The organism is Streptomyces sp. NPDC057280 (genome assembly GCF_042668605.1).
Lineage (GTDB): Bacteria > Actinomycetota > Actinomycetes > Streptomycetales > Streptomycetaceae > Streptomyces.
Window position 1 is genome coordinate 1,978,571 of the sequence record NZ_JBHUYR010000001.1, and the last position, 113,662, is coordinate 2,092,232.

The 113,662-nt window shown below is 72.0% G+C and carries 102 protein-coding genes and 1 pseudogene (2 of these 103 cut by a window edge); 49 read left to right on the top strand and 54 right to left on the bottom strand.

Annotation, left to right across the window (positions count from 1 at the left end; translation table 11 throughout):
- The 4 genes and pseudogenes from mgt to ACFUO4_RS08980 form a co-directional block, all read right to left on the bottom strand.
- Window positions 1–253 (bottom strand): annotated as a pseudogene (gene mgt, locus ACFUO4_RS08965) (macrolide-inactivating glycosyltransferase) (it extends 1,017 nt beyond the left edge of the window).
- A gap of 19 nt (window positions 254–272) precedes the next feature.
- A complete protein-coding gene (locus ACFUO4_RS08970; protein WP_383481477.1) occupies window positions 273–1,547 on the bottom strand; it encodes an ABC transporter substrate-binding protein in 1,275 nt (424 codons plus the stop codon).
- Window positions 1,547–2,380, bottom strand: coding sequence for a carbohydrate ABC transporter permease (locus tag ACFUO4_RS08975; protein ID WP_383481480.1), 834 nt, complete (start codon window positions 2,378–2,380; stop codon window positions 1,547–1,549). Before ACFUO4_RS08975 ends, ACFUO4_RS08970 begins: the two co-directional genes overlap by 1 nt.
- A complete protein-coding gene (locus ACFUO4_RS08980; RefSeq protein WP_383481483.1) occupies window positions 2,377–3,312 on the bottom strand; it encodes a carbohydrate ABC transporter permease in 936 nt (311 codons plus the stop codon). Before ACFUO4_RS08980 ends, ACFUO4_RS08975 begins: the two co-directional genes overlap by 4 nt.
- A 203-nt stretch (window positions 3,313–3,515) precedes the next feature.
- On the opposite strand from ACFUO4_RS08980, the gene ACFUO4_RS08985 reads away from it, so the two are divergent.
- Together ACFUO4_RS08985 and ACFUO4_RS08990 are read left to right on the top strand one after the other, a co-directional pair.
- Window positions 3,516–4,379: a phosphotransferase enzyme family protein gene (locus tag ACFUO4_RS08985; protein ID WP_383481486.1), complete on the top strand. Its 864-nt coding sequence runs from the start codon at window positions 3,516–3,518 to the stop codon at window positions 4,377–4,379.
- 11 nt (window positions 4,380–4,390) lie between these two features.
- Complete coding sequence (locus tag ACFUO4_RS08990) at window positions 4,391–5,623, top strand: toll/interleukin-1 receptor domain-containing protein (protein ID WP_383481489.1); 1,233 nt, start codon at window positions 4,391–4,393, stop codon at window positions 5,621–5,623.
- Between the two features lie 22 nt (window positions 5,624–5,645).
- Here the strand turns inward: ACFUO4_RS08990 and ACFUO4_RS08995 are convergent, their stop codons facing one another.
- The 4 genes from ACFUO4_RS08995 to ACFUO4_RS09010 all read right to left on the bottom strand — a co-directional run bounded on the left by ACFUO4_RS08995 (window position 5,646) and on the right by ACFUO4_RS09010 (window position 10,136).
- Window positions 5,646–6,371, bottom strand: a complete 726-nt coding sequence (locus ACFUO4_RS08995) for a 3'-5' exonuclease (protein ID WP_383481492.1) — start codon at window positions 6,369–6,371, stop codon at window positions 5,646–5,648.
- 106 nt (window positions 6,372–6,477) lie between these two features.
- On the bottom strand, window positions 6,478–7,719 hold the full coding sequence (locus ACFUO4_RS09000) for an SAV2148 family HEPN domain-containing protein (protein WP_383481495.1): 1,242 nt from the start codon (window positions 7,717–7,719) through the stop codon (window positions 6,478–6,480).
- 116 nt (window positions 7,720–7,835) lie between these two features.
- Window positions 7,836–9,152, bottom strand: a complete 1,317-nt coding sequence (locus tag ACFUO4_RS09005) for a copper amine oxidase (RefSeq protein ID WP_383481498.1) — start codon at window positions 9,150–9,152, stop codon at window positions 7,836–7,838.
- Window positions 9,153–9,323: 171 nt separating this feature from the next.
- Window positions 9,324–10,136, bottom strand: coding sequence for a Tat pathway signal sequence domain protein (locus ACFUO4_RS09010; protein WP_383481500.1), 813 nt, complete (start codon window positions 10,134–10,136; stop codon window positions 9,324–9,326).
- Between the two features lie 181 nt (window positions 10,137–10,317).
- Between ACFUO4_RS09010 and glgX the strand changes: the two genes are divergently transcribed.
- Window positions 10,318–12,435 (top strand): glycogen debranching protein GlgX, encoded by a 2,118-nt coding sequence (glgX, locus tag ACFUO4_RS09015; RefSeq protein WP_383481503.1) that lies wholly within the window; start codon window positions 10,318–10,320, stop codon window positions 12,433–12,435.
- A 127-nt stretch (window positions 12,436–12,562) separates the two neighbouring features.
- Entirely contained in the window at window positions 12,563–14,911 is a 2,349-nt protein-coding gene (treY, locus tag ACFUO4_RS09020) for a malto-oligosyltrehalose synthase (RefSeq protein WP_383481506.1), read from the top strand.
- 48 nt (window positions 14,912–14,959) lie between these two features.
- Here the strand turns inward: treY and ACFUO4_RS09025 are convergent, their stop codons facing one another.
- Entirely contained in the window at window positions 14,960–15,184 is a 225-nt protein-coding gene (locus ACFUO4_RS09025) for a hypothetical protein (protein ID WP_383481509.1), read from the bottom strand.
- A 330-nt stretch (window positions 15,185–15,514) separates the two neighbouring features.
- Here ACFUO4_RS09025 and ACFUO4_RS09030 point away from each other — a divergent pair, with 330 nt between their 5' ends.
- A complete protein-coding gene (locus ACFUO4_RS09030; protein ID WP_383481512.1) occupies window positions 15,515–16,765 on the top strand; it encodes a M14 family zinc carboxypeptidase in 1,251 nt (416 codons plus the stop codon).
- Window positions 16,766–16,815: 50 nt separating this feature from the next.
- On the opposite strand, the gene ACFUO4_RS09035 is transcribed toward ACFUO4_RS09030, so the two are convergent.
- The 3 genes from ACFUO4_RS09035 to ACFUO4_RS09045 all read right to left on the bottom strand — a co-directional run bounded on the left by ACFUO4_RS09035 (window position 16,816) and on the right by ACFUO4_RS09045 (window position 19,319).
- Window positions 16,816–17,235: an SSI family serine proteinase inhibitor gene (locus ACFUO4_RS09035; protein ID WP_383481515.1), complete on the bottom strand. Its 420-nt coding sequence runs from the start codon at window positions 17,233–17,235 to the stop codon at window positions 16,816–16,818.
- Window positions 17,232–18,605 (bottom strand): M14 family zinc carboxypeptidase, encoded by a 1,374-nt coding sequence (locus ACFUO4_RS09040; RefSeq protein ID WP_383481518.1) that lies wholly within the window; start codon window positions 18,603–18,605, stop codon window positions 17,232–17,234. The genes ACFUO4_RS09035 and ACFUO4_RS09040 overlap by 4 nt, the downstream gene beginning before the upstream one ends.
- Before the next feature lie 162 nt (window positions 18,606–18,767).
- Entirely contained in the window at window positions 18,768–19,319 is a 552-nt protein-coding gene (locus ACFUO4_RS09045) for an FHA domain-containing protein (protein ID WP_383481521.1), read from the bottom strand.
- Between the two features lie 132 nt (window positions 19,320–19,451).
- Here ACFUO4_RS09045 and treZ point away from each other — a divergent pair, with 132 nt between their 5' ends.
- Entirely contained in the window at window positions 19,452–21,197 is a 1,746-nt protein-coding gene (gene treZ / locus ACFUO4_RS09050; RefSeq protein ID WP_383481524.1) for a malto-oligosyltrehalose trehalohydrolase, read from the top strand.
- Between the two features lie 183 nt (window positions 21,198–21,380).
- Here treZ and ACFUO4_RS09055 read toward each other — a convergent pair whose 3' ends face one another.
- The 3 genes from ACFUO4_RS09055 to ACFUO4_RS09065 all read right to left on the bottom strand — a co-directional run bounded on the left by ACFUO4_RS09055 (window position 21,381) and on the right by ACFUO4_RS09065 (window position 24,244).
- Window positions 21,381–22,322 (bottom strand): aminoglycoside phosphotransferase family protein, encoded by a 942-nt coding sequence (locus tag ACFUO4_RS09055; protein ID WP_383481527.1) that lies wholly within the window; start codon window positions 22,320–22,322, stop codon window positions 21,381–21,383.
- 44 nt (window positions 22,323–22,366) lie between these two features.
- Window positions 22,367–23,494: a M24 family metallopeptidase gene (locus ACFUO4_RS09060; protein ID WP_383481530.1), complete on the bottom strand. Its 1,128-nt coding sequence runs from the start codon at window positions 23,492–23,494 to the stop codon at window positions 22,367–22,369.
- A gap of 117 nt (window positions 23,495–23,611) precedes the next feature.
- Window positions 23,612–24,244: a LysE family translocator gene (locus ACFUO4_RS09065; protein WP_383481533.1), complete on the bottom strand. Its 633-nt coding sequence runs from the start codon at window positions 24,242–24,244 to the stop codon at window positions 23,612–23,614.
- A gap of 133 nt (window positions 24,245–24,377) precedes the next feature.
- On the opposite strand from ACFUO4_RS09065, the gene ACFUO4_RS09070 reads away from it, so the two are divergent.
- Window positions 24,378–25,121, top strand: a complete 744-nt coding sequence (locus tag ACFUO4_RS09070) for a metallophosphoesterase (RefSeq protein ID WP_383481536.1) — start codon at window positions 24,378–24,380, stop codon at window positions 25,119–25,121.
- Here ACFUO4_RS09070 and ACFUO4_RS09075 read toward each other — a convergent pair.
- Window positions 25,114–25,710, bottom strand: coding sequence for a PDZ domain-containing protein (locus tag ACFUO4_RS09075; protein WP_383481539.1), 597 nt, complete (start codon window positions 25,708–25,710; stop codon window positions 25,114–25,116). The genes ACFUO4_RS09070 and ACFUO4_RS09075 overlap by 8 nt on opposite strands.
- 165 nt (window positions 25,711–25,875) lie before the next feature.
- On the bottom strand, window positions 25,876–26,736 hold the full coding sequence (locus ACFUO4_RS09080; protein WP_383481542.1) for a LysR family transcriptional regulator: 861 nt from the start codon (window positions 26,734–26,736) through the stop codon (window positions 25,876–25,878).
- Window positions 26,737–26,823: 87 nt separating this feature from the next.
- Here ACFUO4_RS09080 and ACFUO4_RS09085 point away from each other — a divergent pair, with 87 nt between their 5' ends.
- On the top strand, window positions 26,824–27,552 hold the full coding sequence (locus ACFUO4_RS09085) for a hypothetical protein (protein ID WP_097270183.1): 729 nt from the start codon (window positions 26,824–26,826) through the stop codon (window positions 27,550–27,552).
- Between the two features lie 63 nt (window positions 27,553–27,615).
- Window positions 27,616–29,079, top strand: coding sequence for a hypothetical protein (locus tag ACFUO4_RS09090; RefSeq protein ID WP_383481546.1), 1,464 nt, complete (start codon window positions 27,616–27,618; stop codon window positions 29,077–29,079).
- Here ACFUO4_RS09090 and cyc2 read toward each other — a convergent pair.
- From cyc2 to ACFUO4_RS09115, 5 genes are all read right to left on the bottom strand, one after another.
- On the bottom strand, window positions 29,072–31,237 hold the full coding sequence (gene cyc2 / locus ACFUO4_RS09095; protein ID WP_383481549.1) for a germacradienol/geosmin synthase Cyc2: 2,166 nt from the start codon (window positions 31,235–31,237) through the stop codon (window positions 29,072–29,074). The two genes, ACFUO4_RS09090 and cyc2, sit on opposite strands and share 8 nt — an antisense overlap.
- Before the next feature lie 188 nt (window positions 31,238–31,425).
- Window positions 31,426–32,175 (bottom strand): ABC transporter ATP-binding protein, encoded by a 750-nt coding sequence (locus tag ACFUO4_RS09100; protein WP_383481552.1) that lies wholly within the window; start codon window positions 32,173–32,175, stop codon window positions 31,426–31,428.
- A 65-nt stretch (window positions 32,176–32,240) separates the two neighbouring features.
- On the bottom strand, window positions 32,241–33,266 hold the full coding sequence (locus ACFUO4_RS09105; RefSeq protein WP_383481555.1) for an ABC transporter permease: 1,026 nt from the start codon (window positions 33,264–33,266) through the stop codon (window positions 32,241–32,243).
- Entirely contained in the window at window positions 33,263–34,087 is an 825-nt protein-coding gene (locus tag ACFUO4_RS09110; protein WP_383481558.1) for an ABC transporter permease, read from the bottom strand. Before ACFUO4_RS09110 ends, ACFUO4_RS09105 begins: the two co-directional genes overlap by 4 nt.
- A 25-nt stretch (window positions 34,088–34,112) precedes the next feature.
- The gene (locus ACFUO4_RS09115; protein WP_383481561.1) at window positions 34,113–35,045 is read right to left on the bottom strand and encodes an ABC transporter substrate-binding protein; all 933 of its coding nucleotides are present in this window, start codon (window positions 35,043–35,045) and stop codon (window positions 34,113–34,115) included.
- A gap of 146 nt (window positions 35,046–35,191) precedes the next feature.
- On the opposite strand from ACFUO4_RS09115, the gene ACFUO4_RS09120 reads away from it, so the two are divergent.
- Window positions 35,192–36,460, top strand: a complete 1,269-nt coding sequence (locus tag ACFUO4_RS09120) for a cytochrome P450 (protein WP_383481564.1) — start codon at window positions 35,192–35,194, stop codon at window positions 36,458–36,460.
- A 6-nt stretch (window positions 36,461–36,466) separates the two neighbouring features.
- On the opposite strand, the gene ACFUO4_RS09125 is transcribed toward ACFUO4_RS09120, so the two are convergent.
- The 3 genes from ACFUO4_RS09125 to ACFUO4_RS09135 form a co-directional block, all read right to left on the bottom strand.
- Window positions 36,467–37,669: a damage-control phosphatase ARMT1 family protein gene (locus ACFUO4_RS09125; protein ID WP_383481567.1), complete on the bottom strand. Its 1,203-nt coding sequence runs from the start codon at window positions 37,667–37,669 to the stop codon at window positions 36,467–36,469.
- A gap of 22 nt (window positions 37,670–37,691) precedes the next feature.
- Window positions 37,692–38,339, bottom strand: coding sequence for a ScbR family autoregulator-binding transcription factor (locus tag ACFUO4_RS09130; RefSeq protein WP_383481570.1), 648 nt, complete (start codon window positions 38,337–38,339; stop codon window positions 37,692–37,694).
- A 273-nt stretch (window positions 38,340–38,612) separates the two neighbouring features.
- Entirely contained in the window at window positions 38,613–40,418 is a 1,806-nt protein-coding gene (locus ACFUO4_RS09135; protein ID WP_383481573.1) for a S8 family serine peptidase, read from the bottom strand.
- Window positions 40,419–40,779: 361 nt separating this feature from the next.
- Here ACFUO4_RS09135 and ACFUO4_RS09140 point away from each other — a divergent pair, with 361 nt between their 5' ends.
- From ACFUO4_RS09140 to ACFUO4_RS09150, 3 genes are all read left to right on the top strand, one after another.
- Complete coding sequence (locus tag ACFUO4_RS09140) at window positions 40,780–41,700, top strand: lytic polysaccharide monooxygenase (protein ID WP_383481576.1); 921 nt, start codon at window positions 40,780–40,782, stop codon at window positions 41,698–41,700.
- Window positions 41,701–41,847: 147 nt separating this feature from the next.
- On the top strand, window positions 41,848–42,255 hold the full coding sequence (locus tag ACFUO4_RS09145) for a hypothetical protein (RefSeq protein WP_383481579.1): 408 nt from the start codon (window positions 41,848–41,850) through the stop codon (window positions 42,253–42,255).
- Window positions 42,256–42,271: 16 nt separating this feature from the next.
- Entirely contained in the window at window positions 42,272–42,634 is a 363-nt protein-coding gene (locus ACFUO4_RS09150) for a hypothetical protein (RefSeq protein ID WP_079312181.1), read from the top strand.
- A gap of 69 nt (window positions 42,635–42,703) precedes the next feature.
- Here ACFUO4_RS09150 and ACFUO4_RS09155 read toward each other — a convergent pair whose 3' ends face one another.
- On the bottom strand, window positions 42,704–43,354 hold the full coding sequence (locus ACFUO4_RS09155; protein WP_079312179.1) for a Tat pathway signal sequence domain protein: 651 nt from the start codon (window positions 43,352–43,354) through the stop codon (window positions 42,704–42,706).
- Window positions 43,355–44,017: 663 nt separating this feature from the next.
- On the opposite strand from ACFUO4_RS09155, the gene ACFUO4_RS09160 reads away from it, so the two are divergent.
- The 3 genes from ACFUO4_RS09160 (at window position 44,018) to ACFUO4_RS09170 (ending at window position 47,275) form a co-directional block, all read left to right on the top strand.
- The gene (locus ACFUO4_RS09160) at window positions 44,018–44,689 is read left to right on the top strand and encodes a DUF6230 family protein (protein WP_079313039.1); all 672 of its coding nucleotides are present in this window, start codon (window positions 44,018–44,020) and stop codon (window positions 44,687–44,689) included.
- On the top strand, window positions 44,689–45,174 hold the full coding sequence (locus ACFUO4_RS09165; protein WP_383481584.1) for a DUF6114 domain-containing protein: 486 nt from the start codon (window positions 44,689–44,691) through the stop codon (window positions 45,172–45,174). The genes ACFUO4_RS09160 and ACFUO4_RS09165 overlap by 1 nt, the downstream gene beginning before the upstream one ends.
- Before the next feature lie 859 nt (window positions 45,175–46,033).
- Window positions 46,034–47,275, top strand: coding sequence for a cytochrome P450 (locus ACFUO4_RS09170; RefSeq protein WP_383481587.1), 1,242 nt, complete (start codon window positions 46,034–46,036; stop codon window positions 47,273–47,275).
- 5 nt (window positions 47,276–47,280) lie between these two features.
- Here the strand turns inward: ACFUO4_RS09170 and tatA are convergent, their stop codons facing one another.
- The gene (gene tatA / locus ACFUO4_RS09175) at window positions 47,281–47,502 is read right to left on the bottom strand and encodes a Sec-independent protein translocase subunit TatA (protein WP_383481590.1); all 222 of its coding nucleotides are present in this window, start codon (window positions 47,500–47,502) and stop codon (window positions 47,281–47,283) included.
- 157 nt (window positions 47,503–47,659) lie between these two features.
- Between tatA and ACFUO4_RS09180 the strand changes: the two genes are divergently transcribed.
- The 7 genes from ACFUO4_RS09180 (at window position 47,660) to ACFUO4_RS09210 (ending at window position 55,711) form a co-directional block, all read left to right on the top strand.
- Window positions 47,660–49,171: an LCP family protein gene (locus ACFUO4_RS09180; protein WP_383481593.1), complete on the top strand. Its 1,512-nt coding sequence runs from the start codon at window positions 47,660–47,662 to the stop codon at window positions 49,169–49,171.
- Between the two features lie 217 nt (window positions 49,172–49,388).
- Entirely contained in the window at window positions 49,389–50,414 is a 1,026-nt protein-coding gene (locus ACFUO4_RS09185; protein ID WP_383481596.1) for a substrate-binding domain-containing protein, read from the top strand.
- A 62-nt stretch (window positions 50,415–50,476) separates the two neighbouring features.
- Window positions 50,477–52,795 carry a nitrate- and nitrite sensing domain-containing protein gene (locus ACFUO4_RS09190; protein ID WP_383481599.1) on the top strand — a complete coding sequence of 773 codons (2,319 nt, stop codon included), beginning with the start codon at window positions 50,477–50,479 and terminating at the stop codon, window positions 52,793–52,795.
- An 11-nt stretch (window positions 52,796–52,806) separates the two neighbouring features.
- On the top strand, window positions 52,807–53,229 hold the full coding sequence (locus ACFUO4_RS09195; protein WP_079313025.1) for a roadblock/LC7 domain-containing protein: 423 nt from the start codon (window positions 52,807–52,809) through the stop codon (window positions 53,227–53,229).
- Window position 53,230: 1 nt separating this feature from the next.
- On the top strand, window positions 53,231–53,593 hold the full coding sequence (locus ACFUO4_RS09200; protein WP_079313023.1) for a DUF742 domain-containing protein: 363 nt from the start codon (window positions 53,231–53,233) through the stop codon (window positions 53,591–53,593).
- Entirely contained in the window at window positions 53,580–54,179 is a 600-nt protein-coding gene (locus tag ACFUO4_RS09205) for an ATP/GTP-binding protein (RefSeq protein WP_079313021.1), read from the top strand. Before ACFUO4_RS09200 ends, ACFUO4_RS09205 begins: the two co-directional genes overlap by 14 nt.
- A gap of 116 nt (window positions 54,180–54,295) precedes the next feature.
- Window positions 54,296–55,711, top strand: a complete 1,416-nt coding sequence (locus tag ACFUO4_RS09210) for a glycoside hydrolase family 43 protein (protein WP_383481604.1) — start codon at window positions 54,296–54,298, stop codon at window positions 55,709–55,711.
- Between the two features lie 55 nt (window positions 55,712–55,766).
- On the opposite strand, the gene ACFUO4_RS09215 is transcribed toward ACFUO4_RS09210, so the two are convergent.
- Window positions 55,767–56,732, bottom strand: coding sequence for an ABC transporter substrate-binding protein (locus ACFUO4_RS09215; RefSeq protein ID WP_079313017.1), 966 nt, complete (start codon window positions 56,730–56,732; stop codon window positions 55,767–55,769).
- A 265-nt stretch (window positions 56,733–56,997) separates the two neighbouring features.
- Between ACFUO4_RS09215 and ACFUO4_RS09220 the strand changes: the two genes are divergently transcribed.
- Genes ACFUO4_RS09220 through ACFUO4_RS09235 form a run of 4 tightly spaced genes read left to right on the top strand, consistent with a single transcriptional unit; the run spans window position 56,998 to window position 60,808 of the window.
- On the top strand, window positions 56,998–59,355 hold the full coding sequence (locus ACFUO4_RS09220; protein ID WP_383481607.1) for an ATP-binding protein: 2,358 nt from the start codon (window positions 56,998–57,000) through the stop codon (window positions 59,353–59,355).
- A complete protein-coding gene (locus ACFUO4_RS09225; protein ID WP_079311484.1) occupies window positions 59,352–59,801 on the top strand; it encodes a roadblock/LC7 domain-containing protein in 450 nt (149 codons plus the stop codon). The genes ACFUO4_RS09220 and ACFUO4_RS09225 overlap by 4 nt, the downstream gene beginning before the upstream one ends.
- 19 nt (window positions 59,802–59,820) lie before the next feature.
- Window positions 59,821–60,246, top strand: coding sequence for a DUF742 domain-containing protein (locus tag ACFUO4_RS09230; protein ID WP_079311485.1), 426 nt, complete (start codon window positions 59,821–59,823; stop codon window positions 60,244–60,246).
- Window positions 60,185–60,808 (top strand): ATP/GTP-binding protein, encoded by a 624-nt coding sequence (locus tag ACFUO4_RS09235; protein WP_079311486.1) that lies wholly within the window; start codon window positions 60,185–60,187, stop codon window positions 60,806–60,808. The genes ACFUO4_RS09230 and ACFUO4_RS09235 overlap by 62 nt, the downstream gene beginning before the upstream one ends.
- Before the next feature lie 82 nt (window positions 60,809–60,890).
- On the opposite strand, the gene ACFUO4_RS09240 is transcribed toward ACFUO4_RS09235, so the two are convergent.
- From ACFUO4_RS09240 to ACFUO4_RS09265, 6 genes are all read right to left on the bottom strand, one after another.
- Complete coding sequence (locus ACFUO4_RS09240) at window positions 60,891–61,559, bottom strand: ABC transporter permease (RefSeq protein WP_383481612.1); 669 nt, start codon at window positions 61,557–61,559, stop codon at window positions 60,891–60,893.
- Window positions 61,559–62,239, bottom strand: a complete 681-nt coding sequence (locus ACFUO4_RS09245; protein ID WP_079311487.1) for an ABC transporter permease — start codon at window positions 62,237–62,239, stop codon at window positions 61,559–61,561. Before ACFUO4_RS09245 ends, ACFUO4_RS09240 begins: the two co-directional genes overlap by 1 nt.
- The gene (locus ACFUO4_RS09250) at window positions 62,236–63,348 is read right to left on the bottom strand and encodes an ABC transporter ATP-binding protein (RefSeq protein WP_383481616.1); all 1,113 of its coding nucleotides are present in this window, start codon (window positions 63,346–63,348) and stop codon (window positions 62,236–62,238) included. Before ACFUO4_RS09250 ends, ACFUO4_RS09245 begins: the two co-directional genes overlap by 4 nt.
- Window positions 63,349–63,473: 125 nt before the next feature.
- Window positions 63,474–64,214, bottom strand: coding sequence for an FAD:protein FMN transferase (locus ACFUO4_RS09255; protein ID WP_383481619.1), 741 nt, complete (start codon window positions 64,212–64,214; stop codon window positions 63,474–63,476).
- A gap of 2 nt (window positions 64,215–64,216) precedes the next feature.
- The gene (locus ACFUO4_RS09260; RefSeq protein ID WP_383481622.1) at window positions 64,217–64,930 is read right to left on the bottom strand and encodes an FMN-binding protein; all 714 of its coding nucleotides are present in this window, start codon (window positions 64,928–64,930) and stop codon (window positions 64,217–64,219) included.
- Between the two features lie 10 nt (window positions 64,931–64,940).
- Entirely contained in the window at window positions 64,941–66,281 is a 1,341-nt protein-coding gene (locus ACFUO4_RS09265) for a ferric reductase-like transmembrane domain-containing protein (protein WP_383481625.1), read from the bottom strand.
- Between the two features lie 174 nt (window positions 66,282–66,455).
- Between ACFUO4_RS09265 and ACFUO4_RS09270 the strand changes: the two genes are divergently transcribed.
- The 3 genes from ACFUO4_RS09270 (at window position 66,456) to ACFUO4_RS09280 (ending at window position 69,252) form a co-directional block, all read left to right on the top strand.
- Entirely contained in the window at window positions 66,456–67,124 is a 669-nt protein-coding gene (locus tag ACFUO4_RS09270; RefSeq protein ID WP_329344016.1) for a response regulator transcription factor, read from the top strand.
- Window positions 67,121–68,596 carry a sensor histidine kinase gene (locus ACFUO4_RS09275; protein ID WP_383481628.1) on the top strand — a complete coding sequence of 492 codons (1,476 nt, stop codon included), beginning with the start codon at window positions 67,121–67,123 and terminating at the stop codon, window positions 68,594–68,596. The genes ACFUO4_RS09270 and ACFUO4_RS09275 overlap by 4 nt, the downstream gene beginning before the upstream one ends.
- Window positions 68,597–68,697: 101 nt before the next feature.
- Window positions 68,698–69,252: a DinB family protein gene (locus tag ACFUO4_RS09280; RefSeq protein WP_079311490.1), complete on the top strand. Its 555-nt coding sequence runs from the start codon at window positions 68,698–68,700 to the stop codon at window positions 69,250–69,252.
- Here the strand turns inward: ACFUO4_RS09280 and ACFUO4_RS09285 are convergent.
- From ACFUO4_RS09285 to ACFUO4_RS09300, 4 genes are all read right to left on the bottom strand, one after another.
- Window positions 69,231–70,319 carry a LacI family DNA-binding transcriptional regulator gene (locus ACFUO4_RS09285; RefSeq protein ID WP_383481631.1) on the bottom strand — a complete coding sequence of 363 codons (1,089 nt, stop codon included), beginning with the start codon at window positions 70,317–70,319 and terminating at the stop codon, window positions 69,231–69,233. The two genes, ACFUO4_RS09280 and ACFUO4_RS09285, sit on opposite strands and share 22 nt — an antisense overlap.
- A 113-nt stretch (window positions 70,320–70,432) precedes the next feature.
- Window positions 70,433–72,715, bottom strand: coding sequence for a beta-galactosidase (locus ACFUO4_RS09290; protein WP_383481633.1), 2,283 nt, complete (start codon window positions 72,713–72,715; stop codon window positions 70,433–70,435).
- Window positions 72,715–74,478 carry a beta-galactosidase family protein gene (locus ACFUO4_RS09295; protein ID WP_383481637.1) on the bottom strand — a complete coding sequence of 588 codons (1,764 nt, stop codon included), beginning with the start codon at window positions 74,476–74,478 and terminating at the stop codon, window positions 72,715–72,717. Before ACFUO4_RS09295 ends, ACFUO4_RS09290 begins: the two co-directional genes overlap by 1 nt.
- 43 nt (window positions 74,479–74,521) lie before the next feature.
- Window positions 74,522–75,739, bottom strand: a complete 1,218-nt coding sequence (locus tag ACFUO4_RS09300) for an MFS transporter (RefSeq protein ID WP_383481640.1) — start codon at window positions 75,737–75,739, stop codon at window positions 74,522–74,524.
- 402 nt (window positions 75,740–76,141) lie between these two features.
- Between ACFUO4_RS09300 and ACFUO4_RS09305 the strand changes: the two genes are divergently transcribed.
- On the top strand, window positions 76,142–76,756 hold the full coding sequence (locus tag ACFUO4_RS09305) for an RraA family protein (protein ID WP_383481643.1): 615 nt from the start codon (window positions 76,142–76,144) through the stop codon (window positions 76,754–76,756).
- A gap of 19 nt (window positions 76,757–76,775) precedes the next feature.
- Here the strand turns inward: ACFUO4_RS09305 and ACFUO4_RS09310 are convergent, their stop codons facing one another.
- On the bottom strand, window positions 76,776–78,020 hold the full coding sequence (locus ACFUO4_RS09310) for a nitrate/nitrite transporter (RefSeq protein WP_383481646.1): 1,245 nt from the start codon (window positions 78,018–78,020) through the stop codon (window positions 76,776–76,778).
- A gap of 175 nt (window positions 78,021–78,195) precedes the next feature.
- Between ACFUO4_RS09310 and ACFUO4_RS09315 the strand changes: the two genes are divergently transcribed.
- Window positions 78,196–79,773, top strand: coding sequence for an alpha/beta fold hydrolase (locus tag ACFUO4_RS09315; protein WP_383481649.1), 1,578 nt, complete (start codon window positions 78,196–78,198; stop codon window positions 79,771–79,773).
- A 24-nt stretch (window positions 79,774–79,797) separates the two neighbouring features.
- Here the strand turns inward: ACFUO4_RS09315 and ACFUO4_RS09320 are convergent, their stop codons facing one another.
- The 5 genes from ACFUO4_RS09320 to ACFUO4_RS09340 form a co-directional block, all read right to left on the bottom strand.
- Window positions 79,798–81,153 carry an FAD-dependent oxidoreductase gene (locus ACFUO4_RS09320; RefSeq protein ID WP_383482383.1) on the bottom strand — a complete coding sequence of 452 codons (1,356 nt, stop codon included), beginning with the start codon at window positions 81,151–81,153 and terminating at the stop codon, window positions 79,798–79,800.
- Window positions 81,154–81,601: 448 nt separating this feature from the next.
- Window positions 81,602–82,009, bottom strand: a complete 408-nt coding sequence (gene msrB, locus ACFUO4_RS09325) for a peptide-methionine (R)-S-oxide reductase MsrB (RefSeq protein ID WP_079311494.1) — start codon at window positions 82,007–82,009, stop codon at window positions 81,602–81,604.
- Window positions 82,010–82,022: 13 nt separating this feature from the next.
- Window positions 82,023–83,411, bottom strand: a complete 1,389-nt coding sequence (gene murC, locus ACFUO4_RS09330) for a UDP-N-acetylmuramate--L-alanine ligase (RefSeq protein WP_079311495.1) — start codon at window positions 83,409–83,411, stop codon at window positions 82,023–82,025.
- A gap of 109 nt (window positions 83,412–83,520) precedes the next feature.
- A complete protein-coding gene (locus tag ACFUO4_RS09335) occupies window positions 83,521–83,994 on the bottom strand; it encodes an indole-3-glycerol phosphate synthase (protein WP_383481654.1) in 474 nt (157 codons plus the stop codon).
- A gap of 133 nt (window positions 83,995–84,127) precedes the next feature.
- A complete protein-coding gene (locus ACFUO4_RS09340) occupies window positions 84,128–85,015 on the bottom strand; it encodes a pyrimidine reductase family protein (protein ID WP_383481657.1) in 888 nt (295 codons plus the stop codon).
- Window positions 85,016–85,052: 37 nt separating this feature from the next.
- On the opposite strand from ACFUO4_RS09340, the gene zapE reads away from it, so the two are divergent.
- The 8 genes from zapE (at window position 85,053) to ACFUO4_RS09380 (ending at window position 93,185) form a co-directional block, all read left to right on the top strand.
- Window positions 85,053–86,177 (top strand): cell division protein ZapE, encoded by a 1,125-nt coding sequence (zapE, locus tag ACFUO4_RS09345; protein WP_383481660.1) that lies wholly within the window; start codon window positions 85,053–85,055, stop codon window positions 86,175–86,177.
- A 492-nt stretch (window positions 86,178–86,669) separates the two neighbouring features.
- A complete protein-coding gene (locus ACFUO4_RS09350) occupies window positions 86,670–87,248 on the top strand; it encodes a carbonic anhydrase (RefSeq protein WP_059195600.1) in 579 nt (192 codons plus the stop codon).
- A 5-nt stretch (window positions 87,249–87,253) separates the two neighbouring features.
- Window positions 87,254–88,711, top strand: a complete 1,458-nt coding sequence (locus ACFUO4_RS09355) for a SulP family inorganic anion transporter (protein ID WP_383481665.1) — start codon at window positions 87,254–87,256, stop codon at window positions 88,709–88,711.
- Window positions 88,712–88,845: 134 nt separating this feature from the next.
- On the top strand, window positions 88,846–89,634 hold the full coding sequence (locus tag ACFUO4_RS09360; protein WP_079311500.1) for a slipin family protein: 789 nt from the start codon (window positions 88,846–88,848) through the stop codon (window positions 89,632–89,634).
- A 91-nt stretch (window positions 89,635–89,725) separates the two neighbouring features.
- Window positions 89,726–91,093 carry a PhoX family protein gene (locus ACFUO4_RS09365; RefSeq protein ID WP_383481668.1) on the top strand — a complete coding sequence of 456 codons (1,368 nt, stop codon included), beginning with the start codon at window positions 89,726–89,728 and terminating at the stop codon, window positions 91,091–91,093.
- Between the two features lie 95 nt (window positions 91,094–91,188).
- Complete coding sequence (locus tag ACFUO4_RS09370) at window positions 91,189–92,079, top strand: PPK2 family polyphosphate kinase (protein ID WP_383481671.1); 891 nt, start codon at window positions 91,189–91,191, stop codon at window positions 92,077–92,079.
- 71 nt (window positions 92,080–92,150) lie between these two features.
- Window positions 92,151–92,996 carry a polysaccharide deacetylase family protein gene (locus ACFUO4_RS09375; RefSeq protein WP_383481676.1) on the top strand — a complete coding sequence of 282 codons (846 nt, stop codon included), beginning with the start codon at window positions 92,151–92,153 and terminating at the stop codon, window positions 92,994–92,996.
- A gap of 9 nt (window positions 92,997–93,005) precedes the next feature.
- A complete protein-coding gene (locus ACFUO4_RS09380) occupies window positions 93,006–93,185 on the top strand; it encodes a hypothetical protein (protein ID WP_383481679.1) in 180 nt (59 codons plus the stop codon).
- Here the strand turns inward: ACFUO4_RS09380 and ACFUO4_RS09385 are convergent.
- Both ACFUO4_RS09385 and ACFUO4_RS09390 read right to left on the bottom strand, forming a co-directional pair.
- Complete coding sequence (locus ACFUO4_RS09385; protein WP_383481682.1) at window positions 93,177–93,848, bottom strand: ABC transporter; 672 nt, start codon at window positions 93,846–93,848, stop codon at window positions 93,177–93,179. The two genes, ACFUO4_RS09380 and ACFUO4_RS09385, sit on opposite strands and share 9 nt — an antisense overlap.
- Window positions 93,845–94,714: an ATP-binding cassette domain-containing protein gene (locus tag ACFUO4_RS09390; RefSeq protein ID WP_383481685.1), complete on the bottom strand. Its 870-nt coding sequence runs from the start codon at window positions 94,712–94,714 to the stop codon at window positions 93,845–93,847. Before ACFUO4_RS09390 ends, ACFUO4_RS09385 begins: the two co-directional genes overlap by 4 nt.
- A 30-nt stretch (window positions 94,715–94,744) precedes the next feature.
- Here ACFUO4_RS09390 and ACFUO4_RS09395 point away from each other — a divergent pair, with 30 nt between their 5' ends.
- Window positions 94,745–95,449, top strand: a complete 705-nt coding sequence (locus tag ACFUO4_RS09395; protein ID WP_383481688.1) for a peptidyl-tRNA hydrolase — start codon at window positions 94,745–94,747, stop codon at window positions 95,447–95,449.
- A 7-nt stretch (window positions 95,450–95,456) separates the two neighbouring features.
- Here ACFUO4_RS09395 and ACFUO4_RS09400 read toward each other — a convergent pair whose 3' ends face one another.
- The 6 genes from ACFUO4_RS09400 to ACFUO4_RS09425 form a co-directional block, all read right to left on the bottom strand.
- Window positions 95,457–96,707, bottom strand: coding sequence for an ABC transporter permease (locus ACFUO4_RS09400; RefSeq protein WP_383481691.1), 1,251 nt, complete (start codon window positions 96,705–96,707; stop codon window positions 95,457–95,459).
- The gene (locus ACFUO4_RS09405; RefSeq protein WP_079312594.1) at window positions 96,704–97,465 is read right to left on the bottom strand and encodes an ABC transporter ATP-binding protein; all 762 of its coding nucleotides are present in this window, start codon (window positions 97,463–97,465) and stop codon (window positions 96,704–96,706) included. Before ACFUO4_RS09405 ends, ACFUO4_RS09400 begins: the two co-directional genes overlap by 4 nt.
- Window positions 97,462–98,739, bottom strand: coding sequence for a peptidoglycan-binding protein (locus ACFUO4_RS09410; protein ID WP_383481695.1), 1,278 nt, complete (start codon window positions 98,737–98,739; stop codon window positions 97,462–97,464). The genes ACFUO4_RS09405 and ACFUO4_RS09410 overlap by 4 nt, the downstream gene beginning before the upstream one ends.
- 70 nt (window positions 98,740–98,809) lie before the next feature.
- Window positions 98,810–99,754, bottom strand: a complete 945-nt coding sequence (locus ACFUO4_RS09415) for a hypothetical protein (RefSeq protein WP_179143592.1) — start codon at window positions 99,752–99,754, stop codon at window positions 98,810–98,812.
- A 44-nt stretch (window positions 99,755–99,798) separates the two neighbouring features.
- Complete coding sequence (locus tag ACFUO4_RS09420; RefSeq protein ID WP_383481699.1) at window positions 99,799–100,332, bottom strand: hypothetical protein; 534 nt, start codon at window positions 100,330–100,332, stop codon at window positions 99,799–99,801.
- A gap of 94 nt (window positions 100,333–100,426) precedes the next feature.
- Window positions 100,427–100,576 carry a hypothetical protein gene (locus tag ACFUO4_RS09425; RefSeq protein WP_383481702.1) on the bottom strand — a complete coding sequence of 50 codons (150 nt, stop codon included), beginning with the start codon at window positions 100,574–100,576 and terminating at the stop codon, window positions 100,427–100,429.
- A gap of 112 nt (window positions 100,577–100,688) precedes the next feature.
- On the opposite strand from ACFUO4_RS09425, the gene ACFUO4_RS09430 reads away from it, so the two are divergent.
- The 6 genes from ACFUO4_RS09430 (at window position 100,689) to ACFUO4_RS09455 (ending at window position 110,053) form a co-directional block, all read left to right on the top strand.
- Window positions 100,689–104,717, top strand: coding sequence for an SGNH/GDSL hydrolase family protein (locus ACFUO4_RS09430; protein WP_383481705.1), 4,029 nt, complete (start codon window positions 100,689–100,691; stop codon window positions 104,715–104,717).
- Window positions 104,718–104,721: 4 nt separating this feature from the next.
- On the top strand, window positions 104,722–105,189 hold the full coding sequence (locus ACFUO4_RS09435) for a hypothetical protein (RefSeq protein WP_128112390.1): 468 nt from the start codon (window positions 104,722–104,724) through the stop codon (window positions 105,187–105,189).
- 115 nt (window positions 105,190–105,304) lie between these two features.
- Window positions 105,305–106,609: a DUF692 domain-containing protein gene (locus ACFUO4_RS09440; RefSeq protein ID WP_079312602.1), complete on the top strand. Its 1,305-nt coding sequence runs from the start codon at window positions 105,305–105,307 to the stop codon at window positions 106,607–106,609.
- A 93-nt stretch (window positions 106,610–106,702) separates the two neighbouring features.
- Window positions 106,703–107,482, top strand: a complete 780-nt coding sequence (locus ACFUO4_RS09445; protein ID WP_383481710.1) for a DUF4142 domain-containing protein — start codon at window positions 106,703–106,705, stop codon at window positions 107,480–107,482.
- A 95-nt stretch (window positions 107,483–107,577) separates the two neighbouring features.
- Window positions 107,578–108,378, top strand: coding sequence for a TIGR04222 domain-containing membrane protein (locus ACFUO4_RS09450; protein WP_383481713.1), 801 nt, complete (start codon window positions 107,578–107,580; stop codon window positions 108,376–108,378).
- 97 nt (window positions 108,379–108,475) lie between these two features.
- Window positions 108,476–110,053, top strand: coding sequence for an alpha/beta hydrolase (locus ACFUO4_RS09455; protein WP_383481716.1), 1,578 nt, complete (start codon window positions 108,476–108,478; stop codon window positions 110,051–110,053).
- Here ACFUO4_RS09455 and hemQ read toward each other — a convergent pair whose 3' ends face one another.
- Both hemQ and hemG read right to left on the bottom strand, forming a co-directional pair.
- Entirely contained in the window at window positions 110,054–110,785 is a 732-nt protein-coding gene (hemQ, locus tag ACFUO4_RS09460) for a hydrogen peroxide-dependent heme synthase (protein ID WP_079309786.1), read from the bottom strand. It abuts the gene before it with no gap.
- A 5-nt stretch (window positions 110,786–110,790) separates the two neighbouring features.
- Window positions 110,791–112,242 carry a protoporphyrinogen oxidase gene (gene hemG, locus ACFUO4_RS09465; protein WP_383481719.1) on the bottom strand — a complete coding sequence of 484 codons (1,452 nt, stop codon included), beginning with the start codon at window positions 112,240–112,242 and terminating at the stop codon, window positions 110,791–110,793.
- 156 nt (window positions 112,243–112,398) lie between these two features.
- Between hemG and ACFUO4_RS09470 the strand changes: the two genes are divergently transcribed.
- Together ACFUO4_RS09470 and ACFUO4_RS09475 are read left to right on the top strand one after the other, a co-directional pair.
- Window positions 112,399–113,373, top strand: a complete 975-nt coding sequence (locus ACFUO4_RS09470) for a DUF4349 domain-containing protein (RefSeq protein WP_383481722.1) — start codon at window positions 112,399–112,401, stop codon at window positions 113,371–113,373.
- A gap of 27 nt (window positions 113,374–113,400) precedes the next feature.
- A protein-coding gene (locus ACFUO4_RS09475) for an FAD-dependent oxidoreductase (RefSeq protein WP_383481725.1) crosses the window boundary here: on the top strand, window positions 113,401–113,662 show its beginning. The gene runs 1,124 nt beyond the window's last position; only the first 262 of its 1,386 coding nucleotides appear in the window; its start codon is at window positions 113,401–113,403; its stop codon lies off the right edge, out of view.

Sequence of the window (113,662 nt, forward strand, 5' to 3'; positions counted from 1 at the left end):
GCCCCATTCCTCCGGGTCGGCGCCGGGCCCGGGCAGGGTGGAGTTCCAGAGCCGGGGCTCGGCGCCGGTCGCGGCGACCTTCTCCGCGAACACCGGCGGGATCGCGTACGTCACCCGGTGGCCGCGTGCGACGAGCTCGCGGATGACGTCGAGGCTCGGGTTCACGTGGCCGTGGGCGGCGACGGAGAACATGGCGATGTGTGCGGGAGCGGTCATGCCGTGGAGGCTAGGCGAGACGAGACGTCTCGTGCAACTGATTACGTCGGCGTGCTTCAGCGCTGGTAGCGGGCGAGGACCAGGTTGCCGTCCTTCTCCAGGCGGGCGCGCAGCTCGTCGAGGCCGATCGCGCCGCTGTAGTACTCCTGGAACGCCGGGGTGGCCACCTTGTCCTTCCACTCGGGGTAGCCGCGCACCGACTGGGCGGGCGCCGAGCGGAGGTGGGCGGCGAGGGCGGTGCCGGTGGCCCAGCCGTTCTCGGCGGTGTGCAGGGCGGGGTCCTTCAGGGCCTGGGTGCCGGTGGGCAGCATCCAGTCGCCGAGCGCGAGGCGCACCATGTTCTTCGGCCGGAGCAGGAAGTCGACGAACTCCACCGCCTCCTTCTGGTGCGGGCTGTCCTCGGCGACGGACAGCGTCTGCGGGCTGACGCCCTGGCTGAGGCCGTCGGCGCCGGCCGGGGCGGGCAGCACCTGCCATGCGAAGCCCTTCGGCGCCTGCTGCGCGATCTGCTGGCGGTAGGAGAAGCCGAGCGGGACCATCGCGTACTTGCCGCCGAAGAAGCCGGGCAGCGTGTCGGAACCGCCGCTGCCGAGGGTGGTGGGCGAGGCGCTGTGGTCGGTGTTCGCCTGGTCGTGGATGGTCCGCGGGACGACCTCGTCGCCCTGGCCGAACCGGATGGTCACCTTGCCGTTGGCGCCCCGGTGGAAGAGCTGTCCGCCCGCCGACAGGGACAGGTTGAGGGTGGCCGAGACGGGTTCCTTGAGCGGCCAGGCGACGCCGTACGTCCCGTCGCCGCTGAGCTGCTCGGTGATCCGCCGAAACTCGGGCCAGCTCCAGGGCCGGTCCGACGTCGGGATGCGCACGCCGGACTCCTTCAGCCACTTCGCGTTGGCGACGAGCACCCGTGGCTCCTGGAGGAACGGCACGCCGTAGACGCCGTCCCCGAAGGTCGTCGTCTCCCAACTGCGCTGCGGGATGTCGGTCTTGAGCCGGGCGGGCAGCAGGTCGGTCAGGTCGGCGAGATAGCCGCCGTAGGCGAAGTCCGCGAGGTCGTCGGAGGCGTCGTGGATGATGTCGGGGGCCTCGCCGCCCTCGAAGGAGGTGAGCAACTGGTCGTGGACGCTGTCCCAACTGCCCTGGACGTACACGACCTTGACGTGCGGGTGGGTCGCGTTCCACTCCTTCACCAACTGCCTGTTGGCCGCGACGGACTCCTCCTGCCAGGCCAGGGACTGGAAGCGGAGGGTGACGGTGCCGTCGTCGGAGGTTCCGCCGGCGCCGGTGCAGGCCGTCAGCAGGAACAACAGGACCAGGATCGTCTTCGTGCGCATCAGCTCTTCACCGCCCCGGCGAGCATGCCGCTCGTGATCCGCCGCTGGATGAGGGCGAAGACGACCAGCGAGGGCAGCGTCGCGAGGAACGCGGCCGCGGCCAGCGGGCCCAGGTCGGCGACGCCCTCCGCGCCGATGAAATGGGTGAGGACGACCGGCAGGGTCTGTTTCTCCGGGGTCTTCAGCAGGACCAGCGCGAAGAAGAACTCGTTCCACGCGGTGATGAACGCGAACAGCGCCGTCGCGACGATCCCCGGCGCCAGCAGCGGCGCGGTCACCGACACCAGCGTCCGCAGCCGCCCGGCGCCGTCGACGGCCGCCGCCTCCTCCAACTCCGCGGGCACCGACCGCACATAACCGACCAGCATCCACAGCGCGAACGGCAGCGCCCACACCACGTACACCAGCACCAGCCCGCCCAGCGAGTTGATCAGCCGCAGGTTCTTCAGCACCAGGAACAGCGGGATGATCAGCAGCACCAGCGGGAACGCCTGGCTGACCACCACCCACCCGGTCGCCGCCCGCGCGAGCAGGCCGCGCCGCCGGGCCATCACATAGGCGAGCGGTGTCGCGATCACCACGGCGATCAGCGCGGCGCCGAGCGCGGCGAGCAGGGAGTTGCCCGCGGCGCGCAGCAGCGGCTGTTCGTCGAAGGCCTGCCGGAAGTTGTCGAGGGTGGGGTCCCGCGGGATCCAGGTGGGGTGCAGACTGCCCAGTTCCCGGGGGGACTTGAAGGCGATGGAGAGCAGCCAGAGGAACGGGAAGGCGAGGAAGACGAGATAGCCGAGCAGGGCGGCGTACTGTCCGACACGGCCCGTGGTGCTGGTCCTCATGCCTCGTCACCGCCCTTCAGCCGGCCCGCCAGGAAGACGGCGAGCAGCACCGAGACCACGGCGACCATCACGCATCCCATGGCCGCCGCGTAGCCGAACTGGCCGTAGCGGAAGGCCTCTTCGTAGGCGAACAGCATGGGCAGCCGGGTGCGGCCGCCGGGTCCGCCGCTGGTCAGGACGTAGACCAGGGCGAAGGAGTTGAAGTTCCAGATGAAGTTGAGCGCGGTGATCGCGAGCGCGACCGGTCTGAGGGCGGGCCAGGTGACCGTGCGGAAACGGCGCCAGGCGCCCGCGCCGTCCATCGCCGCCGCCTCGTGGAGTTCGCGCGGGGTGTTCTGGAGGCCGGCGAGCAGGGCGACCGTCGTCTGCGGCATGCCGGCCCACACGCCGACGACGATGACGGCGGGCAGGGCGGTGGACAGGCCCGCGAGCCAGTCCCGGCCGTCGCCGAGGCCGAGGTCGCGCAGGGTTTCGTTGAGGACGCCCGCGTCGGGGTTGTAGACGAGCCGCCACATGACACCGACGACGACCTCGGGCATGGCCCACGGGATGATCGCCAGGGCGCGGGCCAGCCAGCGCAGTCTCAGGTCCTGGTTGAGGAGCAGCGCGAGGCCGAGCGCCAGCAGGAACTGCGGCACGGTCACCCCGACGGCCCACACCAGGCCGATCCGGAACGACTCCCAGAACAGCGTGTCGTGCAGCAGGTCCTGGAAGTTGAGGCCGCCGATCCACTGGGTGGACCGGATGCGCCCCGACTGGGCGTCGGTGAACGCCAGCAGGACGCCGTAGAGCAGCGGTCCGACGCTCAGCACGAGGATGGGGATCAGCGCGGGCAGCACCAGGAACCAGGCGCCGCGGTCCACCGCCCCGCGGCCCCCCTCGGCGCGTGGCGCACCCCGCGTCGACCGCTTCGTCGCGGTCAGCGATGTCACGTGATCGGCTCCTTAGCGGCTCGGGACGCTCCGGGGGCCGACGGGCCCCGGTCATGGTCGTGAAGGGCGTATGCGCCGTCAAGGCACCGTGCACACCGCCCGACCTGTACGAATGCGAGACTGGGCGGCGGATGGCGGGAACTCGCCCCCAGGTGCGCCCGGTGCGCACGCTCAGCGGCGGGAACGGGACACGGAGGCGGACGATGGACGAGGCACGGGCGCGCGAGGTGCTGGCCGAGGCGGCGGTGCTGCCCGGGGCGGCCGGGGAGGCGAAGCTGCTGGCGCTCGGCGAGAACGCCGTGTTCGCCGCCGGTGACCTGGTCGTCAAGGTGGGCCGGGACGCCGAACTCCTGGACCGGGCGCGCCGGGAGCTGGACATCGCGCTGTGGCTCGCCGAGGCGGGGGTGCCCGCGGTACGGGCGGCCGACCCGAAGCCGCTGCTCGTCGCGGGGCATCCGGTGACGGTGTGGCACCGGATGCCCGACGCCGTACGGCCCGCCGAGCCCCGGGATTTGGCCGAACTGCTACGGGTCGTCCACGCCCTGCCCCTCCCCTCCTTCGCCCTGCCGCCCCGCGAGCTGCTGGGCGGCGTGGAGCGCTGGCTGCGGCTCGCGGGCGACGCGATCGACCCCGCGGACGCGGCGTACCTGCGCGAGCGCCGGGACGGCTTCGCGGCGGCCTCGGCGGCGCTCACCCCGCACCTGCCGCGTGGCCCCATCCACGGCGACGCGCTCCCCCGCAATGTGCACGTCGGCCCCGACGGTCCGGTCCTGGTCGACCTGGAGACCTTCTCCGCGGACCTGCGCGAGCACGACCTGGTGGTGATGGCGCTGTCCCGGGACCGGTACGGGTTGCCGGCGGCGGCTTACGACGAGTTCACCGAGGCGTACGGCTGGGACGTGCGCGAGTGGGAGGGCTGCTCGGTGCTCCGGGGCGCCCGGGAGACGGCGAGCTGCGCCTGGGTGGCCCAGCACGCGCCGAGCAACCCGCGGGCGTCGGCGGAGTTCGAGCGGCGGGTGAAGTCCTTGCGGGACGGGGATGAGACCGTGCGGTGGTATCCGTTCTGAGGGGGTGGCCGGTGGCCGACTTCTTACGCCCTATGCGCGGCGCGGGTCCGCGCGTGTTCATCTCGTACAGCTATGCCGACCGGGCCGCCGCGCAGCAGGTCGCGGATCATCTCGCCGGCTGTGGGATGCAGGTACGCATGGAGGACGAGTCCAGCCTCCTCGGGCAGCCTCTGGAGGAGGTGCTGCCCGCCCGCATCGCCGACTGCGAGGTCTTCGTCCAACTGGTGACCAGGACGTCCGCCGTGTCGGACTGGGTGCGGCGGGAGTTCGCGTGGGCGACCACGGCTCGGGCGACGCGGCCGGTCGTCCTGCCTGTCGTCTTCGGCGACACCGCGCCCCCGGCGCAGGTCTCCGCGTGGGGCTATCTGCCGGTGCGTGAGTCTCTCGGTCCCCCCGCCCTGTCGGTGATACGGAAAACGGCTCTGCGGGCCGTGGCGACGCTGCCGGTGAACCCGCTCGCACCGTACGAACTGGACCAGAGTTCCGTCCGGGTGGTCGCCGCGGGCGAGCCGCTGTCGCGACGGCTTCTGATCGATCCGGAGAACGTGATCCTGGGGGCCGCCGAGGCGACCGTGCGCTACGCGGCCGGAGCGGACGCGGAGTATCGCGACCAGATGGTGGCGCAGCAGCAGCGCGCGGTGCGGCGTCTGGCCGAGATCGTCGCCAAGCATGATGTCTTCCTGCCCCTCTGTCTCGACCGGGTACGCCCTCTCGTCCAGCGGCACTGGAGCTCTGAGGACGCGGTCGACCATCTCGTCGAGATCGTGCAGCGGTTCTTCCGGCTCACTCTGGGATCGGAACTGCTGAAACTCACACGCGACTGGCGTGCCGCCGTGGGCCCCGCCCTGGGAGACGGGGCGGCCGCGTGTGCCGAAGCCGGCGACGCGGCGGACCGGCTGCAGGCCGCCGCTCCTGGAATCCACGAACGCGGTGCCCGACTGTGGGCGCTGCGTGCGACGACCGCGTCGAGATGGCTCGAACTCGGGTTTGACGCCAACGGCTCGAAGGACAGCACGGTGGGGCTGTTCCCGGCCGACGCGTTCGGCGATATGTCGAAGGACCTGCTGCGCTACGGACTGGCCACCCCCCGGGCGGAGATCGGGGAGACGGAGTGGCTGCTGTACGGCCTTCCGCAGTTGGCGGCACGGATCGTGTGGAACACGCGCACGCCCGACGAGATCGCCGCCTCGGTGGAGTACGCGGGCTGGAGCCTGGCCGACTACCGCAACGTCGGCCACCACTGACGGTGCGGTGACGCCGTCGGGGTCACACTGTCTCGTCCGCCGTCAGCTCCCGCAGCGGCCATGTCCCGTCCACCACCGCGTCCGTCTCTCCCTTGCGGCGCAGGAAGTCCTGGAAGTCCGCCGCCCATTCCGCGTACCACGTGATCTGGCTGCGGTGCAGGTCGGCCGGACCGAGGGTGGCGATCTTGGGGTGGCGGTCGGCTATCGCGCACGCGAGGCGGGCCGCGGCGAGGGCGTCGGCGGAAGCGTCGTGGGCGGAGTCGAGCGGGACTCCGTACTCCCCGCAGACGGCTTCGAGGTTGCGCTTGCCGCGGCGGTAGCGGTCGACGGCGCGGTCGATCGTGTACGGGTCGACGACCGGAGCCGGGTCGATGCCGCCGAGGCGGTCGCGCAGGGACGGCAGGCCGTGGCGGTGGAGTTCCGCGGAGAGCAGGGTCAGGTCGAAGGCCGCGTTGTAGGCGACGACCGGGACGCCGGTCTTCCAGTAGGCCGCCAGTACGTCCGCGATGGCGTCGGCGACCTGGTCGGCCGGCCTGCCCTCGGCGGTCGCGCGTTCGTTGCTGATGCCGTGGACCGCGACCGCGTCCGCCGGGATCTCCACGCCCGGATCGGCGAGCCACTCGCGGTGGCCCATGACCTGCCCGGCCCTCACCTCGATCACGGCCCCCGTGACGATGCGCGCCTCGCGCGGATCGGTCCCGGTCGTCTCCAGGTCGAAGCCGATCAGCAGCTCCCGGTGCCAGCCCATGGGCGGTCCCCCTTCTTGGTGGTGCTTTCCCCCAGTGGTCTCCACGATCCCATGCGCCACTGACAATCAGAGGATCGCGTTCCGGTTACCGCTCCGCGGGGAATGTTCACGACACCGGGCGCGAATCCGCCCAAGTCGTCTCGAACTCCTCGCGATACGTCGGGAAGAGACCGCTCTCGTCGATCTCGCCCGGTTTGAGGACCTTGTTCCCGTTGCGCAGCACCAGCACCGGTGCCTCCATTCCCCGCGACCGCCGCAGATAGGACTGCACGACGGCGACCCCGTCCGTGCCGTCGCCGTCGACCAGGTAGGCGGTGAAGCGCGGTGTCTCGTCGTAGACCTGGATCTCGAAGGCGCCCGGGTCGCGCAGCCGGGAGCGCACCCGGCGCATGTGGAGGATGTTCATCTCGACGGACCGGCTCAACTCGCCGCGTTTCATGCCCAGTTCCCGCTCGCGCCGCTTGACGGCGCTGGAGGCGGGGTTCAGGAACAGCAGCCGCACCCGGCAGCCCGCCTCGGCGAGCCGCACCAGGCGCCGGCCGGAGAAGTTCTGCACGAGGAGGTTGAGTCCGATGCCGACCGCGTCGAGGCGGCGGGCGCCGCCGAAGATGTCCTCGGCGGGGAACTGGCGCAGCAGCCGCACCCGGTCGGGGTGCACGGCGACCACGTCCGCGTACCGGTCGCCGACGAGGTCCTCGACCGCGTCCACGGGCAGCCGGCGCGCCGAGGGGACGTCTCCGCCCGCGCCGAGTATCTCGAGCAGACGCGCCGAGGCCCGTTCGGCCTGGCCCAGGACGGCCTCGGACAGAGCCCGGTTGCGGGAGACGACGTTCCGGGTCACTTCCAGTTCGTCCAGGGCGAGTTCGACGTCCCGGCGCTCGTCGACGTAGGGCTCGAAGCACGGCCAGTGCTGCACCATCAGCTCCCGCAGCTGCGGCAGCGTGAGGAAACTCAGGACGTTGTCGTCGGCCGGATCGAGCAAGTAGCCCTTGCGGCGGCTGACTTCGCGTACGGCGACCGCGCGCTGCACCCATTCCTGGCCGGCCGGTCCGGCGGCGGCCACCACCCAGTCGTCGCCGTGGACGGGTTCGTAGATGGGACGCAGAACAGCGGCCACGACCGCGCGCAGCCGCTGTTCGACCAGGTTCAGCCAGATGTAGGCCCGGCCGGCTCGCTGGGCGCGCGTACGCACCTCGCGCCAGGCGTCGGCGTCCCAGTCCAGCTCCGGCCCGATGGAACCGGCGGCGTCCATGGGCCGGGCCAGCGACACCGTGCCGGGCGGGACGTCTGCGGAGTTCCCCTCGTGACCCTCGTCACCAGGGGGCAACTCCAGCCCTCCCGAGCCCACCCGCGCACCGCCTTCCGCTCCCCCGAGCTCTACCGAGGGGCCTGGCCCCACCCAACGATCAAGGAAGGGTACTCCGGGAGTGGTCGGCGGTGCAGCCGGATGGACAGGGTCGTTTCTCAACTACCGCCTGTGTAGTTGCCGTTCTGCCCGGCGAGGTCCGCCGGAGTGAGCGGATTCATAGCGGTGACGTCGCGCGGGACGATCGAGAAGCCCTGCCAGTGGACCGGCATCGGCTGCTGGTCCTCGTCGCGGGCGATGTGGTGGAAGCCGACGTTGACCCAGGCGACCGGGTGGGTGAGCGTCTGGCCGTTGACCCACTTGTCCACGGACTTGGGGTGGTCGCGGTCGCAGCGCGGGTTGTTGCTGGAGAACAGCTCGCACTTGTCGTACTGGGTGAAGTAGATGTCGTGCTTGGTGTAACTGCGGCCCGGGTAGCGGGTGGTGGGGCCGGGGACGAACTCGTAGGACCGCGCGTGGTTGTCCTTGTTCTTGCCGGTCGCGCTGACCATCCGCCACCAGCGGTAGGTCTTGGCGTCGCCCGCGAGCTCCTTGGTGACCTTGGTGCGGGTGGTCTTGACCGTGGGGGTGTCCGCGCCGCGCGGGGTGAGGGTCGAGTCGTACTGCTCGACCCGGTTCTTGGTGGAGCCGTCGAGGGCGAAGTCGAGCCGCCAGAAGACGTTGTGGGTGTGGCTGGTGGCCTTGTCCTTGGCGGCGCCCTTGCCGATGGGCCAGCCCTTGCCGTCGCCCGCGTCGTAGTCGAACGGCGAGAGGGTGCCGGTGGCGCCGACGTTCATGTTGATGGTGCCGTCGTCCTGGAAACGGAACTCGGTCATGTACTCGTACCAGCCGACCTGGTTGACCGTGTAGACGAGGAAGTCCTTGCCCTGGGCCTGGTAGACCTTGTTCGGGGTGTCACCCTGCATGCGGTAGGCGTGTCCGCGGGACCGCGTGGTGGTGCACAGGCCCTTGACGTTGGGGTTCTGGTCCGGGTACGGGTCCGGGATCTTGACGGTCTTGATGGTGCCGCCGGGGCATTCGGCGGGCGCCAGGTTCATCAGGAACTTGGCGAAGTCCTGGCCCGTCAGGTCGTCGTACTCGGCCCGTCCGTCGTCGTACGGGACGTGGATCTGGCCGAGCCGGACGCTGTTGAGGACCTTGATAGGGGCGGGCTCACCCTTGGGCTGGTAGGTGATGTCGTCCAGGACGAGGCCGGCCATGCTGTCGTAACGCCAGCACATCCGCCAGGTGGTGCCGCCGGCGAGCTTCTGCTCGAGGCGGTAGGCGGCACTGCAGTCGGGCGCGGCCGCGGCGGCGCTCTGCGGCTGCGCGGTGGCCGGGCCGGCTCCGGTGGTCAGTCCGGCGGCCAGCGCGGCGACGGCGAGGCCGAGGGCCGCCGTCCGGCTGCGGGCGTGGCTGATTCTGTTGACGCGCATGAAGAAGTGACTCCCTTGCAGGAGGTGCGAGTTCGAAAAGTGGACGGAGGTCGCCCCGAGCGGGTCCGGTCAGCGGCCGAGTCGTCCGACACAGCGACCGAGTGGTCGGCTCAATGGCTGGGTCGTCGGGCTCAGTGGCTGGTCTTCGGGCTCAGTGGCTGGTCTTCGGGCTCAGTGCTTGAGTTCGGCGACCTTGTGGGCGCTCAGGTCGATCACCAAGGACGTGGTGTCGATCCACGGCCCGTTCTTGACCTTCGTGAACAGCCGCACGCAGCGGTGCTCGCCGCACTTGTCCAGTGCGGCCGGCTGCGCGCCCGGCGTGGCCCGGTAGATGCCGCCGCTCAGCTGCAGCTGGTCCGGCGAGGTGAGTTCCTTGCCCATCGCGTCCTTGTAGTCGGCCTTGAGGCCGGCTCCCAGCGGGTCGGCGATCAGCAGAGCCGCCGCCGCACTGCTCTCGGCGCGGCTCGGCGGCGGCTGGACGCCGTGCTGGTCGGTGGAGTCCACGACCTTCCCGGTGTCCAGGTCGACGGTCTTGGTGACGAGCGTGTCGTCCCGGTAGTCGTAGTACGACACGTCGGCCCGCCGGGACGTGCCGGTGCCGCCGTCCTCCGCCTCGGCCAGGTCGACGGTCAGCTGCTCCGGACCGCGCTCGCCCTTGACGTCCTGCGTCGCGGCGAACGTCTGCCGGTTCACGGCGATCTTCTGGGCGCGGGCGATCTCGTCGTCGGTCAGCGGATCGCCGCCCTTGCCCTTGTCCCCCTCGTCCGGGGCCTCCTGGACGACGCCCGGCGCGACGGGCGCGCCCTGCTCGTCCTGCCCCAGCTGCTGGGCGGCGGCCGCCTTGCCGTCGCCCCCGGTCCCGCCCGATTCGTCGGCGCCCGCCGTCCCCGGCAGGGTGACACCGACCATCACGGCGGTCGAGGCCACCGCGATGGCCGCACCGGCCACCACCTTGCCCAGATGGCGGTGCACTATCTCGCGCACATCTTCCCCCTACTCCCCCTTCGATCCCGGGAGTACGTCTCAGCCCCACACGTTTCGGCATACGGCGTATGCACTGGTCGATCGGTAAGAGGGACGTAAGTCATAGGAGGTTCCATCACTTTCGTGGAGACTCGTGGTCAAGGCGCCACGGCGGCGGCGACGAGCTGAAAGAGTCGTGTCCATGCAGGTCTGGCCTGGAGAGGCATATCCACTCGGTGCCACGTACGACGGCGCCGGTACGAACTTCGCGGTCTTCACCGAGGCCGCGGACCGAGTTGAGCTGTGTCTGTTGCACGACGACGGCTCTGAGACGGCGGTGGAACTGCGCGAGTCCGACGCGTTCGTACGGCACGCGTATCTGCCCGGCGTGATGCCGGGACAACGTTACGGATTCCGGGTGCACGGTCCGTACGCCCCGGAGCGCGGACTGCGCTGCAACTCCGCGAAGCTGCTGCTCGATCCGTACGCGCGTGCGATCAGCGGCTCGATCCGGTGGGGCGAGGAGGTGTACGGCTACCACTTCGACGCGCCCGAGAAGCGCAACGACCTGGACTCCGCCCCGCACACCATGACCTCGGTCGTGGTCAATCCGTACTTCGACTGGGGCGACGACCGCCGCCCCCGTACCGACTACCACCACACGGTGATCTACGAGGCCCATGTGAAGGGCCTCACCATGCGCCACCCCGGTCTCCCCGAGGAACTGCGCGGTACGTACGCCGCCCTCGCGCATCCGGCGATCATCGAGCACCTCACCGAGCTGGGCGTGACGGCGCTGGAGCTGATGCCCGTCCATCAGTTCGTCAACGACCACCGGCTGGTCGACATGGGCCTCAACAACTACTGGGGCTACAACACGATCGGCTTCTTCGCCCCGCACAACGCGTACGCCTCCTGGGGCGACCGCGGGCAGCAGGTCCTGGAGTTCAAGTCGGCGGTCCGGGCGCTGCACGAGGCCGGGATCGAGGTCATCCTCGACGTCGTCTACAACCACACCGCGGAGGGCAACCACCTCGGCCCGACGCTGTCCTTCCGGGGGATCGACAACCCGCAGTACTACCGGCTGACCGACGATCCCCGCTACTACATGGACACCACGGGCACCGGCAACTCCCTGCTGATGCGCTCCCCGCACGTCCTCCAGCTGATCATGGACTCGCTGCGCTACTGGGTCACCGAGATGCATGTCGACGGCTTCCGCTTCGACCTCGCGGCGACCCTGGCCCGGCAGTTCCACGAGGTGGACCGGCTGTCGTCGTTCTTCGACCTGGTCCAGCAGGACCCGGTGGTCTCGCAGGTGAAGCTGATCGCCGAGCCGTGGGACGTCGGCGAGGGCGGCTACCAGGTGGGCAACTTCCCGCCCCTGTGGACCGAGTGGAACGGCAAGTACCGCGACACCGTGCGCGACCTGTGGCGCGGTGAGCGGCGGGCGGTCGCGGAGTTCGCGTCCCGGCTGACCGGTTCCTCGGACCTCTACCAGGACGACGGACGCCGCCCGCTGGCCTCCATCAACTTCGTGACCTGCCACGACGGCTTCACACTGCACGACCTCGTCTCGTACAACGACAAGCACAACATGGCCAACGGCGAGGAGAACCGGGACGGCGAGAGCCACAACCGGTCCTGGAACTGCGGGGCCGAGGGCGACACCGACGACCCGCACGTGCTGGAGCTGCGCGCCCGCCAGATGCGCAACTTCATCGCGACGCTGATGCTGTCCCAGGGCGTGCCGATGCTCAGCCACGGCGACGAGTTCGCCCGCACCCAGCGCGGCAACAACAACGCCTACTGCCAGGACAGCGAGCTGGCGTGGGTGCAGTGGCCGGAGGACGGCGAGGTGTTCGGCGACCTGCTGGCCTTCACGCGCGCGATGGTGTGGCTGCGCCGGGACCATCCGGTCTTCCGCCGCCGGCGCTTCTTCCACGGACGGCCCGTGGAGGGCACCCATGACGACCTGTCGGACATCGCCTGGTTCACCCCGGAGGGCGAGGAGATGACCCAGCGGGACTGGGACCGGGCGAAGGCGTCGGCGCTGTCGGTGTTCCTCAACGGCAACGCGATCTCCGAGCCCGGCCCGCGCGGGGAGCGCATCAGCGACGACTCGTTCCTGCTGATGTTCAACGCCTCGCACAAGACGCTGGATTTCGTGGTGCCGGTCAACCACGGACGCCAGTGGGAGGTCGTCGTCGACACCGCGCGCGCGGACGGGCAGCCGCAGGAATCCGGCCCGAAGGTGCGGGCCGGGGACCGGCTGACGCTGGTGGACCGGAGCATGACGGTGTTGCAGCGCCCGGTCTAGCCACGGCCGGGCACGCGCGCGCGGGCGGCGGTTTCCGCCTGCCGGGTGTACGGCGTCGGCCGCGCGCGCGTGGGGACATGCGGGGAGAGATGACACGAAAGGCGGCGGGGCGGGTACGTAGGTCTGCATGACACCTGCGCGACCCGACCCGGCGGTGCCGACGTCCACCTACCGGCTTCAGCTGCAGCCCGAGTTCCCCTTCGACGCCGGCGCGGCGGCCGTACCGTACCTCGCCTCGCTCGGCGTCTCGCATCTGCACCTGTCCCCCGTCCTGGAGGCCGTCCCCGGCTCCCTGCACGGCTACGACGTCGTCGACCACGCGCGCGTGCGCGGCGAACTGGGCGGCGAGGAAGGCCTGCGCGCGCTCGCGCGGACCGCGCGGGAGCACGGTCTGGGCCTGGTGGTGGACATCGTGCCGAACCACATGGCGATGGCCCCGCGGCACAACCGGGCGCTGTGGGAGGTGCTGCGGGAGGGCCCGAAGTCGCCGTACGCGCGCTGGTTCGACGTCGACTGGGAGGCGCAGGGCGGGCAGATCCTGCTGCCGGTGCTCGGGGGCCCGCTCGGCGGCGAGCTGGAGCGGCTGGTGGTCGACGGGGACGTCCTGCGCTACTACGACCACGCCTTCCCGCTCCGTGAGGGCACGCGGGACCTGCCGCTGCCGCAGCTGCTCGACGCCCAGTGGTACCGCCTCGCGTGGTGGCGGCTGGCCCGTACCGAGCTCAACTACCGGCGGTTCTTCAGCATCTCGGAGCTGATCGGGGTGCGGGTGGAGGACCCGGAGGTGTTCGAGGCCACCCACGGCAAGATCCTCCAGCTGCTCCACGAGGGGGTGGTCGACGGGCTGCGGATCGACCACCCCGACGGGCTCGCCGACCCGGACGCCTATCTGCTGCGGCTGCACGAGGCCACGGGCGGGCGCTGGACGGTCGTGGAGAAGATCCTCGCGGACGGTGAGCCGCTGCCCGCCTCCTGGCCGGTCGCCGGGACCACGGGCTATGACGCGCTGCGGCACGTGGACGGGGTGTTCACGGACCCCGCGGGGTCCGGGGAGCTCCTCGGGCAGTACCGGCGGTTCGCGGCCCCGCAGACGGACCGGGGCGGGCGGTGGGAGGCGACGGTGCGGCGGGCGGCGTACAAGGTGCTCACGCACGAGCTCGCGGCCGAGACCGAGCGGCTGACCCGGGTGGCGGTCCGGCTGTGCGCCACGTCCCCGGAGCCCGCGCTGCGCGACCGGGCGCCCTGGGCGCTGCGCACGGCCCTTCAGGAGCTGCTGGTGCGGATGGAGGTCTACCGGCCGTACGGCTCGACCGACGCCGCGTCGGTCGTGACCGAGGAGGCCGCCGAGGAGGCGCGGCAGGCGTTCGTGGTCCCGGAGGAGGCGGGCGCGGTCGACGTCGTCCGCGATCTGGTGCTCGGGCGGGTGGGCGACGGACCGGAGCACCTGGAGTTCCGGGCCCGGTTCGCGCAGACCTCGTCGGCGCTGCGGGCCAAGTCCGTGGAGGACACGGCGTTCTACCGCTATGTGCCGCTGCTGTCGGCGACCGAAGTGGGCGGGAATCCCGGCAGCCCGGCGGTGTCCCCGGAGGACTTCCACGCCTACTGCGCGCGCGTGCAGCGCGACTGGCCGGCCACCGGGACCGTCGTGTCGACGCACGACACCAAGCGCAGCGCGGACGTGCGGGCCGCGCTCGCCGTGCTCACCGAGTGCCCGCAGCGCTGGGCCGACGTGCTGGCCGAGGTGACGCGCACGGGCGACGGCGTCCCGGACGCCCAGCTGGCGTGGGCGGCCTGGCAGACCGTGTTCGGGCTCGGGCCGGCGAGCGCGGAGCGGGTGCAGGGGGCGCTGCTGAAGCATGTGCGCGAGGCCGGGCTGTACACCAGCTGGACGGAGCAGGAACCGCCGTACGAGGAGGCGGTGGCGGCGTTCGTCGCGGCGGGGCCGTGCGGGGCGCCGGGCGAGCACGTGGCGGCTTTCCGGAGCGCCCTGGAGCCGTCGGTGCGGGCGAACCTGCTCGGCACGGCGCTGGTCCATCTGACGATGCCCGGGGTGCCGGACGTCTACCAGGGCACGGAGGCCGAGTACCGGGCGCTGGTGGACCCGGACAACCGGCGGCCGGTGCGGTTCCCGCCGGAGGAGCCCGGTGAGAAGGGCGCGGTGACGGCGGCGGCGCTGCGGCTGCGCGCCCGGCGGCCCGCCGCGTTCGGCGACTCGGCGTCGTACGCGCCGCTCGCCGCCGAGGGCCCGGCGGCGGCCCACTGTCTGGCGTTCGCGCGCTCGGGGGAGGTCGTCACCGCCGTCACCCGGCTGTCGCTGCGGCTGGCGGAGGCGGGCGGCTGGGGCGAGACCCGGCTGCCGCTGCCACCCGGGCGGTGGGCGGATGTGCTGGCCCCGGAGCGGGAGTTCACGGGGCACGCGCGCGTGGCGGAGCTTTTCGAGGGGCTGCCGGTGGCTCTGCTGGAGAGGGTCGAGTAGCGACCGCGGCAGGGGGTGTGCGCCGCGCGTGCCCAGCGGGTGTCGGGATCACGCGCCCGGCGTGCGCGCCTTCGCCGTGCGCGGCGGTCCTGGCCCAGCGACCGGCGCGCACCCGCGCACGCTCCCGGGGCCCGTGCCGGACGACCGGCGCGTGGTGTCGAGGCCTGTGCCGGGCGACCAGCGCGTGCTGACGGAGTCCGTGCCGGACGGCCGGCGGGTGGTGACGCGGCCCGTGCCGGGCGGGACGGCCGCCGCGGCGGCGGTGTCGCCCACGACGGGGGCGAGGGTGCCGGCGGGTGGTGGCAGGCGCCGGCACCGCGCGCGCCTGGCTCCACGGTCGTCGCATCCGTGCTCGCGCCCCGGTCGACGGCCGCCGCACCCGTGCTCGACGACGTCTCACGCGCGCGTGCACGCACGCTCTGCCGAGCGCCGGTGCCCGCGACCGCGGTCCGACCCGGTCCGGCACTCCCGCTGGCGCCAACGGCCTTCCTGCTGGCGGTAAATGCATCTGGGCGCCCCCTGGAGCCTCCCCCGGTGCGTTCTTGACAGTGCACGGAGAGCGTGGGGTACTGCGGATTGCGAAGCCGGGCGGATGTGTCGGGGGTGAGTCTCCTGCCGGAGCTGCGCTACCCCACAGTGACCGAAGTCGTCGCGTCGGCAAGGGCTTTGGCGGCTCATCGGCCCGCCCTGTGCACCCTGCGGCAGATCGGCCGGTCACGGGCGGGCAGACCCCTGCTGCTGCTGTCCGTGGGCCATGCGGAACGTGCCGTGCTCGTCGTCGCGGGCGCCCACGCCAACGAGCCGACCGGCGGCGCCACCCTCCTCGACGTCGCCGGACGGGTCGTACGGGAGCGGGAGTTGCGGGCGGACACGTCCTGGCACTTCCTGCTGTGCGCGGACCCGGACGGGGCGTCCCTGCACGTGACCCCGGCGCCGCGCAGCCTGTTCGACTACCACCGGGGCTTCTTCCGCCCCGCGGGCCACGAGCAGCCGGAGTGGTCGCCCGCGGTGCTGCCGCCCGACCGGCTGCCGCCCGAGACCCGCGCCCTGACCGGCGTGATCGACGAGCTGCGCCCCTACCTCCAGGTGACGCTGCACGGCACCGACCTGGGCGGCAGCTGGGTGCAGCTGACGAAGGACATACCGGGGCTCGCCGAGCCGTTCGCCAAGTCCGCGGCGGAACTCAACATCCCGGTGGAGACGGGCGCTTCGGACGCCGCGGGCTGGCCGGCGTCCGGGCCGGGCGTGCATGTGATGCCCTCGCCGGGCGCCGGGGCCGCGTACCCGAGCATGCCGGACGACGCGCGCAGCAGCACCTGGTACCACGCGCATCGGTACGGCGGGCTGACCGCGATCGTCGAGGTGCCGATGTGGGCGAGCGACCTGGTCGACGACCCGGTGCCGCATCCGGCGCCCGCGGTGGCGCTGCGCCGGCTGGCGGAGCGGCTGCTGCTGGACACGCGCCGGGTCGAGCGGGTGCTGACCGACGCGCTGCCGCGGCTGCCCGGCGTCGAGGGGCCGCTGCTGCGGGCCGCCAAGTGGGGGCTCGACCTGGTGCCGGGGCTGGCCGCGGACTGGACGCACACGGCCCCGGCCGACAACACGCGCGCGTACGTGGGCAGCGTGGACGCGTTCGCGCGCCGGTTGCCGCTGCGGGCGGCGGCGATGCTGCTGAGGGTGCTGACCGAGCACGACGACCCCGCGGCGCCCCGCCTGGAGCGGCTCGTCGCGACGTGGAGCGAGGCGTTCGCGGTGCGGTTCCGGGCCCGCTGGGTGCCGTTGGAGCACCAGGTGGAGCACCAGTCCCGGACGGTGGTGGCGGCGGCGCGGCACGCGCGCGACCGGGCCGGGTGACCGCAGCCGCCCCACCCGCGGCAAGCTCCTACAGATCGTCGGCCAGGTCGTCAGCCGTCGAGCGCGAACACCGGTCCGGTGCGTCCGGCCATCACGCAGCCGTTGGAGAAGGTCTCCGTGTACTCGACGGGCCGTCCGTGCCACTCGCCCCGCGCGTGTGCGGTCACCGGGGCGTAGAGCATCGGGCAGAAGCCCTTCCTGGGCGGGAGCGCCGCGATGTCGCCGTCGACCGCCGCCAGTTCCGCGCAGGCCGCGGCGGCGTGCCCGTGTCCTTGGGGCGGGTCGCACAGCAGGAGGGTGCCGCGGGTGTCGCTGGAGCGGGCGTCGCCCTTGGTGACCGTGAGGTAGAGCCAGGTGCCGGTGCGGGAGTGCTGGGCCGTCGCCTGGGCGGGGGCCGTACCGGCGACGAGGAGGGCGACCGCGGCGAGCAGAGTGCCCCGGGCCGCCTTCGATGCAGTGCGGTTCTTCATTCCCGTTGCATCGGCACGGCCGTCGGGGAACCCCACCCCGACTCACCCGAACGGGAGCCCACGCGCGCGTGCCGCCCCGCCGCCAGTTCGAACGCGGCCTGCACCACCCGCGCCTGGTACTCCACCTGGCGGGCGAGGGGGATCCAGCGCGCTCCGCAGCCGTCGAGGTAGTCGGCGCACCACAGGTCGATGAGCCGGTCGAGTTCGGGCAGTACTCCGGCCGGGTCGGTGCCGGCGGCGGTGACGAGCTGGTGCAGCAGTCCCGCGGTGCGCAGCGCCAGGCGGCGGCCGGAGATGCGCAGGGTGGCGAGATGGGCGGTGCTCAGGGGCGGCAGCGGATGGCCGCCGTCGGTGCCGGTGACATCGGGGTCCCAGGCGTCGGCGAGGCCGGGGCAGACCAGTAAATAGTCGTCCACCGGGGCGAGCAGCCGCTCCGCGTCCGGTACGGCGGCGATGTGCGGGCGGATCCGGCCGAGCAGCTGTTCCAGGAGGCCGGTGTCGTGCCGCAGCGTGCGGCTGACGAGGCGCAGGACGGTGTCGGCGTCGACGGGCGGGGAGCCGTCCTCGACGGTGGCCACGCCCCACATGGGCGCCTCGACGACCGCGGTCACGGTGCCGTGCCGGTAGGGGTGGAACCAGGTGGACTCGACGGCGGCCTCGGTGATGGCCGCGGCCAGGTCGCCCCGGCGCGGCGGCGGGATGCGGTAGACGGCGGGGCCGAGGCCGGGCCAGTACAGGGTGTCGTACGCGCCGAGTTCGCGCGGGATGCCGAGCCGGCCCGCGATCCGGGCGACGCGTCCGGCGAGTCCGGGCAGGTCATGGGTGAGCTCGACGAAGCCGCCGCCCACGTCGACGCCGTGCAGCGAGCACTGCAGGAAGGGCCGCAGCTCGTCCTGGAGGTCGAGCAGGGCGCGGGTCTCCGGCAGGGTGACGGCGGCGGCGCCGTCGGGCAGCCACTCGGGCTGTTCCAGGAAGCCGGGCCGGAAGAAGTGCCGGAAGTAGCGGCCGAGGGTGTACGGGCCGTGCAGCCAGCCCTCGTTGCGGCGCAGGCCGTCGGGGTCGAGGCAGAGCAGCAGGTTCCAGGTGGCGTCGGCGGCCTCGGTGAGCGCGGGGTCGGCGAGAGCGCGCTCGGCCAGGTGCAGGACGGTGGCGCCGCCCACGGGTTCGTTGGCGTGCGGGCCGGCGACGACGAGGGCCTGCCGGGCGCCGTGGCCGACGGACAGCAGCAGCATCGGCGTGCCCGCGCGGGAGGTGCCGATGGGGCGGAGCCGGGCGTCGCGGGGGTGGCGGACGACGAGTGCGGCGGCCCGCGCGGCGAGCTCGTCGACGGACGGGTAGCGGAGGAGGGGCGACAGAGCACACCTCCACAATGTGGTGCCGTCGGTTCACCTGATGTGCATGGTGGACGTACAGTCAGTCACGACTTGCGGGGTACGTCAACACCGCGGTACGCAAAGGGAATTGGACGCACTACAGCGCGCAAATCCCAGGCCAGAGCTAAGGTCCGGCTGAGTCGGCGGGACCGCGGGGTCTCAGTTCGCGGCGAGCCTGAACCACATCCGGCCGAACCCGACCTGGTCGCCCTCGCGCACGACGGCCGCCCCGATGACACGGCGTCCGTTCACTGTCGTGCCGTTGGTCGAGCCGAGGTCGCGCAGCACCCACAGGCCGCCCTGGCGGCTCAGTTCGGCGTGCACGCGCGAGACCGTCTCGTGGCTCAGGCGCAGGCCGTTGGCGGGGTCGCGGCCGATGCGCAGCGGGTGACCGTTGCCGGGGTGGGGCAGCAGCAGCTTGGGCAGCCGCTCGGCCTGCCAGGCGCGCCTCAGGCGCTGGGTGAAGCCGGAGACCGCTTCGACGGAGCCGAAGACCACGCGGGAGAAGCGGCTCTCGACGGGCAGGTCCGCGGTGAGCGCCACGAGTTCGTCCGAGCGGCGGGCGGCGAGCGCCAGTTCCATCCGCCGGATGAACGTGTCGTGCGACAGCCGTCCCATGGCGACGCCGTCGCGGAGCACCTTCAGCGCCTTGTCGCGCTCCGCGTCGGAGAGCCGCGCGGGGTACGTGTTGAACTCGAAGGACGACGTCACGTTCGTGATTGTCGGGCAGTGAACGCCGGGTGTCCAGAAAACGCGAGAACGGCCGCCACGCGCGCGGACTGATCGCGTTTGAAGCACCATGGACGGGCTACATCACGGTGAGCAGACGAAGGGGAACCGTCCGTGCAGTTCGAGGTGTGGGCACCGCAGGCAGACCGTGTGACGCTCCAGTGCGACGGCGTCACGCGCGCGTTGGAGCGCGATCCCGACCGCGCGGGGTGGTGGCGGGGCGAGGCCGAGGCGCGGGACGGCAGCCGGTACGGCTTCGCGGTCGACGACGGTCCCGTGCTGCCGGACCCGCGTTCGCGCCGCCAGCCGGACGGCCCGGACGGGCTGAGCGCGGTCGTGGACCAGGGCCGGTACACATGGCGTACGGAGTGGGCGGGGCGGCCGCTGCCGGGCGCGGTCCTGTACGAGCTGCACGTGGGCACGTACACGCGCGAGGGCACCCTGGACGCGGCGGCGGCCCGGCTGGAGCACCTGGTGGAACTGGGCGTCACGCACGTGGAGTTGATGCCGCTGTGCCCCTTCCCCGGGCGGCACGGCTGGGGTTACGAGGGCGTGTCGCTGTGGGCCGTGCACGAGCCCTACGGCGGCCCCGAGGCGCTGAAGCGCTTCGTGGACCGGGCGCACGCGCTCGGTCTGGGCGTCGTCCTGGACGTCGTGCACAACCACCTGGGTCCGTCGGGCAATTACCTGCCCGCGTTCGGCCCGTACTTCACCGACACCCACCACACGCCGTGGGGTTCGGCCGTGAACCTGGACGCGCCGGGCTCCGACGAGGTGCGCGCGTATCTGCTGGGCAGTGCGCTGGCGTGGCTGCGGGACTACCGGCTCGACGGGCTGCGCCTGGACGCGGTGCACGCGCTGGCGGACACGCGCGCGTGCCACTTCCTGGAGGAGCTGTCGACGGCGGTCGACGCCCTCGCCTCCGACCTCGGCCGGCCGCTGTTCCTGATCGCCGAGTCCGATCTGAACGATCCCCGTCTGGTCACCCCGCGCGCGGAGGGCGGCCTCGGGCTGCACGCGCAGTGGAACGACGACTTCCACCACTGTCTGCACACCGCGCTGACCGGCGAGTCGCAGGGCTACTACGCCGACTTCGCCGAGGCCCCCTTCGCGGCGCTGGCCAAGACGCTGGGCGGTGGGTACTTCCACGACGGCACGTACTCCAGCTTCCGCGGCCGGCACCACGGCCGACCGCTGGACCGCGCGCGGGTGGCCGCGCACCGGCTGCTCGGCTACAGCCAGACCCACGACCAGGTGGGCAACCGCGCCCAGGGCGACCGCCTTTCGGCCTCCCTCTCCCCCGGCCTGCTGGCCTGCGCCGCCACGCTGACGCTCACCGCGCCCTTCACGCCGATGCTGTTCATGGGCGAGGAGTGGGCGGCGGGGACGCCGTGGCAGTTCTTCACCGACCACACCGACCCGGAGCTCGCGGAGGCCGTACGGCGGGGCAGGCGGCGGGAGTTCGCGGCGCACGGCTGGGCGGAGGAGGACGTCCCCGACCCGCAGGCCCCGGCGACCCGGGACCGTTCCTGCCTGGACTGGTCCGAGCCGGAGCGCGAGCCCCACGCGCGCGTGCTCGCCTGGTACCGGCGGCTCATCGCCCTGCGCCACGAACAGGCCGACCTCACCGACCCGGACCTCGCCGACACCAAGGTGGCCTTCGACGAGCGGCGGCGCTGGCTGGCCTTCCGGCGCGGTGACGTACGGGTGGCGGTGAACCTGGCCAAGGAGACCGCCGCGATCCCGCTGGGACCCCGTCAGGCGCGTGTGCTGGCCGCGTGGGAGCCGGTGGCGGCGCCGGGCGCGGACGGCGTGCTGGAGGTGCCCGGGGAGTCGTGCGTGGTGCTGTTGCAGGAGTGACCGGCGGCCTGATCGGATCCGCTTCCCCAGGGCTCGCCCGGACCCTCCCGGCGCCGTCCGGACCCGGCGCCGTCCAAACCCGGCGCCGTCCAAACCCGGCGCCATCCGGACCCGGCGCCTTCCAGACCCGGCGCCTTCCGGACCCGCCGCCGCCCGGATCAGCCCGGATCCGCCCGGATCCGCCTAGATCTCGTCCTCCCCGCCGTCCTCCCGCAGCTCCGTCACCCGTTCCAGCAGGATCGCCTCCCAGGCGTGCCGGAGCTGGACGCGAAGTTCCGGCAGGGGGGTGTCCTCGCGGCCCTGGAGGTGGGCGGCGAGGCGGACGACGGCGTCGCAGCGGGCGAGCCACAGGCCGCGCAGACAGGGGCGGGCGCCGTAGCCGGCGAGGGTGGCGGCGCGGACCGCGGCGGGCGAGCCGACGGCGAGGGCGAGGCAGGCGATGTCCTCCGCGGGGTCGCCGAGGACCGCGTCGGCCCAGCCGAGCACACCCCGCACCCGTCCGTCGGCGCTGACGACGAGGTGGTCGCGGGTGAGTCCGTGGTGGACGAGGACGGCGGTGCCGGGTTGCGCGGCGAGCTGCACGGCGGCCGGCTGGGAGAGCTGGTGGAGCCGTGCGGGGTCGAACTCGTCGGCCGTGGCGAGGAGTTCGGCGGCACGCTCGGCGGCGCGGCGCAGTGCCTCCAGGGAGCGCGGAGCGGTGCGGGGGACGCCGAGGGTCTCGGCCTGCCGGACCGGCACCTCGCGCAGCCCGGTGAGCAGCGCGGCCAGGTCGGCCTCGCCGACGGCGGACACGTCGTGCTCGCGCGCCGAGCCGCCGGGCAGCTTGCTGTCGAGGGTGTACGTCAGACCCGGCGCCCATTCGCCGTGGGCGACGCTGGTGGGTACGGCGACCGGGACGTGCGCGCGGACGAGGTCGCGCAGGCGCAGTTCGCGGCGCTGGCGCGCGGTGGCCTCGCGGTCGGCGGCGAGGCGCAGCACATGGCGGCTGCCGACCCACCAGACGGCGGGCTCGGCGCTCTCGGCGACCGGCCGGATCTCGGGCCCGGCCGCGTCGGAGGCGTCCTTGAGGAGGGAACGGACCAGCCGCCGGACGGTGTCCGCGGTGGGTGTCGGTGCCTGGGTCATGGTCGCGCCGCTGTCACTCGGGGTCGGGGCTCCTGAAGGCTGGATCAGTCCACTATGACCATCTCGCGGGTGGTGTCGTTGAGTCGACGGCCGCCTTCCTCGGTGACCGTGACGATGTCCTCGATACGGACGCCGAAACGGCCGGGCAGGTAGACGCCGGGCTCCACGGAGAAGCACATGCCGGGAACGAGGGGCTGCTCCTCGCCCTCGATCATGTACGGCGGTTCGTGGGTGGTGACGCCGATGCCGTGGCCGGTGCGGTGGATGAAGTACTCGCCGTAGCCGGCGTCGGCGATGACCTTGCGGGCGGCGCGGTCGACCTCCTGGCAGGCGACGCCGGGGCGCACGGCCCGGAAGCCGGCCTCCTGGGCCTCGCGGACCAGGTCGTGCACCCGGCGTTCCTCGTCGGTGGGTTCGCCGACGTGGACGGTGCGGGAGGTGTCGGAGCCGTAGCCGTCCTTGAGGCCGCCGAAGTCGAGGACGACCATGTCGCCGTGTTCGATGACGCGGTCGCCGACCTCGTGGTGCGGGTTGGCGCCGTTGGGGCCGGAGGCCACGATGGTGAAGTCGACCTGGGAGTGCCCGAACCGGCGCAGCAGGTCGGCGAGGTCGGCACCGACCTCGGACTCGCGGCGGCCGCCGAAGGGAACCTTGCGGATCTCCTCGAACGTTGCGTCAGCAGCCGCGCCCGCGGCTGCCAGGAGCTCCAGTTCGGCCGCGTCCTTGACCGCCCGGAGCATCGGCAGGGCGTCGGTGAGGGCGGCGTACGAGGTGTTCGGCAGCGTCTTCTGCAGGCCCAGCAGGTGCATGGCCCAGGCGTTGTCACTGACGCCGAAGCGGCCGCCGGAGTCCAGGAGGGCGGCGGTGGCGGCGTAGGGGTCCTTGCCGTCGGTCCAGTCGCGCAGGGTCAGCGCGGGCGCGCCCGCCGCGTGGGCGGCGTCGGGGGCCTCCAGGGTCGGGACGACGAGGACGGGGTCCTGGCCGGGGGCGAGCACCAGCAGGGTGAGTCGTTCGGTGATCGCGGTGGGGGTGTAGCCGGTGAGCCAGACCAGGTCGGGGCCGGGGGCCACGAGCAGTCCGGCGAGTCCGGCGTCGGCGGCCGCCTGAGCGGCGTGCTCCATGCGGGCCCGGTAGTCGTCGGCGGTGAAGGGCGCGGTCTTGCTGCCGGTCATCCGGGCCTCCCTGGGCGGACAGTGGGACAACGGGGGCTACGGGCAGCATCCTGCCCGGTCCACGGGGGCGGCGCGAGCCGGTTCGCGGTCCCCGCCGGGGCGGTCTCGCGCCGGGCGTCAGTTCTCCAGCGCCAGCCGGACGCCGAGCAGGAGCAGGACGCCGCCGGAGACCTGCTCCAGGCGCCGGCGCACCCCGGCGCGGGACAGGACCGCGCGCATCCGGCCGACGAACCACACGTACAGGCCGTAGTAGCCGACCTCGTAGACGGCCCAGAGCGCGGCGAGGCCCACCATCGTCGGCAGATGCGGGGCGCCGGCGGGCACGAACTGCGGCAGGAAGGACATGGCGAAGACGGCCGCCTTGGGGTTGGCGAGGTTGAGCAGCAGCCCGCCGCGGTAGGCGGCCCAGCCGCTCTTCCCGCCGCCCGTCCAGCCGTCCACGGCCTGCTCGGCCCCCTCGGTGCGGCCGCGGCGGGCCTGGCGCAGCGCCTGGACACCGAAGGCCACCAGCACCACCGCGCCGACGACGCGCATCACGTCGTACGCCATCTCGGAGGCCGTGAGGAGCGCGGTCAGGCCGAACGCGGCGACCAGGCCCCAGACGAAGACGCCGGTCTCGTTGCCGAGCACCGTCAGGAAGCCGGACCGCCGGCTGTGCAGCGACTGCTTGATGATCAGGACGGTGCTCGGTCCGGGTGAGGCCGCGACCAGGGTGCAGGCCCCGAGGAAGGCGATGAGGGTGCTCGGCATGAGCTCATCGTGGCGCGGGCGGAGGGCGGGGAACCAGCCTTTTTCCCGGGTTAACGGTTATCGATTGCCCAAGCGTTAGTCCTAATGCTTGAATCAGCCCACACCATTAAACCCATCAGGGGAGGCGTACGCCGTGCTCGTGCTCGCGCACATCAGCGATCTGCATCTGGACGGAAGCGAACGGGCCACCACGCGCGCGAGGCGCGTCCGCGACCACCTGTGGGAGCTGCCCGGCGCGGTGGACGCGCTGCTGGTGACGGGGGACATCGCGGACCACGGCACGGAGGCGGAGTACGAGGAGGCCGCGCGCCTGCTGAGCGACGCGCCGTTCCCCGTGCTGACCTGCCCGGGCAACCACGACAGCCGCGCCCCGTACCGCAAGGCGCTGCTCGGCGTGCCCGCGTCCGAGGGGCCGGTCAACAGCGTGCGGGTCTTCGACGACGCGGCGGTGCTGATGTGCGACTCCAGCATTTCGGGCGCCGACGACGGGGCCCTCGACGACGAGACGTACGACTGGATCGAGGCCACGCTCGACGAACTCGGCCGCGGGCGGCGGGCGTTGCTCGCCTTCCATCACCCGCCGGTGGCGCTGCACCACCCGCTGCCGGACCGCTACCAGTTGGCGCGACCGGACCGACTGGCCGCGCTGCTCGACCGCCGCCCCGAGATCGCCGGCCTGATCACGGGGCACGCCCACACCCCGGCGGCGAGCGTCTTCGCCGGGCGGCCGCTGATGGTCGGGCCGGGGGTGACCTGGACGCTGCGGCTGCCCTGGGAGGGCGACCAGGTGGCGGACCGGGACGCGCCGGTGGGGTTGGCGTTCCATGTCCTGGACGACGCGGGGCGGCTTACCAGCCACTTCCGGGTGGTCACGTGACGATGCCGGGGACGGCGACCAACTGCTGGTAGCCGCCGCTCTGGTGACGGATCGTCAAGGTGATCTCCTTGCCGGGGCGTGCGGCGGCGACGGCGCGGGCGAGGTCGGCTGCCGAGTCGACGCGCCTCTTGCCGACCTGGAGGAGTACGTCGCCCCGCACCAGGCCGGCCGTGTAGCCGGGGCCGGGCACATGGACGCCGACGAGCAGCGCGCCCGCCTTCTCGGCGTCCACCGCCTCCACTCCGAGGGTCGCGGTGGTGCCGGCGGAGGAAGACGGAGCGGGCGATGCGGGCGACGGGGGCGACGAAGGGGGCCGAGGGCCCGGGGCGGCCGGACGGGGGGCGGCCGCCCCGCCCAACTCCCGTTGCATTTCGGCGAGTTTGCTCATGCCGATCACCGTGGCGCCGACGGTGCCGAGGCCGACGCCGGTGAGCACCAGTACCGTCCCGACGAACAGCGCGAACAGCACGGTCCGCAGCCGTCGGCCCCGCCTGCGGGCGGCGTGCGGGCGCCGGGCGGGGCCGGGCCTGGTGCCGCCGCCGGGCTCCTGGCCGGGCATCGGCTTGGGGCGCAACGCGGTCTGTTCCATGGCTTGCCTCCGGCGGACGCGGGTCGCCTCCGGCGGATACGGGGCGGTCCCGGCTGGTGCTCTACCCGTCACACCGAGGCCCGACGAGCCACGAACGAGTGAGACTGACCAGCGGTCAGCGGAGGGAAGCCATAGGCGTCGTGACCTTTCGCGGCGCGGGTCCGCTCACCTCGTCAGCACGTCCGCCAGCCGCGCCGCCGCGCCCCGCGGCGCCCCCGTGTGCACGAGTTCCGTCCGGTGCACGACCCGGGGTTCGGTGACCGGCACGGCGGCCGTGCCCGCCACCCCCGTGGCCATCGAGCGGGGCAGCAGGGTCAGGCCCCGGCCCGCCGCCGCCAGGCATGTGAGGGTGTGGAGGTCGGTGCCGTCGTAGTGGAGTGCGGTGCGGAAGCCGTGGCCGCCGTTCGCCGCGCGGAGGTGGGCGAGCGGCAGTCCGGCGTCGGGGGCGTCCAGCCAGCGGGCGTCGGCCAGGTCCCCGAGGCGCAGTCCGGGACGCCGGGCCAGGGGATGACCGGCCGGCAGGAGGACGCACACGGGTTCCTCGCCGGCGCCGCGCGTGGTCAGCGGCGCCACGTCGGGCAGCCGCAGCGGGTCGCTGGGGGCGGCCAGACCGTCGACCAGGCCCAGGTCGGCGGTGCCGGTGGCGACGGCGGCGGGGATCGCGTCGCGGGCCAGCACCCGCAGGGTCACCCCGGCCGCCGGGAGCGCGGCGAGGACGCGGGCGGCGAGCGCGGTGGGGGCGGCGGCGAGGGTCAGTCCGTGCTCGGGTGCGGACGCCATCCGTACGACGTCCGCGCGGGCCGCGTCAAGGCGCAGCAGGAGCGGGCCCGCGTGCTCGAGGAGCCGCTCGCCGGCCGCCGTGGGCGCGACCGGGCGGCGGGTCAGCAGCGGTGCGCCCAGGTCCAGTTCGAGGGCCTGGATGTGCTGGGAAACGGCCGACTGGGTGTACCCCAGCTCCCGCGCGGCCTCGGAGAACGAGGCGAGCCGGGCGACGGTGACGTAGGTGCGCAGGAGGTGCGGGTCCATGCCCCCCACCCTCTCATCAGCATCGCTTATCGAGCATGCAGAAATCATCGTTGGACGTGATCCGGCGCTCCCGCCCAGGATGAGGGCATGACCGATTCAGCAGCCCGTATCGCCCTGGTCGGCGACCGCTCCCCCAGCGTCGTCTCCCACACCCGCATCCCGCTCCTCCTCGACGCCCTCGCCGAACGCGACCGGCTCGTCCTCGACGCCTACTGGATCCCGTCCGAGGACGCCGGGGCGGAGGGCGCCGTCAGCGGCTTCGACGCCGTGTGGGTGCTGCCGGGCAGTCCGTACCGCAGCGAGGAGGGGGTGCTCGCGGCGATCCGGACCGCGCGCGTGGAGGGCATCCCGTTCCTCGGCACCTGTGCCGGGCTCCAGCACGCCCTGCTGGAGTACGCCCGCAACGTGTGCGGCCTCACGCGCGTGGCGCACGCCGAGACCGACCCCGACGCCGAGGACCTCCTCATCGAGCCGCTGGCCTGTTCGCTCGTCGGCCACGAGGCGGTGGTCGTCGTCGAACCCGGTTCGCTCGCCCAGTCGGTGATCGGCTCGGAGCGCACCGTCGAGCGCTACTTCTGCGCCTACGGTCCGTCCCGCCACCTCGACACCCTGCGCGCGCACGGCATGCGCTTCTCCGGGTACGACGAGGACGGCCACGTCCGGATCGCCGAACTGCCGGGCCACCCGTTCTTCCTGGCCTCCCTCTTCCAGCCGGAGCTGTCCGGTGACGGCTCGCGCCCGCACCCGATGGTCCGGGCGCTGGCGCGAGCCGCCGTGGCCCACGCCGGCCTGAGGGAGGCCCAGCCCGCCGGGTGACGGGCACACCGCAAACGGAACCGCAAAGTCCCTTTGTCGGTGGCGGCTGTTACTTTCTGCCGCATGACCGATCGCGCCCTCCGGCTGCTCCTCCAGGACTCCCGCCTCGCCGAACTCGCCGCGTACCCCTTCGACTTCGACGTGCAGCGGGCCGGGTGCGGCCATGTGGAGCCGGTCCGTCTCGCCTCCGGCGGCTCCCTGCGGATCGTGGCGGGCGACGCCGGCGGGGGGACGTATTTCATGTGCGAGGACGGCTCGGTCCTGTACGCCGACTCCGAGGGCTCGGCGGGGCTCGTCGGCGCCAGTGCCGACGAGGCCCTGGAGATCATGATCGGCCTGGAGGACGCGGAGGACTACGACGACGAGGACGCCGCCGCTCTGGAGGCGGCGCGGACCGAGCTGCGTACCGCCCTGGGCTTCCCGGAGCGCCCCCGCGAGGAGCTCGAAGCGCTCCTCGACGCGGCCCTGGCCCGCACCGAGCCCGACTTCCTGCTGCTCAACGCGGAGGAGGGCCGCGCCTACGACCTCATCGGCCCGCCCCCGCCGCCGCTCTGGGAGCCCGTCCTGGCGGCCGGCCGCGCCGATCTGGCCGCGTTGCGGACGGCGGACCGCGAGGTGCGGGCCGCGGTCGCCGGGAATCCCGTACGACGCCGGATCGCGCTGCGGGCCGCGCAGTTCGACCGCGCGGAGGGCGACCTCGGCCTGCTGCGGGGGCTGCTGCGCCAGGAGGCGCGGTCGTCGATGACGGACGAACTGCGGCTCGCCACCGTGCTGGTGGGGCTGCACGGCAATGTGGAGGATCTCCCGCTGCTGCACGAGGCACGGCAGACCGACTTCGACACGGCCTGCGGACTGAGCGAGCTCCCCGGCCCCGACGCCGGCCCGGCCGAGCTGCTGAGTTGGGCCCGCGAGCTGGACGACCTGATGTTCGGCACCGACCCCGCCGACGAGCCGCTGTACACCTGGACCGACCTCGCCCTGGACCAGGGCATGACGAACCTCGCCCGGTGCGCGCTGATCCGCCGGCTCGACGCGATCGAGCTGGACCAGGGCCTGTTGCGGCGGACCGACGATCCCACCCGCCTGGACACCTCCGAACTGTCCGCCCTCGCCCACGACCTGGAGCGGATCGGCGAGCCGGGCCAGGCGCTGCGCGCCCAGCGGCTGCACACCGCGCTCCAGGAGACGGTGAGCGACCGGGTCTCCAGCCGGCTGACCCAGGCCCGGCTGGAGCGGGAGACGGGACAACTCCCCGCGGCCGACCGTTCCTTGGCGGCGCTCAGGGACACCCTGGCCGAGCCCGCGGACGACTCGCTGAGGTTCTGGCGGGGCACGAGCCTCGGCCGGTACATCGCCGAGGAGCACTACCACCTGGCCCTCGCCCTGGCCGACGCGGACTCCGCCGAGGACGCCCACGCGCTGCTGGGCGCCGCCGAGGCGATACGCGGCGAGCTCTCGGAGTCCGCCGCGTGGGGCGTCCGGGAGCTCGCCGAGCGGGCCGTCCGGCGGGTGCGCGGACTCAGCTGACCAGAGGCAGCGGCAGGTGCGGTGACCGGTCCGGAAGGAAGCCGTGGGCGCGCCGGGCCAGGAAGCCGGACTTGTAGCGGTCGACCGTCCGATGCCAGTGGAGGATGCCCGCCATCCAGTTCTGCAGGTCGAGGACGTAGTTCCGCATGACCTCACGAGCGTCGTCGGACAGGGCGAAGTCGTCGTACACGATGGGCAGTTCATGGGCGGCGACATGCTGGAACTGCCGCATGCGCTGGGTCGTCAGGTCGTGGACGACCCCGAGGGCGGTCGGGTAGTCGATGCCGAAGAAGTTCTGCACGACGAGGATCGCGTTGTGGATCTCGCCCTCGTACTCGATCTCCTTCTGGTACGAGAAGATGTCGTTCAGTAAGCACGCGTAGTCGACGGCGGCGTTCTCCAGCGAGCGGACGGGCCCACTGCGGTAGACCTCCGGCGGAACGGCCGGGGCGTGGCCCGACCGGCACAGGTTCAGGGTGAGGTCGGCACCGAAGGTGGCGCGGCGCATCTCCAGGTAGTCGACCGGGTCGGGGATGCGGTTCTGGATCCGGTTGGCGAGCTCCCAGACCCAGCTCTCCGTCATCACGTTCACGGAGTCCTTCAGGGAGCGCCGCGCGTCCGGGGTCATCCCGGCCGTGGTACGGGTCCACAGGTCGACGAGGCCACGCTCCATGCCGTTGGCCGGGGCGGGGATCGGCTCGCCGTCGACGGGCATGCAGTCCGCCAGGCGCTGCGTGCTCATCCTGGCGGCGGCCAGGTCGCGGCGGCGGCCGAAGACAAGGGGGTAGTAGTCGTCGGCGTACGTCCCCCAGGCCAGCCACTGGGCGCTGAGGTCGAGGGCCTCGGGGGTGGCGTCCGGGTCGATGCCCGCCGAGCACAGGGCGAGGTCGAAGGCGGCGAGCCGGTCCTCGTCCCAGACGCCCTCCTGGAGCATGCCCATGCGGTGCGTCCACGCGGTGAGGCGGGGGCGGGCGGCGTCCAGATGCGGGCTGAGCTCCACCTGGAACGGCATGTGGAAGTCGGGCAGCAGGGACGGGCCGACCTTCTGGTACGGCACGTGCGTGTGGGCGCGCAGACGTTCCGCCGCGGCAGCGGCGAGCAGGGCGGCGACGTCGGCGGCGGAGGTGCCGGCGCCGGTGAGGCCGTGCCACGGCGAGGCGGAGCGGACGCCCTTGTTCATGTAGCGGCTGGAGCGCAGATGCCATTCGTGGCCGCCGGACTGCCAGTCCTGAAGTCCCTTGGCGTAGGCGGCGACCGCGGCGATCTCGGGCGGGGTGAGACCTTTCTCCACGGCGAGGGCGGGCACCTCGGTGAGGGCGGTGTGTTCGAACTGGTGGAGGCGGGAGGTGAGGACGTCGTTGACGAGGTCGGCGGCCTCCTGTGTCGTACAGCCGAAGAAGGTCTCCAGGACCAGGACGCCGTTGCTGTTCTCGCCCTCGTCCTCGACCTCGCGCTGGTAGGAGAACAGGTCGTTGCGCAGGTGCACGGCGTCGGAGAACGTCTCCATGAGGACCCTCAGCGGCCTCGATTCCGCGACGGAGCCGGGGACTTCGGCGGTCGCGAACTCCACGAGCCCCGCCGACCAGGGGGCGCCGCCCACCTTGCGGCGCATCTCGATGTACTCGACCGGGTTGGCGATCCGGCCCTCGTTGATGTTGGACAGCTCCCACAGGGACTCGTTGAGCAGATGCTCGGTGGCCACGGCGAAGCGGCGCCGCCAGCCGGCCGACATGGCGGGCACGGTCCGCGTCCACAGGTCGGCGAGCCCCGCCTCGACGGGGTTGAGCGGCTCGGGCATCGGGGTGCGGAGGTCCATCGGCATGAACAGCGGCAGCCGGTCCAGGTGGGCCTTTCCGGCGGCGCGGTCCTGGGTGCGTTTGAACATGTCCAGGAAGTGGTCGTCGAAGAAGAAGACCCACACGTACCAGTCGGTGATCAGGGAGAGGGCGGGGCCGTCGCAGTCGGGGTGGGTGTAGGCGCAGAGCAGGCCGTAGTCATGGGCGTCGAGATCGGACTGCTCCCAGATCCCGGACCCTTCCAGCATGCCCATCTCGCGCGCCCACGCCGTCGAGTGGGCACGGGCCTCGTCGAGGTGCGGGTTCAGCCGCGCGGGATACGGCATGTAGAAGTGCGGGAGTTCGAAGGGCTGCTGCGTCATGGCGGGGGCTCTACCCGCGCCTTTCGGGGGACATCCGCCGGACGGCACATGATCACACCATCGCGTGAATCGGGGCTGAACTCGGGAGTTGTCGGGGGAATTTGTGGCGCTCCGTGGGGTGGCAGGGCGTGGGGGGCCGGCGGGGCGACGCGGGTGGGCCGGCCGCGGGGGCGAGCCGTGCGCGTCGCTCAGCCGCCCCGCACCGCTCGGCCGACCTCCGCCCGCAGCGCCACGAACTCCGGGAGCCCGCGCGTGCCGATCTGCTCCCGCTTTCCCGGCAGTCCGACCGGCAGGTCGAGGACGACGTGGGAGCCGGGCCCCGGGGACAGGACGACGACCCGGTCGCCGACGTAGACGCTCTCGTCGATGTCGTGGGTGACGAACACGATGGTCGTGCCGTCGGTGCGGTGGACCTCCAGGAGGAGGTCCTCCAGGTCCTCGCGGGTCTGCGCGTCGAGGGAGCCGAAGGGCTCGTCCATGAGCAGCAGGGAGGGGCGGCAGACCAGGGCGCGGGCGATGGCGACGCGCTGCTGCATGCCGCCGGAGAGCTGCCAGGGGTGGCGGCGGGCGGTGCCGTCGAGGCCGACACGCTCCAGGATGCGCTCGGCCTCGGTGTGGCGCTCGGCACGGCGGAGGCCTTGGCGGCGCAGCGGCAGGGCGACGTTGTCGCGGACCGTGAGCCAGGGGTAGAGGGAGCGGCCGTAGTCCTGGAAGACGACGGCGAGCCGGTCGGGTACGCCGGTGACGGGCGTGCCGTCGACGGTGACCTGGCCCTCACGTGCGGGCAGCAGACCGGCGACGGTGCGCAGCAGGGTGGACTTGCCGCAGCCGGAGGGGCCGACCACGCACAGGAGTTGACCGTCGGGGACGGTGAGGGTGAGGTCGCGCAGGACCGGGTGGTCGCCGTAATACTGGCCGACTGCGTCGAGACGGAGCATGCGGTCGTGTCACCTGGCCCGGGGGTCGTGGGGTGGCTGGGTGCGGGTACGGGTTCGGGTACGGGTCATGTGGTCGCCCTTCCCCTGCCGACGAGGCGCTTCTCCACCGCCAGGAGGCCGGTGTTGAGCAGGTGGCCGAGGGCGCCGAGCAGAACGAGGGCCGCCCATACGGTGAGCAGGTCGGAGCGGGTCTGGGCGTCGGTGAGGGTGAAGCCGATGCCGTTGGCGGTGCCGGGGAGCAGTTCCGAGAACACCATGAGGATGAGGGAGAGGGAGAGGCTCAGCCGCAGGCCCGCGAAGATGCGGGGCAGCGCGGACGGGAGGATGAGGAACCGGAGCCGTTCGACGGGGCCCAGGCGGAGCACGGCGGCGACGTCGAGGCGCAGGGGGTCGGTGTTGCGGGCGCCCTCCGCGGTGTTGATCAGCACCGGCCAGACGGCACTGAAGACGATCGACGCGATCTGCATGGGCGTACCGAAGTCGAAGACGACGACGAACACCGGGACCAAGGCGGGTGGGGGGACGGCCCGCGCGAACTGAAGTACGGGGTTGCAGAGGGCGTACGCGCGCCGCGAGCGGCCGACCGCGACGCCGAGCGCGATCCCGGCGACGGCGGCGAGCGCGAACCCGGCGGCCATCCGCCCGAGGCTGGGCAGGATGTCGGCCACGGCGGCCTCGGTGAGGAACACGTGCCGGACGGGGCCCGAGAACCACAGGTCGTACATGTGGCGGGCGATGCGCCCGGGTGGCGGGAAATACACGCTGCCGTGCGCGCGGGCGACGACCTCCCACGCGGCCACGGCAAGGGCGAGGACGACCCAGCGCAGAAGGGCGTGCGGGAGGACAGCGGGGAGGCGGGGGTGCGGGGGCCGACGCATCGGGGGTGGCGCGGGCGCGGTGTCGGGGCGGGGGGAGAGGCTGTGGGGGTGGGGGGAGGTGCTGGGGCGTCCCGCGGTCGGCGGGGTCGAGGTGCTGGGGCGCCCTGCGGTCGGCGGAGTGGAGGCGGAGGGGCGTCCCGCGGTCGGCGGGGTGGAGGCGCCACCACTCACGTCCCCGCCCAGCCCCTCGCCCGCCTGCCCGCCCCCGCTCACGTCCCCACCCCGGCCCCCCGCTCCCCCGCCGTCCACGGGAACAGCCGGTGTTCGCCCCACACCAGTGCCCCGTTGATGACCAGCCCCAGCACCCCCGCCCACACCACGCCCGCGAGGACGTCCCGGGTGCCGTCCGTGGCCAGGCCGGACCGGGCTATGAAGATGCCGAGGCCCTCGCCGAAGCCGGAGAGGATCTCGGTGGCGACGGCCAGGATGAGGGCGACGGACGCCGAGATACGGATGCCGGCGGCGATGAAGGGCGCGGTGCCGGGGAGTTCGACGCGGAGGAGCACCGCGAGGCGGCCGAAGCCGAAGGCGCGCAGGGTGTCCTTGGCGAGGGGGTCGGTCTCGCCGAGACCGTAGACGGTGTTGAAGAGGATCGGCCAGAGGGAGGCGTACGTGACGAGCGCGACCTTCGTCTCGGTGCCCGAGCCGAGCAGCAGGGAGACCAGCGGGATCAACGCCACGGACGGCAGGGGCCGCAGGAACTCCACGATCGCGCGGACGGCGGCGTCGACGACCGGCACGCTGCCCAGCAGCAGGCCGAGCGGGACCGCGAGGGCGATGGCGAGGCCGAGGCCCAGCACCCAGGCGCGCAGGGTGGCGCCCACACCCTCGAGGAACGCCCGGTCGCCTGCCAACTCCGCTGCTCTGAAGAGGACTTCGGATGCCGGCGGCAGATAGCTGCGGCGGACGATCCCGGCCCTGCTGACCGCCTCGCACACCCCGAAGGCGAGCAGCACCCCGAGCGCCCCGAGCACCAGTTCCGGCCCCTGTCGCCGCTCCTGCTGCCGCTCCTGCCGCCGCTGCCGCTGCCTCACCGCACGCCCTCCGGAGACCTCTCCCTCACTTCACCAGCAACGCCGTCGGATCGATCGCCTTCTGCACCATCCCCTGCTTCTTCATCAGCTCGGTCAGCCGGGCGATCTGCGCGGCGTCCATCGTCGGCGGGAAGACCGGCAGGTCGATCTGCTTCGCCTGCTGTGCGGTCACCTCGGTGTAGGTCGGCAGGATGTCGCGGACGGTCTCCGGGTCCTTCGCCGCGATCCTGACGGCGGCCCTGATGGCGCGCTGGAACGCGGCGAGGGCGTCCGCATGCCCACGCGCGTACCGCGCGGTCGTGAGGTAGCCGCTGAGCGGGATGGACTGCACCGGCGCGGACGCCCCGTCCACCAGCACCCGTGCCCCCAACTCGTCCTGGATGGCGCTGTCGTAGGGCTCGACCGCGTGCACGGCGTCGACCTGCCCCTTCTCGAGGGCGGCGCCCATCTGCGGGAAGGGGATCTGCCGGTAGACGGGCTTTCCGGCACCCTGTTCCGCCACGATCTCGTCGAAGGTCAGTGACTGGACGTTGTTGAGGACGTTGACCGCGAGCTTGCGGCCCGTGAGGTCGGCGACGGACTTGATGTCCGAGTCCTTCGGCACCAGCACGTCCATCATGTGCGGCGCGGCCCGGATGGCCTCGGCGACGATGCGGATGTCGAGGGTGCCCTTCTCCTGGGCCTGGAAGTAGGTGACGTAGTTCGCGCTCGCGACCATGTCGATCTGCCCCTTGGACAGGGGCGGCAGCGCCTGGAGGCTCTGCTGGATCTGCTGGATGCGGACGTCCAGCCCCTCCTTCTCGAACAGGCCGCGGTCCTGGGCGATGTAGAGCATGGCGCAGTCGACCAGCGGCAGCGCGGCCACGGTGATCTTCGTCCGCCCGCCGTCCGCCGCCCCGGAGTCCTCGTCGTCGCCACAGGACGTCAGCGTCAGGGCGAGGGCCGTCGCCAGCGCCACCGCCGTTCCTCTTTTCGCACTTCCCGAACACGATCGCCGTAACGCCATGGGCGCATGATGACGCTCGGCTTGGCATGATCACTACACACATGCCAGCCGATTCGACGTCCTTGGAAAATCACGCGGCGTCGGCCACCGTGGGGCGCATGACCCCTACGGCGCCCACGGCCCCGCCGGTTCCCGATGTGTTCGATCCCCGCCGGTACGCGGCCGGAGTGCCCTACGACGCCTATCGCGTCCTGCGCGACCACCACCCGGTAGCCTGGCAGGAGGAGCCCGAGGTGCTGGACTGGCCGGCCGGGCCGGGGTTCTGGGCGGTGACCCGGCACGCGGACGTGGTGCGGGTGCTGCGGGACCCGGCGACGTACTCCTCCTGTCTCGGCGCCACGCAGATCCGCGATCCCGATCCGGCCGACCTGCCGTTCATCCGTCGCATGATGCTCAATCAGGACCCGCCCGAGCATGGGCGGTTGCGGCGTCTGGTCAGCCGGGCGTTCACTCCCGCGCGCATCGCCCGCTTCACCGAGGTGGCCGAGGAGCGGGCCCGCACCCTCTTCGCCCACGCCCTGGAGACGGCCCGGGCCACGGACGGCACCGTCGACCTCGTCGCCGCGGTCACCGACGACTACGCCCTGCTCAACCTCGCCGACCTGCTCGGCCTCCCGGAACAGGACCGCGGCCCGCTGCTCCGCTGGACGCAACGGGTGATCGGCTACCAGGACCCCGACGAGGCCGGTGCTCCGGTGCGCGACACGGCGGGCCGGCCGGTGAACCCGCGCTCCCCCGCGATGCTCCAGGACATGTTCGCGTACGCCCGCCAACTGGCCGCGCACAAACGCCGGCACCCGGCGGACGACGTCATGACCACCCTCGCCGAGGACACCGGACTCGCCGACGCCGAGCTGGAGATGTTCTTCTTCCTGCTCACCGTCGCGGGCAACGACACCGTCCGCAGCGCGGCCCCCGGCGGGCTGCTGGCACTCGCGGACCACCCTGAGTCGTACGCACGACTGCGCACCGGCGGAGTCGAACTCAGCACCGCCGTGGATGAGTTGCTGCGCTGGCATCCGCCCGTCCTCAGCTTCCGGCGCACCGCCGTACACGCCACCGAGCTGTCGGGGCGGCGCATCCGGGCTGGTGACAAAGTGGTCGTCTTCCACGCCTCCGCCAACCGGGACGAGCGGGTCTTCGACGCCCCCGACCGGCTGGATCTGTCCCGTGCGCCGAACCCGCACGTGTCCTTCGGCGACGGTCCACACGTCTGCCTCGGCAGTCACTTCGCCCGGCTTCAACTCCGGGTGCTGTACGCGGAGGCGCTGCGCACGCTGCCCGTCCTGCGGGCGGCGGGACCGGCCCGGCGGCTGGTGTCGAACTTCATCAACGGGCTGAAGTCCGCGCCGGTTCAGGTCACTTGAGGCCGGTCACGGCCGCACCTGGATGAGCGCGTGCGTACCCCCGGTCCGCCAGCGCTGTCCCTCCGCCGCCACCAGGGCGGCCTCGGTGGCGGGCGTGAGGCCGGTGATCACGTCGGACTTCAGGGTGCGCAGGGCCGCCACCGGGCCCGGGAAATACGCCGTGACCTCGGCGAAGGGCGTGGTCGGCGGCCAGCGCCGATCCCCCACCAGGCGGCGGTAGTTGAGGTCGCCCTTGAGGATGGTCAGGGTGGCGTCGGCGAGTTCGGCGCGCAGGTCGTCGGGCATGGCCTCGTACGGCAGCGGGGCGCAGGAGAAGGCGTGGGCGCGGACCGTGAGGCGGCCGTCGGCCATCGCCGACCAGAGCTCGCGCCCGTACGCGGCCGCCGCGCCCCGGGCCCGGGTCAGCCGGCGCAGGGCGTCGACCACGTCGGCGGTCGTGGCGTCGGAGACGTAGTACGGGTGGGGCTTGACGTGCAGGACCGCCCGCCGGACCCGGCCCTGGGCGAGGAGATGGGCGATGAGGAGCAGGTCGGGGACGAGTTCGCGGCCCGCGTTGTCGGCGACGAGGCACAGGGTGTCCGCGCCGTCGAGGAGCGACCAGAGGACGGCGCTGTCGTCGGCGACCAGCGCGGGGACGGCGGCGCGGGCCTCGGCGTCCCCGTCGGACAGCCGGAACCCGAGATCGGCGCGGTTGCCCCACAGGGAGCCGTGGAGCAGGGCTTCGGCCTGTTCCTCGACCGGCCGGTCGGCGAAGTCGTCGAGTGCGGCCAACTCCTCGTCGGTCTCCGCTGATTCGAGCTCGGCGAGCTTGAAGGGGCGGAAGGGGTCCATGCCTTGCCAGGGTCCGGGGCCGAAGTAGCCCACGGCGTCGAGGAGTCGGCGGTAGAACCAGCTCTCGGACCACAGCCAGGGGATGTCGAACCAGGACCGCCCGGTGTGCTCGGCCATCCCCCAGGCCGCCCAGAGGTCACGGCCGGAGGCGCCGGCCGGGAGCGGCTCGATCACGCCCTTCGTGCAGTTCTCCAGGAGCGCGTCGAGGGCGCGCTGCTGGTCCGGGCCGTAGGGGAAGGCTTCCCGGACCTGCCCCACGATCGCGGGATGCCGCTCGGCGAGCACGCTGTAGGGGAACGAGCCGGGCTCGTCGGCGAGGAGCACGGGGGCCGACCCGGGCGGGGACGGGACGGACGGCTCGGGCGGGGTGTGGGGCATGGGCGCCACCGTACCGCCCCCGTCAGGGGATTCTGATCTCCCGCTCCAGCTGGGTGGCGAGGCTCAGATAGCGGGCGCGGCGGGGTACCGGCACCATGCCGCGGATCAGGAGGTGCCACATCTCGGCCAGCCGGCGCGGCTGCCGGGTGACGGGTTCCAGGGAGCGGCCGACGACCCGGGTGCCGACGAGGGAGCAGACCAGGGAGTGAGCTGCGGCTTCGACATCGATGTCCGGGTGGAGGTCGGCGTCCTTGACCGCGCCGAGGAGTTTGCGGGTGGTGATGTCCAGCCATTCTTCGAAAGGGTGGGAGAGCGGCGGCGGTACGTCGAGTCCGCCGGTGGCCAGCCGGAGCCCGGCCCTGGGGACGGGACCTTCGACGGACAGCCGCGCGATCCCGAAGGTGGTGCGGATCAGGGCTTCGAGATGGGAAAGGCCGCGGCTGTCCATATCCGCCGCCATCCGGCGCAGTGTTCTCGACTGAAGCTCCAGAATGGCGTGAGCGAGCTCCTGTTTCGCCGCGAAGTGGAAGTAGAGGGCGCCCTTGGTGACTTGGGCGTGCTCGACGATGTCGCTCAGGCTGGTCGACTCGTAACCCTGCCGGTCGAACAGGTCCGCGGCGGCCGCGATGATCGCCGCTCGGGTCTGCTCGGCGCGTAACTGCCTAGCCATCGATGGGACGCTCCTGGGGGCGAGGAGAGCAGGACCCGAAAAGAACAGGCCATGCCGTTTGTTTCTTACTCCCCGTACACGATATCTCACCGTACGACGGTCATTCGAGGCCACCCCAATTCGCTTCAGTCTTCAGACCTCCCACAACTTATTCACCGGTTGCGTGTAGGACGCAATGGGCGTTTATAAAAACCGGTCGCTCAGTACACAAAAAAGGCGGGCCGACCGGTGCCCCATCCGCACCGGTCGGCCCGCCCGTTCGGCGGGGGTGGCTCAGAAAGTCAGCTTCCAGCTGTTGAGCGTGCCCGTGTCCTGGGCCGCGGTGTCCTGGACGCGCAGCTTCCAGGTGCCGTTGGCCGTCTCGCTCGAAGCGTCCACGGTGTAGGTGGTGTTGACGTTGTCCGCGGAGTCCGAGGAACTGGCGGACTTCAGGCTGTAGACCGTGCCGTCCGGGGCGACGAGGCCGATCACCAGGTCACCGCGGTAGGTGTGGGTGATGTCGACGGCGACCTTGAGGGCCGAAGGGGCGTTGCCGGTACGGCCGCTGACCGTGATCGGGGACTCGATCGCCGAGCTGTTGTCCGGGATGGCGACCGCGGAGGTGCTCGAGTACGTCGTCCCCGTCGTCGTGCCGCCACCGCTGACGGCGGCCACGGTCTTCGCGGCGTCCGCGAGACCGGCGCCGCAGCCGCCCGAGCAAGCGCCGGGCAGGGCACGGGCGTTGGACTTGATGGCCGACTCGATCTGGGCCGGGGTCAGCGAGGAGTTGGCCGACTTCAGCAGGGCGGCGAGGCCCGCGATGTGCGGGGTGGCCATGCTGGTGCCCTGGTAGTAGGCGTAGTTCTCGGTCGACGCCGTCTTGGTGCCGGAGTTCAGCGTGGACAGGATGCCGTTGGCGGTACCGGTGCTGGTCTGGCCGCCGGGGGCCGAGATGTCCACCAGGGAACCGTAGTTGGAGTACGAGGCCTTCGCGCCGGTGCGGTTGGTGGCGGCCACGGATATGACGTTGTTGCAGTTGCCCGGCGAGTGGTTCGCGACGTTGTCGTTGTCGTTGCCCGCGGCGACGGCGATCGTGGTACCGCGGTTCACGGCGGCGGTGATGGCGCTCTGGGTCGCGCTGGTGCAGGCACCGTCGCCGCCCAGGCTCATGTTGATGACCTTGGCGACGTTGGTGTTCGCGGGCACGCCCGAGACGGTGCCGCCGGACGCCCAGGTGATGGCGTCGATGATGTCGGAGTCGTAGCCGCCGCACTTGCCGAGCACGCGCAGCGGGGAGATCTTCGCGCCGTAGGCGATGCCCGCGATGCCCTTGCTGTTGTTGGTGACCGCGGCGATGGTGCCGGCCACGTGGGTGCCGTGCCAGGAGGAGTTGGACGCCGGGATGCCGGAGCCGCACTCATTGGCGGCGTAGTAGTCGCCCGGGTCGGCCGGGTTGCTGTCGCGGCCGTCGCCGTCCACCGAGACCGCGGTGTCGGAGATGAAGTCGTAACCGGCGACGATGTTCGCGGCCAGGTCGGTGTGGGCGACGTAGCCGGTGTCGATGACGGCGACGGTCACGCCGGAGCCGGTCGCGGTGGACCAGGCGCCGGGGACGTTCATGCCGGCCGTGGCCTCGAACAGGTCCCACTGCTTGGCGTACTCGGTGTCGTTCGGGTCGGCCTGCGGCTTGTTCAGGCGGTCCGGCACGACGTAGGCGACCTGCGGATCGGCCTTGTACTCGGCCACGACGTCGGCGACGTCCGCGCGGGTGGCGTCGGCGCCCAGGTCCACGAGGGCGGCACCGGTGCCCAGCCGACGCTGGAAGTCGACGTCCTCGCCGGCCTGCTTGCCCTTGGCGGTGGCGTCGGCCTCGGCGGCGTTGTTCGACTTGGCCTCGGTGGCACCGGACTTGTAGCCGACGATGAGCCGCTCGGCGGTGACGCCGGGCGCGGCTTCGGTCTGGGCGGTGGGCACGGCGGCTGCCTTCGGGGCGGCGGCCTCCTGGGCCGTGGCCACCGTGGCGGTGGCCGCCGTGAACAGCGCGGCCGAGACCGCGGCGACGGAGATCATCCTCCGTCGGAGGGAGGGCGGGGTACGCAAGGGCTTTGCCTTTCGTGGCCGTGCTCCGGGCAGCGCGGAGCAGCGGTGGGGAACGCTTCGTCGATGAAGCGGCGGGGGGCGGGGCGAAAAGCGGCGTGGGACCGGCCGAGCGCCAGCGGACCGGGGAGGGGGTTACCTGTGGGTCAGCTGTGGCCTGAACGATAGGCAAAGGGCTGGTCATGTGAATACAGGGGAAACCCTCGATCCGGCCGGAAACCCACCCTCGCCGTCCGGAAGTCGGGGGCGAATGCACCCCGGGTGCACCCTTTCGCGGCCGATGTCCCGCGGTGAACGCGCCGGGCCCGGTTTCCGTACTGCACGGGAGCAAACCGTTCCCGCCTCGGCCGAGGAGACGTTCCGGATGTCCCGGATGACCGCATACCGCATGGCCGCCCTGACGGTCGTGGCACCGCTCCTGACCGCCGTATGGGCGGCCGCCCCGGCTCAGGCGCACGGCGCGCCGACCGATCCGGTGAGCCGGGTGTACGCCTGCTCCCCCGAGGGCGGCCGGGCCGCAACCGCCGCCTGCCGGGCCGCGATCACCGCGAACGGGACACCCTTCACCGCCTGGGACAACCTGCGCATCGCCAACGTGAACGGCCGCGACCGGCAGACCGTCCCCGACGGGGAGCTGTGCAGCGGCGGCCTGCCCGCCTACAAGGGGCTCGACCTGGCCCGCGCGGACTGGCCCTCGACGCATCTGACGCCGGGCGCGACACTGACGATGAAGTACGCCTCGACGATCCCGCACACAGGGAGCTTCAAGCTCTACCTGACCAAGCCCGGTTACGACCCGACGAAGCCGCTCGCCTGGTCCGACCTGCCCGAGAAGCCGTTCGCGACGGTCAAGGACCCGGCGCTGACGGGCGGCGCGTACCGCATCCGCGCGACGCTGCCGTCGGATCGTACGGGCCGCCATGTGCTCTACACGATCTGGCAGAACACGAGCACGCCGGACACGTACTACTCGTGCTCGGACGTGGTGTTCCCCGCGACGAAGAGCAGGGCCGAGCAGAGCGCGAAGCCGTCGCCTTCGCCCTCACCTTCGGCAACGGCTTCGGCGAAGCCGTCTTCGACCGGCGCCGCCAAGGCCCGTACGACCAGCAGCCCGACGCCGAGCGCCGAGCCCCGTACGACGGCCTCGGGTGCCGGCGCCGCGCCGGTGGCCGCCACGGAGACTGCCGGTTCTGGACCGTCCGCCCCCATGGTGGCGGGCGGCGCCGCCGCGGTGCTGGTGCTCACCGGGGGCGCCGCCCTGGCGCTGCGTCTGCGTCGACGCTGAACGCCGGTCGTACGAGGGTCAGTTGACGTAGACCGCCGCACCGGAGGAGGCGGTGACCGGGGCGTACTTCGCGGTCCAGAAGCCGCTGCTCGGGCAGAGCGAGGAGCCGGAGCTGACGAGAAGGACGCCGTCGGGGCGACGCTCGGCATGTCGGGCTTCATCCCGTTCTTCGGCGACTTCGCCAAGTTCCCGCACCAGTTGAAGCATCTGGACGACGTCATGGAGGCCGCCGAGGCGGCGGGCAAGGGCGCCAACAAGGCCCAGAAGGTCGTGCGCAGCCTGGACGATCCGGAGTCGCTGCGCGGCGCGACGGCGGGAGAACTGGAGAAGCTGCTGGCCGGAAAGGAGCGCATTCCCGCGCCCGCCGCGACCGGTGGCGGATTCCGGATCAAGATCCCCGGCGGAGTCATGATCTTTGAGGCAGGGAACAGCGCGAAGAAGAACGGCGAGTACGAGTTGCGCGACATCCTGCACCGGGCGCCCTATGTCAAGATCCAGCAGGGCAAGAAGGCCTACCGGGTCCCGCTGGCCGGCAACCCCGCGCTGGATCAGTGAGAAAGGAGGTCACCCCGTGAAGAAATGGGAGGACGACGAGTACTGCCTCTTCGTCAACGGCGGAGAGGGCTCCGATCTCTGGAGTGTTCTGGCCGACTGGACGCAGAGCGAGGACGAGGAGGAATGGAAGCGGCACATCCCGCGCTTCGCCCGTCTGATCAGCTGCTGGCAGCCGCTGGGGTTCATCAAGGTGTTCCGGTCGGACTCGCCGCCGGCCTACTACACGGGTGAGGAAGTGACCGGCGAGGCGCTGACCGAGCTGCTCGCGGACCCGCGCAGCTGGGAGTACTCCGAGCATCCGACGCAGTGGTTCTGTGTCGCCTCCGGCGATCGCGAGATCTCCGAGCTGGAAGAAGGCATGTGCGACGAGGACCGGTGAGCCCGGTCCACTGACGGCACACAGGGTTCGCGCCCCCACCGAGCGTGGGGGCGCGAACCCTTTGGCGTGTCAGTTGACGTAGACCGCCGCGCCGTCGGTGGCGACCGGGGCGTACTTCGCGGTCCAGAAGCCGCTGCTCGGGCAGAGCGAGGAGCCGGAGCTGCGGGTGAACTGCTGGTTGGTGAACTTGATGCTGTTGTCGGCGTTGTCGGCCGCGCCGGAGAGGCTGCCGTTCGTCGCCTGGTAGACACAGGTGACGCTGCCGAGCAGGGTCCTGAGCACGACGGTGGTCTGGATGGGACCGGCGGTGCCCGGGGTCACGGCGACGGTGCCGTCGGAGGCCACGGTGGTGGTGTACGCCAGGTTGTTGACCGTGACGCTGGTGACGCCGAGCACGCCCACGTTGTTCGAGGTGCAGTTGCTGAAGGTGTGCCCGGTCAGGGTCTCGGAGGCGGTGCCGGGAGCGGTCGGGTTGCTGTCGACCGTCGCGGTGAACTGCGAGGTGGTGCAGGTGATGCCCGTGGTGCCGGTCGCGGTGGAGTAGAGCGTCGCGGTGGTGCCGCTGGCCAGGGACGCGGTGACCGCCGTACCGGTGGCGACGGCGTCGCCGCCCGTGGACCCGGTGGTGAGGACGTTGTCGGCGGCCGACGCGGGGCTCACGCCCGACAGGGCGAAGGCGGCGACGGCGGCGGTGAGGGTGAGCAGAGAACGCGTACGCATGCGGGAATGCCTCTTTTCCGAGGTGAGGGGGGTTGAGGGGGGTGGTGGGTGGGGGGTGGCGAATGGGGGGTGTGGACGCGGCGCGGCGTCCTGCGGCGTCGGCCCGTGACGCCTTCTCCGTACGTCACGGACCGACGACGGCAGCCGACCGGTCACCGGCCGGGGAACGTGGGGTAGGTCCCCGGCCGGGCCGGGCGGGAGGTGGCGCCCCGGCACGGACCAGGGGGGAAGTGACCGTGCGGGTGCCAGCGGGAGGAGACGGGCACGGAGGAGTGCCCGGAGACGGACAGGACGTCCGGGAGGCGCGGGCAGTGCCGCGCGACGGATCCGGCGCCACGGATCCGGTTCGAGCCAGGGGCAGTTGTAGACCTGATGCTCAGTCAACGTCAAGGAGTAGAAGCGCAGTTGACGGACAGTCAAATAGCGGTGTGGCACCTCGACACATCTCGCCCCACAGGCGAGGCACAACCAACACCCTTTTTTCACAACTCTCTTGACCCTTAAATGTAACCACCGGTAACTTCCTCGGCGGCTACTGCGGAGTACGCGAAAGCCCTTGCATCCGCCGGGAGATGCGAGGGGGCGCGGGCCGCCTGCGCTGTCCGCGCCAGGACAACGTGCCATTTGATGCCAGACCGCACTGTCTATGCCCTGGGAGCACACATGGCCTCGTCTTCGGACGCCACTTCGGCCGCCGACAACACACCACAGAACGCGGAAAGCGGTTCCGCGCCGGAGCCTGTCAGACGCGGGCGGGTCCGCGCGCGCCGGGCCGCCGTGATGGCCGTGCCGGCCACGCTGGTCGCCGCCACGCTGGCGGTGCTGACCGCGGAGGGCGCGCTGGGCGTGCAGTTCGCGATCTCCGGCATGGCGTTCACCGTCACCGCGAAGGAGCTGAACGGCACCGGCTTCGAGCAGTTCGGCGCCCTCGACAACATGGCGGAGGGCAGCCCGAACGCGGGTGACACCGGGGGCCAGGTGCTGGTGGTCACCTCCGCGATCAAGAACGCGACGCTGGACAGCCTCTGCCAGAGCGTCGACCTCGGCGGGACCAACCTGCTCATCACCGCGGGCAGCGGGTCGCAGAAGGTGAAGGCGACCGACCTGACCACCGACTCCACCGAGCTGACCGGTGACGCCGACTTCAACAACATCGAGATCGGGAACGACGCCAGCACGCTCACCAAGGCCGGGGTCAAGGGGCCGATCGGGGTGTTCAGCCAGCAGTCGGACACGGTGCACATCGCCAACCTGCGTCAGACCAACTACGCGACGACCGCGGGTGTCTTCAAGCTTCCGGGCCTGAAGCTCCGTTTCAGCAGCTCGGGTTGCTGATGTCGGACACGGACACTCCACGTCGGGGAGTGCGGTCGGCCTTCCGCGCGTGGCGGGCCGGCCGTCCGTTCTGGGGCGGGCTGCTGCTCGCCCTGGGCGGGGCGGAGATCCTGCTCACCGAGAAGGCGTCGCTGAAGGTCGTCCTGCACATCGGGATGCAGGGCCTGGCCGGCTATCTCCTGCCGGCGCTGATGCTGCTGCTGGGGCTGCTCATCCTGTTCAACCCCACCCAACGGCTCTTCTACTCGATCACCGGCGTCCTGCTGGCCCTGGGCACCTGGCTGACCTCGAACCTGGGGGGCTTCTTCATCGGCCTCCTCCTGGGCGTGGTGGGCAGCTGCCTCGCCTTCGGCTGGCTCCCGGACCAGGAACCGCGGGTGAGCCGCAGGAAGCGCCGCAAGGCGGCCCGAGCGGCGAAGACCACGACACCACTGGGCTCGCTGACCGCGCCGGGGCCGGAGACCGGAAACCCGGAACCGGCCTGAGACTCGGCCCGCCGGGCAGGAGAGCATCCTGATGGCTTACGGGGGCCGGAAAGCGCCCTGGTTGGTCGCGGGGCCCCGGCGACGGCTCCGACGGCACACGAGCAGGGCCCGGGACGGGCCTTGTCCGCGCACAAGCAGGACCCGCACCGGCCCCGCCCGGGTTGGTCGCGGGGCCCGGCGACGGGCCTGACGGCACACGAGCGGGGCCGGGGGCGGGCCCGCGCACACTGGCAGGCCTGGGGACGACGGCGGGCCTGCGCACACAAGCGGGACTCCGAAAGGGCCCGCCGGCGCCCAACCGGGGCCGGGAACCGGCCTATCCGCACACAAGCGGGACCGAGGGACGCGCCTGCCCGAGCACAAAGGCTGGGCCAAGGACGAGCCTGCCCAAGCACACCCCGAGTGGGGCTCGGAACGGACGCCCCCGCGCACGACCGGCCCGGAAACCGGCCTGTCCACACACGACCAGGCCAGTAACCGGCCCATCCCCGCACAAGCAGAGCCGAGGACGAGCCTGCCGGCACGCCCCGAGGCCGGGAACGACCCTGTCCGCGCACAAGCAGGACCCGCACCGGCCAGGCGCTGCCCCCACCACCCCCGCTCGCCCCCACTGTCCCCACCCCAGCTCGGCTGAGCCACCCGCCCTCGCCCCCCGCTCGGCTCAGCCACCCGCCCTCGCCCCGCCCCCGCCCGCCTTCACCCCACCCCCCGATTCCGGCCAGACCCCCCGTGCGCCCTCGCGCGCCCCGCTGCCCGCCCCCTAGCGTGACCGTGGTGCGGCGCCGCTCGGGTGGCGGGTCGTGGTGGCCGGGGACCCCGGACCGGGGGTGCCGGGAGCTCACGGGACAGGGGGAGTTCGATGGAGTTCAAGGATCCGGTCGTGATCGACCCGACCGGTCGTGACATCCACGGCGAAGCCGCGCGGATCAGGGAGCGCGGCCCCGTCGCCCCGGTCGAACTGCCGCACGGCGTGCCCGCCTGGGCGGTCAGCAACCCCGCGCTGCTGCGGCGGCTGCTCGCCGATCCGCGGGTGTCGAAGGACGCACGACAGCACTGGCGGCGCTGGGCCGAGGGCCGTGTCTCCCCGGACTGGCCGCTGTTCACCTGGGTCGCCGTGCAGAACATGTTCACGGCGTACGGCGCCGACCACAAACGTCTGCGCAACCTCGTCGCGAGGGCGTTCACCGCACGCCGGACCGCCGCCCTGCGGCCCCGCGTCGAAGCCATCACCGACACGCTGATCGACCGCGTCGAGAAGGCCGGAGAGGGCGGTCAAGTCGTCGATCTGCGCGAGGAGTTCTGCTACCCGCTGCCCATCCAGGTCATCGGCGAGCTCCTCGGCCTTCCTCAGGAGCAGGGCCCGGAGCTACGGGCCGTCGTGGACGGCGTCTTCCACACCTCGGCCGACGCCGCCGAAGTGGCCGACATCTACACCCGCTTCTACGCGGCCATGCATCAACTCGTCGAGACCAAGCGGGCGTCGCCCGGCGACGACCTCACCTCCGCGCTGATCGCGACCCATGACGACGACGGCGCCCACCTCAGTGAGCAGGAGCTGCTCGACACCCTGGTCCTCATGGTCAGCGCCGGTCACGAGACGACGGTGAACCTGCTCGACAACGCCGTCCACGCCCTGCTCACCCACCCCGGCCAGCTCGCCCTGGTCCGCGCCGGGCAGGCGTCCTGGGACGACGTGATCGAGGAGACCCTGCGGGTCGAGGCACCGGTGGCGAGCCTGCCGCTGCGGTACGCCGTGACGGACCTGGACCTGGCCGAGCTGGGCGGTCCCGAGGGCGCCGTGATCCGTGCGGGCGAGGCGATCCTCGCCGCGTACGCCGCCGCCGGCCGCGACCCGGGGCACCACGGCGAGGACGCGGACGTGTTCGACGTCACCCGGGCCGACAAGGACCATCTGGCCTTCGGGTACGGCGCCCATCACTGTCTGGGCGCCCCGCTCGGCCGCCTGGAGGCGCGCGTCGCGCTGCCCGCGTTGTTCGCCCGCTTCCCGGGGCTCGCGCTCGCCGTGGCGCCGGGGGAGCTGGAGCCGGTGGACTCGTTCATCTCCCACGGCCACCGGTCACTGCCGGTGCGCCTCGGCTGACGTACTCACTGGGACGGCGAAGGCGACTGCGCGGCGGCAGGGGCGTCCACGGGCGCAGTCACCGCCGGCGCGGACTCCTCCTTCATCGCCTGCGCCTCGCTCTTGAGGATGCGCATGGACCTGCCGAGCGCCCGCGCGGTGTCGGGCAGCTTCTTCGAGCCGAACAGCACGATCACGACGATCGCCACTATCAGCAGGTGCCAGGGTTCCAGTCCGTTACGCAGCACGGCCGCGCCTTTCTCTCGCCCGAGTTCTCAACTCGCTCTTACGTCGGTCGCGCACACTTGCGGCGGCCGCTGCCCGTCGGATGACGGTTGCTGTCGTGCGCAACTGTACAACCGGGGCTTAGGCGACAAATCCCAGCTATTTGCAAAAAGGGCGCGGATGACGATCACCAGTGCAGGGCGGCCGGCACCTCCGCGGCACCGGCAGGAGCGCCCCGGCGGGCGTCGCCGGGCGGGCCGCCGCCGGGGCCGCCGGATACGCGTCGCACTCGCCGTGTGCCTCTCGCTGCTGGTCCTCGCGACCGCCGGCGCGGGCTGGCTCTATCTGAAGCTGGACGGGAACATCAGCACCTTCGACTCGGGCGGCGTCTCCGACGACCGGCCCCGGGCCGGCTCCTCCAAGGGTGAGAACGTCCTGCTCATCGGCTCCGACGCGCGCACCGACGGCAACGCGGCGCTCGGCGGCGGCGACAAGGACGACATAGGGCGCTCCGACACCACGCTCCTGCTGCACGTGTACGCCGACCACCGGCACGCGCTGGCGGTCTCCATCCCCCGCGACACCCTGGTCACGATCCCGCCCTGCAAGCTGCCCGACGGCAGCTGGACGAAGACGCAGACCGACACGATGTTCAACGCGGCCTACTCGGTGGGCGAGACCGCCAAGGGCAACCCGGCCTGCACCCAGAACACCGTCGAGCACCTCACCGGCCTGCGCGTGGACCATACGGTCGTCGTCGACTTCAAGGGTTTCGCGCGGCTGACGGAGGTGGTGGGCGGGGTGAAGGTGTGCCTGCCGCAGGACGTCTACGAGAACGATCTCAACCCGCACCGGACCACGCCGGGCAGGCTGCTCTTCAAGAAGGGGGTGCAGACCGTCTCCGGGCAGAAGGCGCTGGACTACGTGCGCATCCGGCACGGCATCGGCGACGGCTCCGACATCGGCCGCATCAAGCGCCAACAGGCCTTCGTGGCAAGCCTGTTGAAGGAGGTGAAGAGCAAGGGTCTGACGCCGACGCACCTGTTGCCGCTCGCCGACGCCGCGACGAAGTCCCTCACCGTCGACACCGGCCTGGGTTCCGCCGACAAGCTCATCTCCTTCGCGATGTCCCTGAAGGACGTCGACCTGCACAACACCAAGTTCGTCACCCTGCCCTGGCGGTACGACGGTTCGCGCGTCGCGATCGTCGAACCGGACGCCGACGCCCTGTGGGCGGCCCTGAAGTCCGACCGCACGATCGACGGCAAGAACGCGACGGGGAAGCGGAAGGGGAAGCAGAAGACGCCCACGGCGTCCCCCACCCCCGTGTCCGGCGCCGGCATCGCCGTCGGCGTCTACAACGGCACCACGATCACCGGCCTCGCCGCCCGCGCCGCCGCCACGCTCACCTCCGACGGCTTCACGGTCACCGGCACGGCCACGGCGGCCACCCAGGACCACCCCACCACCCTCGTCGAGTACGGCCCCGGCGAGGAGTCCCGGGCCCGCACGGTCGCCGCGGCCTTCCCGGGCGCCACGCTGGAGTCCGTCGCGGGCACCGGCATCAGCGTCGTACTCGGCCAGTCCTACGCCACCACACCCACTCCGTCTCCGACGGCCGTGCCCAGCACGGTCGCGGACGGCGCCCGGTCGGCGGACGACAACCCGTGCTCGAACCTGACGTACGGCTGAGCCCCCCAACTACCGACCGCCCCCGACCCCCTGATGATCACCGACCATCACGATGCGGCACCGACAAGTCACTACAAGCGGCTGATCACTTGACTACCGGCGGTCACACACGGTTGGCTCCGGGCAAGTGAAAGTTCAACAGGTCGACGCACACCGGCGTTTCGGCCTCGCTTTCGCGTTCCACCAGCTCGGCCGCACAGTGAGGTGCCGCATCCTCATGATCACCACTCCCCCACCGCAGGCATCTTCCGGATCCGCCGCGTCCGTGCGTCTCGCCGTCGCGTCCGCGGCCGCCCTCCTGCTGCTCGCCGGCTGTTCCGCCTCGGGTTCCGCTGCCGGTTCGGGTGCCGCCGACGCGCGGCTCGGGTCGGGGGCGAAGGGGGCGATGAAGGTCGCTCTCGTCACCCACGGCGGTGAGGGGGACGCCTTCTGGGAGCTGGTGCGCAAGGGAGCGGAGGCGGCGGCCGCGAAGGACGGGGTCGAGCTGACGTACGCGAGCGACTCCGACCCGGCCCGGCAGGCGCAGTTGGTGCGCGACGCGATCGGGGAACGCGTGGACGGGATCGCGGTGACGCTGGCCAAGCCGAACGCGATGAAGGCGCCGGTCGCCGAGGCCCGGGCGGCGGGCATACCGGTCGTCGGACTCAACTCCGGTATCGACGCCTGGAAGTCGCAGGGGCTGCTGCAGTACTTCGGCCAGGACGAGAGTGTCGCGGGCGGCGCCGTCGGGGACAGGCTCGACGCGCTGAAGGCCAAGCACGCACTGTGCGTCATCCACGAGCGGGGCAATGTCGCGCTGGAGGCGCGCTGCGCCGGGGTGAAGAAGACGTTCGGCGGCGAGACCGAGAACCTCTACGTGGAGGGCACCGACGCCAAGGCCGTGGACGCCGTCCTCACCGCCCGGCTGCGGCAGGACCCCGGCATCGACGAAGTCGTCACGAACGGCGCGCAGTTCGCGCTGGACGCGGTCGACTCGGTGAAGGCGGCGGGCAGCAGGGCGCGGGTCGCCACCTTCGACCTCAACAAGGACCTGGCCCGGGCCGTGCGGGACGGGTCGGTGCAGTTCGCGGTGGACCAACAGCCGTATCTCCAGGGCTATCTCGCGGTCGACTCGCTGTGGCTGTACCGCACCAACGGCAATGTCAGCGGCGGCGGGGTGGCCCCCGTGCTGACCGGCCCCGCGTTCGTGACCCGGAGCAATGTCGCCGCCGTGGCGAGGTTCGCCGCCGCCGGAACCCGCTGAGCGGGCCCCTCTCCGCTCGCACTCCCCGCCTCCCCCTCCCTGCTGATCGCCCAAGGAAGACCATGTCTGACCGGACAGGCCCCCGGCGCCGGCGCCGTCTCGGCTCCATACGGATCTCCCTGATCCTGCTGGCGCTGGTGCCCAGTGTCACCCTCGCCGCCATGTGGGGCGTGACGACGATCCAGATGTTCTCCGAGGGCCTCAGGCTGCGCGCGCAGACGGAGCTGAGCCGCTCGACCGGCGCCATGGGCACCGAGGCCACGCTCGCGTTGCAGCGCGAACGCGCCGCGTCCGCCGCCTGGTTGGCCAGGGTGCCCGGCTCCCGGGCCGCCCTGGACCGGCAGCGCGCTGAGACCGACAAGGCGGTCGCCAAGCTCGTCGGCCGTGCCGAGGAGATCCAGCGGGCACCGGACCGGGTCGCGGAGCGGCTGTACTCGGTGGTCGCCTCGCTGGGCAGCCTGGAGTACTACCGGGACCAGGTGGACGCCCCCGCCGACATCTCCGCCGAGCAGGTGCTGGACCAGTACACGTCGATCGTCGACGGCCAGATCCACGCCTTCGAGGAGCTGTCCCAGGTCGACGACGGCGACCTCACCTCCCAGGCCGAGCCGCTCGTCGCCCTGGAGCACGCCGCGGAGCTGACCTCGCAGGAGGACGCCCAGCTCACCCTCGCCTGGCCGGACGGACATCTGGACGAGAAGGGCTGGACGCAGTTCGTCCAGCTGGTCAACACCCGCCGCTGGCTGGTCCAGGACCAGATCGTGCCCGCGCTGACCGGCGACGCGAAGACGGAGACCGAGCGGATCCTGGCGAGCAGGGAGTGGCAGACCCTGATGTCCGTCGAGGACCAGGTGCTCGCCGCCCGCCCGGCCCGCGCCGACGGCCGGGTCGCGCTGCCGGACGCGCGGAAGCGGTGGACGGCCGCGCTGGACACGGTGTCCGACCGCTACTCGGTCCTCATCCAGCGGCAGACCTCGGGGCTGCTCACGCGCAGCGCCGGCAAGGCCGACGACCTGCTGCTGACGGCCGCCTCGCTCAGTGCCGGCGGTCTGGTCGCGCTGCTGCTGTGCGTCGGCATGTCCTGGCGGATCACCCGCTCCCTGTCCCGCCGGCTGCGCGGCCTCAGGGTCGCCACCCTGAGCCTCGCCCAGGAGCGGCTGCCCGACGTGGTGGCCCGCCTCGACCGGGGCGAGAAGGTCGACGTGGACCGGGCCGCGCCGGAACTGGACTACGGCTCCGACGAACTCGGCCAAGTGGCACGGGCGTTCAACACCGCCCAGCGCACCGCCGTGGAGACCGCCGTCGAACTCGCCGACACCCGGCGGGGTTTCCAGAAGGTCATCCTCGGCATCGCCCGGCAGAGCCAGAACCTGGTCAACCTCCAGCTCAGCCGTCTCGACACCCTCGAACGCCGGCACCAGGACCCCGAGGTCCTGGCGGGCCTGTACGAACTCGACTCCACGGCCAGCCAGTTGCGGCGCTACGAGGAGAACCTCGTCATCATCAGCGGCGGGCAGCCCCGGCGCAGCTGGACCGAGCCCGTCGCGATCGTCGACATCCTGCGCAGCGCGGTCGGTGAGGTCGCCGAGTACCAGCGGGTGGAGGTGCACACCGACGAGGAGCTGTCCCTGGCGCCGCCCGCCGTGGCCGACGTGATCCATCTGCTGGCCGAACTCATCGAGAACGCCACGCTGTACTCCCCGGCGCCCAGCCCGGTCGGGGTGCGGGCGACGGTCGTCGCCAAGGGCCTGGCGGTCGAGATCGAGGACCGCGGGCTCGGCATGCCGGAGGAGGACTACGCCTCGTTCAACGCCCAGTTGGCCGAGGCGCCGAAGTTCGACGTGGTGGCGCTCGCCGACGACCTGAGGCTCGGCATGTTCGTCGTCGCCCGGCTCGCCGACCGGCACGGGATCTCGGTGACGCTGCGCTCGTCGCCGTACGGCGGGACGACGGCGATCGTGCTGATTCCGCACGAGGTGCTGGTGCGGGAGGAGGACGGGGGTGCCCCGGCGGAGGAAGGGGACCACAAGGCGGCCGACGCCGAACGCCCCGGGCGTTCCGGACCTTCCGAACCCGTCGAACCCGTCGAGCCCTCCGACTCCGTCGAGCCCTCCGACCCCGTCGAGCCCTCCGACCCCGTCGAGCCGGTCCGGCCCGCCGAGCCCTCCGCCCCCTCCCGCCTCCCCCGGCGCGTCCCCCAGACCAGTCTGGCCGTGGAGCTGCGTGAGGAGGCGCCGGTCGTCGTCGACGACGACCCCGAGGGCTTCACCGCGGAGCACGCCGCCTCCTCGCTCGCCGGGTTCCAGCGCGGCACGCTCCAGGCCCGGGAAGCGGCCGAACCCGCCGTCGTCCCCACCACTCCCCACACCGACCGCTCATGAAGGACATCGCCATGACACGCCCCACCCCCGCCACGCACACCGCGCTGGACCAGCTGCTCACCGGCCTCGTGGACCGGGTCGCGGACGTCACGCAGGCCGTGGTGCTCTCCGACGACGGGCTGGTGGTCAGCAAGTCCACCGGGTTCCTGCGGGACGACGCCGAGCGTCTGGCGGCGACCGCGTCGGGGCTGATGAGCCTCAGCAAGGGCGTCAGCATGGACTTCCGGGGCGGGCCGGTGCGACAGGCGCTGATCGAGATGGCCAACAGCTTCCTGATACTGACCTCGGCCGGTCCCGGCGCCCATCTCGTCGTGCTCACCGGGCCGAACGCCGACGTCGGCGTGGTGGCGTACCAGATGAACATGCTGGTGAAGAAGATCGGCGAGCATCTCAGCGCGGCACCGCGGACCGGTCTCGGTCCCACCGGCGTGTGAGGTGAGCGAAAGCGACGCGGTGGCGGGCCGGCTGGTACGGCCGTTCGCCCTGACCGGCGGGCGGACCCGGCCCAGCCGCGCCTGCTTCACGCTCATCGCCACGGTGACCGCGGTGGACCCGCCGCCGGAGCGGGCGCCGCGGCCGCAGCCCGAGCAGACGCGCATCCTGCGCCGGTGCGCCCGGCCGGTCGCGGTCGCGGAGCTGGCGGCGCTGCTCGACCTGCCGGTGAGCGTGGTCGTCATCATGCTCTGCGATCTGCTGGAGGCGGGCCTGATCACCGTCCACCCCCCGCACCCCGTCACCGACCGCACCCTGGACCTGGACCTCCTGCAGAAAGTGAGGGACGGCCTTGGCCGGCTCTGAGGCATCCGCCGCCGGGACCCCCGCGGCGCCGGACACCGTCAAGATCCTGATCGCCGGGGGCTTCGGCGTCGGCAAGACGACGATGGTCGGGTCGGTGAGCGAGATCGTGCCGCTGCGCACGGAGGAGCCGCTGACCATGGCCGGGCTCGGGGTCGACGACCTCGCCGGCATCGAGCGGAAGAAGGCCACCACGGTGGCCCTGGACTTCGGCCGGATCACCATCAACGACCGGCTGGTGCTGTATCTGTTCGGCACGCCGGGGCAGCAGCGGTTCTGGTTCATGTGGAACGACCTGGCCGTGGGCGCGCTCGGCGCGGTGGTCCTGATCGACGTGCGGCGGCCGGAGGCGAGCTTCGCCGCCGTCGACTTCTTCGAGCGGCGCGGCATCCCGTTCGTCGTCGGCGTCAACGGTTTCGACGGGCGGCACCCTTATCCGCCCGAGGAGATCAGGGAGTCACTCGCGCTGCCGGAGGGCGTGCCGGTGGTGCTGTGCGACGCGCGGGAGCGGGAGTCGTCGCGGGACGTGCTGATCGCCCTGCTGGATCTGCTGATCGCGTCGGCGGTCGGCGGCACAGGTTCCGCATAGGTGATCGGCGGAAACCCGCCAACCGTGCCGGAGTGATTGACGGGTAACTCCCGTCCCTCTACTTTCCATTCGCCTCGTCGAACCTCGTTCGACATGTCGACCATCTGGAGAGTCGCATGCCCGCAGAGCCGCCCCCCGCTCGCCTCCCCTCCGCTCCCGGCCTCTCCCGCCGACGCCTCCTCGGCATGGCCGCCACCGCCCCGCTCGCCGCGACCGGCGCACTGGCGCTGGGCGCCGGGACCGCGCACGCCGCCGACTCGGCGTACGTCATGGCGTACTTCACCGAGTCGACCAATCTCGGGGACAGCACCGACTACGGCCTCCACCTCGCCGTCAGCAAGGACGCGCTGCTCTGGACACCCCTGAACCAGAACAACCCGGTGGTCACCCCGACCGAGGGCGCGGGGGGCCTGCGCGACCCGTTCGTCCTGCGCAAGCAGGACGGCACGTTCGTGGTGCTCGCCACCGACCTCAAGGGCACCGACTGGAACTACAACAGCCAGTACATCCACGTCTGGAACTCGACCGACCTGCGCACCTTCACCGGCTACCACCGGCTGAAGCTGCACGACATGGTCACTCACAGCTGGGCACCGGAGGCCTTCTGGGACGCGGGACGCGGCCAGTACGCGATCATCTATTCGTCGGTCAACTCCAGCGGCCACAACGTGATCATGGTCAACTACACGACCGACTTCGTCACGGTCTCCGCGCCCCAGGTCTTCTTCGATCCCGGATACGACGTGATCGACGGCGACATGACGGTGGGCGCGAACGGCGTCAACTACCTCTACTTCAAGAAGAACGGCACGCTGGTGGGCGCCCGGTCTACCTCTCTCACTCCGGGCAGCTTCACCCCGTTCACCTCGGGTGTGTCGCACGGCGGCACCGAGGCGCCGACCGTCGTCAAGTCGCTCACGTCCGGCACGTACTGGCTCTGGGGCGACACCTACACACCCAACGGTGTCTTCTACGCCTGGCAGTCCACCGATCTGGCGGCGGGCACCTGGACCGCGCTCGACCAGCGGACGTACACCCAGCCGGTCAACTCCAAGCACTGCGGCATCACGACGATCACCGGCACCCAGTACGACAACCTCGTCGCCACGTGGGGCGCGCCCGCCTGGAACCGGCTGAAGTCCTACAACTACCCGGCCCGTTACGTCCGGCACGCCGACTACGTCGGCCGCATCGACGCATACCCCGTCGAGCCGTACAAGGACTCGCTGTGGAAGCTGGTGCCGGGCCTCGCCGACTCCTCCGGGGTGTCGTTCCAGTCGGTCAACTACCCGACCCGGTACCTGCGGCACTACGACTACGCGCTGCGGCTGGACGCCAACGACGGCACGTCGACGTTCGCCGCCGACGCGACGTTCCACCGCACGGCCGGCCTCGCGAACTCCTCGTGGGCGTCGTTCCGTTCGTACAACAACCCGACCCGGTACATCCGGCACTACGACTACGCGCTGCGGATCGATCCGATCTCCACCGCCACCGAGCAGCAGGACGCGACGTTCCACGTCGGCTACTGAGCACTCGGCCGCCGACGCGGGGTCCGCGTCGGCGGCCGGGTCCGGGGTGCCGGTGTCAGGACGCCAGGCCGGCCGTCTTCAGCCAGGCCTTCGCGACGTCCAGCGGGTCCTTGTTGTCCAGCTGGACCTGGGAGTCCAGGTCGAGGAGCGTCTTGGTGTCCAGCTTCTTCGAGACCGCGTTGAGCGCGTCCACGCCCTCCTGGGAGAGGCCGCTCTTGTAGACCAGCGGGGTCACGTTGGCGAAGCCGAAGAGGTTCTCCGGGTCCTGGAGGACCACGAACTTGTTCTTCGTGATGTTCGGGTCCGTGGTGAAGATGTCCGCGGCCTGCACGGTGTTCTTCGACAGCGCCGCCACGGTCAGCGGGCCGCCCGCGTCGAGTGCCTTGAAGGACTTGAACTTCAGCCCGTACACCGACTCAAGGCCCTTCAGGCCCTGCTGCCGGGTCTGGAACTCGGGCGAGCCGCCGATCACCAGCTCCGGGGCGGCCGCCTTGAGGTCCGCGAGGGTGGACTCGCCGGTGAGGTTGTACTTCTTGGCGGTGTCCGCGTTGATGCTGACGGAGTCCTTGTCCTCGGCGGACGACGACTCCAGCAGCGTCAGCTTGCTGTCGAGCTTGGTCTTGACGGCCGCGTTGACCTCGTCGGCCGACTTCTGCTCCGCCTTGGCGTCGAGGTACGACAGCAGCGAGCCGTTGTACTCGGGCAGGACGGTGATGGAGCCGTTCTTCAGCAGCCCGTAAGTGACCTCACGGGAACCGACGTTGGGCTTGTAGGTGACCTTGATGCCCTTGGCCTTCAGGGCCTCGCCGTAGATGTCGGCGAGCAGGATGCTCTCGGCGAAGTTGTTGGAGCCGACGACGACCGTGTCGCCGCTCGCCGCCTTGCCGGTGTCCTCGGCCAGAGGGTCGGAACCGTCGTCGGAACCGCATCCCGCGAGCAGGGCCGCCGAGGCGGCCAGCGCGACGGCCATCGCGCCGGGATGCTTCCGAAGGGACCTGCTGCGTGGGGCGTTGGAAGTCACGATTCCCGTTCCGGGCTGTGTGGGCTGATGAGAGAAAACACGTGCACTGATCCAATCCAGCCAGTTCTTGGTCAGTCAAGAGAAGTCCGGTCACCAATTGGCGTCGATGCGTCGCCTGTTGTGAACAACAAGTTACGCGGCCCGCAAGGCGGCACGCCCGGCCCGTAATGGATTCTTGACACGGGCGAACATGATCCACATCCCTCTGAGGCGGTAGTCTCCGGTTTGTTGGCGAGCGATCAGAATCGGTCACGAAGGAGGCCTGTTGTCCATACGGGGTTTCACCGACCGCTGGACCTTCAGGCGCAAGCTCAACCTGCTGGTCGGCGTGCCGCTGACCGTGGTCGCGGTGCTGCTCGCCTACCTCATCACCGACCAGGTCGGCCGGTCCTCGGACGCCTCGGACGCGGCCCGGCTGGTCCGGGACAGCAGCGAGGTCGCGACGCTGGTGGACCGGCTGGAGGCCGAGCACCAGCAGGCGATCCTGCTGTCCGTGCGCCACGAGGCCACCAACGACGGCGGCACCCCCTCGCAGGCCGCCTACCGCGACGCGCAGGTCGCCGTGGACCGGCAGGTCCAGAAGGTCCGCAAGACCTTCGGCGGCCGGCTCCCCGCCGAGGAGGCCCAGGCCCTCAAGGAGATCGAGGGCCTGGAGAGCCTGCGCAACACCGTCGAGCAGGCCTACCTCCCCGCCGACAACATCGACCCCGCGTACACCAGCGCCGCCAAGGCCCTCATCGACGGCCTCGGCCTGGACCGCAACGCCGCCCTCGCGGCCACCTTCACCGGCAACCTCCTCGACTCGCTGCTGCGCGCCGACGCCGCCCACAGCGCCTTCGAGACCGGCGTCTTCTCCGCCACGACCGGCGACTCCAACGCGCTCATCGAGTTCATCGGCGCGATCGGCTCCTCCGACGAGTACACCCACCAGGCCGACCGCTTCGCCCGGTTCGCCACCGACGCGCAGGCCGAGCGGCTCGCCGGGATCGAGCACAACAGCGCCCAGGCCGTCATCAACGAGCAGTACGCCGAACTCCAGATCGACCCCAGCTCCCTGCAGGCCGGCTCCCCCGCCGAGATCCGCGAGGCCTTCCGCACCGCCTTCGACTCCTACCCGTCGTACCGCAAGCAGGCCAGTGTCCGGCTCGGCATCACCACCTCGCTCATCGACGAGATCGCCGACCGCGCCGACCAAGCCTCCGCCGATGCCCTGCACAACGCCGTCCTGCTGCTGGGCCTCGCCCTGCTGGGCTTCCTCCTCTGGTTCGCGCTCTCGGTGGCGGTACGGCGCTCCGTGGTCCGCCCGGTGCAGGCGCTCACCGGCGCCGCCCGGGAGGTCGCCGACGTCGCCCAGCGCGAGCTGGCCCGGGTCGCCGACGACGACGCCGAGGACGACGCCCCGCCGCGGCTCGGCAAGGTGCCGGTGACCGCGCGCGACGAGATCGGCGACCTCGCGGAGGCCTTCAACCACGTGCAGAGCACCGCGGTCGCCCTGCTCCAGCGTCAGGTCCTCAGCCGCCGCAACGTCGCCGAGATGTTCGGCAACGTCGGCCGCCGGGTCAGCAACCTCACCTCACGGCAGCTGGCGCTGATCGACGCCGTGGAGCGCGGCGAGACCGACCCCGAGATCCTCGAACGCCTCTACAGCATCGACCACATCGCCGTCCGCCTGCGCCGCAACGCCGACAGCCTGATGCTGCTCGCCGGCATCCGCGAGATCGGCGTCGGCTCCGGCCCGACCGCGCTCACCAACGTCGTACGGGCCGCGCTGGGGCAGATCGAGGGCTTCCGCCGGGTCCAGCTCCAGGCCCGCAGCGAGGTCATGGTCGAGCCGGACGTCATCGGCGACCTGACCCTGATGGTGGCCGAACTCGTCGAGAACGCCGTGTCGTTCTCCCCCGAGGGCAGCCCGGTCGAGGTGACCGTGCAGAACACGGCCGAGGGCGCGGCGATCGTGGTCGCCGACCACGGCCTGGGCATGAGCGCCGAGCGGCTCGCCGAGGAGAACGCCCGCCTGGTGCGCCGCGAACGCCTCGACCTCGTCCCCACCAAGGTGCTCGGCCTGTTCGTGGTCGGCACGCTGGCCCGGCGCTGGGAGATCTCCGTCGCCCTCACCCGCACCGCGGGCGGCGGCGTCACGGCCGAGGTGACCCTGCCGTCCTCGCTGCTGCTGCAGGCGGCGGCCGTGCAGGTGCCGGCCGCGACGACCCCGGCGGCCGAGCAGAGCGACTCCGGCCCGCGCCCCGCCTCCGACGACCCCACGGGCCCGCTGCCCCGCCGGATCCCCCGCCGCGAGGCCTCCGACGAGACCCCCGAGACCCCTCTCATCCCCGCGGCCCGCAGCGGCGAGCCGCCCGCCACCGACTCCCCGGGCGCCTCCCGTCCGCTGCGCCGCCGCGTCCGCGGCGCCACCCTGCACACCACCGCCGGCGCGGTCGCCGAACCGGTCGTCCGGCAGGAGGTCCGCCCCGCCGACGCGGAGGCCGTCCGCTCCGCCCTGGACGAGTTCGAAGCCGCCGTGGAACGCGCTCACCGTGACACGGGCACGCACAACGTCGTGGTGCCCGCGGCACCCCCCACCCCGCAAGACCAGAACCACCTCCCGGAAGGAGCGGAGCAGTGAGTGAGCCGATCTCGGCCGAACTCAAGGCCGCCGCAGCCGACTTCACCTGGCTGTTGAATCGTTTCGCGACCGAGACCGCGGGCGTCGTCGACGCCATCGCCGTCTCCTCCGACGGACTGCTCATCGCGGTCTCCGAGCTCCGCGAGCACGCCGACTCCGAACGCCTCGCCGCGATCGTCTCCGGCATCACCAGCCTGGCGGCGGGCGCCTCCGGCAACTACGGTCTCGGCGGCCTCAACAAGGTCATCATCGACCTGGAGGGCGGCCACGTCCTGGTCTCCGCGATCGGCAGCGGCGCCGTCCTCGGCGTGGTCACCGACAAGGAGGCCAAGCTCGGCAACATCGCCTACGAGATGACGGTGTTCGCCAACCGGGCCGGCACCGCGCTCAGTCCCCAGCTGGTGCTCGCGCTGAAGAACAGCGTCGGCTCACCTTCGGCCCTGTAGACCGGGACGGACACATTCCATGGCGGACGGCTCCCCACCCCCGGGCGGCGACCCGGTCGGCCCCGCCCCCGCCGTACGGCCGTTCCTGGTCACCGCCGGCCGGGTGGCGGCCGGTCCGACCGGGCGGGCGATGCCCGTCGAGACCCAGGTGGTGGCCACCGTCGAGGGTCTCGGCGCGCTCGACGGGCTCTCCTTCGAACAGCACGACATCGTCGCCGCCTGCCGGCGCCCGCAGTCCATCGCGGAGCTCGCGGCCCGGCTGCGGCTGCATCTGAACGTGGTCCGGGTCCTCGCCGAGGACCTGCGCGAAGAGGGGCGGCTGACGGTGCACGTGCCCGACTCCGAAGCCACGCACGACGCTTCCGTCCTGCGCAGACTGATCGATGGCCTGCGCGCCATCCCCGACTCCGGGAAGGAACTCCGTGACAACGGCGACAACGGCTGAACCGGCCGCCGTACGACCGCCGCTGCCGGTCAAGATGGTGATCGCGGGCGGCTTCGGCGTGGGCAAGACCACCGCCGTCGGCTCGATCTCCGAGATCGAGCCGCTGACCACCGAGGCGGCCATCACCGAGGTCGCGGCGGGTGTGGACGACCTCTCGCTCACCCCGCAGAAGACCACGACCACGGTGGCGATGGACTTCGGCTGCATCACCATCGACCCGACCCTGAAGCTGTATCTGTTCGGCACGCCCGGGCAGGAGCGGTTCGGGTTCATGTGGGACGACATCGTCGAGGGCGCGGTGGGCGGGCTGGTCATCGTCGACACCCGGCGGCTGGACGACTGCTACGCCGCCGTCGACTACTTCGAGCACAAGCGGATCCCGTTCGCGGTCGCCGCCAACGCCTTCGACGGGAAGGTCGAGCACACCCTGGACGAGGTCCGCTGGGCGCTCGACGTGGCCGACCACGTCCCCGTCGTCGTCTTCGACGCACGCGAGACCGGCTCGGTGCGGGACGCGCTGCTCGTCGTACTCGAACTGGCCCTGGCCCGCACGGAGTCCTGAACCCGCAGCGGATCACCCGAACGTGGATGCCCGGTTCGCAGGAACCGGGCATCCACGTTCGGGACCACGTTCGTCCGGGTCCTCAGCCGCTGCGCCGCACCCCCGGCGACACCGCGACCCTCCCCACCGCCCAGAACACCCCGAGCGTCGCCAGCGCCATCCCGGCGACCAGGGTGGCGCCGCCCACGACCTTCTCGTAGTCGCGCTGGTAGAGCCCGTCGATGATGAACCGGCCGAGGCCGCCGAGGCCGACGTACGCGGCGATGGTGGCCGTGGACACGATCTGGATGGCGCCCGAGCGGATGCCGCTGAGCACCAGCGGGAGCGCGGCCGGGAGTTCGACCTGGAACAGCACCCCGGCCTCGCTCATGCCCATGCCCCGCGCCGCGTCCACCGGCGAGGGATCGACGGAGCGCATCGCCTCGTACGTGGTGACCAGGATGGGCGGCACGGCGAGGACGACCAGCGGCACCATGACGTTCACCAGGCCGAACCCGTACAGCAGGGTCAGCAGCACCAGCAGACCGAAGGTGGGCAGCGCCCGCCAGGCGGTGGCGATGAGGGAGAGGGCGTTGCCGCCGCGGCCGTAGTGGCCGGTGACCAGGCCGACCGGCAGGCCGATCAGGACGGCCAGGCCCAGCGCCTCCAGGGTGTAGCCGAGGTGTTCGGCGAGCCGGGTGGGGATGCCGTCGTAGCCGTGCCAGTGCGCGTTGTCGCTGAAGAACGCGTCGATGAAGTGGAACAGGTTCATCAGACTTCCTTCGCACTCGTCCGCGCACGCGTCACCCGGCGCGGCATCCACGGCGTCAGCACCAGCCGTACGGCGACCAGGGTGCCGTCGGCGAGGAGGGCCAGCAGCGCCATGCTGAGCACGGCGTTCACGGCGAGCTCGGGCCGGTTGTAGATGTTGGCGTCGTTGATGAGATTGCCGAGGGCGCCCTGGTTGCCGATGATGCTGCCGATGCTGACCAGGCTGATGCTGGACACGGTGGCGACCCGCAGGCCCGCGATGATGGCGGGCACCGCGATCGGCAACTGGACCTGGACGTAACGGCGTACGGGTCCGAAGCCCATGGCGGTCGCGGCGGCGAGGGTCTCCTGCGGGACCGAGCGGACGCCGTCGACGATCGCCGGGACCAGCACGACGAGGCTGTAGACGGTGAGCGGGATCATCACCGTGAGCTCGGTCTGGCCGGTGTAGTCGATGAGGAGGACGAAGAAGGCCAGCGAGGGGATCGCGTAGAGGATGGTCGTCACCCAGAGCACCGGCGGGTACAACCAGCGGAAGCGGACGCAGAGTTGGGCCAGCGGGAGCGAGACCAGCAGCCCGGCGAGGACCGGGAGCAGGGCCTCACGCAGATGCAGGCCGACCAGGCCGAGCCAGCTGTGCTGGAGGTCGCTGGGGATGTCGAAGAGGCGGTCCCAGTTCATCCGGTGACCTTCGCGTCCGCGTCCGTACGGCCCTCGTCGTGGGCGCCCCGGATCGCCTGGGCGATCGTCTGCTGGGACACCACGCCGGTCACCTTGCCGGCGGCGTCCACGGCCACGGCCCACCCGGTGGGCGAGAGCACCGCGCAGTCCAGCGCGGCTCGCAGCGAGTCGGTGCCGACGACGAACGGGCGCCCGTAGGGCAGCAGTCGGCCGTCGGCGGCGAGGTCCTCCGGCTTGGTCCAGCCGAGCGGCCTGCCGTCGGCGTCCGTCACCAGGAGGAACTCGGCGTCGGTGACGGGCCGTTCGGCGCCGCCGCCCGCCTTGACGACGGGCGCCATGGTCAGTTCCAGTCCCGTGGACGGGAAGAAGGAGAGCCGCCGCACGCCCCGGTCGGCGCCGAGGAAGTCCTCCACGAACTCGTCCGCCGGGTGCGACAGCAGCTCGGCGGGCGGCGCGAACTGGGCGAGCTTGCCGCCGGTGCGCAGTACGGCGACCATCGTGCCGAGCTTGACGGCCTCGTCGATGTCGTGCGTGACGAAGACGATGGTCTTGCCCAACTCGGCCTGGATGCGCAGCAGTTCGTCCTGCAACCCCTTGCGCACGACGGGGTCGACGGCGGAGAACGGCTCGTCCATGAGGAGGACGGGCGGGTCGGCGGCGAGCGCCCGGGCGACGCCGACGCGCTGCTGCTGGCCGCCGGAGAGCTGGTACGGGTACCGCTTGGCGAGCGAGGCGTCGAGGCCGACCCGCTCCATGAGCTCGCGGGCGCGCTCGCGGGCCTTGTCCTTCTTCCAGCCGAGCAGCCGGGGCACGGTCGCGATGTTGTCGACGATGGTGCGGTGCTGGAAGAGGCCGGCGTTCTGGATGACGTAACCCATGGACCGGCGCAGGGTGTTGACCGGCTGCTGCCGGCTGTCCTTGCCGTCGATGAGGATGGTGCCCTCGGTGGGCTCGATCATCCGGTTGATCATGCGCAGGGTGGTGGTCTTGCCACAGCCCGAGGGTCCGACGAGGACCGTGATGGAGCCGTCGGGTATCTCCAACGAGAGCCGGTCGACCGCCACCGTGCCGTCCGGGTACCGCTTGGTGACTGAATCTATCCGTATCAAAACGCCGAATACCCTTCGGGTCTGGCATGAGTTGCCCGCTTTCGGCCCCGGTGGGACCGGCCGTTTCCGGTGAGTGTAGACCCGTTGTGTTTCGGACCTGCGAAGACGTCGCCCCGGCCCCGCTCTCAGGCGGCCGCCGAGCCCTCCCGGGCCACCGGGAACCCCGGCGTCCGCAGCACCCGGCGTTCCGCGTCCACCGCGAACACCTCGATGCCCGGCAGCGAGGCCGCCCACTCGACGCCCTCCGGGCCCATCGCGAAGGCGGCCGTGGCCACCGAGTCCGCTTCCGTCAGCGACTCGGCGACGACCGTCAGGCTCAGCAGCCCGGTCGCCGGACGTCCCGTGCGGCCGTCGATGATGTGGTCGCCGCGTTCGTAGCGGGCGGAGGTGGCGACGGCGCCGTCCGTGAGGTCGAGGACCGTGCAGAGTTTGTCGGCCTGTTCGGGGTGGCGTACGCCCACCCGCCAGGGGCCGCCGGCGGCGGCCACGTCGCCGCCGGCGTTCAGCACGAAGCGGTGTGCGCCCGCCGCCTTCAGGAGGTCGGCCGCGCGCTGCACCGACCAGCCCTTCACCACCGCGCACGGGTCGAGACCCCGGCCCGGCAGGCGGACGTCGAACGCGCCGCCCGTCGCGGCCCGGTAGTGCTCGCACAGGTCGAGCACCAGTCGCAGGTCGGTGCTGACCTCCGACTCCGCCAGCTCCCCGCGGCCCAGCCGGGACACCTCGCTGTCCGGCTTGAACGGGCTGAAGCGGGCGTCGACCTCGCGCAGCCAGGCGAAGACCCTGTCCCCGGCCGGCTCGAAGTCGCCCTCGTCGTCCACGCGCAACGACACCGGGAAGCCCATGACGTGTTCGACCCTGTGCATGATCAGCCCTTCGCGTCGATCGCGGCCTGGAGCGACTCCTTGTAGGCCTCGCTCGTGATCGTCGCACCGGACACCGTGTCGATGTCCGCGCTCTGCGCCTGAAGCGTCGCCGCGATCAGCTTCGGCACCGCCGCCGTCGTCTGCGGATGGTTCGGCTGCTGGAGCATCTTCACGGCGGTGATCTTGTCGCCCTCGAAGGTCACCTGGACCTGGACGGGGCCCTTCTCGGTGTTCAGCGCCGAGCCGTCGACCGTCCGGGAGGCGGCGGCCGACGGGGAGGGAGACCCCGACGGGGAGGGGGACGCCGAGGCCGACTTCGCGTTCTCGTCGATCGCCGCCTGCAACGACTCCTTGTACGCCTCACTCGTGATCGTCGCGCCCGACACCGTGTCGATGTCCGCGCTCTGCGCCTGCAGCGTCGCCGCGATCAGCTTCGGCACCGCCGCCGTCGTCTGCGGATGGTTCGGCTGCTGGAGCATCTTGACCGCGGTGATCTTCTCGCCCTGGAAGGTCACCTGGACCTCCACCGGGCCCTTCTCGGTGTTCACGGTCGTCCCCTTGACGACCGTGCCCGAGGAGGTGCCTCCAGAGGAAGACGCGGACGGGGCCGGGGTCGCCTGCGCCGTCGACGTACCGCCGCCGATCGACGGCTCGTAGCGCCAGACCGGGACCAGGCCCGCGATGCTGAGGACGACTACAGGTATGGCTCGCTTCACGATCTCTTCCTCATCCCGCCAGGCTGAAGCGCTCGAAGTGGGTCTGCGCCCTGGGCACGTCCAGCTCGCGCAGGCTGGCCAGCACCGCGTTCATCATCGGCGGCGGCCCGCACAGGAAGACGTCCCGGTCGGCGATGTCCGGCACCATGCGCAGCAGCTCGGCGGGGGCCAGCTTGTCGGGCTGGACCGGGCCGGTCACCAGGTGCAGGACGGCGCCCTTGGCGGCCGCCAGCTCGCGCAGCTCGTCGTAGAGGACGGCGTCGCGGTCGGTGGCGACGCGGTAGATGACGACCGCGTGGCCGTGGAGCTCCTCGAGGAGGGCGCGGATGGGGGTGACGCCGACGCCGCCGGCGATCAGGACCGACTCCGTGCGGGTTCGGTGCAGCGCGGTGAAGGCACCGTAGGGGCCCTCGGCGAAGACGCGGGTGCCGGGCTTGACGTGCCGCAGGGCGGCGCTGCCGGCGCCGGCGGCCTTCGCGGTCAGGCGCAGCGTGCGGCCGTCGGGGGCCGCCGACAGGGAGAACGGGTTCGCCTGCCACCAGCGGTCCTTGGTGAGGAACCGCCACAGGAAGAACTGGCCGGCGCGGGCGGGCAGCTTGTCCAGGTCGCGGCCGGTGATGTAGATCGAGACGACGTTGTCGGACTCGGGGACGACCGCCTCGACGCGGAACTGGTGGCGCAGGTTCCGCCACAGCGGCAGCACCGCGCGGCCCAGCACCACCGCGCCGAGGGCGACGGTCCAGACTCCGTACCAGTACGTCCTGGCGACGGACGACGAGGTGAACGTCGTACCGGCCGCGATCTGGTGGGTGATGGCGAGCACCACGGCGACGTACGTGTAGAAGTGGATGAAGTGCCAGGTCTCGTAGGCCAGCCGGCGCCGGGCCCAGCGGCCCGAGACGGCGCCGACGACGATGATGATCCCCAGCGCGACGATCGCGCGGAGCACGCCCTCGGTGGTCTCGGCGAGGTCGACGACCGTGCCGATGGGGCCGACGTCGGTGCCCTCGGCGTAGCCGAAGGCGATGAAGACGGCGTGCGCGAGGAGCGTCCAGAGGATGCCGAAGCCGGTCCAGCGGTGCCAGGAGGTCAGCCGGTCCATGCCGATGCGGCGGTCGAGCCAGGGCAGCCGGGCCACCAGCAGCAGCTGGAAGGCCATGAGGAGGGCGCCGTAGAGGCCGAAGAGGCGGCCCAGTACGACGAGCGCGTTGGAGGCGAAGCCGGCCTGGGCGAAGAAGACGGCCACGGCGACCACGTTCGCGGCGAGTACGGCGTACAGGCCCGTGCGGGCCACCACCTTGGGCCGTATCGCCGTGGGGGGCGCGCTGGGCGGTTTGACGGTCGTCGTCACGGAACGGAGCTCCTTGATCGGGGCCTGGGACTCGAGCTTCGCCCGGGCGACCTGTCGAAAAGCTGTCGTACAACTTTCAAGGTCTTATCGATGTGGTCCAGGGGAGGATACGGCTCTGGTCTGCGGGGCCGCGTGCCGCACTATGAACGGGTGGAAAAAGTACGACTCCTCGTCGTGGACGACGACCCGCCGATCGCCGACCTCGTGGCGACGGTCGCCCGCTACGAGGGCTGGGAGGCGGTCACCGCGAACTCCGGTGAGGAGGCGCTGAGCCGTGCCGCCGAGTTCCACCCGGACATCGTGGTGCTCGACCTGATGCTGCCCGACCTCGACGGCTTCGGGGTCCTGGACCGGCTGCGGCGCTCGGGGACGATGGTGCCGGTGGTGTTCCTCACCGCCCGGGACGCCGTCGCCGACCGGGTGGCGGGGCTGACCCGGGGCGGCGACGACTACCTGGTCAAGCCGTTCGCGGTCGAGGAGCTGATGGCCCGGCTGCGGACGGTCCTGCGGCGGGCCGCGGGCCCCGGCTTCCAGCGCTCGGTGCTCCGGGTCGCCGACCTCACGATGGACGAGGACACCCGCGAGGTGCGGCGCGGCGGCAAACTGCTCACGCTCACCCCGACCGAGTACGAGGTGCTGCGCTACCTCATGCGCAAGTCGCCGACCGTGCTGACCAAGGCGCAGATCCTCGACCATGTGTGGGAGTACGGCTTCGGGGGCCGCTCGAACGTCGTCGAGCTGGTCGTCAGCCGGCTGCGCCGCAAGCTCGACGAGACTGGTGACGATCCGCTGATCCAGACCGTACGGGGCTTCGGGTACGTCATCCGGCAGGCCGCGGAGTGATCGGGCGGCTGCGCTCGGCGTACCGGCGGATGCGGCTCGGCACCCGGCTCGCGCTGGGGCTCGGCGCGCTGGCCCTGGTGGTGTTCGGCGTCGTGGGCACGGCGCTGACGACGTACATGCGCGACTACCTCTCGGCCCAGCTCAACGATCAGCTGTCGATCGCGCAGGTCGCCCAGTCCAAGAGCATCGCGGAGTCCGGCGGCCTGGCGGACAAGAAGTACTGGCGCTGGTACTACGCGGTGTACGACGTGCGGAACGGCACCCCGGTGCTGCGCACGCCGGAGGACCCCACCGACCTGCCGAAGGACGTCGCCGAGTTCACGGCGGTCGCCGAGGCCAAGACCGCCGCCGACACGGACATCACGCGCACCGAGCATCTGGCGGGCGCCGGTGAGTACCGGCTGCGTGCCTGCGAGGTCGAGCCGGGCGTGATCCTGGTCAGCGCGGCGCCCATGGACGACATCGACGACACCGTCGGGCAGCTGATCACGGTCCAGGTCGTCGCGTTCGGCCTGGCCCTGCTGGCGCTGGTGCTGTTCGGCCGGAAGGTGCTGCGGCGCGGGCTGAAACCGCTGAGCGACATGGCGTCCACCGCACACGGCATCGCCTCGCACGACCTGACCGAGTCGGCGGCCCGGCTGCCGCTGCGCGCCGACCGCAAGGGCGGCGGCCCGGAGGTCGAGGAGCTGCGGACCGCGTTCAACTCGATGCTGGAGCACATCGACCGCTCCCTCGCGGTGCGTTCGGAGGCCGAGCAGCGGCTGCGCCGGTTCGTCGCGGACGCCTCCCACGAGCTGCGGACGCCGCTGATGTCGGTACGGGGCTACGCGGACCTCTTCCAGTACGCCGCCGCCAACGCCCCCGGGGAACGGGACAAGCACCTGGCCCGGCTCCGGGCCGAGGCGGCCCGCATGGGCGTGCTCCTCGACGACCTGCTGCTGCTCGCCCGCCTGGACGCGGCGGAGGTGGAGACTCCGCTGCGGCCGGCGGACACGGATCTGGTGACGCTGGTCCAGGAGGCGGCGGACGCGTTCCGCGCGGCGCACCCGGACCGGCCGCTGACGCCGGCGGACGGCCCGGCGTCGGTGGCGGTGCGGGTCGACCCGCACCGCATCCGTCAGGTGCTGGACAACCTCCTCACCAACGCGGCGGTGCACACCCCGGCCGGGACGCCGGTGTGCGTGACGGTGTCGGCCGGCTCCGGGCGGGCGCGGGTCGAGGTCATGGACTCGGGCCCGGGCATTCCGCCCGCCGACCGGGAGCGGGTCTTCGACCGCTTCTACCGCGTCGACAAGGCCCGCAGCCGGGACCGCGGCGGCAGCGGCCTCGGTCTCGCCGTGGCCCGCTCCCTGGTGCGGGCGCACGGCGGCACGGTGGAGGTGGCCAGTGAACCGGGCAGGACCGTCTTCACGGTGACGCTTCCGCTCGGGCCGGCGACAGCTCCGGTGGACGACGGCCCGGGGCGATCTTGAGATCACCCGCGGTCCACGCCCCGAAGGGCTGCCGATACCTTGATCCTCCACCTGCGGTGACAGCCCCGTGCTGCCCGCGGCGACCGAGCGCTGGAGGGGACATGCCTGACACGACCGTGACCGACCCCGTCACACGGGACCTGCTCGCGGCCTTCGAGAACGTGCGGTTCCGGCTGTTCGAGCGGATGAAGGGCCTGACCGACGCGGAGTACCTCTGGGAGCCGGTGCCCGACTGCGTCAGCATCCGCCCCGGCGACGACGGCGTCTTCCGCGTCGCCGAGCTCATCCCGCAATCGGGCCCGGAGGAGCCGGACCCCGTCACGACGATCGCCTGGCGCATCTGGCACATCGGCAGCCTCTGCCTGCGCGGCTATGTGACCTACTTCTTCGAGGACGCCCCCGAGTACGGCGACCGCGACGCGTGGCCGGGCACCGCGGAAGAAGGCGTCGCGGCGCTCGCCGAGGACTGGGAGCACTTCATCTCCCGGATCGCGGCCCTCGGCGACAAGCGCCTGCTGGAGCCGATCGGCATCGGCCCCGGTGGCTGGGCCGACGAGACCTATCTGAAGCTCGCGCTGCACGCTTTCAAGGAGGTCACCCATCACGGCGGCGAGATCGGCCTGCTGCGCGACCTCTATCTGCGCGAAGGCGTCTGATCCGGCGCTCCGGAACTGCGGCGCACGACCAGCTCGACGGGAATCATCGGCCCGCCCCCCGTCTCGGCGGCCTCGGCGCGCCCGTCGATCCGGTCCAGCAGCAGTCGCAGCAGCCGGGTGCCGATCTCCGCGAAGTCGGTCCGCACGGTGGTCAGCGGGGGCAGGAAGTGGGCGGCCTCGGGGATGTCGTCGTACCCGACGACGCTGATGTCGTCGGGGATGCGGCGGCCCGCCTCGTGGAGGGCGTGGAGCAGCCCGAGGGCCATCTGGTCGTTGGAGGCGAACACGGCGGTGACGTCCGTACGGCGGGCCAGTTCCCGGCCCAGTGCGTAACCGGACTCTGCGCTCCAGTCGCCGACGAGCGGCGGATGGATCTCGGCACCGGCCGCCTTCAGCGTGTCCTGCCAGCTGGCCACCCGCTGGTCGGCGGAGGTCCAGCCGGCCGGCCCCGCGATGTGCCACACGGTGGCGTGCCCGAGCTTCAGCAGATGCTCGGTGGCCTGGTGGGCGCCGCCCCGGGAGTCGGCGGTGGCGAGCGGGGTGCCGCCCCTGACCTCGTTCTCCATGACCACCAGCGGGGTACCGAGCCGGGTTTCGGCCAGCGCCTGCCCCACCCGGTGCTGCGGGGCGAGGGCGATCACCCCGTCCGCGCCCTCGGTGGACAGCCGCTGCACCGCCTCGGCGACGGTGGCGTGGTCGGCCGTGTCGTCGAGCGCGATGGAGCTGAGCAGGTAACCGGCCTTCTGTGCGGCGGTGTTGATGGCGGTGAGGATGCTGGCGGGCCCGTAGCGGGCCGCGTCGAAGGAGATCACCCCGACCATCCGGGTCCGCCCACTGGCGAGCGACCGGGCACTGGCGCTGGGCCGGTACCCGAGCACCCGCATGGCGTCCCGCACCGCCTGCCGGGTTTCCTCCCGCACGGCAGGATGATCATTGAGCACCCGGGAAACGGTCTGCTTGGACACCCCCGCCATCCGCGCCACGTCATCCATGACGGGCCGGGCCCCCGCGAAGTTACGACGACTACGGCCCTTGGGGGCGGGAGAGTCCGCGGGGGGAGGGCTCATCGACGTACTTCCTCTGGAGGGTGCCTGGGCCCCTTCAGCATACGGCTGCGCAACGCCGCCAAAGGGGCGCGGGGAACTGCGCGACCAGCCACAACGAACCCGCACCCAACAACTCACCGCACACGCCAACGGCGAATAGTCACAAGCTCCACCCGCTCGATGACAGCCGAACTCCGACTCCCCTCCGCCACATACACATCCCCTTCAACTCCCGGCAGAATCCGCACCCGCAGCTCCCCCACCGGCACCCGATCCAGCCCGATGTCCCACACCCGCCCCGAAAAGAACTGATCGGCAACAAGGACGCCCCCCACATACGCCCGCCCCACATCCCCGGCCCAGTGAATCCGCAACAAGGTCCCGCCAGGCAAGTCATCCGGCAGCGATACGACGTACTCAGCAGCCACCGTTTCGAACCACTTGTCCTCAGGCACACTCGCCCGACCCATGACACCCGTCACCGGCTCGGGCGCAACACCGGCGGCCCGGACAAGACGGACGGCGGCCTCCCCGACCGCCCGCCCCTCTCCCAGCTCGAACCGCATGAACACCCCGTCCCGCAACACGGCGTACGACGGCCGCTCGACGGCACTGTGCACCCGCATCTCTTCCCGGTCGAAGACGACCCCGCCGTCCGCCAGCACCAACCGCTCGGCTCCCCACAGCACACCCCGATAGGCGGTACGAGCCGTAGCCGCGTCCAGCACGAGCAGCCCCACCCGCTCGCCTCCCTCGCACTCCACCTCGACGAGCGCATCGGTCCCGGCCCGCAGCCCCGTGACCAGCACCCACCCGTCCACGTGGGACACCTCCCCTGACGGGGCGGCGACGGAAGCCGCACCGCTCAGGGCGAGTTCAGGATCGATGCCCTCGACCGCGGCCAGAACCAGCACCACCCGCTCCCCGTCCCGCACCGTGCACACCGGCTGAGCGGTAGCCCACTCCACCCGCACCCCACCCACGTCCAGCCGCAACGGCCAGCAGAACGAGGCGCCCGACGGCACCGTCACCGGCACCGACGGGAAGCTCAACTCCCCGCCCGAGAAGCCGACGCTGAACGACGTCCCCGGGTGATCCGGCAACGGCTCGTGCGGCTGGTGGTTGTTGACGAACAGGAACCCCGCCGTACCGTCCCCGCGCACCGCCCACCGCAACGTCTCCCGGTCGTCCTGCCCCCACGGCCGCTCCGCCGGCAGCACGGACTCCATCGGCGCGATCAGATGGCCGAAGTCGGCCAACATCAGGTGCTGGAGGCGGAGTTCGTCGTAGGCCGCCCGGTACTGCCCGTACTCGCCGAGCGGTGCCTGGAAGTCGTACGTCAGCACGGGCAGGTCGTTCGGATACCCCGTGGCGTGCGATTCCTGGAGGGTCGTCCGCTCCCCCACCGGGTTCGTGCCGCCGTGGAACATGTAGTACCCCTGCCACACCGACCCGCACCCGATCTTGGTGAGCCCGAGCGCCGCGATGTCGGCGGCGGCCACGCGCGGGCGCCGGTGGTAGGAGACCGCCATGCCGCCGCCCAACTCACAGGTGGCCCAGGGGAATCGGTCGGCGAGGGCGTCCGGGGCGCTGCCCCGGACGGCGGTCAGCGGGCGCAGGTCCGCGCCGATGCCCTCGTCGTCGCGGTGGTGGGTGAAGAAGAAGTGCTTGCGGCAGGTGTCGGGCCAGCCGCCGTCGGCCTCGGTCCAGAAGGTCTCGGGGTAGCCGCCGTAGAGGGGCATCAGTTCGTCGGGCGGGAGCCGGACTCCGCCCCAGGCGGTGGACGTCCACAGCGGGGCGTTGAGCCCGGCCTCCTGGGCCATGCGCTTGAGGGTGAGGAGGTGGCCGGGCCGGTCGTAGAGCTCGTTCTCGATCTGGATCGCGATGATCGGGCCACCGTGGGCGCGGTCGAGGCCGTCGAGCTGTTCTGCGATCGCCGCGTACCAGGGTCGCACCGCGTCCAGGTAGGCCGGGTCGTCGGTGCGTGGCACGCAGTCGCGGGCCAGGACCCAGTCGGGCAGTCCGCCGTTGCGGACCTCGGCGTGCACCCAGGGGCCGATCCGCGGGATGAAGTCCAGGCCGTGGCGAGCGCAGAGCCCGGCGAAGCGGCGCAGGTCGCGGTCGCCGTCGAAGCGGATGCGGCCCTCTACCTCCTCGTGGTGGATCCAGATGACGTAGCTCGCGACGGCCGTCACTCCGCCCGCCTTCATCTTCAGCAGTTCCTCCTCCCACTCGGCGGCCGGGTAACGGGAGTAGTGGAACTCGCCGGACACCGGGAACCAGGGGCGGCCGCCGCGGGTGAGGCAGCGGCTGGTGACCTCGATCGGGTCGGGCACGCCGGGCGCGTCGGCGAAGGGCAGATGGCCGGTGAGCGGGGGTGCGGACGCCTCGGGGACGTGTAGGTGGTGGTGGACCATCAGGGGTTCACCGGTCCGAGGTCCGGGGTGTCGGTCAGCCGGGCGCGGGTGTCGGTGGTGGCGTGCAGTTCGAGCAGGATCAGCTCGTTGCCGCCGACGCGCAGGACCGGGCCGGGGACGTACAGGGTGTGCTGGGGGCCGCGGTTCCAGTAGCGGCCGAGGTGGAAGCCGTTGATCCAGGCCTGGCCCTTGGTCCAGCCGGGCAGCGCGAGGAAGGTGTCCGCGGGTTCGGTGACCTCGAAGGCGCCCCGGTGGAAGGCCGGTTCGAAGGCGGTGGCCGCGACGGAGGGGGCGAACGGCACGGCGGTGAGGTCGTCGAGGGCCAGCGGGTGGCAGTCCCAGCCGTGCACGCCGGTGCCGTTGAAGGTGACGGGGCCGAGCAGGCCCTTGGGGGTGCCGATGCGGGGGCCGTAGTTGACGCCGCCCATGTTCTCGACGAGTACGTCCAGCGTGGCACCGGCGCGGGGCACATGGACGGGCAGGGTCTCGTCGTGGCGTTCGCGTTCGAGGACGCCGACGGGGGCGCCGTCGAGGAACACCTGGGCGCGGTCGCCGACGCCGCCCGCGAAATGCAGCAGACCCTGGCCCGCCGTCGGGAGGACGGCCCGGTAGAGGGCGTAGCCGGAGGCCAGGCCGAGTTCGTCCATCATCGCCGGGTTCTCGGTGCGCAGGGGTGCGGCGAGGGTGGCGGCGTGCGGGAGCAGCGGGGCACGGTGGTCCAACTCGACGGTGAGGGGGGCGAGTTTGGGGGCGGGCGCCGGGACCGGCTCGTCCGGGACGGGGACGTGGCGGGCGATGACCTCGCGGAAGGCGTGGTACTTGGGTCCGGGGTCGCCGGACTCGGTGAGCGGGGCGTCGTAGTCGTAGGAGGTGACGGTGGGCTCGTAGGTGTGGTGGTGGTTGGCGCCGTTGTGGAAGCCGAAGTTGGTGCCGCCGTGGAACATGTAGATGTTGACGGAGGCGCCCGCGGACAGCAGCCGGTCGAGGTCGGCGGCGGCGTCGGCGGCACTGCGGGTGTGGTGCGGGCCGCCCCAGTGGTCGAACCAGCCCACCCAGAACTCCGCGCACATCAGCGGGCCTTCGGGCCGGTGGGTGCGCAGCTCGGCGAGGGCGGCGTCGACCTTGCCGCCGAAGGTGCCGGTGGTGAGGACGCCGGGCAGGCTGCCGGCGGTGAGGTGTTCCTGGTCGACCTGGTCGCAGGTGAAGAGGAGTTCCTCGACGCCCCTGCTCCGGAAGCCCTGTTCGAGGTGCTTGAGGTAGGCGGTGTCGTTGCCGTAGGCGCCGTACTCGTTCTCCACCTGGACGGCGATGACGGCGCCGCCGCGTGCCGCCATGTGCGGGAGCAGCGGGGGCAGCAGCAGGTCGAGGTAGCGGTCGATGGCGGCGGTGAAGCGGGGGTCGGAGCTGCGCAGCGCGATGTCCGGGTCGGAGGTGAGCCAGCCGGGCAGGCCGCCGCCGTCCCACTCGGCGCAGATGAACGGGCCCGGCCGGAGCAGGACATGGAGGCCCTCCTGGCGGGCGAGGTCCAGATAGCGGGGCAGGTCGAGGATGCCGTCGAGGACCAACTCACCGTCGGGATCGGGCTGATGGGCGTTCCAGGGGACGTACGTCTCGACGGTGTTGAGGCCCATCAGTCGGGCCTTGCGCAGCCGGTCGGCCCACTGGTCGGGGTGGACGCGGAAGTAGTGCATGGCGCCGGAGACGATGCGGAACGGCTCGCCGTGCAGCAGGAATCCGTCGGACGTGGTGGTGAGCGCGGACATGCGGGGCTCCCCTTCAGTGCGCGTGAAATCAGTGCGAGTGGGATCAGTGCGAGTCGAATCCGTGCGAGTCGAATCCGTGCGAGTCGAATCCGTGCGAGTCGGATCGGGTACTGCGGATGAGCCAGAGCGTCGCGGCCAGGCACAGCGCCGCGACGCCCCCGAGGAGCAGCGGTACGGCCTCGACGCCGGACCACTCGATGGCCTTGCCGAGCGCCGGTCCGGCCACCACGCCGCCGGCCATCGAGGCGGCGATGACCAGGGCTCCGGCGCGTCGGGCACGGGGGGCGGCCCGGTGCAGCCAGGGCAGGCCGGTGGGGAAGATCGGCGCGATGAAGAGGCCGACGCCGGCATAGGCGTAGGGCGCCACGTCGCTGAGGGACGCGAGCATCAGACAGATCGTCATGCCGGTGCAGGAGACGGCGATGATGGCCTGGGGCGAGTGTCTGAGGGCGATCGGGGCGACCAGGAACCGGCCCACCGTCATCATCAGCCAGTAGACGGAGGTGGCGGTCGCGGCGGTCCCGGCGCCGTAGCCGACGGTCTCCAGATGCGTGGGCTCCCAGCCGCCGACGCCCGCCTCGATGCCGACGTGCAGGACGTAGAGGGCGACGAAGACGCCGAGTACGGAGGCGAGGCTGCGGCCGAGGACGCCACCGGCGTCGTAGGCGCCCTCGGACGGCTGCGGGGCCCGGTCCCGCACGCCCTTCAGACACAGCAGCAACGGCAGGTTGGCCAGCGCGAACACGAGGAACACCGTCGGGTAGTTCCCGGCGCCGGCCGCGCCGATGACAGCCGGGCCGAGGATCGCGCCGACGCCGAAGTGGGCGTTGAGGATGTTCAGCATCGCGGTGGAGCGGTGGCCGAAGCCGACGGCGAACAGCTGGTTGAGGCCGTAGTCGATACCGCCGAAGCCGAGCCCGGCCAGCAGGGCGGCGGCGAGAGCGAGGGGCCACTGCGGGGCGAGCGCGAAACCCGCCGCGCCCACGGCCATGAGCAGATACGAGGCCCCGAGGATGCGCCGGTTGCCGACGACCCCGAACCACCGGTCGAACAGCAGCACCCCACCCACCCCGCCGACGAAGTGCGCGCTCAGCCCCAGCCCGGCGGCCGACGGGGACAGCCCGAACTCCTCGCGGAGGGCGGGGATCGCCGGGCCGTAAAGGGCCTGGAGCACGCCGATCAGCACGAAGCCGACACAGGAGGCGACGACGGCGGCCGGGCTGAACACCGGAGCTTCGACTACACGGGTCTCTCGCAGCACGCCAAGAAATGTTACCGGTAACATTCGGACCGTCAAGGTTGCCGACGACTTCACCGTTGCACCCGGTGGTCGTGTCGGGGACGGGCCTCCTCGACCGGATGGGTATGGATTGTTTGGCACATCACGCTGTGTCACGACGGCTCTGCTCCGGCGACTCGTCCCCGGTGGTTCGGCCCTCGCACACCCGGCCGTCACGGGGCCGGGGCACCTTTCGCTCGTCCCCGGCTCCGCCCGCTCCACCCCGCTCCCCTCCCCGCCTCCCCTCCGCCCGTCTCCCGCGGGTGCAGCGCACAGTGCTGTAGGCGATGTCTTTGCCCCGCCGATCTTGAGGAACTGGGCGGTGCCCCGGTCCAATGGGGCCGGGCCTGACCGACCTGGACCGACGACGGGACGACAACCGCCATGGACACCGCATTCAAGGACGTTCCCCCGACCACCCTCGCCGACCTGCTGGGCCGGGAGCAGGTGATGGACATCGGCATCCGCCCGCTGTGGGACGCACCCCGTATCGCCGGACCCGCGTACACCGTGCGGTGTCTGCCCGGGGACAACCTGATGCTGCACGCCGCGATTCATCGCGCCGACCCCGGCTCGGTGATCGTCGTGGAGTCCGGCGACCTCGACTACGCGCTGGCGGGCGGCAACGTGTGTGCCGTGGCCCGGCGGCGGGGCGTGGCCGGCTTCGTGCTGGACGGCCTCGTCCGCGACCTCGGCGAGGTCCGCGAGGCCGGCTTCCCGGTCTTCGCGCGCGGTGTCATCCCCATTCCCGGCACCAAGGACAAGGGCGGCGCGCTCGGTGAGCCGGCCAGGGTCGGCGGGGTGCTGACCCATCCGGGTGACATCGTGGTCGCCGACGAGGAGGGCGTCGTCGTCACCCCGGCGGCCCGCCAGGAGGAGATCCTCGCGGCGGCGCGGGCGAAGCTCGCGAAGGAGGCCGCGGAGTCGCTGGACGCCTGGGAGGAGAACCACCGGGCGCGGATCGACAAGGCCCTGAGGGAGCTGGGGTACGACGGCTGACCGGGCGCCGCCGGTGCCGTCAGCCGGCCTGCTCCTTCTCCCGCCCGGCGTCCCGCATCCGCCCGTACGCGTACACGCACCCCGCCAGGGCCAGGTCGGACAGCAGCATGAAGCCGATGGAGTAGGAGTCCTTGGCGCTGTAGACGGCGCCCATGACGAGCGGCGGCACGAATCCGCCGAGGCCGCCGACCGCGCCGACGATGCCGGTCACGCTGCCGACCTGGGGTTGCGGGGTGACGCGGGCGACGAGGGCGAACACGGCGCCGCTGGTCGCGCCCAGGGCGGCGGCCATCACCAGCAGGCAGACGGTGGCGGTCGGCACCAGCGTCGGGTCGAAGGCCTGGACGACGGCGAGGAGGGCCACCGCGCCGAGGGCGGCCGAGGTGACCACGGCCGGGTGGACGCGGTCCGACAGCCATCCGCCGATGGGCCGGAACACCACGGCGACCAGGGCGAACCCGGCGGCCCGGGTGCCCGCGTCGGTGGCGTCGAGGCCGTACCAGGTCTTCAGGTAGGTCGGCAGGTAGACGCCGAAGGCGACGATGCCGCCGAATCCGATCGCGTACAGCGCGGACAGCTCCCAGGTCACCCGGAGCCGGCCGGCCCGGCCGAGGCGGGTGGTGAGCGGGGTGCTGGGGACGGGCCGTCCGGGCCGGTCGTCGATGAAGACATAGGCGAGGACGGCGTACACGGCGAGCGCGACGGCGAGCACGAGGAACGGCAGGTTCTCGCTGTGCTTGTACATCCGGGGTGTGAAGTACCCGGACAGGGCGACACCGCCCATGCCCATGCCGAAGATGCCGAGGGCCGCGCCCCGCTGCTTCGGCGGGAACCAGGAGTTGACCAGCGGAACCCCGATGGCGAAGGTGGTGCCGCCGAGGCCGAGCACGAAGCCCACCAGCACGAGCGACACATAGGACGTGTGGGTGGGGATGAGCAGCAGCACCGGCACGATCGTCAGAGCGCTGACCAGCGGGAACATCAGTCGGGCGCCGTAGCGGTCGGTGAGCGCGCCGACCGGCACCCGGCCCAGTGAGCCGACCAGCACGGGGACGGCGACCAGCACGGACTGGGCGAAGGACGTCATGTGCAGGTCGTCGTCGAACTGGCCGGCCAGCGGCGCGATCAGGTTCCACGCCCAGAAGGTGAGGGTGAACCCGACGGTGGACACCACCAGATTCCGCCAGGCCGCGGCGGAGGGCCGCTCATCGCCGCCTGCATCGGGGGCCACCCGGTCCGCACCGGCCGTCGACACACTGACCATGCCTCCCATGAGGTCACGGGGGTGTCCGGCCGGCAACTCGAAGTCCACGGCCGTCGCCCGCGGCGCCTCTCCGCATCCCCTCCCCCACCGCCCGGATGACAGACGAATGTGACCTGCGCCACTCTGAAGGCAGGACTGTCCATGGACGGGACGGATGGACGAACGGGGGAACACCATGGCCGACGCACCCGCGCCCGCGCAGACCGGGCGGCTGATCGTCTACGTCCGGAGTCTCACCGAGAAGCCCGGCGCCGCCGACGAGTTGTTCGCCCGGCTGCGGAGTGAGCCCGGGCACGCCGACGACGAGGTGCTCCGGCCGCTGACGCGCGGCTCGCTCGCGGCCCTCGCGGATACGCTCCATCAGCGCATCGGCGCCTACTGGACGGAGGCCGGCCGGCCGCCCGAGATCGTGCTCGTCGGCCACAGCGCGGGCGGCGTGCTGCTGCGCTACGCCTATCTCCGCGGACGCGGCCGACTGGGCGGCCGGGCAGCGCCGTGGACCGGCCACGTGACCCGCATCGTGCTGCTGGCCGCCCCCAACCGGGGCGTCGAACCGGCCAGGCTGCGCCGCCCCGTACGCCTCGCCACGGTCCTCGCGGCCGGTGTCGCCCGCCGGTTCGCGTCGCTCGAACTGCTCGCCGGCGCCCCCTTCATGACCGACCTGCGGCTCGAGTGGATACGGCTCTTCCGTGAACTCGGCCACCAGGCACCCCTGGTGGTGCAGGTGCGTGGGCTGGCGGACCCGCTCATCGAACCCGAGGACAGCCGGGACGTGGAGGGCGGCGTGACGGGCGCGGAGCTGTACATCCCGCGCGCGGGCCACCAGGACATCGTGCGGATCAGCGGCGTACCGGAGGACAGGCCCGGGGAACGCTACGGCATCCTGCGCCGGGCGATCGTCGGCGACGTCGAGATCACCGACCCGAGCCCGCTGCCCGCGGAGGAGCGGGACATCGAACGCGTGGTGTTCCTCCTGCACGGCATCCGGGCCGGCATCGGCACCTGGGTGACCGACCTCGGCGACGCACTCCAGAACGGCGGCCGACCCGACGGAACCCTGTTGGTACGGGCCTCCTACGGCTGGCTGTCGGCGTTCAACTTCGCCTTCCCGGTCAGCCGGCGCCGGACCCTGCGCTGGTTCCAGGACCAGTACAGCTACCAGGCCGCCCGGCATCCCGAAGCGAAGATCCATTTCGTGGGGCACAGCAACGGCACGTACATGTTCGGGCAGTCCCTCTCCCAGGTGCGCTCGCTGCGCTTCGACCGGGTCTACCTCGCCGGCAGTGTGCTGCCCCGTGACTTCGCCTGGCGCGACTTCGCCGACCGGCAGCAGGTCGGCACGCTGGTCAACGCCTGCGGGGCGGCGGACAAGCCGGTGGGCTGGCTGTGCAGCGGACTGCGCGGGCTCGGCATGCGGGACATCGGCGTCGGCGGGTTCTGCGGTTTCGACGTCACCCCGTCCGGCACCGTGCAGTTCCTGAACCTCGCCGGCGGCCACGGCGCCGGACTGACCGGCGAACGCCTCCCGGACGTCGTCCGCTACATCCGCGAGGGCACGCCGCCGAGGCCGCCGGTCAAGGCCCCGTCCGGCCTGTTCACCCAGATCTCCCGGCTGGCCCCGGCCCTGGCCTGGCTGCTCGCCCTCGCCCTCCTCGCCATGGTGGCCTGGACGGCCTTCGCCTTCAGTGTCGTCAAGCTCATCGCCCTGCTGGGCGGGGCGGCGCTGGTGTACGGCGTCCTCAAGGCGGTGTGACCGAACCGCTGCCGGCCCCCGGCGCTACCGAGCTTCCGCCGCCTCCGGCCGCTCCGGAGGCTGCGTCGGTGTCGGCGCGGGTGCACCGAAGAGCACCGCCCTGGCCACGGCCGGCGCGAACAGCGCGGTGACCGGCGCGGAGAGGTGGAGCACCGCGCGGAAGGCGTCCCCGACGACCACGTCACCGGGCGAGCGCTCCTGGACCCGGCGCAGATACCAGCCGGTGACACGGTCCGTGGACCGGCCGTCGAGCGCGTTGCCGACCGCGCCCGGCATCTTGCGGTCCGCCCCGGCGGAGATGTCCCAGGCCGACCGGGACGCCCCGAGCAGCGCCCGCTGCACGCGCCGCGTCGTGGGCCTCCGGCGCCGGTCGGCCAGCGCGTCCCGCAGGGCCACCGCGCTCATCGCGGCGACGGCCATGCCCTGCCCGTAGATCGGATTGAAGGCGCACAGCGCGTCGCCGGTGGCGAGGAACCCGGCGGGAGGGCCGGGCCGGTCGTAGCGGCGCCGGACATTCGCGGTGCGCCGGTAGCCGAACGCCGGGGAGAGCGGTTCGGCGTCCGCCATCCAGCGATCCAGGAGCGGATGGCCGAGCCGCTTGGTGTACGTCACGAACTCGTCGTCGCCCGTGGGCGGTTCGTCGCCGCGCAGCCCCGAGACGATCACCAGATGGGTGCCGTCCTCCAGCGGCAGCGCACCGCCGCCGTGGACCTGTTCGGTGCCCGGATAGACGTAGTAGCCGACGGTGTCGCCGTCGAGGACGCCCGCCTTGCCGCGGTAGACGCGGGAGGCGTAGGCGAGCCCGGTGTCGATGGTCTCCTCGTGCGGGGGCACCGCGCCGATCCCGGCGAGCCACTGCGCGGCCTTGGTGCCGCCGCCGGAGGCGTCGACGACGAGGTCGGCGTCCAGGACCCGGGGTGCGGCGCGGCTGTCGTCGGAGCGGTCCCGCACGAGAACCCCCCGCACCCGGGACGCGTCACCGGTCAGCCCGACGACGTCGGCGCCCTCCTCGACCCTGATCGCCGGATTGGCGAGAACCCGCCGTCGCACGAGCCCTTCGAGCTGCGCGCGGGAGCCGGTGTAGATGTACGTCGACGTCGGCACCCGGCGGAACCAGCGGCCGTTCTGCCACAGCACCATGTCCGTCGGCATGCCCACCCGGGGCGCGCCCGCCTCCCGCAGCTGCGCGATCAAGCCCGGCAGCAGCGACTCCATGGCGGTCTGGCCGCCCTGCAGCAGCACATGCGGATGCCGCCCCTGCGGGACGCCGGGCCGTGCCCCACCGTCGTCCGGGAACCGGTCGCGCTCGACGACGGTGACCCGATCGGCGTGACCGGCCAGCACGTGCGCCGCGAGGAGTCCCGCGAGACTGCCACCCACGACCACCGCATGCCGGCCGCCCCAACGGCCCGTCTCTCCGGCAGAATTCACCGCTGAGCTCCCCTGGTCGCCCATGCCTGGAAGACCCGAGTATCCCGTCCCGCACGACGGACCGACCGAGTTCCGGTCAGCCGGGGCGGCCGCCGTCCGGGCGGCGAGACCCCTCCCAGCCGCCCGGGCAAGGGAGACGCTCGACTAGGGTGCGCCGCATGCCCGCCCCTCCCCAGTGCCCCGCATGTGGCCGCCCCCTGAAGGACCGCGGCCTCGTCCTCACCCTCCGTGAGGACGACGGCAGGCGAACCTGCCGGGCCCTGTGGAAATGCCCCACCGGACACATCTGGTGGCAGTGGTCCGACCGCGCGGACGCCCCCTTGGAAACCTGCCCCGTACCGAGCCTGTTCCGCTGACCCCGGCCCCGCGCGTCAGAGCGTCCGCGACGGCCCGAGGATCAGCCCTCGTCCGGCGTCAACCGCAGCGAGATGCTGTTGATGCAGTACCGCTGGTCCGTCGGCGTCGCATACCCCTCGCCCTCGAACACGTGCCCGAGGTGCGACCCGCACCGCGCGCACCGCACCTCCGTCCGCACCATCCCGTGCGACCGGTCCTCGATCAGCTCGACCGCGTCGGTGTCCTTCGGGTCGTAGAAGGAGGGCCACCCGCAGTGGGACTCGAACTTCGTGGTGGAGGTGAAGAGCTCGGCGCCGCAGGCGCGGCAGGAGTAGACGCCCTTCGTCTTGGTGTCGGTGTACTCACCCGTGAACGCGGGCTCCGTGCCGGCCTGGCGCAGCACGGCGTACTCGGCCGGGGTCAGCTCCGCCCGCCACTGCTCCTCCGGCTTTTCGACGTCGTACGACATGAAGCTCAGCCCCTCACTTCGACAGGCGGTCCAGGATCTGCGGGCCCAGGTCCGTCACGTCACCCGCGCCCATGGTGAGAACCAGATCGCCCGGCTTCGCCATTCCCGCCACGACCGCGGGGACCTCCGCCTTGTCGTGGACCGCCGTCACGTCCGCGCCCGCCACCCGCGCCGCCTCGATGATCAGCTCGCTGGTGATGCCGGGGATCGGGTCCTCGCGGGCCGGGTAGATGTCGAGGACCAGGGAGGCGTCCGCGAGGGACAGGGACTGGCCCATCTCCTTGCCGAGCTCCTGGGTGCGGGAGAAGAGGTGGGGCTGGAAGACCACCAGGATGCGCGCGTCACCGGCGGCGGCCCGCATCGCCTCCAGGTCGGCCGTCATCTCGGTCGGGTGGTGGGCGTAGGAGTCGATGACCTGGACCCCGGCCACCTCGCCCTTCAGCTGCAGGCGCCGCTTCACGCCCGTGTACGCCGCGAGCGCGGGCGCCAGCTCGTCCGCCGGGATGCCGAGGGCCACGCCCGCCGCGAGGGCCGCGACCGCGTTGTGCGCGTAGTGGCGGCCGGGGACCGAGACCGTGAACACCAGCTCCGTGCCGTCCAGGACGACCGTGACCTCACTCTTCAGGCCCTGCGCGACGACCGACAGGACCCGCACGTCGGCGTCCTCCGCCTCTCCGTACGTCACCGTCCGCACCGAACCTGCCAGGCGCCGGGTCAGCTCGCGCGCGCCCTCGTGGTCGGCGTTGATCACCAGCGTGCCGCCGGGGACGATCTTTCCGGCGAAGGTCTCGAAGGACTCGTAGATCTCGTCCATCGACGCGTAGTTGGCGTGGTGGTCCAGCTCGACGTTGAGGACGATGGCGACCTCGGGCGCGTACTTGTGGAAGCTGCGGTCCGATTCGTCCGCCTCGGCGACGAAGATCTCGCCCTCGCCGTGCAGCGCGTTGGAGCCGGGGGCGTCGAGGTCGCCGCCGATGGCGTACGACGGGTTCAGGCCGAGCTCGGTCAGGGACACGGCCAGCATCGACGTCGTGGTCGTCTTGCCGTGGGTGCCCGCGACCGCGATCGGGCGCAGGCCCTCCATCAGCGCCGCGAGGGCGTCGGAGCGGTGCACCACCGGGATGCCCAGCTCCGCGGCGCGGGCCAGCTCGGGGTTGTCCCGGCGGATCGCCGACGACACGACGACACAGCTCGCGTCATCGGCGAGGTGCTCCGCCGCGTGTCCGATGTGCACGCTCGCGCCCAGCGCGCGCAGCGCCTCGGCGGTCGCGGACTCCTTGGCGTCGCTGCCCGCGACCTTCGCCCCGCGCTGCGCGAGGATCTTCGCGATCCCCGACATCCCGGCGCCGCCGATGCCGATGAAGTGCGGTCGGTCCATGGCGGTGGGAAGGCCGGGTGCCATGCGTGTCTCCCTGTGCATGTGAAATAAGGCTGGGTGCATCTGAAACAAGGCTGGGCCAAGCCTAAGCCGAGCCGCCGACAGCGACGGACCCGCCGCCCGTCGGCCGGACCTACGCCTTGCTGTGCGAGAACAGCTTCAGCACCGGCACCCCCACCTTGTGCCGGGCCCGCGAGGCCCAGTCACGGTGGAAGAACTCCTCCACGTAGTGCGGATCGGTCAGCACGATCACCTCGTCCGCGCCGATCTCCTCCACCAGCGACTTCAGCGCGTCCAGCGGGTGGTCCTCGATCAGCCGACCCTCCGCCTCGCTCCCGGAGCCCCGCAGTGCCTGCAGGGACACCTCCAGCGCCCGCTCCCCGAAGTCCTTCGCGGCCTCGCCCTCGGGGACCTCCCGCTCGCGCGCCGCCTCGTCCAGTTCGCCCAGCGCCACGTCGTCGATGGCCCTGAGCAGCCGGTCGGCCTGGTCGCCGCGCGGCTGGAGGAGCACATGGAACGCGACCTGCTCGTCCCCGTGCAACGTCGTGACGAACTCCACGTCGGCGGACGTCAGGGCCTTCTCGATCATCAAAACGCTTGTGAACACCGCGCGCCCCTTCTGCGGAAACCATCCTGCCCCGTGATCTCACGGGGACTGCGAGATTCAGTGTGCCCGTCGGAAGCTAAACGGAACGGTTGATTCCGCCGTTTTCGGGACCGGCGGTACCACTGATCGAATTTCAAGTGCGCTGGTAGCGGCTGAAGAGAAACCCCTCCCCCTCCAAGAGGGACACCAGTGCGAACCGTTGCGGAACCGCGACAGAAGGCCCCCCGGCGATCCGCTGGGCGTCCCCCGCGGTGAGCATCGGGGCGACGGTCAGACACAGCTCGTCCAGCACCCCGGCGGCCACGAACTGCCCGAGAAGACGGGGCCCGCCCTCGGTGAGCAGCCGGCTGAAGCCGAGGTCGGCGAGCGCCTGCACGGCCCGCACGGGCTCCACGCCGACCCCGTCACCGGCGACGACCACCCGGGCGCCGGCCTTCTCCGCCGTGGCGACCCGGTCGGGAGCGGCGGCCGCGCCGGTCAGGATCAGGGTGGGGACCAGGGGGGAGGTGAAAAGCGGAAGGGAGAAGTCGAGGTCGAGGCTCGCGCTGACGATCGCGATCGCCGGCGCCGGTCCCTGCCCGGCCGCCTCCCGGGCCGCCGTGAACTCCGCACGCGCGCGTGCCGGGCGGTACCCCTCCTGGCGTACCGTTTCCGCGCCGACGACGACCACGTCCGCCAGCCCCCGCAGCGTGCCGAAGATCCGCATGTCGGCGGCGGTGGAGATGGGCTGCGACTTCCCGTCGTGCTGGGCCGCCCCGTCGAGCGTGGAGACCATGTTGGCCCGCAGCCAGGGAACCGTGGCGCCGGCGGGGTCCGTGACCGACTCGGGATAGGCGTAGGCGGCGGACAGCTCCGCAAGGCTCCACTCCCGGTCGATCAGGCCGACCCCCGGGACCTCAGAGGTACCGAGAGCCCCTACAGCCCCAGAAGCCTCCCCCGCACCCCCCGCCCCCTCATCCCCGGCCCCACCGCCGGAGGCCGTCGTCGCTGTCTGGTCGGTCACAGGGAACAGGCGTCGCATGTCGTGCAGTGTGGCACGACGCCTACCATGGGGAACCGTGTCGTCCTCCTCCGCCGCCTCCGGGATCAGCCCGATAGCAGACGCGGCCCCCGTGTCCTTGTGCGCCCGCGAGCCGCACGTCCCCGCCGACCGCCTGGTCGCCGAGATGGTGCCGCCGCCGCGCTTCGACTCGGTCCGCTTCAGCACGTACATCCCGGACCCGAACCAGCCCAGCCAGTTCGAGGCCGTCAAGGTCCTCGAAGGCTTCGCGGGCGGCCTCGGCGGGGCGCACGCCGTCACCGGCGGCAAACGCGGCTTCTTCGGGTTCGGCAAGGGCAAGGACAAGCCGAGGACCAAGGGGACCAAGGGGGCCGCCGGCCCGCGCGGCGTCTACCTCGACGGCGGCTACGGCGTCGGCAAGACCCACCTGCTCGCCTCCCTCTGGCACGCCACCCCGGCCGAGCCCTCCCTCAAGGCCTTCGGCACGTTCGTCGAGCTGACCAACCTCGTGGGCGCCCTCGGCTTCCAGCAGACGGTCCAGACGCTCTCGAACCACCGCCTGCTGTGCATCGACGAGTTCGAGCTCGACGACCCGGGCGACACCGTCCTCGTCTCCAGCCTCCTGGGCAAGCTCGTCGACGCGGGCGTCGCGCTCGCCGCCACCTCCAACACCCTCCCGGGCAAGCTCGGCGAGGGCCGCTTCGCGGCGGTCGACTTCCTGCGCGAGATCCAGGGGCTGAGCGCCCACTTCCGCACCCTGCGCATCGACGGCGAGGACTACCGCCACCGCGGCCTGCCCGAGGCGCCGGCGCCGTACTCGGACGAACAGGTGACGAAGACGGCGTACGCCACCGCGGGCGCCTCGCTCGACGACTTCCCGCAGCTGCTGGAGCACCTCGCCCGCGTCCACCCCAGCCGCTACGGTGCGTTGACCGATGGCCTGAACGCGGTCTGCCTCACGGATGTGCGGCCGGTTCCGGACCAGTCGACCGCCCTGCGGCTCGTGGTCCTCGCGGACCGGCTCTACGACCGCGAAGTCCCGGTCCTGGCCTCCGGTTTGCCGTTCGACCAGCTGTTCAGCGAGGACATGCTGAAGGGCGGGTACCGCAAGAAGTACTTCCGGGCGATCTCCCGGCTCACCGCGCTGGCCCGGGACGGCAAGCGGCTCGTCGAGACCGCTTAACCCGGCACAACCGCCCAGGTCAAGGACCAGTTCACGCCACGCCACCCGCGCTTTTCAGGCTCTCTTCAGCTCGAAACGTTAAGTTAACCCTGCAAACGACTTTGCCGGGCTAACGTGTTTCTTGACCAGCCGTTGACCATCGCTTGGTCTCCACGTAAGCCGTGAACTGCCGGGAGGAGGGGCGCATGCTTCGAGGTACGACGGCACCGACCGTGCTCGCGCCTCGCCCCGCCGCCCCGCTCACCCCTCGGACGTTCACTCTCACGGATGTGTTCGCAACCGCGCACACCGTCCGTGATGTTCAACCCAAAGCTCACTCCAGAGCTCAGCACCCGGCTCGCCCCGTTTCCCAGCGGGTTCTCAGAGCCCGGGCAGCCCGTTCCCGGCGGCTCTTCAGGTCTTCCGCCGCCGCGATCACGGAACCGGCTGCCTGACCCCCCACTGTCATGTACGTCCGACGCGCCGCCGTGGCGCGCCAGGAGGAGTCACCGCATGCAGCCCCTCATCGACAACGCCCGCCTGTTCGGACAGCGCCCTGAGGAGTTCGCCAAGCTCGCCGAAGGCCAATCCCCCCAGGTTCTGTTCATCACCTGCTCCGACTCACGGGTCGTCCCGGCCCTGATCACGGGCGCCCGCCCCGGCGAGCTCTTCGAGCTGCGCACCGCGGGCAACATCGTCCCCCCGTACGTCTCCGAGCACCCCACCAGTGAGGCGGCCACGATCGAGTACGCCGTCGAGGTCCTCGGCGTGAGCGACATCGTGGTCTGCGGCCACTCGCACTGCGGCGCCGTCGGCGCCCTGGTGCGCGGCGACGACCTCGACGCCGTACCCGCCGTACGGGACTGGCTCGCCCGCGCCGAGCCACGCCCGGCCGGAGCGGCCGAGGACCCCGAGGTCGCCGACGGAGTGCAGAGCCACGTCCTGGCCCAGGTCCTGCGCCTGCGCTCCTACCCCTTCATCGACAAGAAGCTGTCGGCCGGTCAACTCACCCTGCGGGCCTGGTACTACGAGGTCCACACCGGAGCCGTGCGCGAACACCGCGCGGACACCGACGCGTTCGAGGCGCTGTGATCGGCATGATGACCAAATACCCTCATCTGCGGCAGGACTTCGCCGCCTCCCTGGTCGTCTTCCTGGTCGCGCTGCCGCTGTGCGTCGGCGTGGCCGTCGCCTCCGGTGTCCCGGCCGAACTGGGCCTGGTCACCGGCATCGTGGGCGGCATCGTCGCCGGCTGCATGCGCGGCAGCAGCCTCCAGGTCTCCGGACCCGCCGCCGGACTGACGGTGCTGGTCTTCGAGGCGGTGCGGGAGTTCGGGCTGCCCGTCCTCGGGGTCATCGTCCTGGCCACCGGCCTGCTCCAGATGCTCATGGGCACCCTGAAGCTGGGCCGCTGGTTCCGGGCCATCTCGGTCTCCGTCGTCGAGGGCATGCTGGCCGGAATCGGCCTCGTGCTGATCGCCGGGCAGTTGTACGCGATGGCCGGCACCGAGGCCCCCGCCTCGGGCCTGGGCAAGATAGCCGGGCTGCCCGGCGCGCTCGTCGACGCCTTCGGCGACAGCGGGGCGCTGGCCTCGCTCGGACTCGGCGCCGGCACCATCGCCGTGCTGGTGCTGTGGAAGCGGATGCCGGCGGCGGTGCGTACCGTGCCCGGCCCGCTCGCCGCGGTCGGCCTGGCCACGCTCGCCGCGCTGGTGTTCTCGATGCCGGTGGCGACCGTCGAGGTGCAGGGGCTGCTGGGTTCCGTACAGCCGCCGTCCGCGTCGGCCTTCGGGGAGCTCGCGAGCGTCGGCGTGCTCGCCACGATCGTCGCGTTCACGCTGATCGCGTCCGCCGAGTCGCTGTTCTGCGCGGCGGCGGTGGACCGGCTGCACGACGGGCCGCGCACCGAGTACGACAAGGAACTCGTCGCGCAGGGCGCGGGCAACGCGCTCTGCGGTGTGCTCGGCGCGCTGCCGATGACCGCGGTGATCGTGCGCAGCGCGGCCAACGTGCAGGCGGGCGCGCGGACCAGGGCGTCCCGGGTCATGCACGGCGTATGGCTGCTGCTGTTCGCGGCGTTGCTGCCGGGCGTCCTCGCCTACATCCCGATCCCGGCCCTCGCGGGCATCCTGGTCTACTCCGGCGCCAAGCTGATCCCGGTCCGGGAGGTCGTCTCGCTGTGGCGCGAGCATCGCGGCGAGGCGCTGATTCTCATGGTCACGGCCGTGTCGATCGTCGCGGTCAGCATGTTCGAGGGCGTGCTCATCGGTCTCGCGCTGGCGGTCGCCAAGACCGCCTGGGAGGCCTCGCACCTCAAGCTGGAGGTCGTCGACAAGGGTGCCGGCCCCGTCCAGGCGTACCTCTCGGGCAACGCGACCTTCCTGCGGCTGCCGAAGATCCTGGACAGCCTGGAGTCGCTGCCCCAGGACCGCCCGGTGGAGCTGGACCTCTCCGGCCTGCACCACCTCGACCACGCCTGCCGCACGGCCCTGGAGAACTGGGCCGAACGCCACAGCGCGGTCGGGACGGAGCCGGTGAAGGTGACGGCCGCGTAGCCCCCCGCTGATCGCCGCGTAGTACCCCGACCGGTCCCCCGACCGGTCCCCCGCCCGGTGCCTGGCCCCCTGCCAGGCACCGGGCATATCGTTGCAGGAGCGGACAGAACAGGCCTCTCACCGAGGGGGTCGTCATGCTCCAGGAGCTGCTCACCGTGGCCGTGGCCGCCGGTTCCGCCGGGGTGATCTACGTCGCCGCCGGGGCGCGGGTCGTCAAGCAGTACGAGCGCGGGGTGGTCTTCCGGCTCGGCCGGCTGCTGCACGACGTACGGGAGCCGGGGTTCACCATGGTGGTCCCGTTGGTGGACCGGATGCACAAGGTCAACCTGCAGATCGTCACGCTGCCGGTCCCCGCCCAGGAGGGCATCACCCGGGACAACGTGACGGTGCGCGTGGACGCGGTCGTCTACTTCCGGGTGGTCGACGCGGCGAGCGCGCTCGTGAAGGTCGAGGACTACAAGTTCGCGGTCTCCCAGATGGCGCAGACCTCGCTGCGGTCCATCATCGGCAAGAGCGAGCTGGACGACCTGCTGTCCAACCGCGAGAAGCTCAACGAGGGCCTGGAACTGATGATCGACAGCCCGGCCGTGGGCTGGGGCGTGCAGGTCGACCGCGTCGAGATCAAGGACGTGTCGCTGCCCGAGACCATGAAGCGCTCCATGGCCCGCCAGGCCGAGGCCGACCGGGAGCGCCGCGCCCGCATCATCAACGCCGACGCCGAACTCCAGGCGTCGAAGAAGCTCGCCGAGGCCGCGAAGGAGATGTCCGAGCAGCCCGCCGCACTCCAGCTGCGGCTGCTCCAGACGGTCGTGGCGGTCGCCGCCGAGAAGAACTCCACGCTGGTGCTGCCCTTCCCGGTGGAACTGCTGCGCTTCCTGGAGAAGGCCCAGGAGCACCCGGCCGACCGAGGCCTCGACCGGTGACACGTGCTACGCGCGTGGTTCCCGTGACCCGGCGCAGGTGATAGACACAGCGGCGTCACATCCTGTCCGCCAGCAGGAAGGTTGCTGCTCCATGTCCGCAACGCGACGTCAGGTCCTCGCCCGCTCCGGCGCCTTGGGGGTGGGGATCGCCTTCACCGGCGCCCTCTCCGAGCTCTTCACCGGCACCGCCGCCGCACAGCACCTGGGCCACACGGGTTACGGCCCGCTCGTCCCCGACCCGAACGGCCTGCTCGATCTGCCGGAAGGTTTCCGCTACCAGGTCCTCTCCCGCGAGGGCGACCAGCTCCGCTCCGGCGAGGGCCAGGTCCCCTCCAACCATGACGGCATGTCGGCCTTCGCGGGCAGACACGGCCGCACCCACCTGGTCCGCAACCACGAGAACCGCGTCACGGGCAAGGTCCCGGTCCCGACGATCGACGGCCTCACCTACGACCCGATGGGCAAGGGCGGCTGTACGGCGCTGACCCTGGACGCCCGCAACAACGTCCTGTCGGAGCGCGTCGCCATCGCCGGCACGGCCGTCAACTGCGCGGGCGGGCCCACTCCTTGGGGCACCTGGCTGACCTGTGAGGAGACCGAGGACAAGGCCGGCACCAACGGCTACACCAAGGACCACGGCTTCATCTTCGAGGTGGACGGGGCGGACCCGCGCCGCTCGGGCGCGGTGCCCCTGACGGCGATGGGGCGCTTCCAGCACGAGGCGATCGCCGTCGACCCGAAGCGCGGCATCGTCTACGAGACGGAGGACGCGTTCCTCAAGCCGTTCGGCCTGTTCTACCGCTTCCTGCCCGACAAGCCGCTCGGCGGCCTCGGTTCGCTGCGCGCGGGCGGCCGGCTCCAGGCGATGCGCGTGCCCGGCGTACCCGACCTGTCCTCCATCCAGGAGACGGGTGCGTGCTTCGAGGGCATCGAGTGGGTCGACGTACCGGACCCGCTCGCCGCGCAGACGCCCGTCCGTCTCCAGGACTTCGGCCCGAAGGGCATCACGCACGCACAGAAGCTGGAGGGCTGCTACTGGGGCGGGAGCTGCGTCTACTTCGTCTCCTCCTTCGCCCGCAGCGCGGACGGCTCGGCCGCCGACCACTACGGGCAGATCTGGCGGTACGACCCCGCCGCCCGCCACCTCACCCTGGTGATCGTGTTCGGCCCGGACACCGACGTGCAGTTGCCCGGCGAGTCCCCCGACAACATCTGCCTGGCCCCCAGCGGCGGCCTCATGGTCTGCGAGGACGGCAACGGGGCACAGCACGTGTTCGGGGTGACCCGGCGGGGCGAGGTCTACGCGATGGCCCGCAACGCGCAGAACATCGGCACGGCGGAGGAGCCCGAATGGGGTGAGTTCGCGGGGGTCACGTTCTCGCCGGACGGCCGGACCATGTTCGTCAACTGCTATACGCCGGGGACCACGTTCGCCGTGACGGGGCCCTGGCGGAGGTAGGGCGGCGGACGGCGGGGCGTTTCGGGCACCCCGGCTGGCGGCCCCTTCCCTCCGGGCGCACGATCGAGGGACGACCGGACCGGAAGGGGTGCGCCGTGGCCGAGAAGGGGTCCAAGAAGGCCAAGAAGGCCAAGAAGGAGAAGCAGAGCCTCAGCGAGCTGCTCCGCGTGCCGGACGGCGGCAAGCGGGTCGACCTCGGCTCCTACGACGCCCGGGCGACCCCCGGCGCCCCCGAGGACAAGAAGGCGGCCCTGGCGGAGATCGAACAGATGGGCGTGCGCCTGGCGGACCTCCAGGAGCGCCTGTGGGCGGCGAGCACGGCGGGCGACCGGCGCCGCGTCCTGCTGATCCTCCAGGGCATGGACACCAGCGGCAAGGGCGGCACGGTCAAGCACGTCATCGGTCTGCTGAACCCGTCCGGCTGCCGCATCAAGGCGTTCAAGGCCCCGACCCCCGCGGAGCTGAAGCACCCGTTCCTCTGGCGCATCCGCCAGGCCCTCCCGGCCCCCGGCGAGATCGCCATCTTCGACCGCTCGCACTACGAGGACGTCCTGATCGCCCGCGTCCGCGGCCTGGCCCCCCGCGCCGAACTGACCCGCCGCTACGCCCGCATCAACCGCTTCGAACAGTCCCTCGCCCAGAACGACGTGACCCTCATCAAGTGCTTCCTGCACCTCTCCTACGACGAACAGCGCGCCCGCCTCCTCGAACGCCTCGACCGCCCGGACAAGCACTGGAAGTTCAACCCCGGCGACATCGACGAGCGGGAACTGTGGCCCGCCTACCAGGAGGCGTACGAACTCGCCCTGCGCCGCTGCGCCACCCCGCGGGCGCCCTGGTACCTGATCCCCGCCGACCGCAAGTGGTACCGCAACTGGGCCGTCAGCCGTCTCCTCCTGGAGCACCTGGAGGCCCTGGACCCGCAGTACCCGAAGGCGGACTTCGACGTCGAGGCATGCCGGAAGCGGCTGCTGAAGGGCGCCTGATCGAGGGCTTTCACCGGGCATGACGTGCGGCGATCCGAGTTCCGCCCGATTCATCCCTTTATGTTCGTAGGGTGATCATTCGAGTACGACAAGTCGCCGCCGTCTGTGCCCTCGGCGCCGCGCTCACCGCCTGCGCCGCCACCCCCCGGGCACCCCGCGCCGAGGCCGCCCACCCGGCCCCCTCCGCCGCCGCCCCCTCGCGCCCCCCGACCCTGGCCCCCGGCCCGTCCGGTCTCACCCCCGTCTTCAAGCACGGCCCCCGCACCCCGGACAAGGCCGTCGCCCTGACCTTCGACGCCGACATGACCGCCGACCAGGGGGCGCGGGCGGCGGCGGGCGAGCACTTCGACAACCCGCGGCTCATCGCGACGCTGCGGGCGCTGAAGGTGCCGGCGACCGTGTTCATGACGGGCCGGTGGGCCGAGGAGTACCCGGCCGAGGCCCGGTCGATCGGCCGGGACCCGCTCTTCGAGGTCGCGAACCACTCGTACAGCCACTACGCCTTCACCGGTGACTGCTACGGGCTGCCCACGCTGTCCGAGGAGCGGATGCGGGCCGATGTCAAGCGCGCGTACACCGCCTTCCGCAAGGCGGGGGTGCCGGACGCGATGCCGTACTTCCGCTTCCCGGGCGGTTGCTACGACCGCACGGCGCTCAAGGCGCTCACCCCTGTCGGCGTCACGGCCGTGCAGTGGGACGTGGTGAGCGGGGACGCCTTCGCGACCGACGCGGACGCCGTGGCGTCGCAGGTCCTCGAAGGCGTCCGGCCCGGCTCCGTCGTCGTCATGCACTGCACGCGCAGTGCCGCACCGGCGACCGAGCGGGCGGTGCGGCGGATCGTGCCGGAACTTCGCGCCCAGGGGTACCAGTTCGTGAAGGTCTCCGAGCTGATCGGGTCGACGGACGGGCCGTCCTAGGCTGGAGACATGAGCGAGGACTACTGCACGATCCGCGAGGTCCCGAAGCCGCCCGTCGCCGAAGGACCGCCGTACGCCGACTGTGTGCTGTGCCGGAAGCCGACGGAGTACCCGGAGTCGTACAAGGGGATCACGCTGTGCCCGGTCTGCGAGTGGCAGGAGGCGCAGCGGACCGCCTGTTCAGGGTGAGCGGCGGGAGGTCAGCGCGCAGGCCACGGTGAGCGCCACGGCCGTGACCACCACGGCCGCCACGAGGGGCAGCAGCGGCAGCGGGACCGTCCCCTTCTGAGAACCGGTGACCAGGCCACTGACCGCCGCGTGGGCCGGGGAGCCGGTCACCACCACCGACAGCAGGGCCGCGAGCAGCATCGTGGGCACCGCCCGGCCCGGTGAACGCAGCAGCGGCCAGGTGGTCAGGGCCCCGACCGCCGTGCCGAGCAGGGCGCAGGCCAGCACCGCGAGCAGCCCGGACCCGCCGGCCGGGAGCCTGGGCACCCGGATCTGGTGGTCGGAGCTCACCGGGTCGCTGATCAGCGTCACGAGCACGGTCGCGACCGTGCCGAGCACCGCCGCGCCGGCCAGCGCCACCAGCAGCGCGGCGAGATGCGCCCGGGCGGGCCCGACCGCGGCGGAGACGCAGGCCCGGGCGGCGGGCGGCTCGCCCGCGACACAGATCCGCACCAGCCAGGCGGCGACCGGCAGCAGCGCGGCGGCGGCATAGCCGAGGGAGTCCAGGATCGGCTGCCCGCTCTGCACACCGACCCCGAGGAACACGGCGTACAGGATCACCGGCGGCAGCCAGCGCTGCGAGCGCACGAGGAGGGCGGTCTGGTAGCGGAGCAGCGCGGTCATCGGCCGCCTTCCGGTGTCTCGTGGCGCACGCTCACGACGTGCCAGGGCGGGCGGGCGGTCAGCAGGGTGCGCAGCAGGACGTCCGAGTGGGACGCGGGAACGGTGAGCCGGTAGGTGCCGGGTGCCGGCTCCTCGGCGGTGGTGGCGGTGCGGTGCGCGTCCGCGGGCAGCCGCCCGCCCGCGGGGCCCTGTGCCTCGACGACGACATGCGGGCCGTCGGCCACCGAGTCGGGGACCACCGATGTCGTACGACGTTCGAGACCGCCCTCGCGTACGGCGTACACGGCGTCGGTCGCCCCCGCGAGGCGCTGCGGATCGTGGTCGACGAACACCACCGCTCCGCCGGCCGCGGTGCGTTCGGCGACGGCCCGTTCCAGTTCGGCGCGCGCGCCGGTGTCGAGGCCGGTCCACGCCTCGTCCAGGACGAGGAGTTCCGGTTCGGCGAGCAGGGCCTGGGCGACGGCGACCTTCTGGCTGCTGCCCTTGGAGAGCTGGGCCATGGGGGTGTGCGCGTAGGAGGAGGCGCCGAACCGTTCCAGGGTGTCGGCGGCGGCGCGCTGGGCGGAGGCGCGGGTGAGGCCGTGGATCGTGGCCAGGTGGGTGAGGTAGCCGGCGGCCGTGAAGGGGAGGGCGGAGGGAAAGCGCTCGGGGACGTAGGCCGTGCGGGGGCGGCCCTTGACCCTGCCCTCGGAGGGGGCGTCGAGGCGGGCGAGGAGGCGCAGCAGCGTGGACTTGCCCGTGCCGTTCGGGCCTTCTATGCGGGTGAGGGTGCCGGGGGCGAGGGTGAGGTGGATGCCCCGTAAGACCCATGGGCCGCGCAGGCCGTAGCGGCGGCCCACGTTGTCCAGCTGCATATCGCGTTCCATGGCCAAATGATGTCGCCTTAAGGTGGCCGGGTGAACGCCAGCCCCTTTACCCCCGAAGCCGATGTGCGCGACCAGGCCCCTCAGTTCGTCCTGCCTCTGGTCGTCCGTATCGAGCGTGCCGCTCCTCCTGCCCGTACCGACGCCCTGGAGACCGCCGCGCGTGCCGTTCTCCTGATCCTCAGCGACGAACGGTCCCTGGAGGGCGGGGAGTGGGCCCAGGTCATGCGGGACTGGCAGGACGCCCGGATCCGCAAGGTCGTGCGGCGGGCGCGCGGCGCCGAGTGGCGGAAGGCCGAGGCGCTGCCCGGGATCACGGTCACGGGCAAGTCGGCCGAGGTGCGGGTCTTTCCGCCGGTGCCGCTCGACGGGTGGCCGAAGGAGCTGGCCAAGCTCCAGGTGTCCGGGACCGATCTCGACGACCCGGAGACCCCCGGGGACGTCGATCACGGGGTGCCGGTGCTGTGGATGAGCCCGGATCTCGACATGTCCGCCGGCAAGGCGATGGCGCAGGCGGGGCACGGGGCTCAGCTCGCCTGGTGGGAGCTGTCGGAGGAGCAGCGGACGGCCTGGCGGGACGCCGGTTTCCCGCTCGCCGTGCGCACGGCGGCCGCCGGTCGGTGGAGTGAACTCACGTCCAGCGGGCTGCCGTTGGTGCGGGACGCGGGCTTCACGGAGATCGCTCCCGGATCCTGCACCGTGGTCGCGGACCACCCGGCGCTGCGCTCGCGGCCCTGAGCGGCGTTCAGCGGCGCAGCGCCGCGAGCGGCTCGATCCGGGCCGCTCGCAGCGCGGGGTAGAGGCCCGCGAGCAGGCCCGTGACGGTACCGGCGAGGGGGGCCGGGAGCACGGCCGCGGGTTGCAGCACGGCCGTCCAGTCGCGGACCACCGCCGTGCCCAGCACCGTGGCGACCCCCAGGGAGGTGCCGATCAGGCCGCCGAGGGTGCCCAGAGCCGTGGACTCGGTGAGGAACTGGGCGGTGATGTGGCGGGGTCGCGCGCCCAGGGCGCGTCGCAGGCCGATCTCGGACGTCCGCTCGAGGACGGCGACCAGTGTGGTGTTGGCGATACCGAAGGCCCCGACGACCAGGCAGATGACGGCCAGGGCCAGGAAGAGCCCGGACAGATCGGTGTCGACCTGGTCCCGCAGGCCGTGCGGGTCGGGCGGAGGGGTCGCCTTGAGGAGGTCCGGCCGATCGGGGCGCAGTGCGAGCGGCGCCTGACGGGCGACCAGTTGCGCCGCCCCGGGGCGGGTTCTGATCAGTGCCTGAGCGGGTGAGTCGAGCGGGGCACCGTACTCGCGCAGTGCCGTGGTGGTGGGGATGACCATGCCGAGCAGGGTCTGCGGCAGCCGCTCGGTGTCCGCGAAGATGCCCACCACGCTGTACGAGACACCGTCGACGAAGACCGCCGGATTGCCGTCGAGCCGGCTGATGCCCAGCAACCGGGCCGCGGACAGGCCGAGCAGACACACCCGTTCCCCCCGGGTCTGGTGGAAGGCGTTGTAGAGCGTGCCCGTGGCGAGGGTGGGCTGCATGGCGCGCAGGGCACCCGGTGAGGCCGCGTACACCCCGATGTCGGCGCCCTGGTCGGCCACCGCCGTGACGTCCGGCCGCGCCGAGATGAGCGGGTCGCGCACCGGGACCGGCCACCAGGGACCGCCGGCCACCACCCCGTTGAGCCTGCCGAGGCGGGCGTCGGCGTCGGCGGGGAAGCTGGTGGTCCGCCCGCTGCCCGGGGCCGCGTCGTCCACGGTGACGGTGGTCTCCTCCAGCAGGCTGAAGGACTTGCCGATCTGCCCGGTCGCGGTGGACGTCAGACCGAGCACCGCGACGAAGGCCCCCACGCCGAGGACGGTGCCGAGCATGGTCAGCACCGAACGGCCGGGGCGCTGGAGCAGCCCGGTGAGCGCCTCGGCGAGCAGGTCGCGCGCGTGCAGCCGGGTCGGGGGAACCGGTGTCCGGGGGCGGCTCCGGCCCGGCAGGAGGGTGCTCACGCGGTGCCGGTCCTCTCCGTCGCGAGGGGACGCCCGCCGGATTCGTCGCGGGCCGACAGGCGGCCGTCGAGGATGGTGATCCGGCGGCGGGCGCGGGCGGCCACCGCCGGATCGTGAGTGATGACGATGACGGTGACACCCGCCCGGTTGAGGTCGCCGAGCAGGTCCATCACGGTGGCGGCGGTCACGGAGTCGAGGTTGCCGGTCGGCTCGTCGCACAGCAGCAGATCGGGCTCGTTGACCAGGGCGCGGGCGATGGCGACCCGCTGCCGCTCGCCGCCGGACAGCGTGGTGGGCGAGGCGTCCAGGCGGTGGCCGAGGCCGACACGTTCCAGGGCGTCGGTGGCGGCACGGACGCGTTCGGCGGCACGGTCGGTGACGTAGAGCTGTGCCAGGGCCACGTTCTCCAGCGCGGTGCGGTACGGCAGCAGGTGGAACTCCTGGAAGACGAAGCCGATACGGCGTCCCCGCAGCGCCGTGCGCTCACGCTCGGACAGCTCCGCCACGTCCACCCCGGCGAAGGTCAGGGTGCCCGAAGTGGGTCGGTCCAGCAGTCCGAGCAGATTCAGCAGCGTGGACTTTCCCGAGCCGGACGGCCCGACCACGGTGAGGTAGTCGCCGGCCGGCACGGTCAGGTCGGCCGGGTGCAGCGCCTGCACGGGAGGGAAACCGGGATAGGTCTTCGCGCAGCCGACGAGCCGCAGCACCGCGGAGGGTTCCGGGGCGGTGCGGGTCTTCTCCCCGGGGTCTGTGATCATTTCCCGACCACGACCCGGTCACCGGCTTCCAGGTCGGCGCCGCGTGCCGGGGTGACCTGCACCATGCCGTCCGCGGACGCCCCGGTCGTCACCCGTACGGTCCGCCGTTCTCCGGCGGCGGTGACCACGGTGACCGAGGTGTGGGTGTCGGCGCCGGCCGTGACCGCGGCCTCGGGCACCGCCAGCACCGGCTTCGCGGTCGAGGCGGCGGTGACCGTGATGCGGACGTCCTGGCCCGCGAAGGCCGTGTTCCACGCTTTGTCCGGCTTGACGGCCAGCGGCCGGTAGGCTCCGCCGCCCGCGGCCGCCACCGTGCCGGAGTCCGACGTGCCTTCCTTGCCGGCGCCCGGCGTGACGAGGGCGCCCACCGACTCCACCGTGGCGCGCGCCTGCGCGCCGGTGGCCTCCGAGAGCACGGAGACCTTCATCCCCGGCGTGACGAGGCCGGCCTGCGCCGGGTCGAGTCGCCCGGTGAGCGTCAGGCCGCCGCGGGCGAGCGCGATCACCGGCCCCTTGACCGGGTCGCCGACCTGGACCGGAACGGACACCACCCGCGCGGGCAGTGACGGGACGAAGATCACCTCCGACGCGGGCACCATGGCGTGCGCGGTGGAGGAGGACTCGCCCTGAGGCGTGGGCGCCGGGGAGGCCGACGCGTCCGCCCCGGTGACGGCCTTGCCGTCCGCGTCGGAGGGAGGGCTCGCGTCACGCGTCACGGGGGCCGGGTAGCCGAGGTGCCGGTACAGCTCGCGCACCGCCTGCTCGGTTCCGGGTCCGAAGACACCCGCGGTGTCGCCGCCGGTGCCGTAGCCCTGCGAGACCAGTGCCTTCTGCAACTGCTCCACGTCGCCGCCCTGTTCGCCGTAGACCAGGTCCCGGTACGCCGGAACGGCTCCCGGCAGCGCGAACACCGGCCGCCCCGAGTACTCCAGCAGCGCCCTGGCGGCCCGGACGGAGCGGCCCACCCGGGTGAACACGCCGGTGACCATCAACTGCGCGGGCCTGGACGGAGCTTCGGTCCCGGCCACCGAGGACGGCTGGGCGGACACCGTCCGGCCGTCGGCGAAGGTGCCCCGCAGCACCACGGTGGAGCGCAGGACCTGCCGCGTCACCGGCGCGGTGATCACGCTCGGCGCCGGCGGGCGGGTGTCCGCGGCCGCCTGCGAGGGCGACCGCACCAGTCCCGACCCCGCCAGCCCGCCGACCGACAGCAGTCCGGCGAGTGCGGCCACGCCCACGACGGCGCGCCGCCGCCGGGCCGTACGCGATGCCATGGAGTCCCACATCCCTTTCGTGAGGGTGAGTCGGCGCCCGTCGGGCGCGGCCGCGCCGTCGTGTCGCGTGTCAGCGGCCCAGTACGCCGGTCGCCGCCTTGACCTCGGCGGTGATCGTGTCCCTGACCTGGGTCAGGGCCAGCTGGTGCTGTTCGATCTGCCGGCGCTGGATGGCGGACTCCACGGTGAACCAGGTCTTGACGAGGCCCGTCCGCCGCTTGCACCCGATGTCGGTCAGTGCCGTGGTGATGTCCGCCTGCCCGGCCTGCCCGTCGTGGGTGTCGGGGGTGAGGTTCGCGGCGTTCAGCGGGCTGTCCACGGTGTAGCCCTTCGCCTTCATGCACCGCGACCAGGCGCCGATGACGGCCAGCACACGGGGATCGCTCTGCGAACGGCGCAGACTCTCGTAGTCCAGTCTGCTGGGCAGACTCTCGTCGATGCGCGGCCCGATCCGCCGGGTCGCCTCGCCGAGGCATCCGTCCTGGGGGATGCTCTTGCCGCCGATGCGCGCCGGGGCCTTCTTCGCGCCCCGCGCGATGGCCAGTCGGCCGGTGAGCACGGCCGTTTCCGCGGAGGAGAGCTTCGGCGCCGGCGGCGGGGTCTGGTTGAGATCGCCGAGAAAGTAGCCGAACCTGGCGGCCAGGTCCTCGTCGGTGATGCCGTAGCGGCGCGGCATGTTGGAGTCGTCGCTGCTGGGCGGTGGCGTCATGCCGCGGGCCGGAGCGGTGTACGCGTAGCCGTACCGCTTCATGCACTGCGCGGTGAGCCGGTCGACGGCCCGGTCGATGACCACGGTGTCCGCGTACGGCTCCAGGTAGGCCTCCATGGGCAGGACCAGGCCCTTGGCGAGGCCCGACGCGGGCACCGCGGCGGGCCAGGCGGGGGCGCCCGTCCCGGAGGGGGTGGCACCCCCTGCCCGGGGCGTTCCGGTCCCGCCGCCCGGGGAGCACGCCGCCAGGGCGAGCAGCGCCGCCACGACGGCCACCACGGGCCGTGCGGCTCTCCGACCAGGCATCGACTCTCCTTCTGAACAGACGGGTCACCGACGACGACCTGCCGTCAGGACCAGTGCTCCGACGCGTCCTCGTTCTTCAGCGTGGAGTCGAAATTGAAGTCCCCGTCGCAGTACCGGTCGGAGCCGAAGTACTGAGAGTGGCCGGTGTAACCGGAGTTGTAGTAGATGCGGTAACTGTTCACACCGCAGGGGTCCGCTGCGGCGGCGTTGTTCTTGATCTTCTGCCCGGCACCGGGTCGGCTGCCGGCGGTGCTGAAGACGAAGACGTACTGCCCGTTGCCGTCCAGGCCTGCCGAGAAGTCGTAGATGTCGCCGTACATGTCGGCGATCGCACCGGGCGCCGGCAGGACACCGCTCTGGGGCGACGAGTTGTAGTTGATGAAGAGGTCGGCCTCGCAGTCGGGGTCGTAGCCCCTGGAGTCCCTGGAGATGCAGGGCGAGGAGGAGTAGATGACGGTGACCGCGTGCGCCTGGCTCTCGGTGGCGAACGTGGTGACGGCGGCACAGGTGGCGACGGCGAGACCGATCGCCGCCGCCCGTCTGTTGACGTTCCGGAACGCGGGCAGAGCATGGACCATGACTCGTCCTTTGCAGTGAGGAAGGCAGGCAAACTCTGTGCAGTGCCGGCGAATTACAGGATTGCCTTCAGAGAGCGACAGGAACAACCAAGGATCACCAAAGAAACCGCCAAGCAACTTGCCGCACTTGAATCTCCAGGTCACCAATTCCCTTGTGAAATAGGGTCACTTCCCGCGCGGTGACCAGCGGCGGAGCGGTTGTTTTCCGACAGAACCCCACATCACCGAAGAGGTTCATGGTCATCGGCCCTTCCCTTTCCTGGGCCCCTGCACGTACTTTGTGTCGGCTTCACTTGCGGGAACTTCCGTCCCTCACAACGGGGATGAGGCCTGCCCATCGGGACCCTGGAGGACCCTTGAGGCTGAGACACAGAGCACGTGCGTCCATCGCCCTGCTCGCCACTTCACTGGTGGTCACCGGTCTGACCCAGACCGGTCCCGCCTTCGCCGCACCGCCCTCCGGGGCCCCCGCGTCCGCCGCGCCGCCCTCCGGCCCGAGCGACCCCGCTCCCCAGGCGTCCAGCCAGGACCGGTCGTCGAAAGTGCTCTCCCCGGACACGCAGCTGCCCAAGGGCTGGCGGAAGTCCGCCGACCGCGCGGTGACCGTCGCGGGTGACGGTTCCGCCCTGCGGGTCCTCGCCGCCGACAGCGCCGAGGCCTACCGGTGGCGGACCGTCGCCACGCTCTCGGAGCCCGGCTTCGGCACCGACCTGTGGATCGGGAACGCCTGCGTGACGGGGTCCGGCAAACGGGCCGTGGTCGTCTACGCGCCCCGGGACTTCACCAACAGCCCCGAGCTGATGGAGCGCGGCGGTTTCGCCGCCGTCGTCGACCTGACCAGCGGCAAGGTCACCAAGCTGGCCGACACGGTCACCCTCGGGTACTTCAACCCGGGCTGCGGCACCGGCGAGACCGCCGTGCTCACCCAGCTGGGCGACGAACAGCGCAACCGGACCAGGCTGTTGACGGTGAACACCGCCACCGGCGCCGTCATCCGCAGGCAGACCGAGAACGTCCAGGTCACCTCGGCGGTCCCCACGCCCGACGGCATCGTCGGCGCGGCGGCGGGCCGGCTGATCGGCTTCGACCGGAAGAACCACACCACCGAGCTCGCCACCACCACCGGCCCCGCCTTCGGGCTGCACGTCGACGCCGGGGGAGGCGTCGACTTCCTGGACCAGAAGGGCGGCAAGGCCCGCGCCCGCCGCACCGCGGCCGGTCGGACCACCACCTTCGCCCAGGGCCCGTCGGGCGCGCTGGGCCTGGCGGCCGGCACCTCCGGCCGCGTCTTCCTCACCGGCAAGCCCGCCTCCGTGACACACCTGCCTTCACCCGTACGGCAGTTGAAGGTCGCGGCGGACGCCGAGGTGTCCTCGACCGGCGCGCTCGCCGTGGACCAGGCCGTGTCCGCGAGCCTGCGCAGCCACGTCAGCGACCCGCTCGCGGCGACCGCCTGGAACGCCGCGGCGCCCCTGAAGATCAAGACCGAGGTACCCGCGACCGCGAAGAGGATCTCCTTCACCGTGAGTGAGGCCGCCACCGGCGCCAAGGCGGCGGGTGGACAGGCGTCACCGGCCCTGACCGGCTCCGGCACCGCGTCGAAGTCCGCGGCCACGATGTCGGCCGCGGCGGCCGGCAGCCCCACGAGCACGATCGACGACGACCGGACCTGCTCGCAGCCGCGCAACGACCCGGCGCAGCAGGCGTACCAGCCCACCCCCAACCAGGTCGAATGGGCCGCCGACATGGCCGTCCGGGGCGACCTCACCAGCGCCTATGTCCGCCAGGGCGGATGGCGCACGGCCGACGGGCTCGGCACGGTGAACCCGCAGGGCATGTTCCCGCTGCCGGGGCTGACCGGCACCAGCGGCGGACGCATCCCCGCTCAGGTGCTCCTCGGCGTACTGGCCCAGGAGTCCAACCTGTGGCAGGCCGAGGGCGGCGCCCTGCCCGGCCAGACCAGCTCCACCCTGGCCAGCACCAACGGCTTCTACGGCCATCCCAGCGACCCGGCGACCCCTGAGGACCACTGGCTGATCGACTGGTCCAAGACCGACTGCGGCTACGGCATCGGCCAGCAGACCGACGGCATGAAGACCGGTGACGTGGACGAACTCCCGGCCGCCCAGCAGCGGGCCATCGCGCTGGACTACACGTCCAACATCGCGATCGCCGCCCAGACGCTAGAGAAGAAGTGGAACGAGCTGCACGACACGGCCGTCACCCCGGGCGCGATCAAACTCAACACCGACGACCCCGCGGCACCGGAGAACTGGTTCGCCGCCCTCTGGGACTACAACTCCGGTCTCAACTACTACATCCCGGCCAACCCGTCCGGCTACTGGGGCCTGGGCTGGCTGAACAACCCCTCCAACCCGCTCTACCCGCCGGACCGGCACGCCTTCCTGGACGGCAACACCTACGCCGACGCCGGGCATCCGCAGGACTGGTCGTACGAGGAGAAGGTGCTCGGCTGGGGCGCCTGGCCGATCGACACCGGGCGCGCCTACGCCGACGACGGCACCGCCAACAACAGCAACACCGCGGGCTACTCGGCCGCCTGGTGGAGCACCGACGCCGACCGCTCCTCGGTCAAGCCGGACCTCGACACGTTCTGCGCCCCGCTCGTCAACGACTGCGACCCGGCCAACCCGCCGCGCTGCGAGGTCGACCACCTCGGCCAGACCTGCGATCCACCGCACTGGTACCACGCCAACCAGACCACCTGGAAGGTCGACTGCTCCAACAGCTGCGGCCACGAGTACCTGACGTACAAGACGCTCAGGACCGAACTGGGCAACGGCAACAACGGCTCCGGCACCATGTGCGACAACTCCGATCTGGGCTTCACCGTCGTGGACGACGTGTCGAGCAGCGTCCCGGCGTTCACCGACAACTGCGCCAAGTCGGGCTGGACCGACGCCGGGACGTTCGGCTTCCGTTTCAACGCCGACTCCGCGGGCCACTACGAGGCGAAGGGCGACCTGCACCAGATCGGCGGTGGCTTCGGCGACCACTTCTGGTACGCCCACGCCCGCGACGACGCCCACGGCGCCACGGCCGACGTGTCCGATCCCGGCACGGACCCGGGCATCGCGAGCGGCGCGATGGCCGCCACCGGCACCTGGAAACTCAACAGCCAGCGCACCTCCTGGACCCGGGTCCTGGTGCATCTGCCCAACACCGGCTCCGGCAGCCAGCAGGCCGTCTACACCATCCACCTCGGCGACGGCACCACCCACAACCGGATCATCAACGCCGTCGCCCATGCCAACCAGTGGGTGAGCCTGGGCATCTACCACTTCACCGCCGGCTCCGACTTCCAGGGCGTCACCCTGTCCAACTACACGCCCGAGGGGCAGGCGGACAACGACGTGGCCTGGGACGCCGTCGGCTTCCAGTGGCTCTCGGCCAAGCCGCGGCACATCGTGGCCGCGCTCGGCGACTCCTACTCCTCGGGTGAGGGCGCCGGCTCCTACGACACGTCGACCGACCAGGACCACGGCACCGTCGACTGGGACGCCTGCCGGCGCAGCGCCAACGCCTGGCCCCGCAAGCTCGTCCTGCCGGGTGAGTCCGCGAGCCTGTCCCTGCTGTCCGACAACTACAGCCCCGACGCGGAACTGGGCTTCGTCGCCTGCTCCGGCGCCCACACCTGGCAGGTCGACGGGTCCGTCGACACCAGCTACTGGCAGAGCGGTGACATCGCCGCCGGCGACGGCGAGTTCCGGGAGATCCCGCAGGTGGACTCCGGTGTGCTCACCAAAGACACGACCCTGGTGACCCTCACCATCGGCGGCAACAACTACGGCGCCTTCGTCAACGCCGTGACGGACTGCGCGGGCCTCGGGGACTGCGCGGGCAGCGACTTCCTCGCCAAATACGAGAAGTTGATCGACCAGACCAAGGAGGACATCGGCAACACCCTGACCGCCGTCGCCCAGCAGGCACCGAACGCCAAGATCCTGCTCGTCGGCTATCCGGAGATCCTCAGCCGCACGGTCAAGTGCACGGGCTCCTGGTACATCGACGGCGACGAGGCCGCCGCGCTGGCGACCCTCGCCAACTACATGGACACGGCGCAGAAGGCCAAGGTCGACGAGTTGCACGCCGCCGGATACGACGTCTCGTACGCCAATCCGGTCTCGGCGTTCGTCGGCCACGGCGGCTGCGACAGCGACGAGTGGATCAACAAGATCGTGCTCGGGCCCAACGGCGACGGTGACTTCCACGAAGGGGACCCGCACGCCGTGTGCATCGCCGTCTCGGGCGTCGGTCAGACCTGTCTGAGCCGCGAGGCCTTCCATCCGAACAACGCGGGCACCACCGGATACGAGCACGTGGTCGAGAACGCCTTGACCTCCCTCGGCTATACGGGAGCATGACCGCGTGACCTCCCCCATGCGGCACGCACCGCGCCGCGACAGCGGGCCGGCCGGGTTCCTCGCCCGGTCGGCCGGGTGTCTCGGCGCGGCCGTGCTGACCTGCGTGCTGGTGGCCGCCGGCGTGCTGGTCTGGTTCTTCCAGGCCGTACAGGACAGCGGGCGGGACCGGGAGCGCGACGCCCGGGCCGCCGTCACCGCCGGCGCCGAGCGGCTCAGGGTCCGGCTGCAGCAGGCCGATGCCGACGGCACCCTGACCGACCAGGAGATCGCCGCCGTGCTACGTCCCCGAAGCCCCCGTTCCGTCGTCCGCACCGCGACCGGCACCACCGTCGTGGTGCAGGTCGCCGCGTCCGACTGGGCCCAGTGCTACACGTACACCGCCGGCCGCACCGGCACCGTCACCGCCCGGCCGCTGGACGGCTGCCCGTCGGCCTCAACCTCAAATGTTGCTCTGAAGACGCCCCCTGGGTGATTCGGCTCCGGACCTCGGGGCCATACCCCCGTCACACAGGAACGGCACGGCGTCGGAGGGGACGGCACGGCGGGCACCTGAGCAAGGCACTCGACGAGAAACGGGGGCGGGGACCATGGAGCGACTGGGCACGGGAATCGGCTGGCGGCCGGAGATCGCGGACGCCGTGGAGCGTATGCCGGGCATCGACTGGGTCGAGGTCGTGGCCGAGAACACCTGCCCCGGCCATCTGCCGGAGTCGCTGCGGCGGCTGCGCGAGCGCGGGGTCACCGTGGTCCCGCACGGCGTCTCGCTCGGCCTCGGCGGCGCCGACCGCCCGGACGAGAGCCGCCTGACCGCCCTCGCCGAGCGCGCCGAGGCGCTGGGCTCGCCCCTGGTCACCGAGCACATCGCGTTCGTCCGGGCGGGCGGGCTCCTGACGGCCTCCCCGCGCCTGGAGGCCGGCCACCTGCTGCCGGTCCCCCGCACCCGTGACGCCCTCGACGTGCTGTGCGAGAACATCCGCATCGCCCAGGCCGCGCTGCCCGTGCCGCTCGCCGTCGAGAACATCGCCGCGCTGATCGCCTGGCCGGACGAGGAGATGACGGAGGGGCAGTTCCTGTACGAGCTGGCGGACCGTACGGGCGTACGACTCCTCATCGACGTCGCCAATCTCCACACCAACCACGTCAACCGCGGCGAGGACCCGGCCGCCGCCCTCGCCGACCTCCCCCTGGAGGCCATCGCCTACGTCCACGTGGCGGGCGGCTTCGAGCGGGACGGTGTCTGGCACGACAGCCACGCCCACCCCGTCCCCCGCCCGGTCCTCGACATCCTCACCGACCTCGCCTCCCGGGTGTCGCCGCCCGGGGTCCTCCTGGAACGGGACGAGAACTTCCCGGAACCGGCCGAGCTGGAGGGGGAGCTGGCGGCGATCCGGGAGGCGGTGGAGAAGGGGCGGGAGCAGCAGCGCGGAGCGGCGCGGGAGGACCGTACGGCAGCCGCCCACGAGACCCCCGACACCGCTCCCGCCCGCCAGCGCCTCGCCCTCGCGCAGGCCGCGCTCCTGTCCGCCCTCGTCGCCGGGACGCCCGTGCCCGAGGGGTTCGACCGGGTGCGGCTCGGGGTGCAGGCGCGGGCACTGGCCGGGAAGCGGGCGGACGTCGTGGCGAAGGTCGCGCCCGAGCTGCCGGTGATCCTCGGTGCGGGGTACCGGGCCGCCTTCCTCGGCTATGCCCACGGGCACCCGATGACCGGCGGGTACCGCAGGGACGCGCTGGACTTCGCCGGGCATCTGCTCGGGGCAGGGACGGTGGGCGACGAGCGGGCGCTGGCCGAGCTGCGGGAGTGGTGGGAGGAGCGGTCGGGGTCGCGGCCGCGCTCGCACCGGCCGGGCGTGCGTCTCGCGCGGGCGACGCGGCGGGTGCTGCTGCGCCGCTGAGGCGGACGGTCGTCAGCCGACGTGACCGCGAAGTAACATGCCACCTGCGCACCCGAAACGCACTGGCGTGCGGTGCCGCAAGCAGGAGGCACCATGCGACCCCGACCCCCCGTCAACGGCCGAGGCATCTTCAGTGGCACCGGGCTCATCATCACCGGCCTGGCGGCGACCCTGGCGGCCCTGATCTTCCCGATCTGGTCGTACGCCGACCGTTCCGGGACGGCGGTCGACGTGCTCAACGCCCAGACGGTGTCGACGAGGTACGGCCCGCTGTCGGCGCTCGACCGGGAGTTCGTCACCAAGGTGCGGCTGGCCGGGCTGTGGGAGCTGCCGGCCGGGCAGCAGGCCCTGCAGAAGGGCACGACCCAGGCCGTACGCACCGCGGGGCAGCACCTCGTCGACGGGCACACGTTCCTGGACGGGCGGGTGCGTGACGTCGCCTCGCAGCTCGGCCTCGCCCTCCCCAACGAGCCCAACGACCAGCAGAAGCAGTGGCTGGCCACCCTGAGCTCGGCCCAAGGGGTCGAGTACGACCGGCAGTTCGCCAACATCCTGCGGATCGCCCACGGCAGGGTCTTCTCGGTCGTCGCCCAGGTGCGGGCCACCACCCGCAACTCCCTGGTCCGTGCCCTCGCCGACGACGCGAACACCACCGTCCTCGACCACATCAAGATCCTGGAGGCCACCGGGTACGTCGACTGGGACGCCCTGGCCCAGGAGATGGCCTCCGGGAGCACTCCCCCGATCACCAACACCCCGGGCCCGCCCGGCCCGACGACCGACCCGGCCCCGGCGATCCCGGTCACGCCACCGGCATCGCCGACGTACTCGCTGCCCCCACCGGCCACCAGCCCGCCGCCGAGCGGGTCTTGAGCGGCCCCAAGGGGAACATCACGTACCGGCAACGCTCCGTCCGGATTGTGAACAAGGCATGGCGCCTTCGCGGTCGATTCGCATAGAACAGCGTCATGTTCTGGGTCCTTCTCCTCCTGCTGGCCTGGGCCGCCGCCGGTACCGCGTGTACCCGGTTGTGCCTGGCCGCCGTACGTGCTGCGGCCGTGGACACGGAAGAAGCGGCCGCGGGCCATGGGCACGATCTGACGCTGTACGAGGCGGCGTTCCTGTCCGGCGGCCCCCGGCGGGTCGCCGACCTCACCATGGTCTCGATGGCGCGCCAGCGCCGACTGCTCCTCGCGCACACCGGCTGGGCGACGGTCGTCGACCCGCGCGGCCGGGACGAGATCGAGCGCTCCGTCATAGGGGCGATCGGCCCGGAGGGCCAGTCCCGGATCACCCCGGCGCGGGACGCCGCGGCGACCGCGGCCCCGGTGCGCGGCCTCGCCGACCGGCTCGTCCGCGCGGGCCTCGCCGTGCCGGACGGGGCGCGTACGACGGTGGCGGCGGCCGTGCGCCAGGTGCAGCTCGCCGCGCTCGTCGTCCTCGCGCTGGGCGCGACCGCGCTGCTGACGCCCGCCCCGTCGGAGATGCCGCGCCAGCTGATCGCCCTCTGGTTCGCGCTGCCCCTCGCGCTCACCCTGAGCTGCCTCGCGATCGCCCGTGTCGAGGTCCACCCCTACTCGCGCTGGGCCTCCCCCGCCGGCCAGCGCCTGCTCGGCGCCCTGGCCCGCCGCACCGGGGGCGGCGACGACCGGACGTACCTCACGACGGTCGCCGTCCGGGGCGTCCACGCGGTCGGTGAACCGGATCTGCGCGCGGCCTTCGCCGACCGCGAGCAGCCCTGGCGCGCCGGGCACACCAGGGGCGCATAGGGGCATTGGCGCCGACACCGGCCGGACGGTGCTTGCCTTCACCAACAACCGAACGAAACATCCCTTTTGTTGCTGCCGTGCACCGAAGGGATACGCGATGAGAGCCCCCGCCCTCTACTCGGCCGCCGGGACCTTGATCCTGACCACACTCGCGGCCGCCCCGGGCGGCGCCCCCGCTGCCGCCCCGGGCACGGCCGAACTGCGCGGCGCCGCGACCGCCGCCGCGCGGGCCCAGGAGGCCGGGATCGCCTTCGGCAGGTGCCCGGACGCGGAGGACCTGCCGGCCGCGATGCAGTGCGGCACGGTCACCGTCCCGCTCGACTACGCGCACCCCGGCGGCAAGCAGATCAAGCTCACCGTCAGCCGGATCCGGGCCACCCACAAGGACCCGCACAACAGCAAGCGCAAGGTCCCGCGGCAGGGCTCCTTGGTCTACAGCCCGGGCGGCCCGGGCGGCTCCGGCATGTACTTCCCGCTCATGGGCTACGTGCCCGAGTGGAAGCGGCTCGCGGCGGCCTACGACCTCGTCGGCTACGCCCCGCGCGGTGTCGACCGCTCGGCCCCGCTGTCCTGCGAGGACCCCAAGCACTTCCTCAAGGCGCCCTCACCGGCGCCGACGCACCCCTCGGAGTCGTACAAGCAGGAGCGCATCGCCGAGGCGAAGGCCTACGCGCGCGGCTGCGCCAAGCGGACCGGCAGCGCACTGCGGCACTACACCTCCCTCAACAACGCCCGCGACCTCGACGTCCTGCGTGCCGCCCTGGGCGAGGAGAAGCTGACGTTCATGGGGGCGTCGTACGGCACCTACTTCGGGGCCCTGTACGCGACGCTGTTCCCCACGCACGTGCGGCGGATGGTGTTCGACGCGGCGGTGAACCCGGACCCGGAGGACGTCTGGTACCGCAACAACCTCGCCCAGTCGGCCGCGTTCGAGGGCCGCTGGGCGGACTTCCGGGAGTGGGTCGCCAAGCACGACAAGGTGTACGGCCTCGGCGACACGGCCGAGGACGTGCAGCGCAGCTACGACAAGGCGGCGGCCCAGCTGGCGGCGGACCCGGCCGGCGGGAAGGTCGGGCCCGGCCAGTTGCAGGGGGCGTTCCTGACGGCCGGGTACTACGACGACTTCTGGCCGCACCGGGCGCAGGCGCTGTCCGCCTATCTGAAGGGCGACCCCAAGCCGCTGATCGAGCAGGCGGGGCCGCATCCGGAGGCGGCGAAGGAGGCCGAGAACTCCAGCGCCGTGTACACGGCCGTCGAGTGCAACGACGCGGCCTGGCCCACGGACTGGGAGGTGTGGGACCGGGACAACACCCGGCTCGCCCGGGTCGCGCCGTTCGAGACCTGGGACAACGTGTGGATGAACCTGCCGTGCGCCTACTGGCGGGCGCCGCGTCAGGAGCCGCTGGACGTGCGGACGGGTCCGGGCGAGTTGCCGTCGACGCTGATCCTGGCGGCCGAGCGGGATGCGGCCGCGCCCTACGAAGGGGCGCTGGAGCTGCACCGGCGGTTGTCGGGGTCGGTGCTGGTGACCGAGCGGGACGCGGGCACGCACGGGATCGCGGGCGGCCCGAACCGGTGCGTCAACGGCTACCTGGACGCGTACCTGCTGGAGGGCCGGCTCCCGGTGCGGCGCGCTGCGTGTGCGCCGCACCCGGAGCCCAAGCCCCGCGGCTGATCAGGCCAGGCCCGCGACCAGATCCCCGATGTCCTTGCGGCGGCCCGTGAAGAACGGGACCTCCTCGCGGACGTGCATGCGGGCCTCCGAGGCGCGCAGGTGGCGCATGAGGTCGACGATGCGGTACAGCTCGTCGGCCTCGAAGGCCAGCAGCCACTCGTAGTCGCCGAGGGAGAAGGAGGCGACCGTGTTGGCGCGGACGTCCGGGTAGCCGCGGGCCATCTTGCCGTGGTCGGCGAGCATGCGGCGGCGGTCCTCGTCGGGCAGGAGGTACCAGTCGTAGGACCGCACGAAGGGGTAGACGCTGACGTAGTTGCGCGGCGTCTCGTCGGCGAGGAACGCCGGGATGTGCGAGCGGTTGAACTCGGCGGGGCGGTGCAGCGCCATGTTCGACCAGACCGGCTCCAGGGCGCGGCCCAGCTTGGTGCGGCGGAAGAGGTTGTACGCCTCCTGGAGCTGGTCGGCGGTCTCGGCGTGCCACCAGATCATGAGGTCGGCGTCGGCGCGGAGGCCGGACACGTCGTAGGTGCCGCGGATCGTGACGTCCTTCGCGGCGAGCTGGTCGAACAGCTCCTGGACCTCGTCCGCGTAGCCCGCGCGGTCCTCGGGGAGGACGTCCTTCAGCTTGAAGACGGACCAGAGCGTGTAGCGGATGACCTCGTTCAGGTCCTTGGCCAGCTTGCCCTTGTTCGGGATCCGGCCGGCCTCGGGGGTGGGGGCGTCGTTGCTCATGGTCCTTATTCTCCTGCTCCTCCGTGCAGACTCTGCACCGGGTGGGCGGTGAGCTCCTGCACACCGCGCTCGTCGCCGTACACCTGGTCCACCGCGGCGTACGCGCTCGCGATGCAGGCGGGGATGCCGACGCCGTCGTACTGCGCTCCGCAGACGGCGATGCCGGGAAGCTTGGCCACGTGGTCGCGGACCCGGGCCACGCGCGCGTGGTGGCCGACCGGGTACTGGGGCAGGCCGTCGGTCCAGCGGGTGACGCGGGTTTCCAGGGGGCGGGCGTCGAGGCCGGTGGCCTCGCGCAGGTCGTGGCGGGAGACGTCGACGAGGTCGGCGTCGTCGCGCTCCAGGATCGCCGTCTCGCCGTAGCGGCCGACCGAGGTGCGCAGGACGACGACGTCCGGGTTCTCGTCGGCGATCCAGCCCCACTTCTGGGACGCGAACGTGGACGCCTTGATGGTGCGGCCGTCGACGGGCGGCACCAGGAAGCCGCTGCCCGCCGGGAGCGCGGTGTCGGTACGGCGGTAGGCGAGGGTGATCAGGGCCATGGAGGCGTACTCGACGCCGGCGAGCTCGGCGGCGGCCTCCGGGGACTCGGGGCGCAGCAGGCCGGCGGCGGCCGGGGCGGGGACGGCGACGATCACGGAGTCGGCGTGCAGGGTGCGGTCGCCGGTGACGACCCGCCAGCCTTCGGCGCCCGCGCGGCGCAGTTCGGTGACGGGTGCGTCGGTGACGATCTCGCCGCCGCACGCGCGGACCGAGTCGGCGACGGCGAGCGGGAGGCTGCCGACGCCGCCCTGGATGCCCATGAAGACCGGGCCGGTCTGCTGGTTGGCCGCCGCCTTGGCCTGGATCTCGCGGACCGCCTCCGTCAGGGAGGTGTGGGTCCGCGCCGCCTGGAACAGCTGCGGAACGGCCGAGCGCATCGAGATGCGGTAGGCGTCGCCCGCGTACACCCCGCCCAGGAGGGGCTCGATGAGCCGGTCGACGACTTCACGGCCGAGGCGCTCGGCGACGTACGCGCCCACCGCCACGTCGTCGCCGACCTCGGTGCGGGGCAGGTCGGCGTCGCGCTCGATGCGGGCCAGGCCCTCCTCGGAGAGGACGCCTTCGAGGGCGGCGGCGGTGCCGGGGACGCCCATGACGTGGCCCTTGGGCATGGGGCGCAGGGCGCCGCGGGTCCAGATCGAGGCGGTGGCGGTGGCGGGCGGCTGGAGGCGGTCGGTGAGGCCGGCCTCGCGGGCCAGGGCGACGGCCTCGGGTCTGCGCGCCAGCATCGACTCCGCGCCGAGGTCCACGCGCGCGCCGGCGATCTCGCCGGGCAGCAGCTTGCCGCCGACGCGGCCGGACGCCTCCAGGACGGTCACCCGCGCCCCGCGCTGCAGCAGCCGGTGGGCCGCGGCCAGTCCCGCGATCCCGGCTCCGATGACGACGACGTGTCCCGTCGTACCTGATCCGCTCATGGCTCCACCCTCTCAGACGCCACCGACAGCGCGGCCAGGGCCCTTTGTCCCTTCCGAGTCCCGACCGTGACCCCATCGGAACCACCCCGCCCCAACGTTGCGGGGCACCCGTGCGTCGAAGGAGCGTCAGTCGTCACAACCCTCGGGGGGACGCCCATGCGCGCACGACGTTCCGTACGGCCGGTACACGCCCTGGCCGGTCTTCTGCTGGCCACCGCACTGGCCCTGGCCGGCTGCTCCGGCTCCGGCTCCTCCGGCGGCGATTCCGGCAGCGACAGCGCCGCGCTGTCGGAGGCGAAGGAGGGCGCCCCGGGCGGCGCCGCCGACAGTGACAGCGGCGCGGGCGGCAAGCAGGCGAGCACCGCGCCCAAGCTGCCCACCAGCCACATCATCCGTACCGCCGAACTCACCGTGCAGGTCAAGGACGTGCCCAGGGCGCTGGAGGCGGCCCGGACGACCACCGAGAACGCGGGCGGCTACGTCGGCAAGGAGTCCACCTTCCGTGACGAGGAGGGCGCGGAGGAGACGCGGGTGACGCTGCGGGTGCCCGTCGATGCGTACGAGGGGGTCCTGGCGGAGCTGGAGGGCGCGGGCAGGCTCGTCGAGCGCACCGCGAAGGCGCAGGACGTCACCGATCAGGTCGTCGACGTGGAGAGCCGCATCAAGACGCAGCGGGCGAGCGTGGCCCGCATCCGGGAGCTGATGGACCGGGCCACCAAGCTGAGCGACGTCGTCACCCTGGAGGGCGAACTGAGCAGCCGCCAGTCCGACCTGGAGGCGCTGCTGGCCCGTCAGGCGTCCCTGAAGGACCGGACGAGCCTGGCCACCATCACGCTGTCCCTGTCCGAGAAGCCGGTGCCGAAGGCCGCCGGGGACGACGATCCGGGGGTCATGGACGCCCTGTCGGGCGGCTGGGACGCGTTCGTGTCGATGCTGCGGTGGATCGTGGTGGCACTGGCCGCGGTGCTCCCCTTCGCCGCCGGGCTGGCGCTGCTCCTGCTGGCGTGGCTGCGGCTGATCCGCCCCCGGCTGCCGCGCCGCCCGGCCCCGGCGAGCGCGGCGAGCGCCCTGGGCCCGCTGCCCGTCGCCCGCCCCGCGCCCACCGGGGAACAGGGCGGCGAGCAGGACTGAAATGCCCTGCCCCCGTAGCGTGTTCGCATGAACATGAGCACTGCGAGCGAACGACTGGTCGTGATCGGCGGTGACGCCGCGGGGATGTCCGCGGCGTCCCAGGCCCGCCGGCTGAAGGGGCCCGACGCACTGGAGATCGTGGCGTTCGAGCGCGGTCACTTCACGTCCTACTCGGCGTGCGGCATCCCGTACTGGGTGGGCGGCGACGTCGAGGAGCGGGACCAGCTGATCGCCCGTACTCCGGAGGAGCACCGCGCGCGGGGCATCGACCTGCGCCTGCGGACGGAGG

Coding starts and splice junctions, on each gene's coding strand:
- ACFUO4_RS08970 (WP_383481477.1), bottom strand. CDS start 1,547: ATGCGCACGAAGACGATCCTGGTCCTGTTGTTCCTGCTGACGGCCTGC.
- ACFUO4_RS08975 (WP_383481480.1), bottom strand. CDS start 2,380: ATGAGGACCAGCACCACGGGCCGTGTCGGACAGTACGCCGCCCTGCTC.
- ACFUO4_RS08985 (WP_383481486.1), top strand. CDS start 3,516: ATGGACGAGGCACGGGCGCGCGAGGTGCTGGCCGAGGCGGCGGTGCTG.
- ACFUO4_RS08995 (WP_383481492.1), bottom strand. CDS start 6,371: ATGGGCTGGCACCGGGAGCTGCTGATCGGCTTCGACCTGGAGACGACC.
- ACFUO4_RS09005 (WP_383481498.1), bottom strand. CDS start 9,152: ATGCGCGTCAACAGAATCAGCCACGCCCGCAGCCGGACGGCGGCCCTC.
- glgX (WP_383481503.1), top strand. CDS start 10,318: ATGCAGGTCTGGCCTGGAGAGGCATATCCACTCGGTGCCACGTACGAC.
- treY (WP_383481506.1), top strand. CDS start 12,563: ATGACACCTGCGCGACCCGACCCGGCGGTGCCGACGTCCACCTACCGG.
- ACFUO4_RS09035 (WP_383481515.1), bottom strand. CDS start 17,235: ATGAAGAACCGCACTGCATCGAAGGCGGCCCGGGGCACTCTGCTCGCC.
- ACFUO4_RS09055 (WP_383481527.1), bottom strand. CDS start 22,322: ATGACCCAGGCACCGACACCCACCGCGGACACCGTCCGGCGGCTGGTC.
- ACFUO4_RS09060 (WP_383481530.1), bottom strand. CDS start 23,494: ATGACCGGCAGCAAGACCGCGCCCTTCACCGCCGACGACTACCGGGCC.
- ACFUO4_RS09065 (WP_383481533.1), bottom strand. CDS start 24,244: ATGCCGAGCACCCTCATCGCCTTCCTCGGGGCCTGCACCCTGGTCGCG.
- ACFUO4_RS09075 (WP_383481539.1), bottom strand. CDS start 25,710: ATGGAACAGACCGCGTTGCGCCCCAAGCCGATGCCCGGCCAGGAGCCC.
- ACFUO4_RS09080 (WP_383481542.1), bottom strand. CDS start 26,736: ATGGACCCGCACCTCCTGCGCACCTACGTCACCGTCGCCCGGCTCGCC.
- ACFUO4_RS09085 (WP_097270183.1), top strand. CDS start 26,824: ATGACCGATTCAGCAGCCCGTATCGCCCTGGTCGGCGACCGCTCCCCC.
- ACFUO4_RS09090 (WP_383481546.1), top strand. CDS start 27,616: ATGACCGATCGCGCCCTCCGGCTGCTCCTCCAGGACTCCCGCCTCGCC.
- cyc2 (WP_383481549.1), bottom strand. CDS start 31,237: ATGACGCAGCAGCCCTTCGAACTCCCGCACTTCTACATGCCGTATCCC.
- ACFUO4_RS09100 (WP_383481552.1), bottom strand. CDS start 32,175: ATGCTCCGTCTCGACGCAGTCGGCCAGTATTACGGCGACCACCCGGTC.
- ACFUO4_RS09120 (WP_383481564.1), top strand. CDS start 35,192: ATGACCCCTACGGCGCCCACGGCCCCGCCGGTTCCCGATGTGTTCGAT.
- ACFUO4_RS09125 (WP_383481567.1), bottom strand. CDS start 37,669: ATGCCCCACACCCCGCCCGAGCCGTCCGTCCCGTCCCCGCCCGGGTCG.
- ACFUO4_RS09130 (WP_383481570.1), bottom strand. CDS start 38,339: ATGGCTAGGCAGTTACGCGCCGAGCAGACCCGAGCGGCGATCATCGCG.
- ACFUO4_RS09140 (WP_383481576.1), top strand. CDS start 40,780: ATGTCCCGGATGACCGCATACCGCATGGCCGCCCTGACGGTCGTGGCA.
- ACFUO4_RS09145 (WP_383481579.1), top strand. CDS start 41,848: ATGTCGGGCTTCATCCCGTTCTTCGGCGACTTCGCCAAGTTCCCGCAC.
- ACFUO4_RS09155 (WP_079312179.1), bottom strand. CDS start 43,354: ATGCGTACGCGTTCTCTGCTCACCCTCACCGCCGCCGTCGCCGCCTTC.
- ACFUO4_RS09160 (WP_079313039.1), top strand. CDS start 44,018: ATGGCCTCGTCTTCGGACGCCACTTCGGCCGCCGACAACACACCACAG.
- ACFUO4_RS09165 (WP_383481584.1), top strand. CDS start 44,689: ATGTCGGACACGGACACTCCACGTCGGGGAGTGCGGTCGGCCTTCCGC.
- ACFUO4_RS09170 (WP_383481587.1), top strand. CDS start 46,034: ATGGAGTTCAAGGATCCGGTCGTGATCGACCCGACCGGTCGTGACATC.
- ACFUO4_RS09180 (WP_383481593.1), top strand. CDS start 47,660: ATGACGATCACCAGTGCAGGGCGGCCGGCACCTCCGCGGCACCGGCAG.
- ACFUO4_RS09185 (WP_383481596.1), top strand. CDS start 49,389: ATGATCACCACTCCCCCACCGCAGGCATCTTCCGGATCCGCCGCGTCC.
- ACFUO4_RS09190 (WP_383481599.1), top strand. CDS start 50,477: ATGTCTGACCGGACAGGCCCCCGGCGCCGGCGCCGTCTCGGCTCCATA.
- ACFUO4_RS09195 (WP_079313025.1), top strand. CDS start 52,807: ATGACACGCCCCACCCCCGCCACGCACACCGCGCTGGACCAGCTGCTC.
- ACFUO4_RS09210 (WP_383481604.1), top strand. CDS start 54,296: ATGCCCGCAGAGCCGCCCCCCGCTCGCCTCCCCTCCGCTCCCGGCCTC.
- ACFUO4_RS09230 (WP_079311485.1), top strand. CDS start 59,821: ATGGCGGACGGCTCCCCACCCCCGGGCGGCGACCCGGTCGGCCCCGCC.
- ACFUO4_RS09235 (WP_079311486.1), top strand. CDS start 60,185: ATGGCCTGCGCGCCATCCCCGACTCCGGGAAGGAACTCCGTGACAACG.
- ACFUO4_RS09240 (WP_383481612.1), bottom strand. CDS start 61,559: ATGAACCTGTTCCACTTCATCGACGCGTTCTTCAGCGACAACGCGCAC.
- ACFUO4_RS09245 (WP_079311487.1), bottom strand. CDS start 62,239: ATGAACTGGGACCGCCTCTTCGACATCCCCAGCGACCTCCAGCACAGC.
- ACFUO4_RS09255 (WP_383481619.1), bottom strand. CDS start 64,214: ATGCACAGGGTCGAACACGTCATGGGCTTCCCGGTGTCGTTGCGCGTG.
- ACFUO4_RS09280 (WP_079311490.1), top strand. CDS start 68,698: ATGCCTGACACGACCGTGACCGACCCCGTCACACGGGACCTGCTCGCG.
- ACFUO4_RS09285 (WP_383481631.1), bottom strand. CDS start 70,319: ATGAGCCCTCCCCCCGCGGACTCTCCCGCCCCCAAGGGCCGTAGTCGT.
- ACFUO4_RS09290 (WP_383481633.1), bottom strand. CDS start 72,715: ATGGTCCACCACCACCTACACGTCCCCGAGGCGTCCGCACCCCCGCTC.
- ACFUO4_RS09295 (WP_383481637.1), bottom strand. CDS start 74,478: ATGTCCGCGCTCACCACCACGTCCGACGGATTCCTGCTGCACGGCGAG.
- ACFUO4_RS09305 (WP_383481643.1), top strand. CDS start 76,142: ATGGACACCGCATTCAAGGACGTTCCCCCGACCACCCTCGCCGACCTG.
- ACFUO4_RS09310 (WP_383481646.1), bottom strand. CDS start 78,020: ATGGTCAGTGTGTCGACGGCCGGTGCGGACCGGGTGGCCCCCGATGCA.
- ACFUO4_RS09315 (WP_383481649.1), top strand. CDS start 78,196: ATGGCCGACGCACCCGCGCCCGCGCAGACCGGGCGGCTGATCGTCTAC.
- msrB (WP_079311494.1), bottom strand. CDS start 82,009: ATGTCGTACGACGTCGAAAAGCCGGAGGAGCAGTGGCGGGCGGAGCTG.
- murC (WP_079311495.1), bottom strand. CDS start 83,411: ATGGCACCCGGCCTTCCCACCGCCATGGACCGACCGCACTTCATCGGC.
- ACFUO4_RS09340 (WP_383481657.1), bottom strand. CDS start 85,015: ATGCGACGCCTGTTCCCTGTGACCGACCAGACAGCGACGACGGCCTCC.
- ACFUO4_RS09350 (WP_059195600.1), top strand. CDS start 86,670: ATGCAGCCCCTCATCGACAACGCCCGCCTGTTCGGACAGCGCCCTGAG.
- ACFUO4_RS09355 (WP_383481665.1), top strand. CDS start 87,254: ATGATGACCAAATACCCTCATCTGCGGCAGGACTTCGCCGCCTCCCTG.
- ACFUO4_RS09360 (WP_079311500.1), top strand. CDS start 88,846: ATGCTCCAGGAGCTGCTCACCGTGGCCGTGGCCGCCGGTTCCGCCGGG.
- ACFUO4_RS09365 (WP_383481668.1), top strand. CDS start 89,726: ATGTCCGCAACGCGACGTCAGGTCCTCGCCCGCTCCGGCGCCTTGGGG.
- ACFUO4_RS09380 (WP_383481679.1), top strand. CDS start 93,006: ATGAGCGAGGACTACTGCACGATCCGCGAGGTCCCGAAGCCGCCCGTC.
- ACFUO4_RS09385 (WP_383481682.1), bottom strand. CDS start 93,848: ATGACCGCGCTGCTCCGCTACCAGACCGCCCTCCTCGTGCGCTCGCAG.
- ACFUO4_RS09390 (WP_383481685.1), bottom strand. CDS start 94,714: ATGGAACGCGATATGCAGCTGGACAACGTGGGCCGCCGCTACGGCCTG.
- ACFUO4_RS09405 (WP_079312594.1), bottom strand. CDS start 97,465: ATGATCACAGACCCCGGGGAGAAGACCCGCACCGCCCCGGAACCCTCC.
- ACFUO4_RS09410 (WP_383481695.1), bottom strand. CDS start 98,739: ATGGCATCGCGTACGGCCCGGCGGCGGCGCGCCGTCGTGGGCGTGGCC.
- ACFUO4_RS09415 (WP_179143592.1), bottom strand. CDS start 99,754: ATGCCTGGTCGGAGAGCCGCACGGCCCGTGGTGGCCGTCGTGGCGGCG.
- ACFUO4_RS09420 (WP_383481699.1), bottom strand. CDS start 100,332: ATGGTCCATGCTCTGCCCGCGTTCCGGAACGTCAACAGACGGGCGGCG.
- ACFUO4_RS09425 (WP_383481702.1), bottom strand. CDS start 100,576: ATGACCATGAACCTCTTCGGTGATGTGGGGTTCTGTCGGAAAACAACC.
- ACFUO4_RS09440 (WP_079312602.1), top strand. CDS start 105,305: ATGGAGCGACTGGGCACGGGAATCGGCTGGCGGCCGGAGATCGCGGAC.
- ACFUO4_RS09445 (WP_383481710.1), top strand. CDS start 106,703: ATGCGACCCCGACCCCCCGTCAACGGCCGAGGCATCTTCAGTGGCACC.
- ACFUO4_RS09450 (WP_383481713.1), top strand. CDS start 107,578: ATGTTCTGGGTCCTTCTCCTCCTGCTGGCCTGGGCCGCCGCCGGTACC.
- ACFUO4_RS09455 (WP_383481716.1), top strand. CDS start 108,476: ATGAGAGCCCCCGCCCTCTACTCGGCCGCCGGGACCTTGATCCTGACC.
- hemQ (WP_079309786.1), bottom strand. CDS start 110,785: ATGAGCAACGACGCCCCCACCCCCGAGGCCGGCCGGATCCCGAACAAG.
- hemG (WP_383481719.1), bottom strand. CDS start 112,242: ATGAGCGGATCAGGTACGACGGGACACGTCGTCGTCATCGGAGCCGGG.
- ACFUO4_RS09470 (WP_383481722.1), top strand. CDS start 112,399: ATGCGCGCACGACGTTCCGTACGGCCGGTACACGCCCTGGCCGGTCTT.